This is a genomic window from Nonomuraea sp. NPDC050790, from assembly GCF_044456745.1.
In the GTDB taxonomy this organism is placed as follows: Bacteria; Actinomycetota; Actinomycetes; order Streptosporangiales; family Streptosporangiaceae; genus Nonomuraea.
Map to the genome: position 1 here is coordinate 1 of NZ_JBITGF010000008.1, position 113355 is coordinate 113355.

The window sequence follows — 113355 nt, forward strand, 5'->3', positions numbered from 1 at the left end:
GGGAGTAGGCGCTTTCCCTGTCCACCGGCCAGTACCACGGCCAGCACTCTGCACGAGGTCATGAGAAAGACGCTATCTGCGCCTTTCACAGCTCCTTCGCGGGAATTTAGGCGATCCAAGGTCAAGAAATCAGCCTTGTCGCCGAAAGGCGGGAACATTCGGCGTACGCCGGTAAGGAATTTATCCTTCGCGCGAATCGCGATGCCCTCATTTGGAGATGTCGTGGGCCGCGCGTAGGTCAGGGCCTCAGGGCGCGGGCGGTGAGCGCGGCCTCCAGGAGGCGGGCCTCGGCGGGGACGGTCAGGTCCAGGCCGGTCAGCGCCGCGACCCGGTGCAGCCGGTAGTCGAGCGTGTTGCGGTGGATGTGCAGGTCCAGGGAGGTCTGGCGGCGGTTGTGCCCGTGCCTGACGTACGCGCGCAGCGTCTCCAGCAGGTACGGGTGCCCGTCCAGCGGATCCAGCTTGGCCGCCAGGCGCTCCAGGCCGCTGCCGGGGCGGGCGAGCTGGTACTCCACCAGGACGTCGTCGAACCGGTACAGACCGGGCGGCCGGCCGAGCCGCCGCACCAGTTCCAGGACCCTTCGGGCCTCCTCGGCGGCCTGCGGGACGCCCGCCAGGCCGGTGGCCGCCGCGGCGGCGAGCAGCGGCCTGCCGCCCACGGCCGCGGCCAGCGTCTCCACCAGTTCCGGCCCGGCGGAGGGCAGGAGGGCGATGCCCTCGGCGTGGTCGGCCAGGACGAGCGTGCCGGCGTGGGCGTCGAGGGCCGACTGCACCAGTCTCGGGGGCGGCGTCTGGTCGAAGGCGAAGCAGACGACCTCGTGCGTCTGCCCAAGGTCGACGCCCGCGGCCTCGGCCAGCGCCTCGTGGGGCCGGCCGCCGAGGAGGGCTGCCAGCAGCGCCCGCCGTACCCTTTTGTCCTCTCCCCTGATGTCCTCCAGCGCCTGCTGGTGGGCCAGGGCGACGGCGGGCATGGCCGTGCGCAGGCAGCCGAGCAGGCCCGCGCCCGCCTCGGCCAGTTCGTGCGGCTCGGCGGCCGCGCCGAGCGCCCGCCACCACACCTCGGCGCCGATCAGGTATGCCGCCAGCGCCGCCTCCAGGGGAACCCGCTGCTCCGCCCGCCGGGCCGACCACTCGATGAGCCTGGCCAGGTCGCCGGGCCCCACCGCGTCCGGCCGCCGCAACGCGCGCAGCAGCAGGCCGAACACGGCCGTGACCGACCTGGTGACCTCGCCCTCCAGCACCTCGCGCGGCAGGTCGCGGTAGAAGGGCAGCCCGGCGGCGCAGCGGGCGACCACCTCGCCGGTGAGCTCGCGGACGCGCGGGGCCATGCGGGTGTGCAGGTCTGCCATCAGCGGATCGTCACATTGCACAAACCGCACCGTCAATGATTGCCGCAGGTGCGGACTGACGGCGGGCGCGGGCGCGGTCACGATCGAGCCAAACCCCCCAGCTCTGGAGGACGCCGTGTTCCGCCGCCTGCTCGTCGCCTTACTGGTGTTGTCCGCGACCGTCACCGCCGCTCCCGCTCCCGCTCATGCCGAGGCCGGTTGGGCCGGGCCCGGGCCGTACGCGACGGCCGTCGAGATCGGCGCCGTCAACACGCTCTACTACCCGCGCGACATCGCCCGCAGCACGCTGCGCCACCCGGTGATCGTCTGGGGCAACGGCACCGGCGCCGCCCCGGTCGTCTACCGCGAGCTGCTGCTGCGGTGGGCCTCCCACGGGTTCATCGTCTCGGCCGCCAACACGCCGATGTCCAACCTCGGGATCTCGATGCGCGCCGGGATCGACGCTCTGACCGCCCGCCACGCCGACCCCTCCAGCGTCTTCCACGGCCGCGTCGCCCTCGACCGGATCGGCGCCGCCGGCCACTCCCAGGGCGGCGCCGCCGCCATCGTGGTCGGCGCGGACCCGCGGGTGGACACGATCGTGCCGATCCAGCCGGGGCCGCTGGCCGACATCGACGCCGTGCACGGCCCCGCCTTCCTCATGGCCGGGCAGTACGACGCCATCGTCTGGCCCGCCCTCGTCAGGGCCTTCTACCACGACGCCGACCACATCCCCGCCGTGTACGGCGAGCTGCGCGGCGCCGGGCACATCACGGTGGCGGGCGACCCGGGCCCGTTCGCCGCGCCGACGACGGCCTGGTTCCGCTGGCAGCTCATGGACGACGCCGAGGCGCGCACGGTCTTCACCGGCCAGGACTGCGGCATCTGCGCCGACCGCCGCACCTGGTCCGACGTACGCCGCAACGCACTGGTCAGCCGGTGACGCCTCACACGGGGGTGCTGCGGGTGAACTCCATGTCCATCCAGTGCGTCCAGGACGTGCCGTCCTCGGTGCGCTCCCAGAAGGCCGACATGGCGTCGCCGCCCGGCGCGATCCGCAGGGTGGCCCGCTCGCTCTCGCCGGCGAAGGTCCACACGCCGTCTCCGTCCACGGTGGCGCGCATGGTGCCGTAGTGGCCCGAGCTGTCGAAGGCCCGCGCCGGCCAGCAGTCGCCGTCCGGGTCGTAGGGGCCGATCATCTCGATGGCCTCGACCTTCTCCTCTCCCATCCGCACGTCCACCCGGTGCACGAGGAAGTGCCCGCCCGCCAGCCACTCGTAGGTGTCGGTCCCGCTGATGGGTACGGCCTCGCCCACCGTCCGCCCGCGCGAGATCCAGTGCCCTGCCAGCGCGTCCAGCCGCCTGTCCGTCATCATGCCTCCTGTGTAAGAATGTGCTTAAATACTTACACAGGTCGGCGGCGGAAGGGAACTCTGGGGTGGACGAGGCATTGCGCGCCGTGGCCGATCCCACGCGGCGGGCCATCCTCCTGCTGGTGCGCGACGGCGAGGTGGCGGCGGGCGACCTGGCCCGCCACTTCCCCGGCATCAGCCGCCCGGCCGTCTCCCAGCACCTGCGGGTGCTGACGTCGGCGGGACTGCTCGGGGTGCGCCGCGACGGCAACCGCCGCCTGTACCGGCTGCGCCGCGAGGGCCTGTCCGAGGCGGCGCGCTTCATCCAGGACATGTGGGACGACCGGCTCGACCGGCTCAAGCACGCCGCCGAGCTGGAGGAACGAGAGCAGGGGGGCTCATGATCGAGCGGAGCGTGCGCATCGCCGCGCGCCGGCAGACCGTCTACCGCCACTTCACCGATCCGGTACGGCTGGCGCGCTGGTGGGGGCAGGCCGAGGCGGACGTCCGGCCCGGGGGCGTGTTCCGGGTCGCGATGGAGGGAGGACCGCGGCCGGTGATGCTGGGCGAGTTCGTCGAGCTGGTCCCGTACGAGCGGGTCGTCTTCACCTTCGGGTGGGAGCCCGCCCCCGGGGTGCCCGCGGTGCCGCCGGGGTCGTCTCTGGTGGAGGTGACGCTGGCCGAGGACGGTGACGCGACGGTGGTGACGGTCCGGCACAGCGGGCTGCCGGCCGTACTGGAGGGTGAGACCGGCGCGGGCTGGGAGCACACGTTGCGCAGGCTGTTCGACATCACAGAACAGCCCTCTGCTTAACCGAACAGTGCGGTTGACAACGGTTTCCGCGTTCGGACACGCTTGTTCGGTGATGACGAACGAACTGGACAAGCGCTACGAGGTGCGCAGCGTTTCGCGCGCCGTCGAGATCCTGGAGTGCCTGGCCCAGCGCGACGGCAGGACCGTGACCGAGGTCTCCCGCGAGGTCGGCGGTTCCAAGAGCGCGACGTTCTCCACGCTGCAGACCCTGGAGATGCACGGTTTCGTGGCCTCCGAGGGCGAGGGCGCCGCCCGCCGCTACCGGCTCGGGCTCGCCCTGGCCCGCCTGGGCGAGAACGCGATGGCCCAGGTGTCGCTACGCGACCTGGCCCGCCCGGTTCTCGATGATCTGACCGCGGAGACCGGGATGTCCTCGCGGGTCGCGGTCCCCGACAGCGGCTTCGCGGTCATCGTCGGCCGGGTGGACGCGCCGTCCGCGGTCCGCTTCGACCTGCACATGGGCCACCGCGAGGCGCCCCACTGCACCGGGCTCGGCAAGGCCCTGCTGGCGGAGCTGCCCGAGCCGGAGTCCGCGCGGGTCATCGAGCGGTACGGCCTGCCCGCGCGCACCGCCCACACCATCACCGACCCGGCGGCGCTGCTGGCCGACCTGGCCGAGATCCGGCGGCGCGGCTACTCGGTGGACGACGAGGAGGACGCGGAGGGCGTTTTCTGTGTCGGCTCCGCCGTACGCGATCATCGGGGTGAGGTGGCGGGCGCGATCAGCGTGACCGGGCTCAAGCTCGACCTGCCCGTGTGGCGCATCCACCAGATCGGCGACACCGTCCGCACGCACGCGGCCCGCCTCACCGCGCTCTACAGCGGGCGCTAGACTGAACCATGTTCTGCACCACCGAACGGAGCCGCATGTTGACCCGCCCCGCCCGCCGACATGGCTGACCTCGCCGCCGCGCTGCGCGCGGCCGTCCCCGGGCTGACCGTGCTGGACGACGCCGACGTCATGGACTCCTACCGCCGCGACCAGGCCCCCGGCCTGCCCGCCGGGCTGCCGGCCGCCGTCGCCATGCCCGAGGACACCGCCCAGGTGGCCGCCGCCGTCACCACGGCCGCCGCGTACGGCGCGCCGATCGTGGTCCGCGGCGCCGGCAGCGGCCTGGCCGGGGCGGCCAACGCCGTCGACGGCTGCCTGGTGCTGTCCACCCAGCGGATGAACCGGATCCTGAGCATCGACCGGGCCGAGCGCCTGGCCACCGTGCAGCCCGGCGTGATCAACGCCGACCTGCGCAAGGCCGTGGCGGGGCACGGCCTGTTCTACCCGCCCGACCCCGGCAGCTACGAGATGTGCACCGTGGGCGGCAACGCCGCCACCAACGCCGGCGGCATGTGCTGCGTGAAGTACGGCGTGACCGGCGACTACGTACGCGGCCTCGAAGCCGTGCTGGCCGACGGCTCGGTGCTGCGCACCGGCGGGCGCACGGTCAAGGGCGTCGCCGGCTACGACCTGACCGGTCTGCTGGTCGGCTCCGAGGGCACGCTGGCCGTGATCACCGAGCTCACGCTGGCGCTGCGCCCGGCCCCCGCGCCGCCGCGTACGGTCGTGGCCCAGTTCGGCTCGGCCGCGGCGGCCGGGGCGGCGGTGACGGCCATCCTGGACTCCGGCGCCGAGCCGTCGATCCTGGAGATCATCGACGCCACCACGCTGCGCGCCATCGAGTGTTGGCAGCCGCTCGGCATCGAGGCAGGCACCGCGGCGATGGTCATCGCCCAGTCCGACTCCCCGCGTGAGGAGGACCTGCGCCGCATCGAGGGCGCGTGCGCGGGGGCCGACGAGGTCATCGTCGCCGACGACGCCGCGGAGTCCGAGATGCTCATGCAGGCCCGCCGGCTCGCCTACCCGGCGCTGGAGCGCCTGGGCGCGACGCTGCTCGACGACGTGGCGGTGCCGTTGCCGCGGCTGGTCGAGCTGATCGAGGGCGTCGAGGCGATCGCGCGGGACCGGGGTCTGACCGTGGGACTTTTCGGGCACGCCGGGGACGGCAACATGCACCCGACCGTCGTCTATCCCCACGGCGACGCCGAGGCCGAGCGCCGGGCCTTCCAGGTCTTCGACGACATCGTCGCCCTGGCCCTGCGCCTGGGCGGCACGGTCACCGGTGAGCACGGGGTCGGGCTGCTCAAACGGTCCTGGCTGGAGCGGGAGCTGGGTGAGACGGCCCGCCGTACACAGAGGGCGATCAAGGCGGCGCTGGACCCGCGCGACCTCCTCAACCCCGGCAAGGCCATCGCGTAGCCACCCATAGGTGACGAACGCCAGCAGGATGGCCGGGATGCCCTCCAGCACGAAGACGAGCTGCCAGCCCTGGAGCACCCACGGGCCGTGCAGGTCCATGATCCAGCCGGAGATGGGCGCGCTGATCGCGTTGGCCAGCGGATTGGAGGCCGCGAAGACCGCCAGGATGGTCGAGGTACAGCAACCCGAGAAAGGGCCCGAGCCGCACATCACTTTAGGCATGGCACTCACGGCGACGTCATTGGTGGTCGTCATGTCGCGAGCTTCGGATTCGTTCGGTGTTGCCGAACGATGTTCTGCAAGACAGGCACGCTGGTAGAACAGCAGGCAACCCGCCAAGAACCCCCACTTCGTGTCACATCCGGTGCCCTGGGCGGGTGCTTCGGCGTGTGTGCGGGGAAGCTCCCTGATCGGGCGGGTTAGGGTGGGGGGACGACGGTGGGAAGGATTCGATCACCATCAGCGACCTGCCGGAACGGCGGCGCCGCGTCACCGAGTCGGCGACGCTGGGGGGCCGTGAGCAGAGCCGGGCCGAGGCCGCCCAGTGGACCTGTCCGCACGGCCGCCACGCCGGGCACGGTTGCGTCGACTGCTACGCCGCCTCCGCCGTCGCCGATCCGGCCCTGTATCTGTGGGAGGTCGCGGCCTGGTTCACCACGGCGCGGCCGATCCCGGTCAGGACGCTTCGGGATCTTCACCGGCACGACCGCGGCTTCGCGCTCGCCCAGCCCTCCACGCCGCTGGTCTACGTGCTGAGCGGGAAGGTCAGGGCGGCCCATGCGGCGGAGGCGGTGGCGGGGGTGATCGGGTTTCTGCTTCAGGACGGGCACGTCGCCGACGCCTTCACCGTGACGGAGATCCGGGCCAGCCGTCCCTAGCCGCTGACGCTCAGAAACAACCCGCTCGCCCACGGGCTCCCCGCCCTGTTTCGACGGTCGCGGCGCCGTCCTCAGGTGGTCAGAGGCGGCCGCACTGGTCCTCCTTGTTGCCGCCCACCACGTTGCCGCCGCCGGTCGGCGCCGGGCTGTTCTCCTTGCACTGCAGGTTGCCCTTGACCGTGTTGCGCTGCACCAGCGCCCGTCCGCGGTTGCCGACGATCTGGATGCTGCCGCCGACCCGGTTTCCCGCCGCCTGCAGCCGGCCGCGGTTGGCGTCGTACTGGATGTCGCCGTCGACCCGCGACGAGCTGACCTTCGCCGCGCCGCCCTGCTTGACCTGCACGCTGCCGCCCACCGTGGACTTGCCGGTCACGGTGACGGCCCGCGCGCCCTCGGCCTGGACGTTGCCGATCACGTTCACGCCGCGGGCCACGAGGACCGCGTTCCGCTCCACCTTGACCGTGCCCTTCACCCGCGTGCCGGTGAGCGTGCAGGTCGCGCCCTGCGGGACGCGTACGTTGTCGAGGGTGCTCGCGCCGATGGAGCCGCGGCACGTCCGCTCCTCCGCCAGCGCGGGTACGGCCAGCGCCCCCGCACCGAGCCCCAACCCGAGCGCCGAACCCGCCAGCACCAGCTTGATCTTGCCCATGTCCGCTCTCCTCGTCCGTCCGTCGGTTGCCAGTAGCCTTCAGCCGGGCGATGAGACTTCACTGACACGACCGTGAGAGACCTCTCATCCAGCGCCGAGCCGCACGGTGATCGACAGGCCGCCGTCCGGGGGCGCGCCGGTCACGAGGGTGGCGTGGTGCGCCTGCGCGACGGCGTCCACGATGGCGAGGCCGAGACCATGGCCGCCGCCGCGGCCGGACCCCAGCTTCTGGAAGGGCTGGAACAGGCGGCCGACCTGGTCATCGGGGATGACGGGCCCGGTGTTGGCGACGGTGATGACCGCCCGCGCGCCCTCGGCCCGCGTGGTGATCCGGACGTGGCCGTCCGGCCGGTTGTGGCGGATGGCGTTGTCGACGAGGTTGGCGACGAGGCTGTCGAGCAGTCCCCGGTCGCCGGTAGTAGGCGCGGGCTCCAGGTGTACGGCCACGCCCACCCCTGCCCGGGCCGCCTGGTCACGGCGGGTGGCCAGCACTCCCCCGGCCACCTCGGCCAGGTCGACGGGTTCCCAGCGGGTGACGCCGCGCTCGCTGGTGGCCAGCGTGAGCAGCGCCGCGACGAGCCGCTCCTGGTGCTCGCCGAGTTCCAGCGCCTCCTGGCAGGCGGCGCGCAGGGTACCGGCGTCGGCGTCGGGGTCGGCGAGGGCGACCTCAAGCAGGGTGCGCTGGCCGGCGAGGGGGGTCCGCAGCTCGTGGGAGGCGTTGGCGACGAAGTTCCGCTGGGCGTCGAAGGCCGCCTGGAGCCGGGCGAGCAGGCCGTCGAGGGTGTGGCCGAGCTCGGTGAGCTCGTCGGCGGGCTCGCCGAGGTCGAGGCGGCGGTGGAGGTTTCCGGCGGAGATGATCTCGGCGGTGGCGGTGATGGCGTTCAGCGGGCGCAGGAATCGGCCGGCGACGTGCCAGCCGAGCGCCAGGGCGAGCGGGACCAGCAGGGCCAGGGCGAGCGCGGAGCCCGCGAGGAGCTGGGGCAGGCCGATCCCGGGTCCCGCTTCGGCGACCGTACCCTGTGGCGGGCCGCCCACGGGCCTGGACATCTGGACGGTGGCGAGCGGGACGTCCACGGCCACGAGCACGAGGACGCCCGCGGCGTAGATGCCCGCCGCGTAGGCGAGCGCGAGCCGCCGGCGCAACGACCGGCGCGCAGGCCCTCCCGAACGCGGCCGCCCCGAGGTTGACCGCTGCGAGGTCGGCCGGCGCCCGGTCATGGTCCTCCGATGCGGTAGCCGCCCTCGCGGACGGTCTCGATCGCGGGCGGGTCGCCGAGCTTGGCCCGCAGCCGGTGCACGGTGTGCTTGACGGCGCTGCTGAACGGGTCGGCGGATTCGTCCCACACCCGTTCGAGCAGCTCTTCGGCGGAGACGACCACGCCGGGCGTCGCGAGCAGGCAGGCGAGCAGCGCGAACTCCCGGGGACTCAGGTCGAGCCGCCGCCCGCCCCTGGACGCCGCCCGGCGGGCCGGATCGAGCGTGATGTCCCGGTACGTCAGGACCGGCGGCAGCGGCGGGGTGGCGCGGCGGCCGAGGGCACGCACGCGGGCCACCAACTCGGCGAACGCGAACGGCTTGGGCAGGTAGTCGTCGGCCCCGAGGCCGAGCCCGGTGACGCGGTCCTCGATCGTGCCCGAGGCGGTGAGCATCAGCACGCGGGTCTCCCGGCGTTCGCGGGCCAGGCGCCGGCAGATCTCGTCCCCGTGGACGCCGGGCAGGTCGCGGTCGAGGATCACCACGTCGTAGCGGGTGACGGCCAGGCGGTCGAGGGCGGCGACGCCGTCCAGGACGACGTCGACGGCCATGCCCTCGCGGCGCAGCCCGGTCCCCAGGGAGCGGGCGAGGACCTCGAAGTCCTCGGCGACGAGCACCCTCACCGGCGCCCACCGCCGATCGGGCTGGGGGGTTGGGGAGCCATGCGTCGAGGATGCCAGACCCCGGGTTCCAGCCGGGTCGCAGCCGCCGAGACCCCGCCGGAACCGGGCGCCGCGTACAAACTCCGGCATGACGCCTCACTTTTCCGGGCTCCTCGCGGAGTGGCGCAGGTTCCGCGCCGCACGCGGCCTGACGCTCGCGATGGTGGCCTCCGTGCTGGTCACCGTGTCGCTCGGCCTGCTGGTCGCCGCCGGCGCCCGTACCTCCTGCGTGACGGGGAAGGGCGAGGGCCCCTGTCCCGCGCCCCTGCTGGGACCCGACGGTACGGCGGTGCGGGACAAGTACTTCTACGTCCACCAGCCGCTGAAGGGCGACGGCAGCCTCATCGCCCGGGTGGTGGGCATGACCGGGCAGATCCGGCTGCCGGACGCCGTTCCCGGGGTGCGCAACGTGGCCGAGGGGGTGGTGCCGTGGGCGAAGGCCGGGATTCTGGTCAGGCAGAGCCTTGAGCAGGGCACGCCGTACGCCGCCGTCATGCTCACCGGCGGCCACGGCGTGCGGATGCAGCACGACTACGTTCACGACGTGGCCGGCGGCCCGCACAACGGCCCGCAGTGGCTGCGGCTCACCAGGTCCGGCGAACTCGTCAGCGGCCACGAGTCCGACGACGGCAGAACGTGGACCGAGGTCGGCACGGTCAGGCTGGCCGGGCTGCCGGAGACGGTCGAGATCGGGCTGTTCGCCACCTCACCGGGTGTGCTGTGGGAGTCGGCGCAGGCGTTCGCCCAGGTGACGGCCACCTTCGACCAGGTGAAGGGGATGAGCGGCCCGTGGCGGCACGACGACGTCGGCGTCGTCCTGGAGTCCGACGGCAAGACCCCGCACCACCCGGGCGCGGCCGTGGAGTCGGGCGACCGGCTGCTGGTGACCGGGGGCGGCGACATCGGGCCCGCCACGGTGGAGGGCGGGCTGCGGGCCGACCTCACGCTGGTCGGCGGCGCCCTGGGGTTGATCCCGGTGCTGGTGGCGGCGGTCGTGTTCGGGCGCGGAATCCGAAGGGATCCGCCGGCGGGAGCGGCGGTGGCCGGGGCGGTCGCGTTCGTGGCGGGGCTGGTGTCCGCGGGGGTCGTGGTCCCCGCCGGTCTGGCGTTGCTGCGCGCCAACCAGAACCCGATCCAGCCGATCTCGCCCAGCATCGGGGCCCGGGTGATCGTCGGCTACGCGCTGCTGGCCGCGGTCGCCGCCGTCCTGGCGGTGGGGCTGGCCGTGCTGGTCAGACGGGCGGTCGTGGCCGCCGGGCTGGCGGTCGGGCTGGTCGTCGTACCGCACCTGGTGGCGGGCGCGGGGGTGACGGGCGCGGGGGTGGCGCCGTGGCTGCCGGCGTTCACCCCCGCCGCCGGGTTCGCGATCACGCAGAGCGTCCCGGCGTACGCGCACGTGGCGGCGGGGCCCTCCCCCTACCCGCTCGCGCCGTGGGCGGGGCTGGCGGTGGCCTGCGGTTATGCCGCCCTCGTCCTGGGGGCGGCGACGGCGGTCAGGAGGTCTCGCCCAACTGCTCGGCCAGCCGTTCCAGGCCGCCCCTGACGAGCCGGCCGTACCCGTCGTCGTCCAGGACGCCGATCCTGGCCCGCGCCTGGTGGAAGTGCTCGCGGGCGCGGTCCAGATCGCCGAGCTTGCGGTAGCACTCGCTCAGGTTGAGGTGCAACGACGGGTACAGCCCCGCCACCGGCAGCATGACCCCGGCCTGTCCGACCCGCTCCTCGGTGAGGAGGTCGGCGGCGGCCAGCGCCCGCAGGTCCCACGCCAGCTCCTCGCGTACGTCGTCCTGGACGTCGGCCATCGAGTGCGCGAGCACGCAGACGTGGAGCGGGTCGCCCCGCTCCCCGCCGATGTCCTCCCAGACCCGCGCGAACAGGTCGCGGGCCGCCTCACGCCGCCCCTGGTGGTGGTGTAACTCCACCCCCTGGCCGATCCTGGCCATCGTCGGATCGTCGGTCATCAGGCCAGGTCGAACCGGTCGAGCTCCATGACCTTCGTCCAGGCGGCGACGAAGTCGGTCACGAACCTGTCGCGGGCGTCCTGGCTGGCGTACACCTCGGACAGGGCCCGGAGCTGGGAGTTGGAGCCGAAGACCAGGTCGACCGCGGTCGCGGTCCACTTCCGCTCGCCGGTGCGCACGTCCTGGATCTCGTACACGTGCTCCTGCGACTGCGACGCCTTCCACCGGGTCCCCGGGGAGAGCAGGTTGGTGAAGAAGTCGTTGGTGAGCACGCCCGGACGGTCGGTGAGCACGCCGTGCTGGGCGCCGCCGACGTTGGCTCCGAGCGAGCGCAGGCCGCCGACGAGCACGGTCATCTCGGGCGGCGTGAGGTTCAGCATGTACGCCCGATCCAGCAGCAGCACCTCAGGCTGGGTCTTCTCCCCGGGGCGCAGGTAGTTGCGGAACCCGTCGGCGCGCGGCTCCAGCACGGCGAACGAGTCCACGTCCGTCTGCTCCTGGGTGGCGTCGGTACGGCCGGGCCGGAACGGCACCGTCACCGTCACGCCCGCCTCCCGGGCCGCCTTCTCGACGGCGGCCGAGCCGGCCAGCACGATGAGGTCGGCCAGCGAGATCTTCGCGCCGCCCGCCTCGTTGAACTCGCGCTGGATGCCCGCGAGCGTGTCCAGCACGGTCGCGAGCTGGGCGGGCTGGTTGACCTCCCAGCTCCGCTGCGGTTCGAGACGGAGCCGGCCGCCGTTGGCGCCGCCGCGCTTGTCGGTGAAGCGGAAGCTCGCCGCCGCGGCCCAGGCGGTGGAGACGAGCTGGGCGGTCGTGAGGCCGGACTCCAGGACCTTCGCCTTGAGGGCGGCGACGTCGGCCTCGCCCACGAGCGGGTGGTCGGCGGCCGGCACCGGGTCCTGCCACAACTGGGGCTCGGCGACCCACGGCCCCAGGAAGCGGCTGACCGGACCCATGTCACGGTGCAGCAGCTTGTACCAGGCCTTGGCGAAGGCCAGCGCGAACTCCTCCGGGTTCTCCATGAACCGGCGGGAGATCTCCCGGTAGGCCGGGTCGACCCGCAGCGACAGGTCGGTCGTGAGCATGGTCGGCCGGTGCTTCCTGGCCGGGTCGTGGGCGTCCGGGATGATCGCCTCGGCGTCCTTCGCGACCCACTGCTTGGCGCCGCCGGGGCTCGTGGTGAGCTCCCACTCGTACCCGAAGAGGATCTCGAAGAAGCGGTTGCTCCACCGGGTCGGGACGTCGGTCCAGGTCACCTCCAGGCCGCTGGTGATCGCGTCGGCGCCCTTGCCGGTGCCGTAGCTGCTCAGCCAGCCCAGGCCCTGGGCCTCGATCGGCGCGGCCTCGGGCTCCGGCCCCACGTGGTCGTCGGCGATGCCGGCGCCGTGGGTCTTGCCGAAGGTGTGCCCGCCGGCGATCAGGGCGACGGTCTCCTCGTCGTTCATCGCCATCCGGGCGAAGGTCTCGCGGATGAAGTGGGCCGCCTGGGCCGGGTCGGCGTTGCCGCGGGGGCCTTCGGGGTTGACGTAGATGAGGCCCATCTCGGTCGCGCCGACGTGCGGCGCCATCTCGGTGTCGGTGACGTAGCGCTCGTCACCAAGCCAGGCGTCCTCGGGACCCCAGAAGATCTCCTCGGGCTCCCACACGTCCTCGCGGCCGAAGCCGAAGCCGAAGGTCCTGAACCCCATCGACTCCAGGGCGACGTTGCCGGCCAGCACGAGCAGGTCGGCCCACGAGATCTGCTGGCCGTACTTCTGCTTGACCGGCCACAGCAGGCGGCGGGCCTTGTCCAGGTTGGCGTTGTCGGGCCAGCTGTTGAGCGGGGCGAAGCGCTGGGCGCCGTCGCCGGCGCCGCCGCGGCCGTCCTGGATGCGGTACGTGCCCGCAGCGTGCCAGCTCATCCGGATCATGAGGCCGCCGTAGTGGCCGAAGTCGGCGGGCCACCAGTCCTGCGAGGTGGTGAGCACCTCGACGAGGTCGCGTTTGAGCGCCTCGACGTCGAGCTTGGCGAACTCCTTGGCGTAGCTGAAGCCCTCCGGCAACGGGTTGCCCTTGGCGGAGTTGGCGCGCAGCACCGAGAGGTCGAGCTGGTTGGGCCACCAGTCGCGGTTGGTGTGCGGGCGGCCACCGGTCTTCGGAGTCGGCGAGTCGATGGCCGGGTTCTCGCTCTCGCTGCCATGCGCGGTCACGGAGCCGGGCGCCGCTTGCTCGTCCGCGCCCTGCGCGCTGGTGGGGGCGTTGTCCTGGTTGTCGCTCATGTGCTTCCTTCCGAACCGAACTACCTGATCACTTGGTCACGCATCGGGGGCACATACCCCAGCCAACATAACCCTCCCCTCCGGCCCGCCTCAGGTCCGGTCCGGTACGGCGCGCCGGTCGTTATCCTTAGGGTGTAAAGAGATCTTGGGCGGCAGGGGGTCGCGGGTGGTCGTCTACGCGGGGCAGGGTGACGCCCGCCGTACCATGGCGTTGTTGTGGGGCACGGAGGAGCGCAGGGCGGCGCGGCCGGGGCCCAAGCCGGGGCTGAGCGTCGAGGCGATCGTCGCGGCCGGGATCGAGGTCGCCGACGCCGAGGGGATGGCGGCGCTGTCCATGCGGGCGGTCGGCGAGCGGCTGGGGCGGACCGCGATGGCGCTCTACACCTACGTGCCGAGCAAGACCGAGCTGATCGACCTCATGTACGACCGGGTCCTGGGCGAGCTGCCCGCCACCTACCCGGTCGAGCGCGGGTGGCGTGACGCCGCCGTCGCCTGGGCGCACGATCTGCGGGAGTTCTACATCCGGCACCCGTGGGTGCTTCAGGTGTCGCAGGCGCGGCCGGTGCTGGGGCCGAACGAGTTCACGATGATCGACACCGTGACCGGGATCCTGCGCGGGACCGGGCTGCCGCCCGAGCGGCTGCGCGGGGTCGTCGCGGCGCTGGTCGACGTGGTGCGCGGGGCGGCGCGTACCGTCGCCGAGACCCGGCAGGCGCCCGCCGCCACGGGCGTGTCCGACGAGGAGTGGTGGCGGGCGCGCTCCGCGCTGCTGCTGGAGGTGGCGCCCGACTTCGCCGGGCGCTTCCCCTCGGTGTCGTGGCTGGAGCGGGGCGACGCCGTACCCGTGGCGGAAGGCGAGGTCCCCTACCTGGAGCAGGTGGCGCGGCGCACCTTCGCCGGCAGCCTCGACACGCTCCTGGACGGCGTCACAGGCCGGTGACGCGCATGGTGACGTTGAGCCGTCCGCGCAGGCCGAGCGCGGGGTCGGCGGTGCCCGGGTAGACCTTCGGCACGCCGTGGTAGGCGAAGCGCGAGGGTCCGCCGAAGACGAACAGGTCACCGGACTCCAACCTGATGTCCGTGTACGGCCGGCCGCGCGTGCGCGTGTTCCCGAACCGGAACAGGCACGCGTCGCCGACGCTCAGCGAGACCACCGGGGCGTCGGAACGTTCGTCCTTGTCCTGGTGCATGCCCATTCTGGCCTGGTCGTCATAGAAGTTGATCAGGGCGGTGTCGGGGGCGTAGCCGGCGGCGAGGTCCGGCAGCGTCGCGGCCAGGGCGCGGCGGCCCATCTCGGCCATCCACTCGGGGAAGGCGGCCACCGGGCGGCCGTTCACGTCGTCGGCGGTGCGCGTGTACCGGTACGGCTGCCAGTGCCAGCCCAGGCAGACCGTCCGCACTGACATGACGCCGCCTCCGGGCAGCACGGTGTGCCGGATCGGGACCGGGCCCTTCGCCCACGCCCGGCAGGACTCGACCAGGGCGCGCTGCTCGTCCAGGCCCAGCCAGCCGGGCACGTGCACGGCCCCGGGGGCGACCTCGCGCGGCGGGAGCGGGATCATCGCAGGTGCGCCAGGGTTTCGAGGAGTTCCCGCTCCAGGATGGCGCCCGCCGCGTCGGCGTCCCCCGCGGCTACCGCCTCGACCAGGGCGGCGTGGGCGGCGTCGCCGTGACCGTGTTCGTGGGCGCGGACGTCCAGCAGGTCGAGCAGGTCGATCAGGCCCTTGCGCAGCGCGGGCACGAACTCGGCGAACAGGTCGGTCAGCACCGGGTTGTGCGCGGCGGCGACGACGGCCGCGTGCAACGCGATGTCCGCGTCGATGAACCGGGCGTCCGCCTCTCCCGCGGCGCCACGACCGTCCGCCTCCCCCGCGACGGCGCGGGCGTGCGGATCCGCCACGGCGGTGCCGCGCGCGGACAGTTCCCCTGCGGCGGCGCGGCGGGTGGACAGGGCGGTCTGCAGGGTGGCGAGGTCGGCTTCGGTGCGGCGGTGGGCCGCGAGCCTGGCCGCCTGTACCTCGACGAGCATGCGCACCTCGTACACGTCCCCGATGGCCGCCCGGCGCAACCGGGCGGGCCAGTCCTCCAGGGGTTCCGTCGCCGTCACGAAGACCCCCGAGCCCTGCCTGGGCCGCACCAGCCCGGCCCCGGCCAGCGCGCGGAGCGCCTCGCGGACGGTCGAGCGGCCCACCCCGAGCTGCCCGGCCAGCGTCGTCTCGCCCGGGAGCTTGGCGCCGACGGGCCAGCGGCCCGCGGCGATCTCCGCGCGCAGCGCCTCGGTGGCCTGCTCCACGAGGGGGCTCGGGCGGAGGGCGCCGAGCGGCATCGTGCACCTCTCAGGTTGTCTGAGGAGTTGTGTCTGTGCCACTATACCCGGCATGTCGTACACCGGGCTTCTTCTCGGCTGCCGCGGCGGGGCTTGATCGAGACCGGCACCCCGCCGCGGGGTGCCGTGCTGCCGGTCTTCCCAGGCAGAACGACGAAAGAGGAAGAACCCGTGAATCCGCAACGCCCGAGCGGCATGCCGTACCGGAAATATCGGCCTATCGAGGAGCGGGTCGAGGTGCCGCTGACCGGGCGCCGCTGGCCGGCGAACCGGATCGAGGCCGCTCCCCTGTGGGTGCCCGTGGACCTGCGCGACGGCAACCAGGCGCTGGCCGAGCCCATGGACACCCCGCGCAAGCGCCGCATGTTCGACCTGCTCACCGGCATGGGCTACAAGGAGATCGAGGTCGGCTACCCGTCGGCCAGCCAGACGGACTACGACTTCGTGCGGCATCTGGCGGAGAAGGGCGACGTTCCCGACGACGTGACGGTCGTCGTCTTCACCCCGGCCCGGCGGGACCTGATCGAGCGGACGATCGCCTCGATCGAGGGGCTGCCGCGCACGGTCGTGCACCTGTACACCGCGACGGCGCCGGTCTGGCGGGAGGTGGTGCTCGGGCGGGGCAGGGACGAGGTGCACGCCATGATCAGGAAGGCGGCCGCCTCGGTGGCCCGGCTGGCGAGTGACTCGACCAGGTTCCAGTTCTCGCCCGAGGTGTTCAACCTGACCGAGCCCGACTTCGTCCTGGAGATCTGCGACGGCCTGACCGAGCTGTGGGACGCCTCCCCCGACCGGCCGGTGATCCACAACCTGCCGGCGACGGTCGAGGCGGCCACGCCGAACGTGTACGCCGACCAGATCGAGTACATGCACCGCAACCTGTCCAGGCGCGACTCGGTGATCCTGTCGGTGCACCCGCACAACGACCGCGGCACCGGCGTGGCCTGCGCGGAGCTGGCCGTGCTGGCCGGGGCGCAGCGGGTGGAGGGATGCCTGTTCGGCAACGGCGAGCGCACCGGGAACGTGGACCTGGTCACGCTGGCGCTCAACCTGTACGCCCAGGGCGTCGACCCGATGATCGACTTCTCCGACATCGACCGGGTCCGCGAGGTCGTGGAGCACTGCAACCGCCTCCCGGTCCACCCCCGCCACCCCTACGGCGGCGACCTCGTCTACACCGCCTTCTCCGGCACCCACCAGGACGCCATCAGCAAGGGCCTGGCCCGGCACGCGGGCGGCCACTGGGAGGTGCCCTACCTGCCGATCGACCCGGCCGACGTCGGCCGCACGTACGAGGCGGTGATCAGGGTCAACAGCCAGTCGGGCAAGGGCGGCATCGCCCACCTGCTCAAGACCGGCTACGGCCTGGACCTGCCCGCCCGGCTGCGCGCCGACTTCTCGCAGGTGGTGCAGCGCGCCACCGACGCCAGCGGGCGCGAGGCCACGCCGGAGGACCTGTGGGAGCTGTTCACGGCCACCTACCTGACTCCGGGCCACGTGGGCAAGGTGGACCTGGGCGCGTGGAGCGCGACGCACGACACGTTCACCTGCGCGCTGGGCGGCGCCTCGGGCACCGGCCCCCTGGACGCCCTGACCCGCGTGCTCGCGCGGGCCGGGATCGAGGTCGAGATCCTGGGCCACACCGAGCACGCCACCACGACCGGCCAGGACAGCCCGGCCGCCGCCTACGCCGAGTGCCGCGTGAACGGCGCCACCTGGTGGGGCGCCGGGCAGGACACCTGCGTCCTGACCGCGTCCGTGCGGGCCGTGCTGTCGGCGGTCAACCGCTCGCTCGCGCCCGTTCGGCCCTCTCCGTGAGATAGCGCTGCTCGGGCAGGCTGGTGGTACGGCGGGCCGCCTCCCGATAGGCGTCGCCGGCCGCCTCCGGCTCCCCCGCCAGCTCCAGCAGGTGGGCCCGCACCGCGTACAGCCGGTGATGCCCGGAAAGCGGCTCGGCCAGCGCGTCCACGAGCGCCAGCCCGGCCCGTGGCCCGCGCACCATCGCGACCGCGACGGCATGGTTGAGCCGCACGACGGGATTGTCCGACACGCCGACCAGAAGCTCGTACAGGGCGAGGACCTGCGGCCAGTCGGTCTCCTCGGCCTTGGGCGCCTCGTCGTGGACGGCGGCGATCGCGGCCTGGAGCTGGTAGGGGCCGAGGGCGGTGCCGGCCAGCGCGGCGCTGACCAGGCCGACGCCTTCGGCGATCATCTCCTGGTCCCAGAGCGAGCGGTCCTGCTCGGCCAGCGGGATCAGGCGGCCGTCCGCCCCCGCGCGGGCGGGCCGCCTGGCGTCGGTGAGCAGCATGAGCGCCAGCAGCCCGGCGACCTCGCCGTCGCCGGGCAGCAGCCGGTGTACCGCGCGGGTCAGCCTGACGGCCTCGGCGGTCAGGTCGGTGCGGTGCAGCTCGGGGCCCGAGCTGGCGGTGTAGCCCTCGTTGAAGATCAGGTAGAGCACGTGCAGGACGACGCGGAGCCGTTCGGCCCGCTCGCCCTCCGGCGGCGGCGTGAACCGCGCGCCCGCGGCCTTGATGCTCTGCTTGGCGCGGCTGATGCGCTGGGCCATCGTGGCCTCGGGCACCAGGAAGGCGCGGGCGATCTCGGCGGTGGTGAGGCCGCCGACGGCGCGCAGCGTGAGCGCGAGCTGCGAGGGCGCCGACAGCGCCGGGTGACAGCACAGGAACAGCAGCGTGAGCGTGTCGTCCTGGTCGGGGACCGGTTCCTCCGGCTCCGGGCCGGCCCAGGCGGAGACCGTCTCCTCCCTGCGCCGCCGGGAGGCGTCGCTGCGTACCTGGTCGATGAGGCGGCGGGAGGCGACGGTGACGAGCCAGGCGCGCGGGTTGTCGGGCCGGCCCCGCTCCGGCCACTGGACGGCCGCCTCCAGCAGCGCCTCCTGGACGGCGTCCTCGCACGCGTCGAACTGCTCGTAGCGGCGCACGAGGGCGCCGAGGACCTGAGGCGCGAGCTCGCGGAGCAGGTCCTCGACGGACTTCACCTACTTGACCTCGTCGATGACCGGGCGGATCTCCATGGCGCACAGCGCGGCGTCCGGCCAGCGGGCGGCGATCTCGGTCGCGCGCTCCATGCTGTCGACGTCGACGGTGAGGTAGCCGGCCATGAGCTCCTTGGCCTCCAGGAACGGGCCGTCGGTGACGATCGGCACGCCGTCCCTGACCTTGACCGTGCGCGAGGACTCGGTCAGCGCCATCCCGCCGACGAACTCGCCCGAGGCCCGCAGCTCGTCCATGAGCTCGTCGACCTTGGCCATGACGGTGTCCATGTCCGCCTCGATCGCCTTGCGCGACTCGGCGTTGTTGTAGATCAGCAGCATGTACTTCATGCGCGTGCTCCTCTCGTGTCACCCCTGAGTCGGAGCGAGGCGGCGCTTCTCGACGTCTACGAGGGAGAATACTCAAAGATCAGGGCCGCGCCTCGCGCAGCGTGTGCGCCCACCAGCTCAGCCGCTCCAGCATGTGGTTCAGCTCGGCGTTGCAGGGCGCGGTGGCCTTGGGCCAGGTGCCGTCGGCGGCGAACAGCTCCCAGTAGCACGGCAGCGTGACCGCTTCCCGGATGCCGACGGCGTCGAGTTCGGTGAAGACCTGGCGCAACTGGCCGATGGCGTGGTGCCCGCCGGACTCGCGGCCGTAGCCGACGAAGGCGACGGGCTTGGCCCGCCACTCCTCGTAGAACCAGTCGATCGCGGTCTTCAGCGGCGCGGGGAAGCTGCGGTTGTACTCGGGGGTGACGACGGCGAAGGCGTCGGCCGCGGCCAGGCGCGGCGCCAGGGCGGCGACCTGCGGCGGCAGGGGCTCGTCCGTGTCGGTGAGGTCCGGCGGCAGGCGGGTCTCGGCCAGGTCGACCAGGTCGATCTCCAGGTCGGCGCGGCGTCTCGCCTTCGCGGTCAGCCAGGCGGCGACGGTCGGGCCGAAGCGGCCGTGCCGGGTGCTGGCGACGATGACGGCGAGCCGGATCACGGCTGGATGTTGAGGTTGAGGCGGAACATGTTGCCCGGGTCCCAGGCGCGCTTGACCTCGCGCAGCCGCTCCAGGTTCGCCGCGGTGTAGGCGTGCGCGGTGCGCGCCGGGTCGGCGGCGAAGTTGAGGAAGGACCGTCCTGTCGCGTACGGCAGCGCCACGGGCTTGGTGACGATCACGCTGAACTCGGTGCCCCGGTGGCTGACCGGCCCGGCGTCGGGCCCGGGGGTGGCGATCGCCCCTCCCCAGTGACGCACCTCCACGGCGGCGCCGTCCACGTCCGCGGCGCGCTCCAGGACCTCGTCCGGCAGGTTCTCGTAGAGCTCCAGCGTGACGGCGGGGTTGCCGCCCATGGCCGCGGCGGCGAAGGGGATGGTCCGCAGGTCGTCCTGAAGGACCGTGCCCATGCGGCGCAGCAGCGGCTCGACCGCGGCCCTGTCCGGGCCCATGGCCTTGATCACGAGGGTGCGCTCCCTGGTCAGCACGGCCGCGGTGCTCAACTCGGGCGGCGCGGCGGCGGCCCAGTCGCGGTAGGCGGCCAGTTGGGCGGCGGCGTCGGTGACGGCGAAGGTGACGGTGCCGGCGCAGACCTCCGAGACCGGGTGCAGGCGGAACTCCAGCGAGGTGACCACGCCGAAGTTGCCGCCGCCGCCGCGCAGGGCCCAGAACAGCTCGGGGTTGCGCTCGGCGTCGGCGGTGACGATCCGGCCGTCGGCGGTGACGACCTGGGCGCTGAGGACGCTGTCGGCGGCGAAGCCGTACCTGCGGGCCAGCCAGCCGAGGCCGCCCCCCAGCGTGTAGCCGGTGACGCCGACGGTCGGCGAGGAGCCCGACAGCGGGGCGAGCCCGTACGGCGCGGCGGCGGCGAGCACATCGGCCCAGACGGCGCCGGGGCCCACGGTGGCCGTGCGGCGGTGCGGGTCGACCGTCACGGTGTTCATGGCGGTGGTCTTCAGCAGCAGCCCGCCGTCGGAGGCGACGTGGGTGCCGTGGCCGGTCGCCTGGACCGCCAGCGGGAGCCCGCGCTCACCCGCGGCCAGCACCGCCATGCGCACGTCGTGCGCGGTGAAGGCGCGGGCCACGAGGGCGGGACGGGCGTCCATGGCCGGCTTGAACGGCTGGCCGCGGTGCTCGTCGTAGCCGGTCTGGCCGGGCAGGTAGGCGGTGAACCCGAGGTCGCTGGTGAGCGTCTGCTGCGTCATGGCCCTACTGTGCGCGAGGCCGTTTACGGAATCTTTCTCATCCACTTACGGTGGCCCTTATGCGTTTCGGCATTCTGGGACCTCTGACCGTATGGACGTCCGGCGGCCGGGCCGTCAGCGTGCCGGGACTCAAGGTGAGAGGGCTGCTCAGCGACCTTCTCGTGCACGCGGGGCGGCCGGTTCCGGCCGACCGGCTCGTGGACGACCTGTGGAGCGACGACGAGCTGCCCGGCAACCCGCCGGCCGCGCTGTCGGTCAAGGTGTCGCAGTTGCGCAGGATCCTGGAGGACGCCGAGCCCGGCGCGCGCGAGCTGGTCGCCGGCACCCCCGCGGGCTATGTGCTGCGCGGCCGGAGCGACGCGGCGGACTTCGAGTCGCTGCTGGCGGAGGCGTCGGCCGCCGGGGAGCCGAGGGCGCGCGCCAAGCACCTGGCCGAGGCGCTGGCGCTGTGGCGCGGGCCCGCCTTCGCCGACTTCGCCGACCACGACTTCACCCGCGCCGCCGCCGCGCGCCTGCACGAGCTGCGGCTCACCGCCCGCGAGGACCACGCCGAAATACGGCTGGCGCTCGGCGAGCACGCGGCGCTCGCCGCCGAGCTGGGCGACCTGCTGACCGAGCACCCGCTGCGCGAGCGGCTGCGCGCGGCCCACATGCGCGCCCTGTACCGCTCGGGCCGCCAGAGCGAGGCGTTGGCCAGCTACGAGACACACCGCGAGGTGCTGGCCGAGGAGCTGGGCCTGGACCCCGGCCCGGAGCTGGCCGCGCTCCAGCGGGCCGTACTGGTGCAGGACCCGGCGCTGGCCGCCCCCGCCGCGGCGGTTTCCCCGGGCCCTCTGAAGGGCAACGTGCCCGCCCCGCTGGGCGCGATCATCGGCCGTGCGGACGCGGTCGCCGAGATCCTCGCCAGGGTCGGGGAGGAACGGCTGGTCACCCTGACCGGCCCCGGCGGCGTCGGCAAGACGCGGCTGGCCGTCGAGGTGGCGAACCGCCTCTCGGCACCCGACGGGGTGTGGCTGGTGGAGCTGGCCGCCGTGGACCGGCCGGGCGACGCCGACGCGGTCGCCAGGCTCGCCGAGGCGATCGGCGCCGTGCTGGGCCTTCAGGGCGCGGGCGACCCGGTCGAGCGCCTGGCCGAGACGGTGCGCTCGCGCCACGCCGTCCTGGTCCTGGACAACTGCGAGCACGTGATCGACCCGATCGCGGGCCTGGCCGGGCGGCTGCTCTCCGCCGCGCCGGGGCTGCGGCTGCTGGCCACCAGCCAGGAGCCGCTCGGCCTGGCCGGTGAGCTGGTGTGGAGCGTGCCGCCGCTGCGGGTGCCCGACCCCGGCGAGGACGCCGAGCGTGTACGGCAGGCCGCCGCGGTCCGGCTGTTCGCCGAACGGGCCGCCGCCGCCGACCGGCGCTTCTCCCTCGACGACGAGGCCGCGGCGGCGGTCGCGGTGCTGTGCCGGCGGCTCGACGGGATCCCGCTGGCCCTGGAGCTGGCCGCCACCCGGGTGCGGGCCCTCGGGGTACGCGGGGTCGTGGAGCGGCTGGACGACCGGTTCCGGCTGCTGGCCACCGGGCACCGGGGCGCTCCGCCGAGGCAGCAGACGCTGATGGCGATGATCGACTGGAGCTGGGAGCTGCTCGGCGAGGAGGAGCGGGCGGTGCTGCGGCGGCTGGCCGTGCACGCCGACGGCTGCTCGCTGGAGGCGGCGGAGGAGGTGGGCGGCGGCGACGGGCTCGACGTTCTCGACCTGCTCGCCAGGCTGGTCGACCGGTCGCTGGTGAGCGCGCACGAGGGGCGTTACCGGCTGCTGGAGTCGGTGGCCGCCTACTGCGTGCAGCGGCTGCGGGAGGCGGGTGAGCTGGAGGAGCTGCAGGCCCGGCATCACCGCCACTACGCGGGGCTGGCCGCGCGGGCGGAGCCGTACCTGCGGGGGGAGGAGCAGCGGCACTGGCTGCCGCGGCTGGACGCCGAGGCCGCCAACCTGCGCGCGGCGCTCGGCCACGCGGTCAGGAAGGGCGCCGCCGACGACGCGCTGACGCTGGCCGGAGGGCTCGGCTGGTACTGGTTCCTGCGGGGACGGCTGTCGGAGGGGGTGCGCTCGCTGACGGCGGCCCTGGCCCTGCCCGGCGGCGCGCCGCTCAAGCGGGCGGTGGCGCTGGCGTGGCGGACGGGCCTGGAGTTCCTGCACCGGCCGGAGACCGCAGGCGACGCGGCAGGCCGAGCCGCGCTCCGCGCCGCCGCCCTCGCCGCCTTCGACACGGCCGGACCGGAGAACACGGCCGGACCGGAGAACACGAACGCGCCACAGAACACGAGCGGGCCAGAGAACGCGAACGCGTCAGAGAACGCGGACGGGCCGGAGAAGACGGGCCAGCCGGGAAAAAGTGGCGGGCTGGAGAAGGCGCGGGCTCAGTGGTTTCTGGCCTACACCTCGGTCGACCTGGGCGACATGACGGCGGCGGAGGAGCTGGCCGGCGCGGCGCTGCCGGTCTTCACCGCGCACGGCGACGAGTGGGGCGCGGCGGCGGTGCGTGCCCTGCGGGCCAAGCTCGCGCACGTGCGCGGCGACGCCGCGGGCATCGTGGCCGCCGCCGAACCCAGCAGGGCGGCCTTCACCCGGCTGGGCGACCGATGGGGGCTGATGGAGGCGATCGGCTGGCTGGGCGGCGCGGTCGAGCTGCGCGGCGAGGCGCAGGAGGCGGAACGGCTGCAGCGCGAGGGCCTGCGCATGGCCGAGGAACTGGAGCTGTGGGCCGAGGTCGCGGGACGGCTGGGCTGGGTCGGCTGGCTGGCCTACCAGCGCGGCGACCACGACGAGGCCGCCGCGCTGTGCGAGCGGGGCCTGGAGCTGGCCAGGCTTCAGGGCCACCATCCCTCGCAGGTGCTGGCCGCCATGACGCTGGCCTTCGCCGCCCGCCAGCGTGGCGAGCTGGAGCGGGCCGACGGGCTGCTGCGCGAGATCCGGGCGATGGCCAGCCCTGCCGACGAGGTGGCGGAGCCGCCGCCGTACCTGCCGATCGTGCTGGCGGAGCAGGCGTTCGTGGCCGAGGGCGCCGGCGACCCGCGGCGGGCGCTGCGGCTGAGCCTGGCCGCGCTCGACGCCTCCGACGTGCTGCGCGAGGAGCTGGGCTTCCCGCTCGGGCTGCTGGCGCTCGGCACCGCGCTGGCGGCGGGCGGGCGTCCCGAGCAGGCGGCGGGCCTGATGGCGCGCCACGACGAGCTGCGCGAGGCGGCCACGCTGACCACGGCCGAGCGGCGCGACCGCGACCGTCTCGCCGGGCGGCTGCTGGAGGAGCTGGGCGAGGAGCGATACCACGCGGCGCGGGCCACCGATCTGACCAGAGAAGACCTGATCAATGCGGCAAGAAACATGCCGCAATAGGCTCTAACGTGGGGATTTATGAAGGAACTTTCGTGGCCTGAGGTCAGCGCGCGGCGGCTGTTGCGTCAAGGGCTGGCCGACCCGGTCAAGGACGCCACCCCCGCCGACCTCGCCGCGGCGATGGCCGGCGTCCACGCGCAGGTGCTGTCGGCGGGCGAGCACTCGCTGGCCCTGCGCATGGACGGCGCGACCAGGACCGACGTGCAGAAGGCCCTGTGGCAGGACGGCGGCCTGGTCAAGACCTATGGGCCGCGCGGCACCGTCCACCTGCTGGCCGCCCGCGACCTGCCCATGTGGGTGGGCGCGCTGTCCACGATCCCGCCCGCGCACAACGTCATGCCCGAGGGCGTACGGCTGACGCCGGCCCAGACCGAGGAGGTCGTCGGGGCGATGCGCCGGGTCCTGACCGGCGCGGTGCTGACGATCGACGAGCTCGGCGAGGCGATCGTGGCCGAGACGGGCCCGTGGGCCGGGGACAAGGTCATGCCCGCCTTCCAGGACATGTGGCCACGCTGGCGGCAGGCGGTGGCCCACGCCGCCCACCTGGGCGCGTTGTGCTTCGGGCCGAACCGGGGCAGGAAGGTCACCTTCACCGCCCCGCCCGCCTTCGAGCCCGCCCCGGGGCGCGGTGCGCTGGCCGCGGCGTACCTGCACGCCTACGGCCCGGCCACGCCGCAGCAGTTCGCCCGCTGGCTGGGGACGCCGGTCGGCTGGGCGAGCCAGGCGTTCGGCGAGCTGGAACTGGAGGAGGTGGCCTACGCGGGAGGCAGGGCGTGGGTCCTGGCCGGAGACAGCGGGGCGCCGGCGGCTCCCGCGCAGGGGGTGCGGCTGCTGCCGTACTTCGACGCGTACACGATCGCCGGGCAGCCGCGCGAGCTGCTGTTTCCCGGCCGGGCGTTCGAGCGGGCGCTGGCCAGGGGGCAGGCGGGCAACTATCCGCTGGTCCTGCTGGACGGCATCGTCGGCGGGGTGTGGCACCAGCGGCGCTCCGGGAAGAAGATCGCGGTCACCTTGGAGACGCTCGAACCCCTCTCCCGCGCCCACCGCGACGAGCTGGACGAGCAGGTCGCGAGGATCGGCGAGATCATGGAGGGCACGCCCACGCTGACGATCGGCCAGGTCACGGTGGGCCCGCACGCATAACCTGGACGCCATGGACTCCATGATCCGGGTCAGGGACGCCCGCGAGCACAACCTGCGCCACGTCGACCTCGACGCCCCGCGCGACGAGATCGTGGTGTTCACCGGGGTGTCGGGCTCGGGCAAGTCGTCGCTGGCCTTCGGCACGGTCTACGCCGAGGCCCAGCGCCGCTACCTGGAGTCCGTGGCCCCCTACGCGCGCCGCCTCATCGAGCAGGCGGGCGCGCCCAAGGTGGGCGACATCACCGGCCTGCCGCCCGCGGTCGCGCTCCAGCAGGCGCGCGGCGGCGGCAGCACCCGCTCCTCGGTCGGCACCGTCACCCACCTGTCGAACGTGCTGCGCATGCTCTTCTCCCGCGCCGGCGACTATCCGCCGGGCGCCGCGTCGCTCGACTCCGACGCCTTCTCCCCCAACACCCAGGCCGGGGCCTGCCCCCACTGCCACGGGCTCGGCACCGTGCAGGAGGTCACCGAGGAGAGCCTGGTCCCCGACCCGTCGCTGAGCGTGCGCGAGGGCGCGATCGCCGCCTGGCCGGGCGCCTGGCAGGGCAAGAACTACCGCGACATCCTGGCCGAGCTGGGCTACGACGTGGACCGCCCGTGGCGGGAGCTGCCCGCCGAGCAGCGCGAGTGGATCCTCATGACCGACGAGCAGCCCGTCGTCACCATCCACCCGGTCCGCGACGCCGCCCGGATCACCCGCCCCTACCAGGGCACCTTCGCCAGCGCCAAGCGGTACGTGCTGCACACCTACGCCACGACCAAGAGCGCCGCGCTGCGGGCCAAGGCGGAGCGGCACCTGGTGTCCTCGCCGTGCCCGGTCTGCGCGGGGCGGCGCCTGCGGCCGGAGGCGCTGGCCGTACGGTTCGGCGGCAGGGACATCACGCAACTGGCCGCGCTGCCGCTCACCGACCTCGCCGAGGCCCTCGCCGCCGACCCCTGCCTGGACGGGGCGCGGGCGCAGGCCGCGCGGGCCCTCACCGAGAACCTGCGCGCCCGCGTCGAGACCATGGCCGAGCTGGGTCTGGGCTACCTGAGCGCCGACCGCACCACGGCCACGCTGTCGGCGGGCGAACTGCAGCGGCTGCGGCTGGCCACGCAGTTGCGCTCGGGCCTGTTCGGCGTGCTGTACGTGCTCGACGAGCCCTCCGCCGGCCTGCACCCCGCCGACACGCGCGCGCTGGTCGCCGCCCTGCGCCGGCTGCGAGAGGCGGGCAACTCGCTGTTCGTGGTGGAACACGACCTCGAGGTGGTACGGCAGGCCGGCTGGATCGTGGACGTCGGCCCCGGACCGGGCGAGCACGGCGGCCGGATCCTGTACTCGGGACCGGTGCCCGGCCTGGCCGAGGTCGGCGCGTCGGTCACCCGGCGCTACCTGTTCGGCCGTCCCCCGGCCCAAAGGACGCCGCGGATGCCGTCGGGCTGGCTGGAACTGCGCGGCGTCACCCTGCACAACCTGCGCGAGGTCGACGCGAGCTTCCCGCTCGGCACGTTCACCGCGGTGACCGGCGTGTCGGGCTCGGGCAAGACGACGCTGGTGACGCACGTGCTCACCGCCGCGGTGGAGGCGCACCTGGAGGGGCGCGAGCCCGCGGTGAAGGCGAGCGGGCTGGAGCAGGTGGCCCGCCTGGTCCGCGTGGACCAGAAGCCGATCGGCCGCACGCCGCGCTCGAACCTGGCGACGTACACGGGGCTGTTCGACGCGGTGCGCAAGATGTTCGCCGCGGCTCCGGCGGCGCGCGAGCGCGGTTACGACGCCGGGCGCTTCTCCTTCAACGTGCCGGGCGGGCGCTGCGAGAACTGCCAGGGCGAGGGCGAGATCTCCATCGAGATGCTGTTCCTGCCGGGGGCCGGCGCGCCGTGCCCGGTCTGCCACGGCCGCCGCTACAACGCCGAGACGCTGGAGGTGCTGGTCGGCGGGCGCTCGATCGCCGACGTGCTGGACCTGACCGTGGACGCGGCCCGCGCCGCGCTGGCCGACCTGCCGGCCGCCGCCCGCAGCCTGGACACGCTGGCCGAGGTGGGCCTCGGCTACCTGCGGCTTGGGCAGCCGGCCACGACGCTGTCGGGCGGCGAGGCGCAGCGGGTGAAGCTGGCCGGCGAGCTGCAGCGCGTGCGCCGCGACCACACCCTGTACGTGCTGGACGAGCCGACCTCCGGCCTGCACCCGGCCGACGTGGACCGGCTGATGGCCCAGCTCGACGGGCTGGTGTCGGCGGGCAACACGGTCGTGCTGGTGGAGCACGACATGGACGTGGTGGCCCGCGCGGACTGGGTCGTCGACCTCGGTCCGGGCGGCGGCGCGGCGGGCGGCCGGGTGGTGGCTTCGGGCCCGCCGCGCTCGGTCGCGGGAGCCGGGGCGAGCGTCACGGGTCCGTTCCTGGCGGCGCGGCTGACCGCTCAGGATGGCGCTGCCGGGCAGGGGTGAACAGCGCCGCCGCGGCGATCGCCAGGCAGCTCACGCCGGCGAAGACGAACACCGGCGTCGAACCGTACCGGCCCGCGCCCCAGGTCAGCGCCGCCGCGCCCAGCGGCCCCAGCGAGTAGTGGATGGTCCAGAACGCCGAGGTGACCCGGCCGAGCAGATGGGCGGGCGTGACCTGCTGGCGCAGCGACAGGCTGCAGATCCCGGCCACGCTCACGCAGGCCAGGTAGAACCCCATGGCGACGCCGATCCCCCACACGGTGCCGATGAACCCGATGGCGGCGACCGCCAGCCCGGCCGCGGCCAGCGCGCCGATCCACGCCGGGCCGAACCCGAGCCGCCCGCGCAGCCTGGTGACCGCCGTCGCCCCGATCATCGTGCCGACCGCCCCGGCGCCCAGAACCACGCCGACGACGGCCTCCGGCTGGCCCAGGTCGTGCTTCAGCCGGAAGATCACGATGTCGGTGAGGCCGAGGGTCAGGAAGATGAAGAACGACAGCAGCACCGTGAGCGCGCGCAGCACCGGCTGACGCCACAGGAACACCGCCCCCGCCACCAGTTCCCGCCACGGCTTCTCGCGTACAGCGGGCGGCTCGTGGCGGGCCAGCCGTACCAGATAGACGCCGATCGCGGACAGAGCGAAGCCGACGGCGTTGATGCCGATCGCCGCGGTGTGCCCGAGCCAGCCGGCCACGACGCCGGCCAGCATGGGGCCGAGGACGCTGGCGGCGGCGGCCGTGGCGTAGAGCTTGCCGTTGGCCTCGGTGACGCGGTCCTCGCCGACCAGGGTGGGCACGGCGGAGACGTAGGCCACCTGGAAGACCATGCCCACGGCGGCGGCCAGCGGCAGGACGGCGTACAGGAGCCAGACCTTGGGGCCGCTCAGCCAGGCCAGCGGGATGGTGGCGTACAGCAGGCAGCGCGCGATGTCGCAGCCGATGAGGAGCTTGCGGCGGTCGAGGCGGTCGACGAGCACGCCGGCGAAGATCCCGGCGACGACGCCGGCGGCGCCGGACAGGCCGGTGAGCAGGCCCATCTGGGCGACGGAGCCGGTGACGCTGAGGATGAGCAGGGGGACGGCGATGATCGCGAAGGAGTCGCCCGCGACCGACAGCGTCTGGGCGCCCCAGAAGACGGTGAAGTCGCGCCGCCGCCACAGGGGGCGCAGGTCCGCCTGGGCGGTCACCTGCCGGTGTCCGGGGCCACCCGCGGCCCGGTCGCGCCGTCGGGTCCGGCGACGGTGTGTTCGCGCATGTGCAACCTTCCCCCTACAGGTCGAGCTGGTACTCGTGCGTGGTGCGGTGGACCCGGTAGCCCAGGCGCTCGTTGACGGCCCGCATGTGGACGTTGTCGTCGGCGATGTCGGTCTCGATCTCGGTGAGGCCGGGGTGGCCGGAGCGCAGCCTGGCCGCCATCGTCGCCTTGAGCCAGAGGCCCAGGCCGCGCCCGCGGTGCGCGGGCACCACCGCGGTGTCGTACTGGGCGGCGCGGCGGGCGTCCCCCGCCCTGATCACGATCTCGGTGTAGCCGGCCATGGTCTCGCCGTGCAGCGCGGCGAGGGTCAGCAGGGTGTCGCCGCGCCCGGCCACGGCCTGGGCCATCTCCCTGACGGCGGCGGCGTCCCACTGGCGGCCGCCGTAGTCCATGTCGCCGGTGGGCATGTCGTTCATGGCGTTCTTGGCCTCGGCGAAGGCGGTGGCCAGGCCGTCGGGGACCGTTCCCGTCCAGAACGCGAGGTCGTAGCCGGGCGGCGCGGCGTCGGCCGCGCGGCAGTCGGCCTGGGCCAGGTCGAGCAGCAGGTGCCGGAGGGTGAGCACGTGCCGGAAGCCGCGGGCCGCGCAGAAGGCGTCGCCGGGGCCGCCCTCGGCCGTGGCGGTGATCATCGCCCGCCGTCCCTCGGATCGTGCGGCCGACACCGCCCGCTCCAGCAGCAGCGACCCTGCGCCCGTACGCCGTCGTTCCGGCCGCACGTGCAGGTCGAGGGCGCTCAGGTGGTCCATGCCCGGCGCCTCGAACAGCCGCAGCGCCGCCACCCCCGCCACCGCCCCGCCGGGCTCCGCCGCCGTCCAGACCGGGCGGCGGCTGTGTAACGGCGTCGCGGTCAGCTCCGCGCGGGTCGGCACCGGCTGCCCGGGAAGGTCGTGCCCCAGCGACGCGGCCACCACCGCGTGCCACTCCTCGGGCGGCGGTGCTCCTCCTTGGATCTTGTACTGCATGCCGACCACCCTAGGCCGCGCCCCGGCCAGGTGACGGCCGCGGGGGCGGGCGGCGCGGATCTGACCGCGGCCAACACAGCGTGAAGCCTCGGCAGAAAGCCCATTGCATAGGAAGGTTTCCTAATTAATACTGCGATCAACGCAGCTCAGAGCCCCCTGGAGGTTTTGTATGCCCCGTCGCGTGCTCGCTATCGCCACGGCCGCGCTGGCCTGTCTCGGCGCACTCGCCGTGTCCACCGCCCCCGCACAGGCCGCGGGCCCGATCGACGTCACGTACAGCCCGCTCTCCCTCGGCGAATACTGCGCCGCCAAGGTCAACGTCCAGTCCACCGTCGGCTTCTACAACGGCTGGCTCGCCTGCTACAAGTGGGCCACCCCCAACCTGGTCTACACCGGCAGCGGCAGCGCCCCCGCCGCCTGCCAGTGGTTCAACCCCACGTACACCTACCTCGGCTACGCGCAGGGCGGCGCCCAGTCGCTGATCTGCAAGTACTCGGTCTAGGAGTAGGCGTACTCAGGACTCCGCGTTGAGGTAGCGACCCGGTGAGGTCCCCACGGTGCGGCGGAAGGCGGCGAGGAACGCGCTGGCCGTCGCATACCCCACCGCCCGCGCCACCGCGGAGACGGGCCGCCCTTCCGCCAGCAGCGGGAGGGCGGCCCGCAGCCGCAGATGCGTGCGCCAGCGCTCGAAGCTCATCCCGGTGTCCTGGACGAACAGCCGGGTGAGCGTGCGCCGGCTCACCCCCGCCGCCCGCGCGTGGGCCTCCAGGCCGCGCGCGTCGGCCGGGTCGGCGATCAGCGCCTCGGCCACCGCGCGCACCCGGTCGTCGCGCGGTCCCGGCACGTCGATGGGCAGGGCGGGCAGCGGCGCCAGCAGGTCGAGCACGACCGCCTCGGCGCGCAGCCGCGGGCCGTCGGCCAGGTCGTCCCGCCCGAGATAGGCGAACAGGTGGGCGAGCAGCCCGTCCACCCCCACCGGCGTGGGCTCGCTCCAGTCCAGCACGCAGCGCTCCGGCGCCAGGTACAGGCCGCACAGCACCGCGTCGCGGGTCGCGCCGGTGCGATGCTCGACCCCGGCGGGTATCCACAGCGCGACGGTCGGCGGCAGCACCCAGTGGGAGTCCTCCACGGCCACCGCGACCACCCCGCGCCGCGTCCAGGCGATCTGGTGATGGGTGTGGGTGTGCGGCGGGATCCACTCTCCCGACGACAGCGGGAAGTGCCCGACGACGATCGCGCCCACGCCGGGCGGCACCTCGGTCCTCATGCCGCCCAGGGTATGTCCTCAACGCGATATCACCTGGCCTCGTCGCGGATTGCGGCCATCCGCGGCCCGCGCCTAGCGTCGTCGGGGTGACCAGAAGAACCTCTGCGCTGGCCGTTCTGTGCGCCGTGCAGTTCATGCTCGTCCTCGACGACACCGTGGTGAACGTCGCCCTTCCCGCCATCCGGGCCGACCTCGGCTTCACCGCCGCCGGGCTGGCCTGGGTGGTCAACGCCTACTTCCTGGCCTTCGGCGGGTTCCTGCTGCTGTCCGGGCGGGCCGCGGACCTGCTGGGCAGGCGGCGCGCGTTTCTGATCGGGGTGGCGGTGTTCGGGCTGGCCAGCCTGCTGTGCGGGCTCGCCCAGGAGCCTTGGCACCTGGTGGCGGCCAGGTTCGCGCAGGGCATGGGCTCCGCGCTGGCCAGCCCGGCGGCGTTGTCGCTGATCACGCTGTCGTTCCCGGGCGAGGGTGAGCGGGCCCGCGCGCTCGGCGTCTGGGGCGCGATCGCCGCACTGGGCGGCACGATGGGGCTGGTGATCTCGGGCGTGCTGACCGACCTGACCTCGTGGCGGTGGATCTTCCTGATCAACCTGCCGGTCGCGGCGGTGGCACTCGTCCTGCTCCCCCGCCTGGTCGGCGAGAGCCGGGCCGCCGGTGGGGCGCGCCTGGACCTCCCGGGCGCGCTGGTCGGCACCGCCGCGGTCCTCAGCCTGGTGTACGGCCTGCTCCAGGCCGAGCACGCGGGCTGGACCTCGGTGGAGGTCCTCGGCCCGCTGCTGCTGGCCGCGCTGCTCACGGCCGCCTTCCTGGCCATCGAGTCCCGTACGGCGCAGCCGCTCGTGCCCCTGTCCTTCCTGGCCGTGCGCATCCGGGCCGTGGCCAACGTCGCGACCCTGCTCTTCTCGGCGGCCTTCTACGCCATGGCGTTCCTGCTGATGATCCAGTTGCAGACGCGGCTCGGTTACGGCCCGCTGGTGGCCGGGCTCGCCTACCTGCCCTACGGAGCCGGGATCCTGGCCGGGATGTGGCTGTCCTCGCGGGCCGTGGCCAGGCTCGGGACACGCCCGGCGCTTCTCGTGGCCCTCTCGATCAGCGCGGCCGGGCTGCTGCTCCTGTCCGGCGTGGCCGCGGGCGACGGCTATCTCGGCGGCGTCCTGCCGGGGATGCTGGTCACCAGCCTCGGGTGCGGCCTGAGCCTGCCCGCGCTGACGACGGCCGCGGTCACCGGCACCACCGCGCAGGACGCGGGCGTGGGGTCCGCGATGCTCACCTCGGTCCAGCAGGTCGGCGGCGCGGTGGGGGTGGCGTCGCTGGTCACGCTGGCGGCGCGGCAGGGCGAGGGCGGTTTCACCCTGGCCCTGACCGCCTGCGCCGCGCTGGTCGCCCTCGCCGCCGTCCTGGTCGCCACCGCCCTGCGCCCCAGCCGGTACGGCCCGCCCGCGAACACCCCCGCCTGAGCCCGTCCAACCCGCTGACTCCCCCGCCCCGACGGCCGCCAACGGTCCAGCCCCGCGAACCCCGACGGGCGCCGTCTGCCGGTCCAGTCCGCTTGACAGCGGCTCGCTCTGGAAAAGGCGGGGTGGTGCCGTTCGGCGCGTGGGTTCGACCGCTGGGCGCGGGCGGTGCGCCACGGGCGGCTTCGGCGGGGGCCTGGTGCGTACAGGTGGCCGGAATCGCACACCGGCCCAGCAAGGGGGATGAGATGTTCGACCTGACCACCTTCGCCCTGCCGGAGACCGTCACGGGGTCCCGGGCTGATCGGGAGCTCGGCCGTGGCATGGTCTCGGCATGGCGCAGGGACGGCATCTTCCAGGTCGCCGCCACCGCGCACCAGCACGCGACGGCGCTGGCGGCGTTCGAGGCGAGCAGGGAGTTCTTCGCGCTGCCGCCGGCGGAGAAGTCAAGCTACGTCACCGACCTGAGCTACAGCGGCTACGTCGCCTCCGGCGAGGAGGTCACCGCGGGCGCGACCGACTACGCCGAGATCTTCACGGTCTGCCCGGACGTGCCGGTCCACGACGACCGGGTCCGCGGGCGCTGGCCGTGCCACGGCCCGGTGCCCTGGCCGGGACCGGCGTACCAGCGGCGGATGGAGGCGCTCACGGCCGTGCTCGGCTCGATCGGGGAGCGGCTGCTGCGGCTGGCCGCCCTGGGTCTCGGGATGGGCGGGCCCGGTGCGCTGACCGCGTACACCGAGGGCGGCTGGCACCATCTGCGGGTGCTGCGCTTCCCGCCGCGCACCGGGCACCACGCGCGCGGCATCGGCGCGCACACCGACTACGGGATGCTGGTGATCGCCGCGCAGGACGAGGTCGGCGGCCTGTACGTGCGCCCGCCCGTCGAGGGCGAGAAGCGGCCGCGCAACTGGCTGGAGGCGGAGAGCACCGCGGGCATGTACGGCAACGAGCCGCCGTGGACGTTCGTCCGGCCGGTGCCGCGGGTGTTCACCGTGTTCCCCGGCGACATCCTGCAGTTCCTGACCGGCGGTTTCGTGCTGTCGACGCCGCACAAGGTGGAGCTGGCCGAGCGGGAGCGGTTCGCGATGGCCTACTTCCACGAGCCGGGCTTCGGCCGTGCCCTGGAGGACCCGTGCGGCGGTCCGCCACTGCACTACGGCACGCACTTCACGAACATGTTCATGCGCTGCTACCCCGAGCGCGCCGCCACCCTGCGCATCCGCCAGGAGGGACGGCTGGAGCGGCTGCGGGAGCCGTACCCGCACTGAGGGACGGTCCGCGCCACGGCGTGCGTCGCGCCCGCGATCAGGGACGGCTTCGCGCCACGGCGTGCGTCGCGCCCGCGATCAAACACGGCTTCGCGCCACGGCGGGAGCCGTAATCGCGCTACGGCGTGAGGACGACCTTTCCGGCGACGGTGCCGGACTCGGCCAGGCGCAAGGCCTCGGCGACGCGGGTGAGCGGGAGCTGGGCGGCGATCCTGGCGGTGATGTCGCCGCGCTGGAAGGCGGCGAAGACCTGGGTGAGGTCGGCGCGCAACCGGGCGCGGAAGCGGCCCCTGGCCAGGGCGTGCCCGGCCCAGGCGTTGTAGAAGTACGCGCGGCGCCCGTTGGGCAGGGCGTTCCACAGCCAGACCCGGCCGAGCAGCTTCAGGACGGGCCACTGCTTGGACCCCTCGTCGTCGCGGGTGGAGGCGCTGCCGTAGGAGACCAGCGTGCCGCCGGGGGCGAGCAGGTGCCACGAGTCGACGATGCCATGACCGCCGACGTGGTCGAAGACGGCGTCCACGCCCCCGGGGGCGAGGGCGCGCACGCGCGCGGGGACGTCGCCGGCGCGGTAGTCGACGGGCTCGACGCCCTGGGCGCGCAGGGCGTCGTGGTGGCGGGCGGCGGCGGTGCCGATGACACGGACCCCGGCCGCCTGGGCGAGCTGGACCAGAACCGAGCCGACGCCGCCGTTGGCGCCGTGCACCAGGATCGCCTGCCCGGCGCGGACGCGGGCCTTGCGGTGGAGCATCTGCCAGGCGGTGATGCCGTTGACGACGAGGGTCTCGGCCTGCGCCGCGCCGATCCCCTCCGGCACCGGCACCACGTCGGCCGCCGCGACCAGCACGTGGCTGGCCCAGCCGCCGACCTTGACCAGCGCGGCGACACGGGTGCCCGCCAGGCCGGGGTCCACGCCCTCGCCGGTGGCCGCGACCGTGCCGACCAGGTCGTATCCGGGTACGAACGGGAACGCCGGCTGGTCGTAGTAGCGGCCACGGCGCATCTGCTGCTCGGCGAAGGAGACACCGGTGGCCTCCATCCGGATCAGCACCTGGCCGGGACCGGGCGCCGGAACCTCACCGCGCCTGATCCGCAGCCCCTCCGGCTCGACCTTGCCCGGCAGGACGACCTCGACGAGTTCCTCGGAGTTCATCACGACCCCCATGGTTAGTGTCTTTCGTGTTTGTTAGAATCTATAACAACACGAAGGAGGTCAAACGTCAACAGGGGTGCTCAGTCCAGGGCGGAGATCTCGATCCCGGTGTGGTCGGCGGGGTCGGCCAGGCAGGGCAGCACGGCGTCTCCCCTGCTCAGGCGCTCGCCCATGGACGAGGTGAGCCGGGCCGTACGCTCGATCTCGTACGCCTGCCCGTTCCGCGGGCTCACGCGCAGCCGCAGCAGCCAGACATAGCGGCCGTTGTGCTTGTTGGAAGTCTGCTCGGCGCCCAGGACCGCCGCCCGGCACGGCAGCGCCGCCGCCCGCTCCTCCGCCGAGAAGCTCCGCAGCGCCACCGACTCCAGGCTCGCGAACGAGATCGCGCCCATGCCCAGCACCGCCGCGCCCAGAAACAGGATGGCCGCGCTGACGTAGGCCCCCACCCGGGTACGCGGCTCGCGCCGCAGCCTGAAGAACAACACCAGGCCGACGATCACCGCGATCACCGCGGCCGTCCCGAACACCGTCGATCCCATCGCCCATCCTCACACCGCAGGCCCGTCCCGAGGCCGCCAGTCGATCAGTCACCGCTTGCACCGCGGCTTCAACCCGCCTGCCGACGAACCTCTTCGCGCCCAGGGCACTCCAACCAGAGGTACGGCAAGCAGACGCCACGGGAAGGACACCATGAAGATGCTCATCGCGGCAGTGGCCGGAGGGGCGATGCTCCTCGCGGGCACGCCCGCCCTCGCCCAGACCGCCAAGCCCACCCTGGGCCCGTACGGCTACGGCAAGGTCAAGCTCGGGATGAGCGCCAAGCGGGCCGGCGCGACCGGGAAGATCACCCTGAAGTGGCGTGACCGGCACAGCGCCTGCTCCGGCTGGGACCTGAAGTCCCACCCGACGGGCAAGGACAGCGTCGGGCTCTACATCTCCAGGAAGCGCGGCGTGGCCGTCATCTTCGCCGGCAAGGGCATGAGGACGCCGGAGGGCATCGGGATCGGCTCCACGATGCGGCAGGTCAGGGCGGCCTATCCGAAGCTGAAGACGCCGCGGGGACTGAACGCGTACGTGCGGGTGCCGGGCAACAACAAGGCGTTCTACACCTTCTTCGCCGACAAGGGCAGGCTCGAACAACTGTCGATCGCCGTGTCCGGGCAGGACTGCGTGAGCTAGCCGGGAAGGGCCCGACCGGGGGGCCGGGCCCTTCGGGTCAGATCCGCTGCCAGAGCGCGGTGGCGCTGGTGGGTTCCCATCCGGCCTGGGCGGTGTGCCCCTGCCTGCACCGGTAGGTGATGCCCTGGTGGACCACCATGGCGCCGGTCGCGTAGGTGGTGCCGGGCGTCCACTGCTGGGGGCCGCCGGTGATGGTCGGGGTCGGGGTGGGCGTCACGGTCGGAGTGACCGTCGGGGTCGGAGTCGGAGTCGGGGTGACGGTGGGCGTGGGGGTGGCGGTCGGGGTCGGGGTGCCGCCGCCGGAGCAGGCGCCGAGGTCGCGCCACACGTCGTTGGTGCCCGGCTGGTTGCCCTGCGTCCACCAGCGCGCCTCGTAGGCACGGCCGCCGAAGGACACGCGCTGGCCGCCGTTGTACACCTTCCCGGCCTCCCACGCCGGGTCGGAACAGGTCCCGCCGGTCGGCGTGACCGTGGGCGTCGGCGACGGGGTGACCACGACGCCGCCGCGGGCCAGGTCCTGGACCACGCCGTAGCTCTTGCCGCCGAAGGTGACGGTGAAGTTGTTGGGGCCGGGCGCGGGCAGGTAGTAGACGTAGTCCATGGTCACCGAGGCGCCGGGGGCGAGCGTCTGCCAGGCCGGCAGCTTCACCGAGACGCGGTGGTAGTCGCCCTTGAGCCCGCCGATGTTGTTGGCCCCGGTGTGCTCACTGCTGATCACCCGCAGCCCGAACCCGGACTGGTCCTTGGCGTTCGGCGGCGAGGAGGTCGAGTAGTCCCACTGGAACTCGGTGCCGCCGGGCAGCGTGAGCGCCGAGTTGTTGGTGATCCTGAGCTTGGGGCTGATCGGGTAGTTGCTGTCGCCGACGGGGAACTGCTCGGCGGCGAAGGCCACGTCGATCTTCTCCGCGGGCAGCGCCGCCTTCGCCCTGGTCGCGGTGTACGGCGCCGCCGTCTTCAGCGTGTCGTGCACCAGCGTGGTCAGCGTGTCGCCCATGAAGTACTCGCTGCCGGTCCACTTGTAGTCGCCGGCCAGCTCCCAGATCATGACGCCGCCCAGGCCCTTGTCCCTGACGTACTCGGCCTTGGCCTTGAGCGACTGCTCGTCCTCGGTGGACAGGAACACCTTCTTGCCGCTGTTCCATAGCCAGGGGGCGACGAGGGTGCCGTCGTAGTTACGGGTGTAGGTGCCGGTGATCCCCTCGGTCACGCCGTACGCGCCGAGGTAGGAGCCGGCGATGCCGCGTTCGAGGTTCTTGGCGTGCCACATCGGGTTGGATCCGGCGCCGACCTCGCGGCCGTTCTCCTTGTCGTGCCACAGGTTGTCGATGCCGGTGGCGCCGTCACCGCAGGAGGTCAGCCCCGTCGGGCAGGTGGAACCGACCGACTTGCCCCACAGGCCGCTGGTTCCGCCGGTGACGTTCTTCCAGCCCCGGGTGTAGTACGGCACGCCGATGTTGATCCGGCCGGGCGGCAGCGCGCCGCGGTAGTAGTGGTAGGACCAGTCGGTGTTGAGGTAGCCGATGCCGCCGTACTGGGAGGTGGTGTAGACGCCCCACTTGGCCAGTTCGGCGTCCTTGCCGTCGTCGTGGAGGGCGGCGTTCGGGCCGACGAACTCGTTCCACGCGCCGTGCAGGTCGTAGGACATGATGTTGAGGAAGTCCAGGTACTGGGCCACCTGGAAGGTCTCCATGCCGCGCAGCAGGTAGCCGGAGGCGGGCACGGCCGCGGTGAGCTGGTAGTACTTGCCGTCCGCCGCCGAGGCCCGGTCGAGCCGGTCGCGCAGCGTCCGCATCAGCGCCGTGTAGCCCTGCACGAGCCTGCCGCGCCGGGCGTTGGCGATCTGCCAGTCGGCCGGGTTGCCCGCGTCCTTCATCGAGGTGGGGTACTCGTAGTCGATGTCCACCCCGTTGAAGCCGTACTTCCTGATGAAGGCGACGGCGGAGTCGGCGAAGGCGTCGATCGCGGCCTGGCTCTCGGTCATCGTGTAGAAGCCGCCGGAGGCCACCCGGTCGCCGTTCGCGTCCAGGTATCCGCCCGTCTCGGCCCATCCGCCCACGCTGATCAGCGTCTTGACGTGCGGGTTGGCCTTCTTGAGCGTGGTCAGCGCGTTGAAGTGCCCCTGGTACGGCAGGGCCGGGTCGTTGCCCGCCAGCGCCATCCCGGTGGCCGCGTTGCCCGGCGAGTCGGCGCCGACCGAGATCTTGTTGTCGGCGCCCACGTGGGCGAAGGCGTAGTTGATGTGCGTGATCTTCGACCAGGGGATGTTCTGGGCGAGGTAGGCGGGCTGGCCGTTGCGCCCGTGGCGCCAGCCGGTGAAGTAGCCGATCACCCGGCGCGGGTGGTCGGCACCCATGGACTCACGGCCCTGCTCGTCGTAGGCGGCGCAGTAGGGGACGCTGACGCCGGGCGTGCGGTAGAGCCCGTCGGGGCGGCACGTTTCGTGATCGACGGCCGCCGCGGCGGTGCCCGCGAGGGTCGCCGCGGCCAGGGCCATCGAGGCCGCCACAGCGGCTAAGGACAGACGCGCTCGGTTACGCATGGTTCGCCATCCAGGGGGTGAAAGTGCGCTCTTGAGCGCGAAGTTAGGGCCTCTCACCAGGCGCGTCAACGCTTTCTTTTAGGAAAGTTTCCAAATAATTAAGGTCCTGGACGGATGGGTCCCCCGGGAGGCGGACTACGCATACCCCACCCCGAAGCTCACACCACCTCGAAGGTGCTCATCATGGCCATGTCCTCGTGTTCCAGGTTGTGGCAGTGCATGACGTACCGGCCGCGGTAGCCGGTGAACCTGGTGATGATCTCCACGGTCTGCGCCTCGCGCAGCTCGACCGTGTCCTTCCAGGCCAGGGGGCCCGCGGGGGGCTCGCCGCCGGCCGACAGCACCTGGAAGGGCGCCAGGTGCAGGTGCACGGGGTGGGAGACGTCGCTGGTCAGGCGCCAGACCTCCACCTGGCCGAGCTTGGGCCTGGCGTCGACGCGGCGCACGTCGAACGGCTTGTCGTTGATCATCCAGCCGGTGTGGCCGTGCAGGCTGCCGCTGGTGAAGGAGAAGTCGCGGGTCACCGCGGCCCGCGCCGGGTCGAGGCGCTCGATCCTTGACAGCGTCTGAGGGATCGCGGAGTCGTCGCGGGCCTCGCGGGCCACGGTGAACCGCATCACCTTCGCCTGCGGGCCTTCCTCGCCGAGCAGGTTGCGCAGCTCGACGTGCTCGCCGACCCGGTACTTGGCGAAGTCCACCACGACGTCGGCCCGCTCGCCCGGCGCCAGCCGTACCTGCTCGACGGGGTGGGGGGCGGCCAGCAGGCCGCCGTCGCTCGCGATCACCACCATCGTGCCGCCGGGCGGCAGGGCGAGCTCGTAGGTGCGGGCGTTGGAGCCGTTGAGCAGGCGCAGCCGGTAGCGGGCGCGGTCGACCGCGAGATCGGGCCACGGGGCGCCGTTGACCAGGATGACGTCGCCCATCAGGCCGCCCATGAACGCCTCGCGGGCGCCGGGGCCGTTGTCACGGGCCGGGTAGGGCATGGTGCCGTCGGTGTGGAAGGCGCGGTCGCAGATCATCAGCGGCACGTCCCGCTCGCCGGAGGGCAGCGGGAGCGCCGCCTCCTCCTCGTCGCCCACCAGGAAGAACCCGGCCAGACCCCGCCAGACCTGCGGGCCGGTGTAGTCCATGCGGTGGTCGTGGTACCAGAGCGTGGCCGCCCGCTGCTCCAGCGGGAAGACGTAGTCGCGCTGGGTGCCCGGCCCCACCAGGTCGGTGGGGAACCCGTCGGACTCCGGCGGGGTGTGCCCGCCGTGCAGATGGGTGACGGTCGGCGCGGCCAGGTTGTTGCGCACCCGCACGACGGTCCGCCGGCCGCTGCGCGCCCGGACGGTGGGGCCGGGGAACTTCCCGTCGTAGCCCCAGATCGGGGTGCGCAGTCCCGGCAAGATCTCCGCCTCGGCCGCGCGCTGGACGAGCTCGTAGTAGTCGGTGGTGCCGTCGCTGCGGTACGGCTTCGCCACCGCCGGCAGCGGCAGCGGCACGGCGAACGGGCGGGGCAGCGGAGCCGTACTGGCGAGGATCTTGGGCAGTGGCGTGCTCCCGGTCAGCGAGCAGCCCGAGGCGCCCAGCGCCGCGACCGCCCCGAGACCGAGCAGCCGCAGCGCCCGCCGCCGTGAGACGTTCACGCCGCCGCCGGGACCGTGCGGCGACTTGCCCAGATCTGTGCCGTCTGCACCAGGCTGCCGCCGAACATCAGCACGCCGAGCGGCACGTGCAGCGTCTTCATGTGGGCCATGCCGAGCGCCATCTGGGCCAGGGTGAGCAGCAGCATGACGACCGCGGGCACGATCATCGCGCGCTGCCGCGCGACCAGGGCGGCGACCAGGTTGACGAGCACGACGGCCACGACGGCGATGGCCGTGACCGAGTGCGCGGCCCGGCCGCCGGGGGACGACAGCAGCATGCCGGCGGTGATCGCCTGGATCAGCAGGACCAGGGTTTGCAGGGTGAGTGTGACACGCAGGAACCTCATGCCCGAGATCCTCGTCCAGCCCCGCCGCCTGGACGTCCCACGAGCGGTGATGCCGTGCCTACTCCCCCGGTACGACGCCCGCGCCGCCCGCTACAGCCAGAGCTGTACCTTCCCCCGAGCCGCGAAACCCAGCCGGTCCGCCGCCCAGGCGCGGGTGCGCCCGGTTCTCCGGGGTGCGTGCGGCCGGTTTCGCGAGGTAGAGCCCGGCCGGGCGGTGGGGGTGACCCGGCCGGGTGTGCGGTGCCCCGGCCGGGCGCTGGGTCCGCCCGGCCGGGCGTTCAGGCGAGCCAGTCGTCGGCGATCTGCCCGCCGACCAGCTCCAGCAGTGCGCCGGCGCGCTCCATCGAGCGCCGGCCGTCCGGTTCGAGCGCGCTGAGCGGGTAGACGCGGTCGAAGCCCATCCGCTCGACCGCCGCGGGAGGCAGCAGCGAGCGCCCGGCCACGGCGACGACCGGCGTGCCCGCGGCGACCGCCCGCGCGGCCACCCCCGCGGGCGCCTTGCCGCGGGCGGTCTGGTGGTCGAGCGAGCCCTCGCCGGTGACCACGAGCTTGGCCGCCGCCAGACGCTCGGGGAAGCCGACGAGGTCGAGCACGAGGTCGATCCCGGAACGCAGCCTCCCGCCCAGGATGGCCAGGCCCGCGTAGCCGACGCCGCCCGCGGCCCCCGCGCCGGGTACGCAGGCGGCGTCGACCCCAGTGGCCGCGGCGACCGCCTCCGACCAGCGGGTCAGCGCGGTCTCCAGGTCGGCCACGTCGCCGGGTGTGGCGCCTTTCTGCGGCCCGTAGACGGCGGCGGCGCCGTACGGGCCGAGCAGGGGGTTGTCGACGTCGATGGCGATGTCGATCTCCACCTCGGCCAGCCGGGGATGCAGCCGCGACAGGTCGAGCCGCTCGATGCGCGACAGCGCCGCGCCGCCGCGCCCGGTGACGCCGGCCAGCCGGGCGCCCAGCGCCTCGGCCAGTCCCGCGCCGCCGTCGGTGCAGGCGCTGCCGCCCAGGCCGAGCACGATCCTGCGGCAGCCGCCGTCCAGCGCGGCCCCGATGACCTGGCCGGTGCCGTAGCTGGTGGCGGTCCTCGGGACGGGCGGGCCGCTCAGGCGGCCGAGCCCGGACACGTCGGCCAGCTCGACCACCGCGACGCCGTCGCGCTCGGCGTAGGAGGTGGCGACCCGCCGCGAGTCGGGCCCCTCGGCGTGGACCGTCACCCGCCGGAACCCGGCCGCCAGCGCCGCCTCCAACGTGCCCTCGCCGCCGTCGGCCACGGGCAGTGCGGCGACCTGGGTGCCGGGCGCGCGCCCGGTGATCCCGGCCGCCAGGTGCGCGCACACCTCACGCGCCGTCAGCGAGCCCTTGAACTTGTCGGGCGCGATCAGCACGGACATCGCCGCTCACCCCCGCGAGAGGATCTCTGCGTCGGCGACCTCCTCGAACTCCGTGATGGCGTCGAGGTCGGCGCCCATCGCGATGTTGGTGACCCGCTCGAGGATCACCTCCACCACGACCGGCACCCGCAGGTCCTCCATGATCTTCAGCGCCTCCTCGAACGCCCCCGCCAGCTCGCCGGGCTCGTGCACGCGGATGGCCTTGCAGCCCAGCCCCTCGACGACCTTGACGTGGTCGACGCCGTAGCCGCCGACCTCGGGCGCGTTGACGTTGTCGAAGGCCAGGCTGACCTGGAAGTCCATGTCGAACGCCCGCTGCGCCTGCCGGATCAGCCCCAGGTAGGAGTTGTTGACCAGCACCTGGAGGTAGGGGATGTTGAACTGCGCGCCGACCGCCAGCTCCTCGATCATGAACTGGAAGTCGTAGTCGCCCGACAGGGCCACCACGGTGGCCTCCGGGTCGGCCACGGCGACGCCCAGCGCGGCGGGCACCGTCCAGCCGAGCGGCCCGGCCTGGCCGCAGTTGATCCAGTGCCGCGGCTTGTAGACGTGCAGGAACTGGCCGCCGGCGATCTGCGACAGGCCGATCGTGGAGACGTAGCGCACGTCCTTGCCGAAGGTGAGGTTCATCTCCTGGTAGACGCGCTGTGGCTTGATCGGGACGTTGTCGAAGTCGGTGCGCCGGTGCAGGGTGCGCTTGCGCTCCTGGCACTCCTTCACCCAGACGCCCCGGTCCGGGGGCAGGGTGGCGCGGGCGGCGTCGACGAGCTGGACCAGCGCGGCGCCGGCGTCGGAGACGACGCCGTAGTCGGGCGCGAAGACCCTGCCGATCTGGGTGGGCTCGATGTCGATGTGCACGAAGGTACGGCCACGCCGGTAGACCTCCAGCCCGCCGGTGTGGCGGTTGGCCCACCGGTTGCCGATGCCGAGGACGAAGTCGCTGGCCAGCAGGGTGGCGTTGCCGTACCTGTGGGCGGTCTGCAGGCCGACCATGCCGGCCATCAGCGGATGGTCGTCGGGGATGCTCCCCCAGCCCATGAGCGTGGGGATGACCGGGACGCCGAGCAGTTCGGCCAGCTCGACCAGCAGGTCGGCGGCGTCGGCGTTGATGACGCCGCCGCCGGCGACGATGACCGGGCGCTCGGCCCGCGCCATCATCGCCAGCACCTTCTCCGCCTGCGCCCTGGTGGCCGCGGGCCGGTGGACGGGCAGCGGCTCGTAGGTGTCGATGTCGAAGTCGATCTCGGTGAGCTGCACGTCGAGCGGCAGGTCGATGAGGACGGGGCCGGGCCGTCCCGAGCGCATGAGATGGAACGCCTGCTGGAAGGCGCCCGGCACCTGGGCACCCTCCATGACGGTGAGCGCCATCTTGGTGAGGGGCGCCGCGATGGCGGCGATGTCGACCGCCTGGAAGTCCTCCTTGTGCAGGCGGGCGACCGGGGCCTGGCCGGTGACGCAGAGGATGGGGATGGAGTCGGCCGCGGCGGAGTACAGGCCGGTGATCATGTCGGTGCCGGCCGGGCCCGAGGTGCCGACGCACACGCCGATGTTGCCGGCGCGGGCGCGGGTGTAGCCCTCGGCCATGTGGGCGGCGCCCTCGACGTGCCTGGCCAGGACGTGTTTGATCCCGCCGTGGGCGCGCATCGCGGAGTAGAAGGGGTTGATGGCCGCGCCGGGCACCCCGAAGGTCTGGGTCGCGTTCTCGCGCTCCAGGATCAGGACCGCGGCGTCGACTGCTCGCATGCGGGTCACGGCGTCTCCTTCTCCACACCCTCGCCGCGGCCGGACAGCCGCTCGACGAGCAGCAGCAGGGCGGTGTGGTCGAGCTGTCCGTGGCCCTGGGCCCGCGCCGCGCCCATGAGCTGGGCCAGGACGGCGCCGACCGGGATGGCCACGCCCGCCTCGCGGGCGGCCGCGGTGACGATGCCGAGGTCCTTGTGGTGCAGGTCGATGCGGAAGCCCGGCTGGAAGGTACGGCCCAGCATGCCCTCGGCCTTGCGCTCCAGGATGCGGTTGCCCGCCAGCCCCGCCGACAGCACCTTGACCGCGGCCTGGGTGTCCACGCCGTACGCCTCCAGGAACACGATCGCCTCGGCGACCAGTTCGATGGTGCCGGCGACGATGAGCTGGTTGGCGGCCTTGACCGTCTGCCCGGATCCGGAGGGCCCGACGTGCACGACGGTGGAGCCGACCGCCTCCAGCAGGGGCCTGGCCGCCTCGACGTCGGCGGACGCGCCGCCGACCATGATGGACAGGCTCGCGTCGATCGCGCCCTGCTCCCCGCCGGAGACGGGCGCGTCCACCGCGCGCAGCCCGGCCTCGGCCGCCTGGGCGGCCATGCGGGCGGCGGCGTCCGGCCTGATGCTGCTGGCGTCGATCCACAGCGCGCCCTCGCGGGCGTGGTCGACGATTTCGGCGGCGACGAGCTCGACGTCGGGGGTGTCGGGCAGCATGGTCACGATGACGTCGGCGTCACGCACGCCTTCGGCCACGCTGCCCGCGCCCCGCCCGCCCAGCTCGATCAGCCGCTCGACCTTCTCCGGCTCCTTGTTGACACCGGTGACGGTGTATCCGGCCTTGACGAGGTTGGCGGCCATGGGGGCGCCCATGATGCCCAGGCCGATGACGGTCACGTTGGTCATGACGATGGCTCCTTCAGCCAGGCGAACGGGTCGCCGTTCTTCGGGGGGAGGTATTCCAGGCCGATCAGGCCGTCGTATCCGCCCTCGGTCAGGAGGGCGAACCAGCGGCCGACGGGCAGGTCGCCGGTGCCGGGCGCGCCTCTGCCGGGCGCATCGGCGATCTGGACGTGGCCGATCCCGGCGAGGTCGCCGGTCAGGAGCTTGTCCACGTCGTCGCCGTTGGCGGCCAGGTGGTAGAGGTCGGCCAGCAGTTTCAGGCCGGGGACCGCGGCGGTCACGGACTGGGCGTCGGCCGCGGTCTTGAGCGGGTAGGCGGGCGCGCCGCTGAGCGCCTCGATCAGGATCGTGCCGTCCACGGCCGCGGCGGCCAGCGCCAGGTTGGCCAGGGCGGTCTCGTCCTGGAGCTCTTCGTCCACGCCTTCGACGCGGTTGCCGTAGAGGGCGTTGAAGTTGCGGCAGCCGAGCCTGCGTCCCAGCTCGGCCACGACCGGCACGTTGTCGCGGAACTCGGCGACCCGGCCGGGGTGCGACAGCACGCCGCGCTCCCCCGCGGGCATGTCGCCCGCGAAGAAGTTGAGCCCGGTCAGCTCCACGCCCGCGTCCTGGACGGCGCCGGCGAAGGCGTCCAGTTCGACCCCCGAGGGCACGGCGGTCTCGAAGGGCCACCAGAACTCCACGGCGTCGAAGCCGGCCGCGCGGGCCGCGCGCGGGCGTTCCAGCAGGGGCAGGTCGGTGAAGAGGATGGAGCAGTTGACGGTGTAGCGCATGTGGCCGCCTCCTATCGGACGGTGTTGCTCAGGACGCCCACGCCCGCGATGTCCACCGTGACCTCGTCGCCGACGGCCAGGGGGCCGACGCCGTCGGGGCTGCCGGTCAGCAGGACGTCTCCGGGGTTGAGGGTGATCCAGCGGGTGACGTAGGCGAGGAGCTCGCCGACGTCGAAGAGCATCTCGGCGGTCGGACAGTCCTGGACGAGCAGGCCGTTGACCCGCGTGCGGATGTGCAGGTCTCCCGGGTCCTCGACGTCGGTCTCGATCCAGGGGCCGAGCGGGCAGAAGGTGTCGGCGCTCTTGGCCCTGACCCACTGCCCGTCGTTGCGCCAGTCGTCGGCGGTGATGTCGTTGGCGCAGGTGTAGCCGAGGACGTAGTCGCGATAGTGCCTTCTGGGCACCTGGTGGGCGGTGCGGCCGATGACGACGGCCAGTTCGCCCTCGTACTCCAGCCTGCGCAGCCCGTGCGGACGCCGTACCTCGGCGCCTGGGCCGGTGACGGCGTTGGCGGCCTTGAGGAAGAGCCGGGGTTTGCGGAGCTTGCCCGGCACGCCGTAGTTGCGGCCCGCGCAGACGATCACGCGGGGGTCGCAGGGCGCCAGCAGTGTCACCTCCTCCAGGTTCGCCACCGGGCCGCTGCCCGGGGTGGCGTGGATGTCGTGGCCCACGAGCACGCCGGTGCGTACCTCGTTCTTGTGGCTGTAGCGCACGAGTCTCATGACAGGTCCACCGCCTCGCGGAGAAGCTCGATCGGGTGCCAGGCCTGGCGGGAGGCGCCGTGGAAGATCTGCTGGCGGCAGGAGACGCCGGTGGCCGCGACGATCGTGTCCTCGGGCTCGGCTGCCAGGGCGGGGAAGAGCCGGTCGGAGCCGACGGTCATGGACAGCTCGTAGTGCTCGGCCTCGAAGCCGAACGAGCCGGCCATGCCGCAGCAGCCGGTGTCGAGCTCGACGACCTCCACTCCGGGGATGAGCCGGAGCATGGCCATCGTGGCGGCGGTGCCGACCTCGGCCTTCTGGTGGCAGTGGCCGTGGAAGACCACCTTCTTGCCCGCCAGCGGGGAGTCGGCGCGCAGCCGTAGTCTGCCCGCGGCGACCGCTTCGGCGAGCAGTTCCTCCACCTGCTTGACCCGGGCGGCGACCGCGTCCACGCGCTCGTCGCCCGCCAGCATCGCCCGGTGCTCGTCGCGCAGGGTGAACAGGCAGGACGGCTCGCAGCCGACGATCGGCCCCTCGGTGTCCGACAGCGCCGCGACCAGCGCGCCGGCCTGCGCCTTGGCCTGGTCGAGCAGGCCCTTGGACAGGCTGGAGCGGCCGCAGCAGCCGGTGGAGGCCAGCTCGACCGTCCAGCCCGCGTGCTCCAGCAGTTCGATCGCCGCTCTGCCGATGTGCGGCTCGGTGTAGGTCGTGAAGGAGTCGGCCAGGAACGTCAGCGTCTCGCGGCCCTCGGCCGCCCGGTGGCCCTTGTGCCAGCGGATGAGGTTGCCGCGCTCGAAGCGTGGCAGCGGCCGCGCGGCGGTGATGCCGACCGTGCGCTCCAGCAGCCGGCGTACGAGCGGGAGCCGGGTGGGCAGGTTGGACAGCGGCGCGGTGGCCGAGCCGAGCCGGTTGAGCGAGCGGATGGCGCCGAACACGCGCGAGCGCAGGGGCACCCCGTGCTGGTCATGGTGGTGCGACAGCGCCTCGGCCTTGAGCGTGGACATGTCCACGCTCATCGGGCACTCGCTCTTGCACGCCTTGCACATCAGGCACAGGTCGAGGATCTCGTGCAGCCGCTCGTCGCCGAAGGCCGCCTTGGGGTCGGCCTCCGACAGGGCCTTGACCAGGGCGTTGGCCCGGCCCCTGGTGGAGTGCTCCTCCTGGCGGGTGGCGATGTAGGACGGGCACATGACGCCGGGGCCGCTCTTGCGGCACAGCCCGATGTTCATGCACCGGTCCGCGGCGCCGCGCATGCCGCCGACCACCTCGAACGACAGCCGGGTGCGCAGGGGTCCGGCCGGTGGCAGGGCCGCGTCGCGCAGGTTGTCGGTCATCGGCGGCGCGTCCACGATCTTGCCCGGGTTCAGGACGCCGTCCGGGTCGAACAGGCGCTTGACCGAGCGCATCGCCTCGTACAGCTCGGGGCCGAAGATCTCCCGGTTGAACTCGCTGCGGGCCAGGCCGTCGCCGTGTTCGCTGGAGTTGACGCCGCCGTACTCGGCGACCAGGTCCTTGATCTCCACGGCCACCGCCCGCATGGTCGTCACCTGGTCGGGGTCGGCCAGGTCGACGAAGGGGCGGATGTGCAGGCAGCCGACCGAGCAGTGGCCGTAGAAGCCGGCCGTCAGCCCGTGCCGGTCGAGCACCCCGCGGAAGCGGTCGGTGTACTCGGCCAGGTGCTTGGGGTCGACGGCGGTGTCCTCGACGAAGGCCAGCGGCCGGCGGGTGCCCTCGCCGGCCGCCATGAGCAGGCCGAGGCTCGACTTGCGCACCTTCAGCAGCGCCGTCTGCTCGGCGGGGGTGACCGCGAGCAGGGTGTGGTAGCCGTGGCCGTTGCGCTGCCACAGGCGGCTGACCTCGTCGAGCTTGGTGGTCAGCTCGTCGCGGTCGTCGCCGCTGAAGGAGACGAACAGCAGGGCCGCCGGGTCGCCCTTGAGGATGTCGCCGAGGCCGGCGTACTCGATCTTCTGCCTGGACAGGTCGAGGATCGTCTTGTCCATCAGCTCGACCTGGGCGGGCTCGCACGACAGCGCGTCCTCGGTGGCGGCGATGGCGCCGGCCGTGCTGGCGAAGTGGCCCACGGCGTAGACGGTGTGGCGGGGTTTGGGCACCAGGTCGACGAGCGCGTGGGTCGCCACGACCAGCGTGCCCTCGGCGCCGACCACGAACTTCGCCAGGTCGAACTCCCCCGGCGCGGCCAGCCGGTCCAGCCGGTACCCGCAGGCCCGCCGCCAGAACGGCGGGAAGCCGGTGGCGATCGCCTCGGCGTTGTCGCGCACGAGTCCGGGCAGCTCGCGGTAGAGCGCGCCCTCCAGGGTGGGCTCGGCGGCGCGGCGGGCCCGCTCCTGCTCGCTCACCGGCTCCAGCCGCGCGGTCGAGCCGTCGGCCAGCACCACGTCCAGGGCTCTGACGTGGTCGATGGTCATGCCGAAGGTGAGCGAGCCGCTGCCGGCGGAGTTGTTGCCGATCATGCCGCCGATGGTGGCGCGGTTGCTGGTGGAGGTGTCGGGCCCGAACATCAGCCCGTACGGCGCGGCCGCCTGGTTGAGCTGGTCCTGCACCACCCCCACCTCGACCAGCGCGGTGCGCGCCCTGGGGTCGAGATCGACGATCTTGTTCATGTGCCGGGAGAAGTCGAGGACCAGGCCGGGCCCGACCGTCTGGCCGGCGAGGCTCGTGCCGGCGCCGCGTGGCACCACCGGCACGCCCGCCTGCCCGGCCGCCCTGACCGCCTCGGCAACGTCGCCGGCGTGCCGGGGGAAGACCACGCCGAGCGGCATGATCGAGTACATGCTCGCGTCGCGGGAGAACAGGTGGCGGGTGTAGTCGTCGAAGGCCACCTCGCCCTCGACGGCCGCGCTGAGCGTGCGCCGCAGGTCGCCGGTCTCCGGGAGGACGGCCGTCATGGCGTCTGCAGGCGCTCGAGCGCGGCCTGCAGGCCACGCGGGTCGACGGGCACCCCGGCCAGAGTGAGCCCCATCTGCACGCCGGCCAGCGTTCCGGCGAGCGTCAGGTCGTTGAAGTCCCCCAGGTGGCCGATGCGGAAGACCCGGCCGGCCAGCCTGCCGAGGCCGGAGCCCAGCGACATGTCGTAGCGGTCGAGGATGATCGCCCTGATCTTGTCGGCGTCGTAGCCGTCGGGCACGATCACCGCCGTCAGCGCCGCGGAGTGCTCGCGCTCGTCGGCGCACAGCACCTCGAGCCCCCATCCCCGTACGGCCGCGCGGGTCGCCTCAGCGTGCCGGATGTGCCGTTCGAAGACGGCGTCCAGCCCTTCCTCGTAGAGCAGCCGGAGAGCCTCGCGCAGGCCGTACAGGAGGTTGGTCGCGGGGGTGTAGGGGAAGAAGCCGCGCTCGTTGGCGGCCAGGATCGGCGCCCAGTCCCAGAACGACTTGGCCAGGCCCGCGGTGCGCGAGGCGCGCAGGGCCTTCTCGCTGACGGCGTTGAAGCTCAGGCCGGGCGGGAGCATGAGCCCCTTCTGCGAGCCCGCGACGGTCACGTCCACGCCCCACTCGTCGTGGCGGTAGTCGATCGAGCCGAGCGAGGAGATGGTGTCCACCAGCAGCAGCGCGGGGTGGCCGGCGGCGTCGATCGCGGCGCGGATCTCGGGCACGCGGCTGGTGACGCCGGTGGAGGTCTCGTTGTGGACCACGCAGACGGCCTTGATCGTGTGGCCGGTGTCGGCGGACAGGTGTTCCCGGACCGCGTCGGGGTCGGCGCCCCTGCGCCAGTCGCCGGGCACGAACGCGACCTCCAGCCCGAGCTTGCCCGCCATCTCCTGCCAGAGAGTGGCGAAGTGGCCGGTCTCGAAGCACAGGACCTTGTCGCCCGGGCTCAACGTGTTGACCAGGGCCGCCTCCCACGCCCCGGTGCCGGAGGCCGGATAGATGACGACCGGGCCTTCGGTGCCGAACACCGGCCTGATGTCGCGCAGCACCTCCAGGCCGAGGGCGGCGAACTCGGGGCCCCGGTGGTCGATGGTCGGCGCCGACATGGCCCTGAGCACGCTGTCGGGCACGTTCGTGGGGCCGGGGATCTGCAGGAAGTGCCTGCTCATGAGGACCTCGCTCGAAATATCCACGATGCGGAAAAGTTATCTCGCTATACGGAAGATATGCCCTTCCGAGTGAGATGAAAAGTCTTGACCTGGAATGTGAGCCAGGTCATACTCTCGCTAAGCGGAAACATTTTTCCGCATCATGGAAAAACTGCTGGAGTCCGCATGTCGGTTCAGATCATCACGATCATCGTTCTAGCCGTCGTCTTCCTGATCGCCACCGTGTTGCCCGTCCATATGGGGGCGCTGGCGTTCGTCGCCGCGTTCCTGGTCGGCGCACTCGTCCTCGGCGAGTCGAAGGACGACATCGTCGGCGGGTTCCCCGGCGACCTGTTCGTCATCCTCGTCGGGGTCACCTACCTGTTCGCCATGGCCAAGGCCAACGGGACGGTCGACTGGCTCGTCCAGGCCGCGGTACGCCTGGTACGCGGCCGCATCGCCCTCATCCCCTGGATGATGTTCCTGGTCACCGCGGCGCTGACCGCCGTCGGCGCGGTCGTGCCCGCCGCGGTGGCGATCATCGCCCCGGTCGGCATGGGCTTCGCCCTGCGCTACCGGATCAACCCGATGCTCATGGGACTGCTCATCATCAACGGGGCCAGCGCCGGCGGCTTCTCGCCCATGAGCATCTTCGGCAGCATCGTCAACGGCGTCGTCACCCGCAACAACCTGCCCGGCAACCCGGCGATGCTGTTCTTCAGCTCCTTCGCCTTCAACGTGGCGCTGTCGGTGCTGGTCTTCCTCATGTTCGGCGGCAAGGAACTGCTGCGCCGGGGCCGCGAGGAGGAGTCCGCGCCTGAAGGCGGCGTGACCGTCGGCGCTGGAGGCGTGGGTGGCGGTGCTGGAGGCGTGGGTGGCGGTGGTGGCGGCGTCGCCACGGCGGTGGCCGTCACGCGGCTCAACAAGGAGCGTGTGCTCACCATCAGCGGGCTCGCCGTACTGGCCGGAGGCGCGTTGCTGTTCGGCCTCGACGTCGGTTTCACCGCCATCACCGTCGCCGTCGTGCTCTCGCTGGTCTCCCCCAAGGGCGCCAAGGACGCCGTCGGCCAGATCGCCTGGCCCACCGTGCTGCTCATCTGCGGGATCGTCACCTACGTCAGCCTCATGGAACGCATCGGGACCATCGACTTCCTCGGCGAGAAGGTCGCCACGATCGGCATCCCCCTGCTGGCCGGCCTGCTCATCTGCCTCATCGGCGCGGCCGTCTCCGCCTTCGCCTCCACCACGGGCATCCTGGGGGCGTTGATCCCGCTGGCGGTGCCGTTCCTGCTGACCGGGGAGATCGGCGCGGTCGCGCTGGTCGTGGCGCTGTCGGTGTCGTCGTCGGTGGTGGACTCCTCGCCCTTCTCCACCAGCGGCGCACTCGTGGTCGCCAACTCGCAGGACAGCGAGCGCGACTACGTCTTCCGCGGCCTCATGCGCTGGGGTTTCAGCATGATCGTCGTGGCCCCGCTGCTCACGTGGCTGATCTTCATCGCGCCCAACTGGTCATGACGCGTGGTGGCGCTGCCGAGGATGTACTCTTCCGTATGGTAGAAAACGCCACCTGCCTCCGGAGACTGTGGACATGTCGGCACCACGCTCGGCCAACGGTGTTCAATCGCTGGAACGGGCTTTCGCGATACTGGAGCTGATGGCGGAAGCGGGCGGCGAGCTGCAGCTCAGCCGCCTGTCCACGCTCTCGGGACTGCCACTGCCGACCATCCACCGGATCATCAGGACCCTCGTGGGGTCGGGCTACGTCCGCCAGCTCCCCTCCCGCGGCTACGCGCTGGGGCCCCGCCTGATCCGGCTCGGTGAGAGCGCGTCCAGCATGTTCGCCACCTGGGCCAGGCCCGTCCTGACCGACCTGGTCGCGGCCGTCGGGGAGACGGCGAACATGGCGGTCATGGACGGCGACCGCGCCGTCTACGTCGCCCAGGTGCCCTCCACCCACTCCGTGCGCATGTTCACCGAGGTCGGCCGGCGCGTCTACCTCCACTGCACCGGGGTGGGCAAGGCCCTGCTGGCCCAGTTGCCGCCCGAGGAGGCCCGCGCCCTCGTCGAACGCGCCGGCATGCCCGCCCAGACCCCCAACACCATCACCGACCCGGACCTGCTGATGGTCGAGCTGTCGGCGATCAGGGAGCGGGGGTACGTCGTGGACGACGCCGAGCAGGAGCCGGGGGTGCGCTGCCTGGCGGTGCCGGTGACGGGGGCGCCCACGTTGTCGGCGATCTCGGTGTCGGGGCCGGAGGGCCGCATCGGGGCCGAGGCCGTCGAGACCATCGCCGCCCAGCTCCAGTCCGCCGTCCCCAAACTCCTCGCCGAAATCACCTGATTCCAGGTTCTCCCACCCCGTCCACCCCGAGCCCGGTCTCACCCTCGCCGCCCTGGCTTTCTGCGGCCCAAGGCCGGAGCACGGTCCCCCCGAGCGAGGTTCGCCCAAGGGAGACGACCTCGGGCCGGATTACCGGGCAGAAGTCCGTGGCACCCGTGGCCGGCCAGCCAGTGGCATGGCCCCGACCGGGATGTGATGCGCGCCGCCGGGCACCACGCCACGGCCAGAAGTACCGCGCAAGCCCGGGACCGTGCCTTCCGGGGTTCGGTTAGCCGGGGGTGGTGAGCCAGGTGGTGATGCCGGTGTTCAGGCGGTGTTTGAGGGCGGCGGGAGCGAAGGAGGCGTTCACCGCGTTCCTGGCAAGGTCCGCCAGTACGGCGTCGCCGTACCCGAAGACCTCGCGCAGCCGCTCGTACTCGGCGGCAAGATCCGTCTCCCCGTCGGTGTTGATCGTGACGGTCAGGCCGGCGGCGAGCAGGCGGGGAAGGGGGTGTTCGGGGAGGGAGGTGACGAGTTTGAGCAGGACGTTCGAGCTTGGGCAGACCTCCAGGGCGAGGCCGGCGGCGGCCACCTCGGCGGTGAGGGCGGGGTCGTCCAGGATGCGGATGCCGTGGCCCAGGCGGGCGGTGCGGCCGGGGCCGAGGGCGTCGCGGATGCTGGCGGGGCCAGCCGACTCCCCCGCGTGGTGGACCAGGCGGATGCCCGCGGCATGGGCGGCGTCGATGACCTCGGTGAAGGGCGCCAGCGGGTACGCCTCGTCGCCGGCCAGGCCGATGGCCACGACCTCGGGATGCTTCTGGGCGAGTTTGAGGGTCTTCCAGAGGCGTTCGACGGGCTGGCGGCGGGAGTGGTCGAGGATCACCCGGCACTCGATGCCGTACCGGCGGCCTTCGGCCAGACCCTCCAGCACGGACTCCAGCGGCATGTCGGGACGGCCCAGCCGTTCCCCGTGGGCGGCCGCGGTGAAGCTGACCTCGGCATAGCGGGTGCCCTGCGCCGCCTCGTCCTCGCAGAACTCCGTGGCGATGCGGCGGAAGTGCTCGGGTTCGACCAGGCGCCGCCTGACCTGGGCGCGGTGGTCGGCGAAGTCGCGGAAGGTGGCGAACGGCCCGCCCCGGCCCGCGGGCCCCCCGAGCTCGCCGGACGTCTCGGGCCGGACCGTGCTCTCCAGGTGTACGTGCAGGTGGGCCTTGGGCAGCGCGCGCAGGTCTCTCACCGCACGGACCCTAGCCGCCCACCGACCGGCCAAGCAGCCCATTTTCCTGCCCACCACCCCAACCCGTAAGGGCAATCGACATGCCCGCGGATCGGCAGGGCGAGCTCAACGGGTTCTGCCCGGGCGCAATGGGGCGCGCAGGGGCGACGGGGATCCGGCGGCGGCAAGGAGCGCTGGGACGAGCTGCGGGGTGCGGACACCGGTCGGCCAGGGCGAAGAAACCGGCTGGGCGAGGCTGGACGGGCTCGGGGGCAGGGCGGGAGTGGGGGGCCTGCCGCCGAGGGGGCCGTCGGCTGAGCGGGCCGGTCAGCTCAGGTAGTCGCGCAGGGCCAGGGCGCGGGACGGGTGGCGGAGCTTGGACATGGTCTTGGACTCGATCTGCCGGATGCGCTCGCGGGTCACCCCGTACACCTTGCCGATCTCGTCGAGGGTCATGGGCTTGCCGTCGGCCAGGCCGTACCGCATGGTGATGACGCCCGCCTCGCGCTCGGTGAGGTCGTCCAGCAGCGACCTGAGCTGCTGCTGCATGAGCGTGAAGGAGACCGCGTCGGCGGGCGAGACCGCCTCGGTGTCCTCGATGAGGTCGCCGAACTCGCTGTCGCCCTCCTCGCCGAGCGGGGTGTGGAGCGAGATGGGCTCGCGGCTGTACGACTGGACCTCGACCACGCGCTCCGGCGTCAGCTCGACCTCGGGGGCGATCTCCTCGGGCGTGGGCTCGCGGCCCAGCTCGATCTGCATGCGCCGCTGGACGCGGGCCACCTTGTTGATCAGTTCGACCATGTGCACCGGGATGCGGATCGTGCGGGCCTGGTCGGCCATGGCGCGGGTGATGGCCTGCTTGATCCACCAGGTGGCGTACGTGGAGAACTTGAAGCCGAGCCGGTAGTCGAACTTCTCGATGGTGCGGATGAGGCCGAGGTTGCCCTCCTGGATGAGGTCGAGGAAGAGCATGCCGCGGCCGGTGTAGCGCTTGGCGATGGAGACGACCAGGCGCAGGTTGGCCTCCAGCATGCGCTCCTTGGCGCGGATGCCGTCGTCGGCGACCCACTCCAGGTCGGCGCGCAGGTCGAGGGGGAGGTCCGGTTCGGTGTCGAGCCGTTCGCGGGCGAACAGTCCGGCCTCGATGCGCTTGGCCAGCTCGATCTCCTGCTCGGCGGTGAGCAGGGGAACCCGGCCGATCTCCTTCAGGTACGCCTTGACCGAGTCGCCGGTGCCCGGGGCGCTGTCGTCCAGGACGGGAAGCTCTGCTACTTCGGACAAGACGCTCTCCTCGCTTCGGTGGGCCGGCTTCGGTGACGCGGTGAGTAGAGGCAAGAGGAACCCTTCTCCAAACTTAGGACGCGCCTAACTTTAGGTCGACACGGCGGTAGTGTCAACCTAAAATGAGGACCGACCTAAAATTTTTAGATGGGGATGCTGAGGTGAGGCTGCCTCTTTCACGCTACCCAACGCCGGGGCGAACAAAGCTCCATCAGCTGAGGCTCTTGACATAATCAGCCGTTTAGGCGATGAACTGGATCGCCCCGCCCTCGTGCCCCGCGAAGGCCAGCAGCCGCGCTCCCTCCTCGGCCAGCTCTTCCCGCACCGCGTCGGGCAGCGGCGAGAAGGGCGAGAGCACCAGCGCGCCGTCCTTGAAGTCCCACATACCGCCGACGGTTCCGTCCACCAGGAAGGTCGGGTAGATGATCGCGCCGACGCAGACCGCCTTGCGCTGCTCCTCGGTCATCATGCGCCGCCGGTCGGCGAAGGCCACGATGAGGTTGTCGAACCACGGCAGGAACCGCACCGGCGCGGGGGTGTCTTCCGGGACCAGCGGCGCCCCCGGGAGGTCATAGAGAACTTTGCCGGAAATATCGTGATACTTTGCCAGGTCCATCGCCTCCATCACCGGCTTCAGCCTGGTCAGGCCCGACCACGCCTGCACGTCCATCACCCCGGCCGGGCCGTACGCGGCCAGATACCGCGTCACCAGCCGCTCCACCGGCGGCGACGGCTCCAGCGACCGGCCCAGCCACTCCTCCGCCAGCGTGAACGGCGTCGCCCCGCCCCGCTTCCAGGTGCCGTTGGGCGGCGTGTGGATGATCGGCAGGAGCGACTGCGCCGACCAGCCCAGCCCGAGCGGCTCGACCTCGGGCCAGCGCACCGCCAGCAGGTCGCGCAGCTCGGGCCGGGTCAGCGTGCGCCCGGTCAGGTGCTCGCGGGCCAGCTTGGCCAGCTCCTCCAGGTCCACCTCCTTGGTGGCCTTGCCGAAGGCGGCCTGCCGCGCCCTGCTCATCGGCACCTGCATCAGCGGCCGGAGCCAGAGGTAGTCGTCGGCGGCGGCCAGGTGCTGGGTGGCGCGCAGCAGAGTGCCGCGGACGACCTGCTTGCCGTACAGCAGGGAGGTCAGGTCGTCCTGGGTGAAGGCGGCCAGGCGCGACCAGAGCCCGATGTACGGCGCGTCGGCCTCCTGGCCCTGCAGCGCGACCAGGCGGTCGACGGCCGACCGCACGTCCATCCCGGCGCGCTCCAGCAGCAGTTGGCGGTGCAGCGTGGTGCGGTTCAGTACTCTCTGGCTCAGCTCCATGGAACCAACCTAGAGCCCAATGCGGAAAGGTTCATTCCGCGTTGAGCAGCTCGTCGAGGGCTTCGCGCAGATAGGCGGTCAGCTCCCACGGGTCGGGCACCATCTGCCGGTCGGTGATCACGCCGACGTCCAGCGAGCCGTCGTAGGAGAAGGCGGTGATGTTGATCCCGCCGCTCACGTCGGTGATCACCGAGACCGGGTAGTGGGTCAGCAGCCGCGCCCCGCACACGTACAGCGGGAACTGCGGTCCCGGCACGTTCGAGATCGCCACGTTGATCGGCGGCGCCGTCTGCCCCACCAGCCCGAACGCCGAGCGCGAGGCCAGCCCCATGAGCGCGGCGGGCATCGACTCGCTGAACTCCCGCAGCCACCGCGCGGGCGCGAGCGAGAACCTGTCCTTGATCCGCCGCATCGAGTCGCGCACGTGCCGCAGCCGTTCCAGCGGATCCTCCACGTGTACGGCCAGCGGCGCCGACATGATCGTCACCTGGTTGCCGGGCCCCTCCTCCCCCGCCGCGCGCAGCGAGAACGGCACCCCGGCGGCCAGCGGCATCCTCGGCACCCCGCCGTGGGCGGCCAGCCAGCGCCGCAGGGCGCCCGCGCACACCGCCATGACCACGTCGTTGACGGTGACCTCGTGCTCCTTGCGCACCAGCTTGATCTCCTCCAGCGGCAGGGAGACGAAGGCGAAGCGCCGGTGGGCGGAGACGGGCCCGCTGAAGGGCGTGCGCGGCGCGGGCAGCGAGGGCAGGTCCGGCAGCGTCCCCGAGCCGGCCAGCCGGCGCGCCAGCCCGGAGACGAGGCGGCTGCCGGGGATCCACGACACCACGGGGATCTCGTCCAGGTGCGGCAGCGCCCGCGCGGCGAAGCGCACCGCCTGGGCCGGGTTGGCGCTCATCCTGATCAGCGCCCGTCCGACCATCTCCAGCCCGTCGGGGGCGGGTTCGTCCCGCTCGGGAGCGGTCGGGGGCGGCGGCGCGGGAACAGGAGTGAGGTCCAGTAAGGCGGCCAGCACGTCGGCGCCGCCCACGCCGTCCACGGCCGCGTGGTGGATCTTGGTGTAGAGGCCCATGCGGCCGCCCGACAGGCCGTGGATCAGGTAGATCTCCCACAGCGGATGGCCGCGGTCCAGGCGGCGCGGGTGGAGCCGGGAGACCTGGTCGGCGAGCTGGCGTTCGTCGCCGGGCGGAGGCAGCCCGATCTCGCGCACGTGGTAGTCGAGGTCGAGGTCGTCCTCCTGCACCCAGTACGGATGGTCCAGCCCGAACGGCACCGGCGCGAGCTTGCGGCGCAGCGCAGGGACGTACGGCAGCCGCTCCTCCAGCAGGGCCTGCAGGTCCGATCGGTTCAGGTCGCCCTCGAGGATGGCCAGCCCGGCGATGTTGGGCACGTTGGTGGCGGTCTCGAAATGCAGGAACTGGGCGTCAAGGGCGGTCAGCTGTGGCACAGGTCACACCTCCGCCCCGAACCAATCAGACTTGCCCCGCGACTTCAAGAGTGGGGGCGCTGACGCGTGAGCATGAAGACATCATGGCCTTTCCCCCCAGACAAGATGCAACCGCGACGTACTCCCCCGAAACTGTACGTAACGCCTACCCCTCCCTCTCCGACGGTCACGCCTACCTCGACGGCGCCGCCGGCACCCAGACCCCGCAGTCCGTGATCGACGCCATCACCGGCGCCTACCGGGCGGGATTGTCCAACGTGGGCGGGACCTTCCCCGCCAGTCACCGCGCCGACGCGATCGTGGCCGCCTGCCGCGCCGCGGTGGCCGACCTGGTCGGCGGCGTGCCGCACGGGGTGATCCTGGGCGCGAACATGACGACGCTCACCTACCGGCTGGCCCGCGTGCTGACCGGGCCGGGTGACGAGGTCGTGATCTCCCGCCTGGACCACGACGCCAACGTGCGGCCATGGACCCAGACCGGCGCGCGGGTGCGCTGGGCGGAGGTGGACCCGGTGACCGGCGAGCTGCCGGTGGACCAGTTCACCGAGCTGGTGGGCCCGCGTACGCGGCTGGTGGCGGTCAGTGCCGCCAGCAACATCCTGGGCACGCGGCCGGACGTGGCGGCCATCTGCGAGATCGCCCACGCGGCCGGCGCCCTGACGTACGTGGACGGCGTGCACGCCACCGCGCACGGCCCGGTCGACGTGCACGCGCTCGGCGCCGACTTCTACGCCACCAGCGCCTACAAGTGGTCGGGCCCGCACGTCGGCGCGGTGATCGCCGACCCGGTGGCGCTGGAGTCGCTGCACCCCGACAAGCTGCTGCCCTCGCCGGACACCGTCCCGGAACGGTTCGAGCTGGGCACCGCCCCGCTGGCCGACCTCGCGGGCGTGACGGCGGCCGTGGACCACCTGGCCGGGCTGCTACCCGGCACGGGCAGCAGGCGCGAGCGGCTGCTGGCCTCGATGGCCGCCGCCGAGGAGCACGAGCTGGGGCTGTTCGCCGAGATGCTGGCCGGCCTGGAGACGATGCCCCACGTCACCCTGTACGGCAAGCCCGCCCGCCGTACCGCCACCGCCTATTTCACCGTGGCGGGACTGCCGCCGCGGCGGGTGGCCGAGCACCTGGCGGCCCGCGGCGTCAACGTGTGGAGCGGCCACAACTACGCGTGGGAGCTGACCGGCGCGCTCGGCGTGCGCGACTCGGGCGGGGCGGTGCGCGCCGGTCTGGTGCACTACAACGACCGCTCCGACGTGGAGCGGCTGCTGGAGGGTGTGGCCGAGCTCAGATCCAGCCCTCCAGCGAGGCCATGAAGCCGGGCAGGTCGTCGCGGTGGATGCAGTGGCCGGCGCCCTTGACGGTGCGCAGCTCGAAGCCGCGGCGCTCCAGCTCCGCGGCGAGGGCGGCGTCGATGGTGAAGCTGGGGTCGGCCACCTGCACCAGCGAGGGCACGACGGGCCGCTCGGGCACGTAGGAGCCCCTGACACTGTCGAAGAAGGCCGGGTCGAACAGCGCGAACCCGGCCAGCTCGGCCTCGATGTCGGCCTGCGACCAGCGCGGGTTCATGGTCGTGACGCTCTCGCGCGTGGCGGTGGTGACCATCTTGCGCATGAACGCGGTGGCCTCGGCGGGCACGGCGTCGAGGGCGAAGCCGGGGTCGGAGTAGATCGCCTTCCTGGGGCGCAGCCGCTCGGCGGCCAGGGACAGCGACAGGCCGCCGAGCGAGTGGCCGATGGCGACGTCGGCGCCGGCGGGCAGGTTCTCGGCGAGGTCGTCGCCGAGAAGTTCTGGATGGTACTCGCCGCGCGGGCTGGCGCCGTGGCCGCGCAGGTCGGGGGCGATCACCCGGTAGCCGCGGGCGACCAGCTCATCCTCGACGGCGTGCCAGGTGCGGTGGTCGGACATGCCGCCGTGGATGAGCAGCGCCAGCTTGTCGCCGTCACCGCGTTCGTGGACGTGGAGCTTCATGCAGGCGAGTTTATACGTATAACCGAGGATTAATCTAGAAGGAATGAACCGGCGGCCGGAGTTGCTTGCACGTACAAGGAAATGGCGAGAAGAAAGAAGGCTCCTCCGATGGACGCGGCCAGGCTGTTGGTGAAAGCGCTCGAAGCGGAAGGCGTCGAATACGTCTTCGGCATCCCCGGAGAGGAGAACATCCACTTTGTCGACGCGCTCAACGACTCCTCCATCCGCTACATCCTCGTCCGCCACGAGCAGGCCGCCGCCTTCATGGCCGAGATGTACGGCAGGCTGACCGGCAAGGCCGGCGTCGCCTCCGCCACCCTCGGCCCCGGCGCGATCAACCTGCAGCTCGGCGTGGCCGACGCCACCACCAACTCCACCCCCGTGGTCGCCCTTACCGCCCAGGTGGGCCTCGACCGCATCTACAAGGAATCGCACCAGGTCGTCGACCTGGTCTCGCTGTTCCGGCCGATCACCAAGTGGGCCGACCTGGTCCCGGCCGCCGAGGCGCTGCCGGAGATGCTGCGCAAGGCGTTCAAGACCGCCCAGACCGAGCGTCCCGGCGCCGTCTACCTGGCCATCCCGGAGGACGTCGAGTCCGCCCAGGTCCGCGACGACCTGACGCCGCTGCCCGTCAACGTCGTCCGCCCGCAGGACCCCTCCCCCGCCCAGGTGGCCCGCGCCGCCGACGTCCTGGCCGCCGCCAGGAACCCGATCATCCTGGCCGGGCACGGCGCCAGCCGCGCCGGCGCCGCAGACGCGCTCGTGCGCTTTTCCGAACGGCTCGGCCTGCCCGTGGCCACCACCTTCAACGGCAAGGGCGTCTTCCCCGACGACCACCCGCACGCCCTGGGCGCGGCCGGCTTCATGCGCCGCGACTACGTCAACTTCGGCTTCGACGAGGCCGACGTGCTCATCAGCGTCGGTTACGAGCTACAGGAGTTCGACCCGGTCAAGATCAACCCGGACGGCGACAAGAAGATCATCCACATCCACCAGTCCCCCGCCGAGGTGGACCACCACTACCCGGTCGAGGTCGGCATCCAGGGCGACATCTCCCGCTCGCTCGACGCGCTGGCCGCGGCCACGCCGAAGAACTTCGCCATCAACGGCACCGGCGAGAAGATCCGCAAGCTCATCCGGGAGGAGATGCAGGAGGCCGGGGCCGACGACGCCTTCCCGCTGAAGCCGCGCCGCGTGGTCTCCGACATCCGCGCCGCCATGGGCCGTGAGGACATCGTGCTGGCCGACACCGGCGCGGTGAAGATGTGGATGGCCCGCATGTACCCGACCTACGAGCCCAACACCATGCTCGTCTCCAACGGGCTGTCGTCCATGGGCTTCTCGGTGCCGGGGGCGCTGGCCGCCAAGCTCGCCTTCCCCGGGCGCAAGGTCCTGGCCGCCACCGGCGACGGCGCCTTCCTCATGAACTCCCAGGAGATCGAGACCGCGGTCCGCGAGCGCATCCCGCTCGTGATCCTGGTCTGGGTGGACGACGCCTACGGCCTGATCGAGTGGAAGATGGACCTGGAGCTCGGGCGCAGCTCCAACATCGCCTTCGGCAACCCCGACTTCGTCAAGTACGCCGAGTCGTTCGGCGCCACCGGCTACAGGATCACCTCGGCCGACGAACTGCTGCCCACGCTGCGCAGGGCGCTGGACGACGAGACGGTGTCGGTGATCGCGGTGCCGGTGGACTACTCGGCCAACCTGGAGCTGACCGACAAGCTCGGCGAGCTGACCGGCCCGTTCTGAGCCCAGCCTCTAAGATCGTGCCCGATGACCGACCTCCCCGACGCGGGCGGGGCGCTGCCGGTGCTCCCCGCCGAGCAGGCGCCCCCCGTCGAGCCCGCCCGTGACCCCTACCACGTCTACCTCGACTCCCTGACCAGCGTGGAGTCGCGCCGAACGATGCGCGGGTGTCTGGATCGCATCGCCCGGCTGCTGACCGGCGAGCCCGCCTCCACCGGCGCCGGCCAGCCCTGGCACCTGCTGCGCTACGAGCACACCGTCCGCATCCGCACGATGCTCACCGAGCAGGGCTGGTCGCCGGCCTACGTCAACAAGCACCTGGTCGCGCTGCGCCGCGTGCTGAAGGAGGCATGGCGTCTCGGCCAGACCTCGGCCGAGGACTTCGCCCGCGCCTCCGACCTCTCCCCGGTACGGCAGAGCCGCCTGCCCACCGGTCACCACGTCCCGCCCGAAGTGGTCGGAGCGGCGCTGTCGGCCTGCGACGACTCGGTGGCCGGGGTGCGCGACGCCGCCCTGATCGCGGCACTGTACTCCACCGGCTGCCGCAGGGCCGAGATCGCCGGCCTGGAACTGGCCGACTACGACCCGGGCGCCCGCTCGCTGCGGGTGCGCGGCAAGCGCGACAAGGAGCGCATGGTCTACCTGACCACCGACGCCATCCGGCTGCTGGAGCGCTGGCTGGCGGTGCGCGGCGCCGGTCCGGGCCCGCTGTTCAGCCCGCTGAGCAAGGCGGGACGGCTGCGGCCCCGGCCGCTCAGCGGGCAGGGCATCGCCGACATCCTGACCAGGCGGCTGGGCGAGGCGGGGGCGGCCCGCCGTACCGCGCACGACTTCCGCCGCACCTTCATCGGCGAGTTGCTGGACGCGGGCGTCGACCTGGCCACGGCGCAGGCGCTGGTCGGGCACTCCTCCCCCGCCACCACCGCCCGCTACGACCGGCGGCCGGAGAAGACGCGGCGCGAGGCCGTGGACCGCATCAAGCTGCCGCAGGCGCGGCCGCTGGCGTGAGCGCGGTCAGCCGGCGACCAGGCCGACGACCAGGTTGATGGTCGTGGCCAGGATGCTGGTGCCGAAGACGTAGGACAGCAGGCAGTGGCGCAGCACGACCTTGCGGATCGCTGGGCTGGAGACGCTGGTGTCGGAGACCTGGTAGGTCATGCCGAGGTTGTAGCTGAAGTAGAGGAAATCGCTGTAGGCGGGCGGCTGGTCGGAGTTGAAGTCGATGCCGCCCGAGTCCTTCAGGTAGTAGAGGTAGGCGTAGCGGGTGGCGTACATCAGGTGGAGCGCGGCCCAGGCCATGAACACGCCGCCCAGCGCGGTCGCGGCGGCGGCGTGACCGGGGTCGGACGAGCCGACGGTGAGCAGCACGACGATGGCGACCAGCCCGCAGAGCGCGACCGCGACCACCACGAGCTCGTCGGCGAGCGGCCGGAAGTCCTCGCGCCCGGCGTTGCGCCGGGTGGTGCCGGCGTCCATCGGCCACAGCACGGCCAGGCCCGCGACGACGAAGACGGTCTCGGTCACGGCGATGGCGGCCAGCACGCCCAGGGGCGGGCGGGTCAGCAGGCCGACGGCCGTCCCGGCCAGCGCGCCGGCGACCGACGCGCCGACCAGGCGGGTGACCGCGGAGGACCACGGGTTCATGGGCATCATGATCCCTCATACCCGCCCGGATCAGCGGAAGTCACCCCGGCACGGCCGGGTAGGCTGCGAACGTGAGTCCTTTCGACCTGCTCGCCGATCTGGTCGCCGACGGCGGAGTGGTCGTCCTGAGCGGCGCCGGGCTCTCCACCGAGTCCGGCATTCCCGACTACCGCGGCCCCAGCGGGCGCAGGCGCCCGTCCAGCCCGATGACCTACCAGGACTTCACCGGCTCCGCCGCCGCCCGCAGGCGCTACTGGGCCCGCAGCCACCTCGGCTGGCGGCACATCGAGCGTGCCAGGCCCAACCCGGGCCACCGGGCGGTCGCCCGGCTCCAGGAGCTGGGCCTGGTCTCGGCGATCATCACGCAGAACGTCGACGGCCTGCACCAGGCCGCCGGCGCCGGCGGTGTGATCGAACTGCACGGCAGCCTGCACCGGGTGCGCTGCCTGTCCTGCGGCGCGCGCACTCCTCGCGAGCGCCTCGACGAGCGGCTGTCGGCGGCCAACCCCGGCTGGGCCGCCGACGACTCCGCGCAGGTCAACCCCGACGGCGACGCCGCGCTGGAGGACTCCCTGATCGACGGCTTCTCGATCGTGGACTGCGAGGGCTGCGGCGGCCTGCTGAAGCCCGATGTGATCTTCTTCGGCGAGAACGTGCCGCCGCCCCGGGTCACCGAGTGCTACGCGCTGTCGGAGCGCGCGGGCCTGCTCCTGGTGCTCGGCTCCTCGCTGACGGTCCTTTCCGGCTATCGGTTCGTACGGCACGCCGCCCGCCACGCCGTACCGGTGGCGATCGTCAACCAGGGCGCCACCCGGGGCGACGAGCACGCCCTGCTCACCCTGGACGCCGCCCTGGGCAGCACGCTGTCCACCCTGGTCGACGGTCTCCGGGTCTAGCAGGTGCCCCACTGGACGCGGTAGACGTGCCTGAGGCCCCCCAGGTTCCTCGTCTGGCCGCGCCTGACGCACGTGATCTCCTTGTTCTGGGCGTCGTACAGGCGTGCGTCGTTCTTCCCCGGGTCGCTGACGCCGTTGTTGACGGCGGAGCGGACGTTGCGGCAGGACACCCGCGTGCTGATCTCCACCGCGCAGACCTGGTATCCCTGGCCGGCCGTGCCGTTGTACAGGCAGACATGCCCCGCGGGGCAGGACGCGGCCGCCGCCGCGGTGGTGGCCTGGGCCGGGGCCGGCAGGCCGGTCATGACGAAGAAGGCGACGACGGACAGCAGCAGAGCACGCATGTGATCACCTTTACGGAGAGATCAGTTCTGGTGCGCCCATCTTGATCGGCGTCGCTTTCGATCGGCTTTCAGGAGCGCTCCGCGATCTGCTGGAACTTGCCGAGCAGGGTGCGCGGGTCGCCGGTGGGCGCCAGCGCGGTGCCGAGCTCCGCCGCCACCGTGCCGCGCAGCTCGGACCAGACCGGCTGCGAGGTCGGGTCGAAGCGGGCCTTGGCCACCATGTCGACGATCGGGCTGACCTTCGCGTCCTCGCGCATCAGCGCCGAGGCCGACGCGGTGGTCGGCAGCAGGCCCTCGACCTTCAGGTACTTGACGTAGTTGTCGGCCTTGTAGAAGTAGTCGAGGAACTCGCGGACGAGCTGCTGGTTGCCGTCCTTCTTGAAGGCCATCAGGTAGTCCTGGATGCCGTGGGTGCTGGGCTCGGCGCCGTGGTTGGTGGGGTGGGTGGCGGTGCCGTACTTGACGCCGCCCTTGTCCACGGATTCGAGGAAGGCCCGGGTGCCGAAGGAGGCGTACACCATGCCGACCTTGCCCTGGGCGAACAGCGGCCAGGTGCCGTCGGCGCGGTTGGTCTGGCCCGGGTTCGGCTGGGTGTAGCCGTCCTTGGTCAGCGACTTCAGGAACTCCAGCGTCTCGACGGCGCGGGCGTCGTTGACGGTCCACTTGTCCCCGGTACGCCAGTCGCCGCCGTTGGAGCGCATCCAGGTGCCGAACTCGTAGTCGCCGGCCTCGGCGCCCAGGGCCAGCGCGTACGGCACGTAGCCGCCGGGCAGGGCCTTGATGGCCTTGACCGCGGCGCGGAACTCGTCCCAGGTGGCGGGGGGCTTCTTGAAGCCGGCCTTCTCCAGGATCGTCTTGTTGTAGTACATGCCGTTGACGGTGGCGACGAACGGCAGGCCGTACTGGGCGCCGTCGTAGGAGGCGTTCTCGGCGAAGGACGGCAGGAAGTCCGCGAGCACCTCCTTGGAGACCACCTCCTCGGCGCGGTACAGCAGCCCGGCCTCGGCGTAGTCGGCGAAGACGTTGATGTTCAGGACGTCGGGGAACTGCTTGGTCTGCACCATCGTGTTGACCTGGCTCTGCAGGTTGCCCCAGTCGATCACCTGGAGGTCGACGTTCTTGCCGGGATGGGCGGCCTCGAACGACTTGATCAGCTCGTCCCAGTAGGGGCGCGTGCCCTCGGTGTACTGGGCGACGACCAGCTTGATGGAGGTCTGGCCGCCCGCCGTACCGCCGCCGGAGCCGCCGCACGCGCCCAGCGCGAGCGTGAGCGCGGCGATCGCGGCCAGGGCGCCGAGCCGTGGTCTTCTTCTGGGTGTCATGTCACACCGATCCTTCTCGTTGTCACTTGGTGCTGCCCGCGGTCAGGCCGCTCACCAGGTGCTTCTCGATGAGCGCGAACAGGATGACCGCCGGCACGATCGCCATCAGCGCCGCGGCGAACAGGTACTGGTAGTTGGTCTCGTACAGGCCGATGAACTGCTGGATGCCGACGGTGAGCGGCACCCGGCCGCCGGCGGGATCGTTGAAGAGCGTCAGCGCGATGACGAACTCGTTCCACACCTGGATGAACGTGAAGATCATCACGGTGACGAGGCCGGGCGCGGCCAGCGGGAGGATCATCCGGACCAGGATCCGGAACCTGCCGAGGCCGTCCATCATCGCGGCCTCGTCGATGTCGACCGGGATCGAGCCGAAGTGGGCGTGCAGGATCCAGACCGCGAAGGCGAGGTTGAAGGCGGAGTTGATGGCGATGATGACGGCGTAGCTGTTGATCCCGTCCACGAACAGCGCCTGCCGGTAGAGCCCGATGAGCAGCGCGACCGCGGGGAACATCTGCGTCACCAGGATCACGCCGAGGAACGCCCCGCGCCCGCGGAAACGCGAACGGGCCAGCACGTACGCCGCGGGCGCGGCCACGAGCAGCACCAGCGCCGTGGAGGCCAGGGCGACGGTCAGGCTGACCCGGAAGTAGTCGGCCAGCGGGATGCGCCGCCACACGTCGGCGTAGTTGGACCAGGCCCAGGACTTGGGCAGGTAGTCGGCGGGCACGGCGAACAGTTCGGCGTCGGTCTTGAGGGAGCCGAGCAGCATCGCCGCGTACGGGGCCAGGAAGAACAGCGCGATCGCGAACCCGGCGACCGGCATCACCACCTTGCGCGCCCGCGCCCACCCGCGCCCGGCCCGCAGCAGCACCGGACGGGTGCGCCGCACCGGCGGCCGGACGGCGGCGGCGGGCTCCCGCGCGACGGCCGCGCTCGGCGGAGCGGGCTTCTCCTCCGCTGCCGAGGGGTTGCGGTACGGCCGTAGCACCAGCACGAACGCCAGGATGAGCAGCAGCAGGAAGGCCACGTTGAGCACGCCGAGCGCCGCCGCCTCGCCGGAGTCGAGCTGCGCGGTGAACGCGATCTTGTACAGCCAGGTCACGGTGGTGTCGGCGTGGTTGCCCGCCGTCTTGCCCATGATCACCCAGATGACGGTGAACGCGTTGAAGACGTGCAGCATGTTGAGGACCAGCGCGATCATGAGCGAGGGCCGCAGGATCGGCAGCGTCACCCGCCGCCAGGTCGCCCACGCGCCGGCGCCGTCGATCTTCGCCGCCTCCAGCACGTCGTGCGGCACCGTCTGCAGCCCGGACAGCAGCACGTAGGTGGTGAACGGCATCGAGGTGACGATGCCGACCGCCATCACCGCGTACAGTGCGGTGGCCGGGTCCTTGTACCAGTCGACCGGCGCCGAGATGATCGACAGGTCCATCAGCAGCCGGTTGAGCAGGCCGTTGCCGCCCTCGTAGATGAAGCGCCACACGGTCGCGGTCATCACCAGCGAGGCCGCCCACGGCACGACCAGCGCGAGCCGGACGAACCGCCGGCCGAAGAACTCCTTCGACAGGAACTGCGCCAGCGCCAGCGAGAGCACCACGGTGAGCCCGACGACGATCACCAGCCACAGCAGCGTGTTGCCGGCGACCTGGCCGAACGCGTCCTCGCTCAGGAGCCTGGCGTAGTTGTCGAACCCGGCGAAGCCCTTGACCAGCCCGATCCTGCTGATGTCGAGGAAGGACATCCAGACCATGTAGACCGCGGGGAAGCCGACGACGCAGACGATCAGCGCGGTGCTCGGCGTCAGCCAGCGCCACGGGACCGTGCGCTCCCACAGGTCGGCGATCCGGTTCACCGCGGGTTCCTGAGGTTCGCGGTCCAGGCGTCGAGGGTGGCCTGCCACTCGACCGGGTCCTCCGGTCTGCCGGGCACGCCCGGCCTGGTCTGCCAGGGCAGCGGCCCCGACTCGCGGCGGTACTCGACTCCGATCGCCTCCAGCCGGGGCAGGTGGGCGGCCAGGCGGCGGCGGAACTCCGCCAGGTCCCGCTCCGGCCCCGACCAGACGGTCTCGGCGAAGGCGGCCAGCCGGGGGAAGGCCATGTAGTCGACGTGCCTGCTGGAGTCGATCAGCTCGGTCCAGACGCCGCACTGGGCGCCGAGGACGCGCTCGGCCGCCGGGTCGCCGCGCAGCTCGGCGGGGACGGGCTCGAAGGCGTAGACGTCCTCGATGGTGAGCACGGTGCCGAACGGCACGGGCTCGTCCTCGCGCGCGCTCTGCCGGTAGTCGAAGTAGACGGCGGTGTTGGAGCAGTTGATGACGTCGTGCCCGGCACGGGCGGCGGCCACCGCGCCCAGGTCGGCCCGCCAGGCGGCCACGACCGCGCCGGGCGCCAGGCCGCCCTCCAGGATCTCGTCCCAGCCGACCAGGCGCCGCCCGCGCTCGGCCAGGTACGCGCCGAACTGGCGGATGAACCAGCTCTGCAGCTCGTCCTCGTCGCGCAGGCCCAGCTCCGCGATGCGCCGCTGGGCCGAGGGGCTGGCGCGCCACTGGTCCTTGGGGCACTCGTCGCCGCCGACGCACACGTACGGGCTGGGGAACAGCTCCAGCACCTCGTCGAAGACGTTCTTGAAGAACTCGATCGTGGCGTCCTCGACGTTCAGCACGTTGGCGCCGATGCCCCAGGTGGTGCCCACCCCGAGCGGGGTGTCCAGGTTGCCCAGCTCGGGGTAGGCGGCGATGGCCGACTGGGTGTGGCCGGGCAGGTCGATCTCGGGCACCACCGAGATGTGGCGGCGGGCGGCGTAGGCGACGATCTCGCGCAGGTCGTCCTGGGTGTAGAAGCCGCCGTGGGGGCGGCCGTCCATCTCGCCCTCCCAGCCGACCTGGCTCTGCTCGCGCCAGGAGCCGATCTCGGTCAGGCGCGGGTAGCGCTTGATCTCCACCCGCCAGCCCTGGTCGTCGGTCAGGTGCAGGTGCAGGACGTTCAGCTTGTGCAGGGCCATCAGGTCGATGAAGCGCAGCACGTCCGCCTTGGTCATGAAGTGCCGGGCCACGTCGAGGATCGCGCCGCGCCAGCCGAACCTCGGCCCGTCCTCCACGTGTACGGCCGGCACCTCCAGCGCCCCGGCGCCGCCCGCGCGGCGGAAGGCGGCCGGGCCGATGAGCTGGCGGAGCGTCTGGGCTCCGTAGAAGGCTCCGGCGGGCGACCCGGCGTCCAGCGCGATCCCGTCGCAGGCGACGGTCAGCCGGTAGGACTCGGGCGGCAGGTCGTCGAGGCCGAGGATGATCGTTCCCTGGCCGGGGGCGCCGGGCAGCAGCTCGCCGCCGGTGACCGGGCTGAGCTCCGCGCGCAGCCAGGCGGCGACCTCGCCGAGCGCCGGGTCGGCGGTGAGCCCGGTGCTCCGGTCGAGCACGAAACGGCCGGGCGCTGCCGCGTACCGCTTGGGCTTGGGGACGATCATCTGGTGGGTCTCCTCAGGGAGGGTGACTTACGAAGGAGAGCATCATTATTAGCACCGGGCCTCTGGAGGGTCAATGCTCATTTCTGCGCAGAACGCTCCCGCGGCACCACGATTGTGCGGACGATACGGCATAATGAATCATGACTTAAAGAGGACACCTGCATTAGGACGGCGATGGCCACACTTCGGGGCGGCGACCTGTCGCGGCTGAGGCAACTCAACTCCCTGACCGCGATCGGGGCGCTGCGCGGCGCCGGCCCGCTGACGCTGTCGGCCCTGGCCGAGCGCACCGGGCTGTCGCGGCCGTCGATGAAGGAGGTCGTGGACGAGCTGATGCAGCTCGGCTGGGTCGAGGAGACCCCGCCCGCGCAGGGCACGATCGGCCGTCCCGCCCGCCGCTACCGCTTCCGGGCGAGCAGCGGCTACCTGGTCGGGCTCGACATCGGCGGCCACAACATCCGCGCCGCCCTGGCGAACCTCAACGGCGAGATCCTCGCCGAGGCCCGCCGGCCCGTCCAGCCGGACACGCCCGTGGAGGAGCGCCTGGCCACGATCGAGGCCACCGTGGCGGGCTGTCTCGCGCTCGGCGGCAAGACGATCGCCGACGTGTGGGTGGTCGCGGCGGGCACGATCGGCGTGGTCACCCCCGAGGGCCGCATCCACTACTGCGCGGCCATCCCCGCCTGGACCGGGCTCGACCTGGCCGGGCGGCTGCGCGAGATGTTCCCCTGCGACGTCGTCGTCGAGAACGACAGCCGCCTGGCCGCCAGGGCCGAGGCCGCCCGCGGCACCGCCCGTGACGCGCGTGACGTGGTGTTCCTGCACGTCGGACGCCGGATGGGGGCGGCGGTCATCATCGACGGCCAGGTCCACCGCGGCTTCGGCGCCGCGGCCGGGGAGATCGCGATGCTGCCGCAGGCGCAGTGGTTCGACGCGCCCGAGCACCTGCAGAACTGCCCGATCATCCCCCTGGACACCTCACCCGCCGACGCCGCCGGCTACACGCTGGCCGCCGCCAGGACGGGCGACCCGGTCGCGCTGGCGGCGGTCGGGCGGTACGTCGACGACCTGGCGGTGGGGACCAGCGCGATGGTGCTGATGCTGGACCCGCAGGTGGTGGTGCTGGGGGGCGGTTTCTCCCGCTCGGCCGACGTGCTGCTGCCGCCGTTGCGCGAACGGCTGGAGCGCACCTGCATCCGCCTGCCGGACCTGCGCGCCTCCACCCTGGGCGACGAGTGCGTGGTCACCGGCGCCATCGACTACGCCGTCGCCCACCTCGACCACCAACTCTTCACCCCCGATGCCCCCCTCCCCGCCCCGCGCTGACCTGTTTTCCGCGCTGTTCGCGCGTTTCCGCTCTGTTCGCGCGCTTCCGCTCTGTTCGTGCGCGTCTGATCCTTTACGGCAGGCCGCCCCCACCACCGCCCGCCGCCGCGCGTGACCGCCCGTCGTCTCCACGCCCAGCGGGCGCGACTCACCTCGCCGTGACGTCGCGCCCTTGACCCGCCACCCGGGCAGGTGCGCCAGGTGCGGGTACCGCGACTCACCTCGCCGTGACGTCGTGCTCTTGACCGGCCTTCCGGAAAGCGCGCCTGGGCAGGTGGGCGTGGTGCAGGTGGCGCATGGTGCGTGGGCCTCCGCTGCCGATCCGGCGACGGACCGGGGTGGTGGGCCAGAGGAGGCGGGCGGCGATGGCGCCTGCCAGCGCGAGCGCCGTCAGGGCCACGGCGGCGGCGGTCATGCCCGCGACCGTCGCCAGCCAGCCCGCCAGCGGGTAGGTGAGGAGCCAGGCGGCGTGGGAGAAGGCGAACTGGGCGGCGAAGGCGGCGGGCAGGTCCTCCGGTGAGACCGCACGGCGGATCAGGCGGCCGGTCGGGGTCAGCACCGCGGCCGTGGCCGCGCCCAGTACCGCCCAGACGGCCAGCAGCATCCACCAGGTCAGGGTTCCCGTGGCCAGGGCCGTGCCGATCACGGCCGATCCGGCGAACAGGGTGAAGGAACCCGCCAGCATGACCGCCCTGTCGGAGAGCCTTTCCAGGATCGACGGCAGGAGCAGCGCCACGGCCATCGAGCCGGCGCCGAAGGCGGCCAGGGCCAGGGAGACCTCGCCGGTGCCCCTGCCCAGGTGCTCGCGGACCAGCACCACCGTGTTGACGATGACCATCGAGCCGGCCGCCGCGACCGACAGGTTCATGGCCAGAAGGGCGCGCAGGGGCGCCCTGGTCAGGAAGTGCCGGGCGCCGGAGACGGCCTTGGCCAGGGGGCCGGCGGCGGGCCGTACCGGCTGGGGCTTGGGAAGGACGACGGACAGCACGAACAGCGCGGACGCCAGGAATCCGAGCGCGGTGCCCATGAACAGCCAGTTGTAGGTGATCACGCTGAGCAGGGCGGCGGCCAGGACCGGGCTGAGCAGGGTCTCCAGGTCATAGGCGAGGCGGGACAGGGACAGGGCGCGGGTGTAGTCGCGCTCGTCCGGCAGGAGCTGGGGGATGGTCGCCTGGAAGGCCGGGGTGAAGGCGGCGGAGGCGAGCTGGAGGAGGAAGATGAGCACGTAGACGTGCCACACCTCGGCGACGAACGGCAGCGCCAGCGCGACCACCGCGCGGACCAGGTCCGAGCCGACCAGCAGCGCGCGGCGCGGCAGGCGGTCGGCGAAGGCGCCGATCACCGGGGCCACCCCGACGTAGGCCACCATCTTGATGGCCAGCGCGGTGCCCAGGACCGCGGAGGCGTCGGCGCCGGCGAGGTCGTAGGCGAGCAGGCTCAGCGCCACGGTGGCCAGCCCGGTGCCCACCAGGGCGACGACCTGGGCGGTGAACAGACGGCGGTAGGCACGATCGCGCAGTACTCGGAACATGGCCGCGGCCTCCTCGAATCAACATATGCGTATATGCGCATGCGTTGAACTCAAGAGAGTGCCGGAACATTCCCTCAGGCGTGCCAGGGGTCGCCGGTGACCTTGTGCTCGGCGTGGCTCAGGGCCTCGGTGAGGAGGTTGCGCAGGTGGCCGTCGCGCAGCGAGTACACGACCCGGCGGCCCTCCCTGCGCGACTGCACCAGGCTGGCCAGCCGGAGCTTGGCCAGGTGCTGGCTGACGGCGGGCTGCGCCGCGCCGCTGGCCGCGGCCAGGTGGCTCACGTCGGACTCGCCCTCCGACAGCAGCCACAGCAGGTGAAGGCGCGTGGAATCGGCCAGCAGGGCGAAAACCCGGCTCGCGGCGTCCAGTTGCTCCCGATCGGGCGCCGGCCGGTGCCGATGAACCGTCATGCAGTCATCGTAGGGCGCGAACTTTCCCGGCCCGTTCACTCTCCAACGTGGAGTAAGCACCAGTTCCCGACGGGGGGATCACGATGGACATCTCAACCTGCCTGCGTTCGGCGACGGTGGTCGCGCTCGCGGCGGCCTGCTGCGCGGTGCCGGCCGCCGCCGCGGGGGCCGCCAGATCGGGCAAGCCGCCGGCTTTACCGGAGTCCGGCGCGGGGGCCGCGGCCTTCGCCTACCTGTGCGCGGCCGGCAAGGACCTGCTGCCCACCGGCAAGTGCGACACGTGGAGGGTGGTGACGCTCGACGGGCGCATCCACTCCTTCCCCGAGGCGCTCGCCTACGAGAAGGGCAAGAAGGCCGACGACTCCGGCGAGGCGGGGGCCTTCGCCATCAGCCCCGACGGCGCCCGCGTCGCCTACCAGCGCGCGTCCGACGACCGCGTGGTGGTACGCGACCTGGGCACCGGCGAGACCTGGGAGATGCCGCGCCGGGCGGCGAAGGGGTCGATCGGCTCGCCGTTCAGCCTGAGGTTCGTGCGCGACGGCGGCGGGCTGGCGATCAGCCAATCGCGCCACGACGACTCCCTCTCCACCACCTACGTCGAGGTGGAGACCGGCGCGGCGCGCAAGCTGCCCAGGGGCCTGGCGCTGCTGGACGTCGAGCCCTCGGGACGGACCACCCTGCTCAGCGAGCCGGGACTCGGGCGGCGGGGCTGGTTCCACACGGTCGGCGGCGGGCGCACCACCAAGGCCAAGCTGCCGGAGAAGGCGGGCAAGCACCTCATCTGGGGCGCCTTCGCCGCGCGCGACGGCCGGGCCGCGAACCTGGTGCCCAAGGAGCCGCCCGCCTGCGGTCCGGACATGACGCCGATGTGGCTGTCGGTGTTCTCCACGACCACGGGCAGGATGACCAAGGTCAAGCCGAGGCTGCCGGCCGACGTGAACCACGCCGACGCCATCGACTGGCTCAGCCGGGACGAGATCGTGGCCTCGGCCAGCAGGGACCGGTCCGGCAAGAAGGAGCCGACGGTCCTGGGCTCCTACGTCTACGCGGTGAACGTCAAGACGGGCGCCTCACGGCTGCTGACCAAGCTGTCCACCAGCGAGACCCTCTTCGAGAGCCACCTGGTGGTCGGCGGCTACGCGGCGGCCCCCGCCGGGGCGGCGGGCGGCAAGATCGCCAAGCCGGGGCGGCGCGGCTGCGGGTGACCCTCGCGCGGGTTCCGGGGCCGCGGCCGGGCGGCCGCGGCCCCGGGTGGACTCAGAGGCCGCGCAGGAACGCCGCGGCCACCGGGGCGGCGACCTTGCCGCCGCCCCCTCCGCCCTCCACCACGACGGCGAAGGCCAGCGAGCCCTTGTAGCCCATGAACCAGGCGTGGGAGTCGAGCTTGGGGCCGCTGCCGTACTCGGCGGTTCCGGTCTTGCCGCGGGTGCCGGACGGCAGCCCGGCCGCCTTGGCGGTGCCCTTGGTGACCACGGCCGACATCATCGGAGCCAGCTTCTCGCTCACGCCGCCGGGCAGCTCGCGCGGCTCCGTCTTCTGCTTCAGATCGGGTACGAGGGTCGGCGGGCGCCAGGTGCCGTCGGCGATCGCGGCGGCCACCGAGGCCATGGTCAGCGGGCTGGCGGTGATGCGCGCCTGGCCGAAGGACTCCGCGGCCAGTTCCGCGTCGGACTCGGCCTTGGGGAAGCTCGGCTTGGTGGCGGGCACGCCGATCGTCAGCGGCTGGTTGAAGCCGACCCGCTCGGCGGTCTCCAGCAGCTTGGCGGCGCCGAGGTGCTGCTGGGCGAGGGGGGCGAAGGTGGTGTTGCAGGAGTAGGCGAAGGAGTCGGAGAAGCTGAGCGAGCCGTACTCGGCCCGTTCGGAGTTGCGGATCTTCAGCCCGCCGACGGTGGCGTACTTGGGGCAGGTCACCCGCTCCTGGGGCGCGACCCCCTCGGCCAGCAGCCCGATGGCCGTGACCGCCTTGAACGTCGAGCCCGGCGCGTACCGTCCGTTGATCGCCCGGTCGAAGCCGCCCCGGTTGTTGACCACGGCCTTGATCTCGCCGCTGGCGCTCTCGATGGCGACGAGCGCGGCGGGCTTGTCAAGATCCTTGACCGCGGCGACGGCGGCGTCCTGGATCCGCGGGTCCAGCGTGGTCTCCACACCGGACCCCTTCTTCCCGTCGATCGTCTCCAGCGTCTTGCCGCCGAGCTGGATCTCGGTGGCGGGCGTGCCCGCCAGGCGCTTCTGGAAGTTCTCCTGCAGCCCGCCCCGGCCGACGGCCTGCCCGACCTTGTAGGAGGGCCCGAGCCTGTCGACGTCCTTCTTGGTCGCCTTGTCCAGGAACCCGACGAGCTGCTGCACCGACCCGCCCACCTGGCCGGTGTCGATGCGCGCGCCGCTGCTGTCGGTGATCTCGCCGCGCTCCGGCCAGCGCGTCTTGAGCGCGAACGCGGCCCCGCTCGTCATGGACGGATGCAGGGTCTGCGGCGTCCAGTCCACCTTCCAGGTGCGATCCGCCACCTTCACGGGGATCTGTCCCTGATAACTCCACGCGCCGACGTTCTTGAGCTCCATGCTCGCCGTGTACGGCACCGCCGACCGCCCGTCCTTCTCCGGAGCCGCCTGGCCGAGGGTGACCTTGAGCGTCTCGATGGCCAGCCCGGTGCGCATCTGCTCATACCCGGCCAGCGACTGCGGCACCGCCAGTTCCCTGGTCATGCGCGCGGCGTCCCCGTCCTGCCAGGCCGCCGCGAACCGCCCGGCGGTCTCGGCTGGGCTCCCCGTGGTCCGCAGCAGCAGGTAAGCCCCGGTCCCGGCCGCCCCCAAGGCCACCACCGTCACCACGGAAACGATCGCGATGGTCCTGCCACGCGCCACAGCCCAGCCCCCTGCTCCTCGACGAGTCCCCGGAGTTCACCGAGCTTAGTGGGCGACAAATCCCGACATGTCCCACTTTCACGGATCGCCCTGCCGCACCATCCTCCCCACCCCTACCCCACCACCCCAAGACGTTGCCCCTCCCCCCGACACCTCGTCAACCCCGCCCCCGCGCCTATGGGACGCCCGATGCCAGATCCGAGCCCACTGCGTCGTCGGTCAGTCCGCGGGCTTGAGGCCCTGGCCTGAGTGTGGCACCCGCGTAGCGGTCCAGAAAGGGGGACATCCGCGCCAACGGGACTCCGGCGAAGGGCGTGAAGAAACTTGCGCCCTGCCAAACAGATGGGTAAAGGCCGAGGACATCGCGGCGAAGTCGCGGTTCGTGTTTTCACATGCTCGCTGAGTGTTGTGATCTTTGTCATGTTCTTGAGCATTCACATCGAGTAATCCGCGTCGTTAGATGGGTGGGCGATATCCACTTTGCTCACTGGCGAGCCAGAGAATGGAGATCCCATGTTCAAGGCAGTTCGAATGGCCTCGGTGGTCGTGGCCGGCGCGGCCGCGCTCATCGTCGGCGGTGCGCCCGTCCATGCCGAGACCGCGGCCACCGAGTATGTGGCCACCATCAACACCGGCGGGGAGAGCTTCCGCATCCGCCTCGTCGACACCAACGACGTCGACGCGGCCTACCGCAACCTGTCCGGAACGGGACCGCGGCAGCACGTCAATGGAAAGATCCTGCCGGGGACCGATGTCAATACCGGATGGAGCTGGCACCTCGATCCCGGTGACCTGGAGTTCGTCGACATTTCAATGGAACTGTGTGACGGTAAACCGTCCGACGTGGAAAACGGCACGCTGTCCGGCGACCGCTTCTGCCCTTGGGGTACGCAGGTGGTTGACATTCAGCCGCTTTAGTTTTTGAGAAAGTCACGGCCCCCGTCCTCCTCCGGGAAGGCGGGGGCTTCGTCATGGGGCCGGGCCGGGCGGCTGAGGGAGGCGGGAAGAACAAGACTGTTGTCCGGGCGATTCCTCGTGCACGGTTGTCGGCGTCCCCACCGCACGACGACAGGAGTCCCAGCATGTCCGGAACCGTGCCCCTGCATCTCGCGGGCAACAACGCGCCGGTGTCCGAGGAGGTGAGCCTGGAGCCGTCCAAGGTGGTCGGGGAGATCCCGGCCGAGCTGACCGGGCAGTTCTTCCGCAACGGGCCGAACCCGCGTACCGGCTGGTCGCCGCATTTCTTCGCGGGTGACGGCATGATCCACACCATCGCGCTCGACGGCGGCAGGGCGCGCTGGTACCGCAACCGGTACGTGCGCACGCCGCTCTACGAGCACCCCGGCGAGTCCCGCTTCGCCCTCGCCTTCGACCAGGGGCGCATCGACTACCGGGTCACCACGGCCAACACCCACGTGATCGCGCACGCCGGCCGCCTGTTCGCGCTGGAGGAGGGCGGCTTCCCGTACGAGCTGACGCCCGGCCTCGCCACGATCGGGCCGCACACCTTCGACGGCGCCCTGCTGGGCCCGATGACCGCGCATCCCAAGATCTGCCCGAGCACCGGTGAGCTGCTGTTCTTCGGCTACGGGCTGCGCCCGCCGTACCTGGTCTGCTACCGAGCCTCCGCGAGCGGCGAGGTGGTGCGACGGCGCGTCGTGGACGTGCCGCGCGCGACGATGATGCACGACTTCGCGATCACGAGGAACCACATGATCTTCATGGACCTGCCGGTGGTCTTCGACCCCGCACGGGCCGCGGCGGGCGGGCCGCCGTGGCGCTGGGACGACGGGCACCGCGCCCGGTTCGGCGTGCTCCCCCGTACGGCCGGCGACGACGCCCCCGTCCGCTGGTTCGACGTCGCGCCATGTTACGTGTGGCACACCATGAACGCCTTCGAGAGCCCGGAAGGCGACACGATCACCGTCACCGGCACCCGCGTCCCCACGCTGTGGCGCGACGGCGCGGACGACCTGGCGGGCGGGCTGCCCGTCGTGTACCGCTGGAGGCTGGACCTGCGATCGGGCACGGTCGCGGAGGAACCGCTCGACGACAGGCCCAGCGAGTACCCCCGGCTGGCCGACTCCCGGCTCGGCCTTCCGAACCGCTACGGCTACACGACGAGCTTCTCCCTGAGCGCCGAGCCCGACCGGTCGGAGATCTACGCCTACGACCTCACCGGCGGCGAACCGGCCGTGCACCGCCTCCCTCCAGGCCACACCTGCGGCGAAGCCGTCTTCGTCCCCCGGAGCGGCGGGACCGGTGAGAACGACGGCTACCTGATGACGTTCGCCCACGACCGCGCGGCCGGGACCGGTTACCTGGCCATCCTGGACGCCGCCGACCTGTCCGCGCCCCCGCTCGCCGAGGTGCACGTCCCGGTACGCGTCCCCGCCGGCTTCCACGGCAACTGGATCCCGGCCTGATCTCAGCTCGACGGGGGGCGCGGCGCGAAGATCCGGAACGTGTTGCCCTCGGGGTCGCGGAACACGACCCAGCGGACGCCGTCCTGCTCGTTGTCGCTGACACGCTCGGCTCCGAGCGCCTCGACCCGGCCGGCCTGTTCGGCCCAGTCGGCCTCACCGCCGAGGTCGAGCATGAGACGGTTGTCCCCGGTCGCGAGTTCCCCCTGGGGCCGGTGGAACATCCACGTCGCCCCGTCCCCCACCGGGCTGATCATCGCGAACTCCGGCGTCGCCCCCTCGTCGACCGGCCGCCTCAGCACGCCGGACCAGAACGAGGCCAGGGCTGCCGCGTCCCGGCAGTCGAACGAGTACATTCCGACCTTCATACGACTCCTCCCTTACGTGGGTCCACGCACAGGTAGACCGGCCCCGGCGGCGGAACTCATCGCGCGGAAGGGGATCCGAACCAGCGCGAGAGGTGGCGGTCCAGGTCCTGCTGGTCGTCACCGATCCAGGCGACGTGACCGTCGGGGCGCATCAGGAGGCCAGAAACGTCCAGCGCCGCCGTGGGATCGGCCAGGTGGTCCACCCGGTCCGACCAGCCGCCGACGCCCAGCCGTCCGGTGCGGTCCAGCAGCAGGCCGCGGCCGTGGTGCAGCAGGCCGTACAGGTTGCCCCGCTTGACGTCGAGGTCACGCAGACGGCGGCCGAGCAGCTCGTGGCCGTCACCGAAGTCGTAGCGGACGCCGATCGCGGCGATCTTCTCGATCAGGTGGCGGTTCACCTCCTCGAAGTCCATCAGTTCGGTGAGCAGCCCGCGCAGCGCCCGCGAACCCGGCTCGGCCGACTGCAGTGCCGATTGGGCGCGGGTGTTGTCCAGGACGTCCGCGGCGACCGGATGGCGTTCGGCCTGGTAGGTGTCCAGCAGCATGTCCGAGCCCCAGCCGAGGATCTGCGCGGCAAGCTTCCACCCGAGGTTGAACGCGTCCTGGAGGCCCAGGTTGAGACCCTGCCCGCCGATCGGCGGATGGATGTGGGCCGCGTCCCCGGCCAGCAGCACCCGCCCGACCCGATAGCGTTCGGCCAGCCGGGTGGCGTCCCCGAAGCGGGACAACCAGCGCGGGGAGCGCACGCCGAAATCGGTTCCGGCGACGGCGCGCAGCCCCTGACGGAAATCCTCCAGCGTCGGCGGCGCCGCACGATCCCCGACCCCCACGGCCGGGACGACGACGCTGTAGACGCCTTCGCCGAAGGGCCGCAGCCAGAAGGGCCGGTGGATCTCGCCGATTCCGGCGATCCTCGCGGCGATCTCCTCCGGCGGCACGCCCACTTCCATCTCGCCCATCAACGTCTCGCTCCGCGAGGGCTCGCCGGGGAATCCGACGCCGAGCCGCTTGCGGACCGTGCTGCGCGCGCCGTCACAGCCGACGAGATAGCGCGTACGCAGCCTTTCCCCGTCGGCCGTCTCGACGCTCACACCGTCGTCGTCCTGCGCGAATCCGGCCACCGCGCTACCGCGCCGGACCTGCGCGCCCAACGCGATCGCATGCTCTTCGAGCAGCCGGACGATGACCGGCTGCGGAATTCCCACCAGATACGCGTAAGGGGAATCCAAACCCGTGGGCGCGGGCTTCGGGATGGCGGCGAAGAATCCGGCGGCGGGCCGCTTTCTTCCGTGCTGGAGAACACGATCCAGGAGGCCGCGCATGGCCATCAGCTCGATACTGCGCACGTGCAGGCCGACGATGCGTACGAACGACGTGGGCTCGGTCTCCTTCTCGAGAAGGAGCACTCGCACGCCGTGCAGCCGCAGTTCGGCGGCGAGCATCGCGCCGGTCGGCCCGCACCCGGCGATGGTCACGTCAAAGGCCGGAGAATTCATGGTGTTGCCCTTCGGGAGTCCTTGTACGGCGCTCCCGGCGACACCTATGCCAATCGCCCGACCGTGACGGCAGCGGGGAGCACCCACATCGATACAGCGTTCATGGGTCTCACCTCCCTGGGCGGTGTCACGGTCGAACGCAAGCTACAGGCCCGGCCATGATCTGGTCCATTCGTTTTATTCGATCGCGGCCAGGTCCACGACGTACATCCTGTCCTTGATCGGGTACGTCATCAGCCGGTCCAGGCCGCCGTCGGGAATCGCCATGACGCCCTTCGCGTCCGGCCGGATGCCCAGATCGGCGGATCTGCCGGTGTCCACGTCGTAAAGCGACAGCCCCGAGCCCTGCCGATCGACCTTGAAGAAGCGCTCCAGACCGGCGTCGTCACCCCGCTGGAACCCGCTCGGCAGTTCCCGCTCCAGCGACCCGTCACGATCGCGGACGAACCTTCGCACGACGGTCTGGGAGCGCACCGTGTCCGGGCATCGCTTCGTGCCGCACCTGATCTCCTTGCCGGAGGGGTCGCGGGGCCGTTCGACCTTGACGATCCGGTTGCGCACGGCCACGCCCGCGCACCGCTCGACCCCGCACCTGACCTCCTCGTCCGCCTTGACCACGGCGTCGCGCCGCTCGCCGGTCTCGACGTTGAGCAGTTCGCGGAAGATCGCCTTGCCGTGGTGGGCGCCCACCCACGGCCACTCAAGGACGTGGTGGCGCTCGGCGCCCTTCACCGGCCGCGGCGTGCCCCCGCTCAGCGGCACCCGGTGGACGCCGCCCTTCTCGTAGGCGAAGACGACGTCGGAGCCCGCCACCTGCAGTCCGTTGATGTGCCCCTGCTTCATGACGTTCCCGAGGGGGACGTCGGCGACCCGCCGGGGACTCCCCCCGGCGGCGGGGACTGTCCAGATCCGGGCGACCCTCGGCCCGCCCGCCTCCTTGTAGGACGCCCACCAGACGATGTTCCCGCCACCCGCGGCGACGCCGTCCGCGAAGATCGCCGATCCCTTCGTCGGGGGGATCTCGGCGACCCGCGTGGGCCGCCCGGTGCGCAGGTCGTAGCGCCACAGGAACTGCCGCCTGCCGTCGCTGACGCCCGTCATGACCAGCAGCGTGTCGTCGTCGAGGAGAAGCTGCGGATGGTACGCGCGCCCGTCGGGCAGCTTCGCCGGGATCTTGCGCACCGCCTCCGGCCACACCTTCTCGATCGGCGGCGGAGCCTGCCCCGTCCCATCGACCGCCGGAGACGGCTGCGCCGACGCCCCCAGCCCGTCCACCGCCACGCCCACCCCGCCCGCGACCACGACCACGGCCGCCGCCGCCCGCACGGCCGCGGTCCTGGCCCGCCGCCGCCGATGGCGCGCCTTGACCGTCGCGGCCAGCCCGTCCGGCACCCGGGGCGCCCGATCCGCCGCCCCCGAGAGAACCCCGCTCAGCCTGTCTTCCAGATCGGTCATCGCATGCTCCTGTGGGGCTCCGGTGCGGAGGAGAGGGAGGAGCGCAGCTTGTCCAGGCCGCGGAAGGCCTGGCTGCGCACGGTTCCCGGAGAGATGCCGAGCACCTTGGCGATCTCGGCGTCACTGAGCTGTTCGTAGTAGCGCAGCACCAGCACGGCACGCTGCCTGCGGGGCAGCGCGCCCAGGGCCGCCCAGAGCCCCTGTTCCTCGTCGGAGGGGAAGACCTCGTGGTGAACCCGCTCCGGCGGCCCCTCGGTGAGGTGCTCACGCCTGCGCCGCCGCCAGAGGCTGATGTGTAACCGGGCCATCGTGGTGCGCACGTAGCTGTGCGGGCTGTCCTTGCGCCGCACCTTCGGCCAGGCGCCGCACAGCCGTACCAGAGCCTCCTGGACCAGGTCGGCGGCGTCATGCGGGTTTCCGGTCAGGACGTACCCGTAGCGGAGCAGCGCCTCCGTCTCCTCTGCCACGAAGTCGTCGAAGCCCGGCTCGTCATCCACTGCTCGTCCCTTCGGTCGTCATGTCCCAGACGGCCGAAGGGACGAATGCGTTGCATCTCCCGGCAAACCTCTTCAGGAGTACGGCGGAGCGCCACCAGCGCCATCACAGGTCCAGTACGACGTCGACGTCGCGCACAGTGTGGTCGACGGACTCCTCGGCCGCCGAGTTCGCGCAGCCACGCGTGCCTGGGGCGCTCGCCGTGGTGATGACGTACGCGCCCAGCGGCGGTTGCAGGGGGTGAGTCCCAAGGTGCTGACCCAGACGCTCCGGCGGCTTGAGAGGGCGGGATTCCTCGATCGCATACCTCACCCGCATGAAGGTGAATTCAAATTCACTGGGGCGAAGGATTGTCAGCCCTTCCACCGATCCCTCAGAATGAATGCGAATTCAGTTTCGCTGTGAGGGAGATCACATGCACCTCATGGAGTGGTGTCGCATCCGCACCTCCGGCGCGCGAGCCGTGGAGCCCTTCCAGATCGGCGACCTGTCCCTGCTGGCCATCCCGCAACTGGCCCTCGACGTGCCCGGACAGCCTCCTGCCATGAACGCCGGCGACAGCGACACCGAGTTACTGCTGCTGCGCCGTACCGGCACCGGCTTCGAGCACTTCCAGAGCCTGAGCGTGCCGGGCGGCGAGGACGCGGAGTTCTTCCGGATCGGCGAGCGGGCCTTCCTCGCGACCGCGAGCATCCGCGGCGGCCAAGGCCCGTACGAGCACGCCGTGGACTCCCGGATCCACGAGTGGGACGGCACACGGTTCGTGCCCTTCCAGAGCGTGCCCGGCTTCGCGGCCAAGCAGTGGCGGCACTTCACGGTCGGCGGCCGGCACTTCCTGGCTCTGGCGCAGGGGCTGCCGCTGCCGGGGAGCCGCCCGTCCACGATCCATCGATGGGACGGCGGGGCCTTCGAGCCGTTCCAGGAGATCGACTCCGAGCAGGGCTACAACTGGCACGCCTTCCAGGTGGGCGGCCAGGAGTTCCTGGCCCACGCCGACCACCTCGCGCCGTCCATGCTGTATCGCTGGGACGGGGAACGCTTCGCCGTACACCAGACTCTGGCCGAGCGGCACGGACGGGCGTTCGCGAGCTTCGGCGCCGACGGCGAGGAGTACCTGCTGGTCGGCTGCATCCTCGGCCGGACGCGGCTGCTGCGGTGGGACGGCGAGTCCTTCGTGCGGCACGCCGTGCTGGACGGGGCGGGCGCGCGCGAGTTCGCGGTGCTGCGCGGCGCGCGCGGCCTGTACGTGCTGCGCGTCAACTTCATCCACGGGACCCCCGCGGAACCGACGACGGCGCTGAAGTCCCAGCTCTACCGCTGGCGGGACGGCGGGCTGCGGGTCGTCGAGGAGTTCCCCACCAGCGGCGGCACGGACGTCGCCGTCATGACCGGGGCGGACGGGACGCTGGTGGCCGTGTCCAACGGGCTCAGCCCGGACGTGCGCTTCGCCGCCGACAGCGTCGTCTATCGCTTCGCCGAGTGAGGGCACATCGTGACGGACGCGTTCATCAGGTTGTTCACCGCCTACACCGCGGATCAGGACAGCATCGGCAGGCGGCTGGGCCGGGCGGTCACCGACCGTTCCCGCGCCGACCCGCTGATCGCCGCGACGGCCACCGACATCGCGCTCTACCCTGGCGGCGGCAGGCCGCCGACGGTCGAGGGATTCCGCATGTCCACCAGGGGTTTCAAGGAGCTGACCGGGGTCTCGCACCTGGGTCCGGCGGTGGCCTCGCTGGTCAGGCTGCGCGCCCTGGGCGAGGCGTCCTGGCGGGAGTCCGCCGAGCGCCTGCTGGCCGAGGTCAAGGCCACGCGGGCGGCCAACAGCACGGAGTTGTGGCGCGATCAGGTCGCGGTCGAGGCCTACCGGGGCAAGGAGGGCGAGATAGCCGCCCTGGTGGACCGCGCGTGCGAGGCGACCGGCCGCTACCTCACCCTTGCGCTGGACGACGAGGAGTACCTCTCCCCCACGACGCTGCGCCGTGACTTCCTCGACGGGGACGACGGCGTCAACGCGATGATGGTCGCCACGTTCTTCCTGGTCAGCCTCGACATCAACTTCCGCGTCGCGCGGTGGTTCACCGCGCGGGACGTGGCGTGGGAACGGGCCATGGTGGTGGTCGCGGGCCGGCAGGGCCGCCCCACGGCCGGGGTGACGTGGAACACCAGCAGCGTGGCCACGATGATCCTCGCCGCCTCGCGGGGGCGCCTGCCGCTGGAGCGCGTGTACGTGGCCCCGCACGCGCCCACCTTCGCCACCCCCGCGGACGGCGACCTCTCCGAGGTGGCCGCCCTGGAGGAGGAGCTGCGTGCCCTGTGGTGCGGCACCAGGGCCACGGTCGAGCTCGGCGAGGTGATGTTCGACGGCTATCCGCGCTACACCCCCGGCGGCCTCGTGCTCCCCGACGTCGCCGACCCCGGCGTCACCGAGGTCAGCGAGATGCCGGCCATCCGCTCCGCCGGCGACATGCGGGCGCTGGTCACCAGGCTCCGCGTCGTGCTGGAGGACCCGAGGCAGTTGCTTTCCGGCTGCGTCACCGACTTCGCCGCCGCCTCGCTGGCGGCGGCGGGCAACGATCCCACCCGGGTGACCGTGCCCGGGCTCTGAGAGGCGACCATGACCATCGACCGGCGCTCGTTCCTCATCGGCGCATCCCTCCTGTCGTTGACCGCCGCCTGCGCCTCGCCGGGCGGCTCCTCAGGCTCACTCAAGATCGGCGCGTCGCTGCCGCTCACCGGCCCGGCCGCCGACGTCGCCGACCCGGGCCACAAGGGCTACCAGGTGTGGCAGTCCCAGATCAACGCGCGGGGCGGGCTCCTGGGCCGCAAGGTGGAGTTCGTCATCCTGGACGACGGCTTCGACCAGAACACCGTGGTCTCCAACTACAACAGGCTGATCAGCCAGGACCGGGTGGACCTGCTGATCGGCACGTTCTCCTCCTTCCTGAACCTGCCCGCCTCCACCGTCGCCGACCGCAACCGCATGCTCTACATCGAGCCGTCGGGCGGGGCGGCGGAGATCTTCTCGCGCGGCCACACGCGCCTGTTCTTCAGCCAGCCGGGCACGACCGACACCGCGCACCGGCCGTTCGCCGGCTACGTGGAGGGGCTGTCGCGCCGGCCCGCCACCGCCGCGTACCTGCACCAGGACGACCCCAGCACCGACGTGCCCGTGCGCAACCTCAGGAAGACCTTCGAGGGGCTCGGCATCAGGACCGTGTACGGGCAGAAGTACCCGCCGGACACCAAGAACTTCGACGCCATCGCCAACGCGATCCGGCAGAGCGGTCCGGCCCTGCTGGTGCACGGCGCGCTGGAGGTGGACGGCGCGGCCGTGGTCCAGGCGCTGCAGCGGGTGGGCTTCACGCCGGAGATCCTGTACCAGACCAGGGCGCCCTCCAGCGTCAACACCTACCCGAAGGCCGTCGGCGAGCCGAACACCGAGGCGATCTTCACGGCCGGGAGCTGGCATCCGGCGGCGAAGTACCCCGGCAACGCCGAGTTCGTCACCGGCTACCGCGAGCAGTTCGGCCAGGAGCCCAGCGAGGACGCCGCCAACTCCTACACCGCCGCGCAGGTCCTCCAGGCGGGAGTGGAGGCCGTCGGCAGGCTCGACCAGGACGCGATCGCCGCGTGGCTGCACGCCAACACGGTCCAGACCATCGTCGGACCGCTGAAGTGGGACCGGCGCGGGGTGCCCGACGGCAGCCTGCTGCTGATGCAGTGGCAGGCGGGCAAGCTGGAGGTCGTCGCCCCGGCCTCAGCGGCGACGGCCGCCTCCGTCATCGCCTCCAAGCCGAGCTGGGCGACCTGATGCAGACGCTCCTCTACGGGCTGCTCGTGGGCGGCGTGTACGCGCTGGCCGGCAGCGGTCTCACGCTCATCTTCGGCGTGATGCGCATCGTCAACCTCACCCATGGCGCGATCCTCATCGCCGGCGCGTTCCTCACCTACACCCTCTCCACGGCGACCGGACTCGACCCCTTCCTGACGATCCCCCTGGTCGGCGCGGTGCTGCTCGGCCTGGGCCTGCTCATCCACGTGCTGGTCATCCGGCGGGCCGAGCGCGGCGGCGAGGGCACGATCATCCTGGCCACGCTGGCGCTCGCCATGGTCCTGGAAGGCGTCGTGATCCTCGTCTGGGGCCAGGAGCCGCACACCGTCGCCCCCTCCTACGCCCGCACGTCCTTCCGCCTCGGCGACCTGGTCCTCCCCACCGCCCAGGTGTACGGCTTCGCCTGTGCCGCCCTCCTGCTGGCCGGGCTGCACCTGGTGCTCAGCCGTACCTGGCTGGGCAGGGCCGTACGGGCGGCGGCGACCAACCCGCGGGGCGCCGAGCTGGTCGGCATCCGGGTGGAGCGGGTCAACGTCGCGGCGTTCGGCCTGGGGATCGCGCTGACCGGCGCCGCCGGCTCCATCCTGGCGGTGCTGGCGCCGTTCACGCCCGACTCCGGCGACCAGTGGATCGGCCTGGGGCTGGCCATCGTGGTGCTCGGCGGGCTGGGCAGTCTCGGCGGCGCGCTGGCCGGGGCCCTGATCCTCGGCGTCGCGGAGACGTTCACCGCCACCTACGCCTCGCCCGCGTGGGCGACCGCCATGCCGTTCGTGGTCATCGTGCTGACCCTGCTGCTGCGCCCGCAGGGGATCTTCGGTGTCCGGGTCAGACAGGATGTGGCCGGCGCATGAGAATCCTCCTGTTCGGGATCGCCGCCGCGCTGCCCGCGGCGTGGCTGAGCCCCTACTACCAGAACATGCTCATCCTGATCTTCCTGCTGGCGATCATGGCCGGTTCGTGGAACATCATGGGCGGCTACACCGGCTACATCTCGCTCGGGCAGAGCGCTTTCCTCGGCGTCGGCGCGTACACAACCGCGATCGCGGCGGACGCCTGGTCGATCTCCCCGTTCCTCGCCGCTCCCCTGGGCGGGCTGGTGGCGGGCGCGCTGGCCGCCGTCCTCGGGCTGGTCACCTTCCGCGCCCGGGGCAACGCGTTCATCATGATCACCTTCGCGATGCTCTACCTGCTCGGCATCGTGGCGCTCAACTGGACGGCCGTCACCAACGGCAACAGCGGCATGGTCCTGCCCGCGCCCGGCGGCACCTCGCTCCTGCCCTTCTACTTCAGCCTGCTCGGACTGCTGGTCCTGACGCTGGTGATGACGCAGGCGATCGTGTCCTCCCGGTTCGGCCTGGCGCTGACGTCCATCCGCGAGGACGAGGAGAAGGCGGCCGGCATCGGCGTCAACACCTCGGCCGCCAAGCTCGCCGCGTTCGTGGCCGGCAGCGTGCCGATCGGCGTGGCGGGCGGCTTCTACGGCTACTACCTGGGCTTCCTCGACTCCCGCGCGATGTTCTCCATCGTCACCAGCATCATGATCGTGCTCGCCGCGCTGCTGGGCGGCGCGGGCACGCTGTGGGGGCCGGTGCTCGGCGCCTTCCTGCTGGAGCCGTTCTCGCAGGTGACCAACCAGTTGTTCACCGGTCCCACCGCGGGCGCCTGGCGGCTGATCGTCTTCGGCGGGATCCTGCTCGCCGTCCTGCTCTTCCTGCCCAAGGGCATCCTTCCCAGCCTGCGGCGGCGACGACGCTCGGCCGAGGTGGGCAAACGCCTCGGCCTGGCGGCGGTTCCCTCCTGGCTCGCCTCCGGCGACGGGGCGCGGCTGGAGGTTCGCGGCGTGCGCAAGCGCTTCGGCGGGCTCACCGTGCTGGACGGGCTCGACCTCACCGTCGAGCCCGGCTCGATCACCGGCCTGATCGGGCCCAACGGGTCCGGGAAGACCACGCTGTTCAACCTGATCGACGGCGGGATGAAGGCCGACGGCGGACGAATCCTGCTGGACGGCCGGCGGATCGACGCCTCCAGCCGGTGGGCGCGCAGCCGGGCGGGGCTGGGCCGTACGCACCAGATCACCCGGTTGTTCCCCAGGTTGTCGGTGCTGCGCAACGTCCTGGCCGGATCCCGCGCGCCCTGGACGGCTCCGGCGGTCACCGGCGAGCAGGCCAGGAAGGGTGCCGAGCTGCTGGAGCTCGTCGGGCTCGCCGGATACCGCGACCTTCCGGCCGGAGAGCTCTCCTACGGCCAGCAGAAGCTCATCGAGCTCACCCAGATCCTCATGCTCCAGCCCCGCCTGGTGCTGCTCGACGAACCCGCGGGCGGCATCAACCCGACCCAGGTCGAGCAGATGGGCGCCCTGATCAGGGAGCTCAACCGGACGGGAACCACCTTCCTGATCGTCGAGCACAACATGCCGTTCGTCCTCGGCCTGTGCGACACCGTGCACGTCCTCGCGGGTGGCCGCCGCATCGCCACCGGCACGCCGCAGGAGGTGCGGAACGACCCGCTGGTCCTGGACGCCTACCTGACCGGAGCGAGCCGATGATCTCGATGACCGGCGTCCACGCCGGATACGGCGGCGGCGACGTGCTGCAAGGACTCGACCTCGAGATCGACCCCGGCGCGGTGACCTGCGTGGTCGGCCCGAACGGCGCGGGCAAGTCCACCGTGCTGCGCGCGATCAGCGGCCAGCTCGCCCCCAGGCTCGGCACGATCCGGTACGGCGGGCGCGACATCGACGGGCGGCATCCCGCCGAGCTGATCAAGGCGGGGATCGTCCAGGTGCCGCAGAAGCACGGGCTGTTCCCCGAGATGACCGTCGCCGAGAACGTGCTCCTCGGCGGCTACCTGCGCCGCCGCGACCGCGCCTACCTCCAGAAACGCCTCGCCCACCTCGCCGAGCGCTTCCCGATCATCGGTGAGCGCGGCGCCGAACCGGCGGGCAACCTGTCCGGCGGGCAGCGGCGCACCGTGGAGTTCGCCAGGGCCCTCATGCTCGAACCGGCGATGGTGCTGCTCGACGAGCCGTCGCTGGGGCTCGACCCGCGCTCGCTCGGCCTGGTCGAGCAGTCCGTGACCGGGATGCGCGACAGCGGCGTCACCGTGCTGATCGTGGAGCAGAACGTGCGTTTCGGACTCGGGATCGCCGCGCACGGCGTCGTCATGGAGAGCGGGCGGGTCCTCAGGGCGGACGCGGCCCAGGCGATCCTCGACGATCCGGAGATGGGCGCGTTCTTCCTCGGCGGCGCCCCGTGAGCGCCTTCCTCGACCGGCTGCGGGCCGGGCTGCCGACCCTCATGCTCGGCATCCGCGGCAGCCGTACCTCTGAGGTGGTGCGGATGGCGCACGCGACCGGCCACCACGCCGTGCTGGTCGACCTGGAGCACTCGCCCATGTCCACCGACGTGGCCACGCAGCTCTGCTCGGCCGCCGACGGCCTGGGGATGACGCCGCTGGTCCGGGTGCCGGAGCGGGAGTACGGCATGATCGGCAGGCTCCTCGACGGCGGCGCGCACGGCATCGTCGCCCCGCGGATCGAGACGGCGCGGGAGGCCCGGCTGGTCGCCCGCGCCTGCCGCTTCCCGCCGCGCGGGCAGCGCTCGGCGATCGCCCAGATCCCCCGGTACGGCATGCGTCCCCAGCCCGCGCAGCGTCTGGAGGAGGAGGTCGTGGTGCAGATCCTCGTCGAGACCCCGCTGGGCGTCGCCAACGCCGGGCAGATCGCCCAGGTCGACGGCGTGGACATGCTCGCGATCGGCGTCAACGACCTCACCGCCGAACTCGGCGTGCCCGGCGCCTACGACGATCCGAGAGTGCTCGACGCCGTCGCCACCGTGGCCGCCGCCTGCCGCGCGCACGGCAGGTTGCTGGCGGTCGGCGGCATGCCGCCCGCCGGGCTCGACGGCGTCTGCCCGCTCCGGATCACCGGATTCGACTCTGCCCTGCTCTTCCAAGCGATCAAGGACGCATCATCGTGACACCCCTGCGGACCACGCCCATGCGGGCCACGACGACCAACACCCGGCCCGGTTTCACGCTGCCGCCGCTGAGCTGCGACGCCCACTTCCACGTGTTCGAGCCCGGCTACCGGCACGTGCCCGACCCGCTCTACACCTTCCCGGAAGGGACGCTGAAGCAGTACCTGAGCCTGGCCGGCCGGCTCGGCGTCGAGCGGATGGTCCTGGTGCAGCCGACCTTCTACGGCACCGACAACGGCCTGCTGCTCGACGTGCTGCACGAGGCGGGCGAGAACTGCCGCGGCGTGGTGCGCGTCGAGGACTCCGTCAGCGACGCCGACCTCGACCTCTTCCACGAGGCGGGGGTGCGGGCGATCCGGCTCGACCTGTTCGCGCGGGCGTCGTGGCCGGTCGAGGAGCTCGTCGCCTACATCCGCGCGATGGCCATGCGCGCCCGGCCGCGCGGCTGGCACCTGCAGTTCTACGCGCCCGGCGCGGTCGTGCGCTCCCTCGCGCCCTTCCTCGCCGAGCTGGACCACACCTTCGTCATCGATCACATGGGGTACGGCATGGCCCTCGACGAGCTGCTGCCGCTCCTGGCCGGCGGGCACTGCTACCTCAAGCTGTCGGGGCCCTACCGGCTGAAGACGGACGTGACCCCGCTGGCCCGCGCGCTGGTCGAGGCCCGCCCCGACCGGCTCCTGTGGGGCTCGGACTGGCCGCACCTGCCCGACGGGCAGCGCGACACGGGCGAGCTGCTCAACCTGCTGGCCGGCTGGGCGCCCGAACCGGAAGATCGACATCGGATCCTCGTCGAGGCGCCAGGAGAGCTGTTCTATGCCCAGTAGCCTCGGTGACGGGAGGTATCAGGTGAAGTCGAAGCGTACGGAGGCAGAGCTCAAGGACGCCGTGCGGCGGCTCCTGACCCGCAAGAGCTATGCCGAGATAAAGATCACCGACATCACCGCGGAGGCGGGGAAGGCGGTGGGCTCGTTCTACCGCTACTTCGAGGACAAGGACGCCCTGCTCACCTCGCTGGCCGGCGATTTCCAGGCCGCGCTGCGCTCTCACGTCGTAGAGCAGCTCGGCCACGGGCACACGATGTCCACCGTCGACGACATCCGCCACCACGTGCGGGCGTACTGGGCGACCTACCGCGAGCACCTGCCGGAGATCGTCGGGATCTTCCAGGCGTCCATGGCCAGCGGCACCTTCCGCCACATCCACGACGAGCTGCGCCGGCGCCAGGTGGAGCACTGGACGCGGCACATCCTGGAGATCGGCGCCCCGGCGGGCAAGAACGAGGAGAGCGCCCGGATGGCCGGGCTGGCGATCAGCTGCATGCTGGAGTCCTTCGCCTACCACCGCCTCGCGGAGAGCCCGGGCGGTGACGACGAGGAGGCCATCGAGACCTTGACCGGGTTGATCGCGCGGGGACTGCTGGGGTGAGCTGGCTGTTCGCCGAGGAGGCGCCGCTGCCCTGACCGCTCAGCGCCGCTCCCGGCGGCCGTCTCTCCTTCGGGTCAGCGCCGCTCCCGGCGGGCGGCTCTTCTTCGGGTCAGCGCCGCTCCTCGCCGGCGTCTCCCCGGGCGGCCGCGGCGGCGATGGCGCCCTGCAGGCGCCGGGCGGCCTGGAGGTGGTCGCCGGTCCAGATGACGCGTACGCCCGTCGCCCGGCCGGCCGCGTCCTCCAGGTCGTCGCGGACCGCCTCGACCAGCCGGTTGTCGCTCGGCCGGTCCACCGGGTCCGGTTCGGGCACCGGCGTCCGGCCCTCCAGCCCGGCGGCGAAGCTCTCGTACCACCGGAACACCCCGTCGGCCATGAGCCGCAGTTCCCTGCGCGCGTCCGCCCGGTCCTCGGGCGGCGGCCCGCCCGGCGAGCGCCGCCACAGCTCCAGGACCGCGTCGGCGGCGAGCCGGAGGCCGACGACGCCGGTGACCAGCGTCGTCATGCCGCCCAGCGGCATGTCCTTCTGGCCGCGCTCGGTCAGGTAGGTCCTGAAGGCGTCGTCGAGGCGGCGCGCGGCGGACGCGGCGCGCCGCCCTTCCTGGGGGACCTCGATCGGGCCCGGCTCCGAGGAGCAGCGGGACACCGCGTAGTCCACCGCGCCGAGCAGGTAGCGGGCGCTGTCGGCGTACGCCTCGGCCAGCGCCCTGCTGACCGCCGCCGAGGCGCCGCGCGGCCAGAAGAACAGCCCGACCACCAGGCTCACGGCGCAGCCCAGCGCGACGTCCTCGATCCGGAACAGGATGACCGACAACCCCTCGGGCTGGGCGATGTTGAACAGGATGACCACGGTGAGGGTGAACGCCGCCTGCCCGGCGGCGAACGACACCGCCGCCGGGACGATGCCCGACAGCAGCACCGCGATCGGCAGCAGGGCCCAGAGCAGTTCCGTCCTCGCCCCGATGAGCTGGAGGAGCAGGACTCCGATCACGGAGCCGGCGACCGTACCGCCGAGTGCGCGGAAGGCGTTCTGTCCGGTGGTGAGCGCGTTGGAGCGCAGCACCGACACGGTGCCGAGCATGACCCAGAAGGCGTGCTGGACGTCGGCGAGGTCGGCGATCACGACGCCGACGCCCAGGCCCGCCGCGCCGCGCACGCTGTTGTGCAGCGCGACGGAATGGGGTTCGAGGTGGGCGAGCGCGCGCTCCCAGGCGCTGGCCAGCGCCCCGGTGGCCGCGCCCGGCTCCCGGCCCAGCAGGCGCTCGCGCCAGCTCCGCCGCTCGGCGGACCTGGCGAGGTCGAGGTTGGCGGCGAGCTGCAGGACGACGAACGCCACCTCCTGGGCGCGGAACGACACGTCGAGACTGCCCAGGAGGTCGTCCACGTCGGCCGGGATCGGCAGCCGGTTGACCGCCTCGTCCTCCAGCGCGCTCAGGGCCCCGCGCAGCTCGGCCGCCGCCTCCCGCAGCCGGTACGGCGGGCGGCCGGGATCCTCCAGCATCTCCGCCGCCAGATCCAGCACCGTGGCGGCACTCTCGCGCACGGCCGAGGACTCCGGGTCGTCGGCCTGGCCGTGGCTCCGTTCGGCCGCCGGGCTCGAATCCGCCAGCACCGCGCTCAGCCACGTCAGCTCGTCGACGAGCCGGATCATCGCGCGGGAACTGGTGCCCAGCCCGGTCGGACGGTAGGGGGTTTCGGTGAACGACTGCCGCAACCGCAGCGCGCTCGCCTCGGTCTCCCGCGCGCAGGCCAGGCATCGGGCGAACGTCGCCTCGGAGACCTGCCCGGAGTAGTGGCCGGACTCGGCCCGCAACTGCCGGGCGGCGGCACGGCAGACCGACGCCGCCGGCGCGCTGAGCGGGTGCTCCGGTACGCGCGGCCACAGGATCGAGACGGCGGCCATGGCCGCCACGGTCGCGAGCGCCACCCCGAGCAGCCGATCGGGCAGTTGCGACAAGGGGACCGCGGCCGAGACCGGCAGGATGAAGCCCAGCAGCAGCGCGGTCGTCGCACCGGCCAGGACCGAGCTGACCACGCCGGAGAACAGCACCACGAAGCCGACCACGACGGTGGCCGCGACCGCGCTCCACACCGACCGCGCCGCGAGCGTGCCGAGGATCACCAGCACCATCCAGGCCAGCCCCAGCGCCGCGTACGACCGCAGCCGCTCCGGCCACGGGCCCGTGAACTCGACCAGCAGCAACATCGCGAACGAGCCGAACGCGGCGAAGGTGCCGACGACCGGGGCGTGGAAGACCTCGACACAGAGCGCGAACAGCACGGGCATCACCAGCGCGGTCCTGGCCGCCCGCCGGGTGGCGGCCAGGTCAGGGTCGCGGCGCCGCAGCCCCGTGGCGAGGCGATGGATCAGGTTCATCTCCGCCTTCCCGGTTCCCGGTCACGGGCTTGCACAACCGACCCTGCCAGCCCCCGGCGCCGTGGCGCAGCATCCCCTGAACGAGTGACGCGCCCCCTTGATACACACGAGTGCATTCTTTGACCACCTCCGCCGAAAGGTCATCGCATGGCAGACCCCTCGCTGCAGTACGTGACCGGCCCGCCGACGCCGGCCGCGGCTTCGGCTACTTCGGCTCGCGACCTGCTCGGCTTCGTGGACGGCACGGAGAACCCCGAAGGCGCCGACGCCGTGATCTGCACCCACGCGTCACCGGCGGAGGAGCCGGACTTTCCCGGTGGTTCCTTGGTGATCGTCCGGAAATGCCTGAAAGATCTGCCGCCCAGGGCGTGATCATGTTCGTCGCGGAAACTGATCGACTTCCGGCCTCCGTGCTGGCACGCTGCTGTCCGTGTTCGAGAGTGCCGAGGTGCTGCGCGTCCTGACCCTGCTGCGCGAGGCCGGCTGCGAGGTCTGGGTCGGCGGCGGCTGGGGCATCGACGCCCTGCTCGGCCGCGTCACGCGCGAGCACCACGACCTCGACCTCATGCACCTCGCCAAGCAGGAGCCGGTGGTCATCGAGACCCTCGCCGGCCTCGGCTACCGCGAACTGCCCGGCATCGTGCCGGGGCGGCCCGCCCGCTTCGTCATGCGCGACACGGCCGGGCACGAGATCGACCTGCACCCGCTCACCTTCCAGCCGGACGGCTCCGCGCTGCAGCCCGCCGACGACCAGGGCGGCACCTTCGCCTATCCGGCGGACTGCTTCGTGGAGGGCGCCGTCCACGGCGCCCGGGTGCCGTGCCTGTCGGCGGCCCAGCAGGAGCTCTTCCACTCCGGCTACGAGCCGCGCGAGCGGGACCTGCTGGACCTGGCCGCGCTGCGCGAGCGTTACGGCACCCCCTGAGGCGTCGTCGCTTTCTTGCGCCGTGGTTGACCGGCGCGCCCGGCTCCTGACACCCGGGTTTCCACCCCGTTGACGCATCGGTAGCGGCTATGTAACATTCGGCCAGCGCAGCGCAAACAGAATACAACTCCCTGTTGGTTCTCTGGCAAACTCTCGCAACTCTCCATCACCCCCCTGATGTGCTCGACGAGAGAAGTAAGCGCATGAGAAGGCCGTTACGACCCGCGGCGACCATGATCGCCGCCATCCTCCTCGTCCTCGCCTGGGCCGTGCCGGCCACGGCCGCGGCCGGGCCCAACCTGTCACCGGGCAAGGCGACCCGGGCGAGCAGCTCCCACCCCGACCACCCCGTCTCCAACCTCAACGACGGCAACCAGGCCACGTACTGGGAGAGCGCGAACAACGCCTTCCCGCAGTCGGCCCAGATCGACCTCGGCGCGCCGACCAGCGTCGACCAGATCGTGCTCAAGGTCCCCGCCCCGGCGGTGTGGCAGACCCGCACCCAGACGCTCATCGTCCAGGGCGGCAGCGACGGCACGACCTTCAGCACCGTCAAGGCGTCGGCGGGCTACACCTTCAACCCGGCCACCGGCAACACCGTGACGATCGGCTTCCCCGCCGCGACCCATCGCCACTGGCGGGTCCACATCACCGCCAACACCGGCTGGCCGGCCGGGCAGATCTCCGAGTTCGAGGTGTACGGCGCCGCCACCGGAGACGACCAGCAGGCCCCGGCCGCTCCCGGGAACCTGGCCTACACCGAGCCGTCCGCCGGGCAGGTCCGGCTGACCTGGTCGGCGGCCACCGACAACGTCGGCGTGACCGGGTACGACGTCTATGCCGACAACCAGCTCAGGGCGAGCGTCGCGGGCAACGTCCTGACCTACACCGACAGCCAGCCGCCCAGCGCCACCGTCACCTACGTCGTGCGGGCCAGGGACGCGGCCGGCAACGAGTCCGCGGCCAGCAACGCCGTGACCAGGCCCGGCTCCGGCGATCCCGGGACGAACCTGGCGATCGGCAAGGAGATGGCCGAGTCCGGCCACACGCAGACCTACGTCGCGGCCAACGCCAACGACGACAACACCGGCACCTACTGGGAAGGCAACGCCGGCGGCTACCCGAACACGCTGACCGTCAAGCTCGGCGCCAACGCGGAGGTCAGCTCGGTCGTCGTCAAGCTCAACCCCAACCCGGTCTGGGGTCCCCGCACCCAGACCATCCAGGTGCTCGGGCGCGAGCAGAACGCGACGGGGTTCACCAGCCTGAAGGCGGCGGCGCCGTACGACTTCAACGCCTCCAGCGGCAACGCGGTGACGATTGCGGTCTCCGGAACGGTCGCCGACGTGCAGCTCCGCTTCACCGCCAACAGCGGCGCGCCGGGCGGGCAGGTCGCCGAGTTCCAGGTCTTCGGCACTCCCGCGCCCAACCCCGACCTGACGGTCACCGAACTCTCGTGGTCACCCGCCGCCCCCACCGAGACCCAGGCCATCACCCTGTCGGCGACGGTCAGGAACGCGGGCAACGCCGCCGCCCCCGCCGACAACCTGAGCTTCTCCCTCGGCGGCACGGTCGCGGTGCCCGCTCTGGCAGCGGGGGCGAGCACCACGGTCACGCAGAACATCGGCACCCGGGGCCAGGGCGCCTACCAGGTGAGCGCGACCGCCGACCCCGACAACACGCTGGCCGAGCGGAACGAGGGCAACAACTCCGCCAGCGCCACCCTGACCGTCGGGCAGGCGCCGGGGCCTGACCTCCAGGTCACCGGCATCACCCACAGCCCGGCCAACCCGGCGGTCGGCGCGCCGGTCAGCTTCACCGTCGCCGTCAACAACCGCGGCACCAGCGCGGCGGCGGCCTCGGTGACCCGGGTGAGCGTCGGCGGGGCCGTCCTGAACGGCAACGCCGGGACGATCGCGGCGGGCGCCACGGTCAACGTCGCCATCAACGGCACCTGGACCGCGACCAGCGGCGGCGCCACCATCCTGGCCACCGCGGACGCCACCGGGACCGTCACCGAGACCAACGAGGGCAACAACACGCGTACCCAGTCGATCGTGGTGGGCCGGGGGGCGGCGGTGCCGTACACCTCGCATGAGGCGGAAGCCGCCGCGCACAACGGCACGCTGCTGGAGTCCGACCCGCTGCGCACCTTCGGCCACACCAACTTCGCCACCGAGTCCTCGGGGCGCAAGTCGGTACGGCTCAGCGGCACGGGCCAGTACGTCGAGTTCACCTCGACGAGCCAGGCCAACTCGATCGTGGTGCGCAACTCGATCCCCGACGCCCCCGGTGGCGGCGGCATCGACGCCACGATCAGCCTCTACGTCAACGGCGCCTTCGCCAGGAAGCTCCAGCTCACCAGCAAGCACAGCTGGCTGTACGGCAGGACCGACGACCCCGAGGGGCTGACGCAGACGCCGCAGGCCGACGCGCGCCGCCTCTTCGACGAGTCGCACGCCCTGCTCGGGCAGAGCTACCCGGCGGGCACCAGGTTCAAGCTGCAGCGCGACGCGGGCGACACCGCCGCGTTCTATGTCATCGACCTGATCGACCTGGAGCAGGTGGCGCCGCCCACCGGCCAGCCCGCCGGATGCGTGTCCATCACGCAGTACGGCGCGGTGCCCGGCGACGGCATCGACGACACCGCCGCCCTCCAGCGCGCGGTGACCGACGACCAGAACGGCGTGATCGGCTGCGTCTGGATCCCGCCGGGCCAGTGGCGCCAGGAGCAGAAGATCCTGACCGACGACCCGCTCAACCGCGGCCAGCACAACCAGGTCGGCATCCGCAACGTGACCATCCGCGGCGCGGGCATGTGGCACTCCCAGCTCTACACGCTCACCGAGCCGCACCTGGTGCAGGGCGGCATCAACCACCCGCACGAGGGCAACTTCGGCTTCGACATCGACGACAACACGCAAATCTCCGACATCGCGATCTTCGGTTCCGGCCGGATCCGCGGCGGCGCGGGCGGCGCCGAGGGCGGCGTCGGGCTCAACGGCCGGTTCGGCAAGAACACCAAGATCAGCAACGTGTGGATCGAGCACGCCAACGTCGGCGCCTGGGTCGGCCGCGACTACAGCAACATCCCGGAGCTGTGGAACCCCGGCGACGGGCTCGAGTTCAGCGGGATGCGCATCCGCAACACCTACGCCGACGGCGTCAACTTCACCAACGGCACGCGCAACTCGAAGGTGTTCAACTCCTCCTTCCGCAACACCGGCGACGACGCCCTGGCGGTCTGGGCCAACCAGTACGTCAAGGACACCTCGGTGGACATCGGCCACGACAACCAGTTCCTCAACAACACCGTCCAGCTCCCCTGGCGGGCCAACGGCATCGCGATCTACGGCGGTTACAACAACAAGATCGAGAACAACCTCATCCACGACACCATGAACTACCCCGGCATCATGCTGGCCACCGACCACGACCCGCTGCCCTTCTCCGGGCAGACGCTCATCGCCAACAACGCGCTGCACCGCACCGGAGGCGCCTTCTGGAACGAGGACCAGGAGTTCGGCGCGATCACGATCTTCGCGCAGGGACGTGACATCCCCGGCGTTGTCATCCGCGACACCGAGATCCACGACTCCACCTACGACGGGATCCAGTTCAAGACGGGCGGCGGCAACGTGCCGAACGTCCAGGTCACCAACGTCCGCATCGACAAGTCGAACAACGGCGCCGGCATCCTCGCAATGAGCGGGGCACGAGGCAGCGCCACGCTGACGAACGTGACCATCACCAACTCGGCCGACGGCGACATCGTCCGCCAGCCGGGCACGCAGTTCATCATCAACTGACCGGCCCGCGGGCCCGTATCCGGCGCCGAACGGGTACGGGCCCGCGTCAGCCCTTGACCGCGCCCACCAGGCCGTTGACGAAGTACCGCTGCAGGAGCAGGAACAGCGCGATGACCGGCAGCACGACGATCAGCGAGGCGGCCATCACCTCGTTGTACCGGGGCACCTCGCTCGAGATCAGCGACTCCAGCCCCAGCGGCAACGTGTACCGGGCAGGGTCGGAGATGGACACCCTGGTCAGCACGTACTCGTTCCACGTCGGCACGGCCGTCAGCACGGCGATGGTGATGTGCGCGGGCCGGGTGAGCGGCAGGTAGACCGACCAGTAGATGCGCGCCTCGCCCGCCCCGTCGGAGCGGGCCGCGTCACGGAGCTCGCGGGGCAGCGCGGTGAAGCTCGCGGTCAGCAGCAGCACCGTCAGCGGCGCGGTCCCGTTGACGAACGGGAGCACCAGGCCCAGGTGGGTGCCGAGCAGGCCCAGGTTCTTCTCCAGCACCACGACCGGCAGCAGCATGGTGATCCCGGGCACGAACAGCAGCGAGACGAAGAACCAGTACAGGAACCGGCGGCCGGGGAAGTCCAGGACGGCGAAGGCGTAGGAGGCCAGGCTGTAGACCACCAGCACACCGGCCACGGTCATCGCCGTGACCTTCAGGCTGTTGAGCACGTAGTCGAAGAAGTGCAGGTTGGCCCAGGTCGAGACCAGCGTGTCGAGGGTCGGCTGCCGCGGGAGCAGGCCGTCCTCGAGGATCTCGCCGCGGGTCTTGAAGGCGCCCGACACCATCCACAGGAACGGGTACGTGCTGATCAGCGCGTAGACGATCAGTCCGGCGTAGGCGAAGCGCTTCACTGAACCCTCCGGAGCAGGCGCACGTTGGCCAGGGTCAGCAGGACGGCTCCGGCGAACAGCAGCCAGCCCAGCGCGCTCGCGTGACCGAGCGAGGGCGCGAGGCCCTTCATGAACGCCAGCCGGTAGGCCATGAGCCCCAGCACGTCGGTGTGCCCGCCGGGCCCGCCGTTCGTCGCGATGAGGAAGATCTGGAAGCCGTGGAGCGCGTCGCGCACGCCCAGCAGCACGATGGCCACGGTGATGGGACGCAGCAGCGGCCAGATGATGCGCAGGACCACCTGCCGGGAGATGGCGCCGTCGATCCGGGCCGCCTCGACGAGACTGTGGTCGATGGCCTGCAGCCCGCTGAGGTAGAGCAGGGTGGCCACCGGCACGCTCGACCACACCAGGACGACGATCAGCGTCCGCAGCGCGGTGTCCGGGTTGCCGAGGAAGCCCTGCGGCTGCTGGAGGCTGCCGAGACCCAGCGAGCCGAGCAGCATGTTGATCGCGCCGTCCGGCTCCAGGATGTAGCGCCAGGCGTAGTAGACGGCGATGCCGCTGGTCACGTACGGCAGGAAGTAGATCGAACGGAGTACGGCGCGCAGCCGGGTGATCGAGTTCAGCAGCACCGCGAGCGGCAGGGCGACGGCCACGGTCAGCAGCGGCGTGGCGACCATGACCTGCGCGGTGTTCCCGGCGGCGCGGCGCAGGTCGCCGGCCAGCGACGGGTCCGCGTACAGCAGGTCGGCGTAGTTTCCCAGCCCCGCCCAGCGCCACTGCGGGGTGAAGCCGTTCCATGTGGCGAAGCTCAGCAGGAACCCGCTGACGATCGTGTAACCGCCCATCAGCAGGAACAGCGCGACGGCGGGGGCGACGAAGGCCCACCCGGTCAGCCATCGCCGCCGGCGCGCGCCTGTCGCACGCGCGGGCGGCAGACCGGCCGAGGTCGTGCTCACCGGGTGGACTTCCACATCGACGCCATGACCTTGTCCAGTTCCACGCCCGCCTGCTGCGGGGTGAACTCCTTCAGCGGCGTCAGCCGTACGGTCAGGTCGCCCGGTTTCACCTGGTCCCAGTCGGAGGGGAAGAAGCTGTCGTCGGCGGCCTCGTAGGCGCTGCCGGGCGGCCCGGTGAAGTACTTCTGCAGCGCGGCCAGGTCCTTGCCGAGCAGGGCCTCGGCCTGCGTGCCCAGGTCGGTCGCGGGCAGGTCGAGCGACTCCTTGGCCACCATGCCCGCGCCCTCGGGCGAGGTCACCCAGTCGATCCACCTGATCGCGGCCGCGCGGTCGCGCGTCGTGGCCGTCACGCCGAGCCCGGTCAGCGCCAGCGGCGCCATCGAGATCTGCTTGTGCGTGCCCTCGGCCGACGGCGGGATCGGGAAGGCCAGCAGCTTGTCCGGGCTGAGCCCGTTCTGCGCGAGGAAGGCCAGCGTGAACGTGCCGCCCACGTCGAAGGCCGCCTTGCCCTGCGCGAAGGCGATGTCGGCCTCGTCGATGCCGAGCGTGGTGGTGCCGGGCATCCAGTACGGCGTCAGCCTGGCGTACGCCTCCAGGGTTCTGACGCCGTCCGGCGAGGCGAAGCCCTGGGTGGTGCCCTTGCCGAACATCGCCTGGAAACGTTCCTTGCCGAGGTGGGCGAAGGCCAGCGGCTGGTAGATCCAGTTGAAGCCGGTCTGGGAGATCTTCAGGCCCAGCGCGAGGCCGCCCTGGTCCTTGCCGGTCGTGGCCTCCAGCGCCGCCAGGAACTCCTCCCACGACTTCGGCGGGGTGTCCGGATCGAGCCCTGCCGCACGGAGTTTGTCCTTGTTGGCGTAGACGATGCCGAAGGCGCCTGCGGTGAATAAGGGCTGACCCGCTTGCTCCTGCCCGCCTCCGCTCTCCGGGAACAGGCCGGGAGTCCGAGCACGAGCGCCATGGCCAGGGCGAGGGCGCGCCTGCGTGGCGATGTCATGGTCCTTCCTCCCCCCTGGACGGCGCTGCCGCGACTGCATACGGTGCCGTCACGACTCTGTACGGCGTTGCCACGGCTCCATGCGGCGTTGCTGCAGCGAGGGGGTTTTGACGTTTTGCGATCATGGCGTCCTTTCGAGCGGGACGGAGGGTCCAGGCAACCGTCGTGCAAAACGTTAAGATTTGCTCGAAATCTACACGGAGCGGATCGCGTGTCAAGGGCTCTACGCCGACTGGCGGCGGATGAGCTGGGCGGGGACCACGAGTTCGGTGGAGGCGGCGTCGAGGGAGCCGCTCAGGCGCGACAGCAGGCGGCGCGCCGAGGCCCGGCCGATCTCGCGGGCCGGGTTGGCCATGGTGGTCAGGCCGGGCGAGACCATCCCGGCGGCGTCGATGTCGTCGAACCCCATCACGGCCAGATCATCGGGCGCCCGCAGACCCCGCTGCGCCAGGGCGTCGAGCGCGCCGATCGCCATGATGTCGTTGGCACACAGCACGGCATCGGGCCGTTCGCCCCACTCCAGCACCCGCGCGACCCCCTCCGCCCCACCCGCCCGGCTGAAGTCGGTATGCACAACAAGATCCCACCCACCCCCGGCCACGGCCCCCGCACTGGCATCCACACCCAGGCCGGCTCTCGCACCGGCACCCGTGCCCAGGCCGGCTCCCGTCGTGGCATCCCTGCCGGAGTCTGTGCTGTTGACCGCGACCAGGCCGGCCTCGATCAGGGCGGTGCGGTAGCCGGCGACGCGTTCGGCGGCCGGGCCCTCCGCTGCCGGGCCGCAGATGAAGGCGATCCTTCCGTAGCCCTGGCCGAGGAGGTAGCGGGTGGCCTCGGCGGCGCCGCCCTCGTCGTCGCTGTGGACCAGGTCGACGCCGGGCTGGACGAGGCGGCCGCCCAGGCGTACCACGGGGATGCCCGCTTCGATCGCGGGCAGCAGGTCCTCGGCGTGGGTGTGGAAGACGGCGAAGGCCAGGCCGTCTACCTGGCGGGCGATCATCTGCTCGATCGCCGCCTGCTCGGTGGCGCGGTCGCCGTCGGTGTTGCTGATGATCTGGTCGTATCCGGCTGGGCCGAGCACGTCCTGCATCCCCCGTGCCAGGGCCGGATAGAACGGGTTGGTGATGTCGGGGATGATCAGTCCGATGGTCTGGCTGCGGTTGGTGCGCAGGCCGCGGGCGAGCACGTTGGGCCGGTAGCCGAGGTGGTCGATGGCGCTCAGCACGCGCCGCCTGGTCTCCTCGGCCACCGGGCGGCGGCCGTTCAGCGTGTGGGAGACGGTGGTGGCGCTCACCCCCGCCAGCTCGGCGACCCTCATAATGCTGGGCCGCTCGGCGCGGACGTTGCGTGGCGGCTCGCCCGCGGACGGGCCCTGGACGCGGTGCCTGCGGCTGACGGCGCTCTCGAACGCACCGCCCAGCAGGGAGAACGCCTCTTCGAGCGCGTTCAGCCCGCGCGCGACCGCCTCGCCGGGGGGCGTCCCGTCCGCGGCCTCCAGCAGGATCGACTCCCACACCTGCCGCAGCGGCCCGACGGCGGCGGCCGCCAGGATCGGCATCTCCCCCGCCATCCCGTCCGCACCACGCACCTGAACGCCGCGTGCCTGAACGCCGCGTGCCTGAACGCCGCGTGCCTGAACGCCGCGAGCAGCATCCCCGTTAGCCACATCGCCGCGCGCCACGACACCGTGGGCCGCGTCACCGCGGGGCGCGTCACCGCGGGACGCGTCGGCGTGGGGCTGGGTGCCTTGGGTCAGGACGTTGGCCAGGGCGTGTTCGTGGGCGGCGAACAGTTCGCGGCCATAGGCGCGCAGGCCAGCGCTGTCGCGGTAGACGCGGGCGAAGGCCGGGAGGTCGGGGCCCGGCGGGGTGCGGATGATGCGGATCAGGGCGGTCAGCAGGGGTTCGCCCGGCCAGCGTGAGCGCACGACCTCCGCCAGGTCGCCGCTCAGCAACGGCTCGTGCTCGAAGAACAGCAGTTCCTTGGCGGCGAAGTGGTTGAACACGGTCTTGGCCGACACGTCGGCCGCCTCGGCGACCTCGGTCACGGTCACCGCGTCGAACCCGCGCAGGGCGAACAGGCGCAGGGCGGCGTCGGCGATGGCGCGGCGCGTCTCGGCCTTCTTCCGTTCACGCCGGAGGGGCTGCTCGCGGGCTGGCATGCCCAAGAGCCTACATCGGCATGAAAGTTATAGCTACTGAAGGATTATAGTCACGGTGCCTCCAGGCCGCCGTCGGGGCGGCGGACCCTGGCCGCCCATCGCTCGTGCCGGTGCGTTTCCGGTGGGTGCCGCGCGGCGAGCGTCTCGTCCAGGTCGACTCCCCAGCCGGGCTCTTCGCTGGGGTAGAGGAAGCCGTCGCGGGGGTGGGGCGTGCCGGGGAAGACCTCCCTGACGGCGTCGCCGTACAGGTGGCCCTCTTGGATCTGGAAGGCCGGGGTCGTCACGTCGAGGGCCAGGTTGGCGGCGGCGCCGACGGGAGAGACGTCGGCGGGGGCGTGCCAGGCGGTGCCGACGCCGGTCAGCTCGCACAGCGCCACCAGCTTGCGCGCGGGCGTGAGGCCGCCGATCGAGGAGATGTGCAGGCGGAGCAGGTCCATGCCGCCGCCCAGGATCAGCCGCGTCGCGTCGGGCACCGAGCCGAGCTGCTCGCCCGCCGCGATGGGCATCGGCGCGGCCTGCCGTACCTCGGGGAGACGATCGTAGTGCTCGGGCGCGATCGGGTCCTCCAGGAAGAACAGCCGGTACGGCTCCAGCGCGCGGGCCAGCACGATCGCCTGCTTGGGCGTGAGCCGGGAGTGGACGTCGTGCAGCAGGTGCGGCTCCTCCCCCAGCTTGTCGCGGGCCCGTTCGAACAGTTTGGGGGTCTCCCGCAGGTAGCGCTGGACGTCCCAGCCGTCCGGGTACGGCAGGCCGGGGTAGCCGCCTGGCGTGCCGGGAGCGCCGTAATGTCCCAGACCGGGCGCCCCCGACTGGAGCCTCACGTGGCGGTATCCGGCCGCAAGGATCTCCTCGGCCAGCTCGATGGTGTGTTCCACCGAGGCGCCGCCGGCGTGCAGGTAGGTGTCGGCGGCGGCCCGCACCCGCCCGCCGAGCAGTTCGTGGACGGGCATGCCCGCGCGTTTGCCCGCTATGTCCCACAGCGCCATGTCCACGCCGGACAGCGCGTTGTTCAAAACCGGCCCGTTGCGCCAGTACGACGACAGGTGGAGCATCCGGGTGATGTCCTCGATGTCGGCCGGGTGGCGGCCGGTGATCATGGGGGCCAGGTGCCGGTCCACCGTGGCGGCTACCGCGTGGAAGCGCTGGGTGAAGGTGGCGCAGCCCAGGCCGTACAGGCCGGGCTCGCTGGTGTCGATCTTGACGACCACGAGCGGCACGCCGTCCGGCGCGGTGACGATGGCGCGTACCCGCTCGATGCGCAGGCCGTCGCGGGCGGGCCAGGGCGCCTGGGTCTCCGGCATGGGGTCGTGGTTCATGGCAGCACGTGCTCCGCCTTGAAGCCCAGCAGCCGTTCGGCGGCGTCCAGGTCGACGGGGGCCGCGCGTCCGGCCAGCTCCGCCCGTCGTTCGGTCTCCGGGTGGAAGGTGTCCAGCAGTTCCTCCGTGGGTCTGGTGGCCAGGGTGTTCGGGGCCGCGACGGTGACCACGTGGTGGCCGCGTACCGGGCGGGAGATCGCCAGCCACGCCGCGCGGGCCGCGTCGCGCACGTCGAGGTAGCTCCACAGCTCCTTGGCGCCCGCGCCCGGGTCGAGCGCCCACTCCCCCGCGGTCCGCCGCAGCTTGTCCTCCGGCCCGCCCAGCCGGGGGAAGCGCAGGGCGACGGTCGCCATGCCGTGGCGGCGGGTCATCATGGCCGCGGTCAGCTCGTCCACCTCCTTCGACAGCCCGTACGGGTCCTCCACCTGCAGAGGGATCCGCTCGTCCACCGGCACGTACGCCGGGTGCAGCGGCCGGTCCGCCCACGCCAGGCCGAGCGCCGACATGCTGCTGGCGATGGCCGCGCGCCGCACGCCGGCGATGCCCGCCTCCTCCAGGACCACGAAGGTGGCCCGGGTGTTGCCGCAGAACACCTCCTCCGGCGTGCCGAGCACGGGCGCGGGCAGGGCGGCGAGGTGGATCACCGCGTCCACGCCGGCGAGCGCCTGCCTGACCGCCCCGGCGTCGCCCGCGCTGCCCACCACCATGCGGTCGACCGCCGTTCCGCCGGGGTGGCGCAGGTCCAGGCCGGTCACCGGGATCCGCCGGTGGGCGAGCAGGTCGGCGGTCGCCCGGCCCAGGCTCCCCGACACCCCCGTCACCAGCACGCGCCGTGGCACCTCTGTCATTCGCTCCCCCGTGCGCAAATCGTTTTGTCAAACGCAGCATGGCTGTGGATCACGAGAGTGTCAAGGAAGTACAGCGGCTGTAAGAAGCTGGATCCCGTCCGCCCGGTCGCCTGCACCCCGCCGGTGGCGCCGAGTCGGCGATCAGGCGCCAAGGCAGCGGCGACCGGACGGACGGGACGTCTAGGCGACGCCCGCAACGCGCGGACGGCACGACCACGGCACGCCAAGGGACGTCCACGGCACACGGACAAGACGTCTAGCGACGTCCTGAGCGCGGGCGGAACGTCCTGAGCCGTCCTCGCCGCGGGCGGGGCGTCCAGCGACAGCGATGCCCTTGGCGCGGACGGGACGTCCTGCGATGCCCCTGGCGCGGACGGGACGTCCTGCGACGTCCTTGGCGTGGAGGGAACGTCCTGCGAAACCCCAGGCGCGGGTGGGGCGTGCGGGGACGCCGCCGGCGGGGGTGGGGCGGCGTGGGCGGCCCCTACGGCTAGCGGCGCCCATGGGGCTGGTGCAGGGGTGGTGCGGCGCGGATGGGGACGGTGGTGGGGTCGGACAGGACGCGCTCGACCACCACCCCCGCCGCGCCCCGGGAGGCGGCGCCGAAGCCGAGGTCGGAGGCGGCGAAGCGGCAGCGCCTGGCGGGGTCGCTCATCCCCACCCGGCCCAGCTCCGCCGCGGCGAGCGGGATCAGCAGGCCGGCGAGCCGGGCGAAGTAGCCGCCCAGCACGATCACCCGCGGGTTGAGGAGGTTGACCAGGATCGCGGCCCCGCGCCCCAGCCAGCGCGCCACCTCGGCGACGGCCCCGGCGGCGCGGGGGTCGCCCGCGTCCAGCCGCTGCTCGATCTCGGCGAGGCGTTCCTCCGGATCACGCAGGTGCGTGCGGTACGCGTGGCCGGGCGTGACGGCGCGGACCAGTTCGGCCAGCCCGACCTTGGTCTCCCAGCAGCCGACCCGGCCGCAGCCGCACCGCTCGCCCGCGGGGTCGACCATGATGTGGCCCACCTCGCCGGCGAACCCGTCGGCCCCGCCCAGCAGCCGGCCGCCGGTGATGATCCCGCCGCCGACGCCGACCTCGCCCGTGAGACAGACCAGGTCGGGGGTCCCCGCGGCCACCCCCGAGGTGTACTCGGCGAGCGCGGCGAGGTTGGCGTCGTTGTCGACGGTGATCGGCACCTCCGGCAGGCCGGACCGCCGGAGGTGGCCGACGATGGGCACGTCGTGCCAGCCCAGGTTGGGCGCGACCCCCACGCGGCCGCGGCCGACGTCGACCAGTCCCGGTACGGCGATCGTGATCCCGGCCAGCGTGACACCGAGCCCGTCCAGGTCCCCGGCCGCATCCTTGATGACCCCGGCCAGGTGGGCGAGCGTGTGCTCGGGCGAGGACCCCATGGCGTCGAAGCTCAGCCGCCGGTCGATGAGGATCCGGCCGCCGAGGTCGGTGGCGAAGGAGGCGATGTAGTCGACGTTGACCTCGACTCCCAGGGCGGCGACGGTGGAGCCGCGCAGCGCCAGCGCCAGCCCCGGCCTGCCGACCGCGCCCTCGTGCTGCGGGCCGCCTTCCCTGACCAGGCCGCGGGCCTGGAGCTCGGCGACCAGGCTGGTGACGGTGGTCTTGTTCAGCCCGGTCCCGGCGGCCACGGCCGCCCGGGAGCGCGGTCCGTGCTCCCTCAGGTGGCGCAGGACCAGGGACAGGTTGGCGCGGCGGACCGAGGCCTGGTCGGCGGGCACGGCACCCTCCTGACTTAGTTCGGGTGGCTCGCCGAATTAAATGCCCTGACAGGCGCAGAGGACAAGGCCCTCGCGCCAAGATTTTCATGATTCGCGCAAGCTTCTTGCGGCCTGCTGCGATGCTCAATCCTTCACTCGGTGAACGTTCGGGCGTCTTGACAGCAGTCAGACCGCGCGGTAGGCATCTTTCAAACAACTCCAAAACGTCAAGCGCAACTGGAGCAGCACCCTCCGGTCCGCGCCAAAGCAAAGCGCGGTCGGCGCGCGCCTTGCCTGACACACCCCCCGTCAGGAAGGAAGCCCATGTCTGCGTGGTCGAGGCTGCTCGTCGCCGCCGCGCTGGTCTGCACCAGCGCCGCCGCGATGGACATCCCACCCAGCGACTACCAGCAGGTCCCGCTGGCCACCGGGCCGGCCGAGCTAGGCGAGCCGATCGGGCTCGCGGTCCTGCCAAACAGATCGGTCCTGCACACCGCCCGCGACGGCACGCTGCGTCACACCGACGCCTCGGGCAACACCAAGGTGGCCGGCAAGCTCGACGTCTACCTGCACGACGAGGAAGGCTTACAAGGGGTCGCGATCGACCCGGGATTCGCGGCCAACCGTCACGTCTGGCTCTACTACTCGCCCAAGCTCAGCACCCCCGGCGGCGACGCCCCGCCGACCGGCAGCCCCTCGGACTGGAACGTCTGGAAGGGCCACCTGAACCTGTCGCGCTTCACCCTCAAGAGCGACAACACCCTCGACCTGGCCACCGAGAAGGTCGTGCTGCAGGTGCCGAACGACCGCGGCCAGTGCTGCCACGTCGGCGGCGACATCGACTTCGACGCCGCGGGCAACCTCTACCTGTCGACCGGCGACGACACCAACCCGTTCGAGTCGTCCGGCTACACGCCCATCGACGAGCGCGCCGACCGCAACCCGCAGTACGACGCCCAGCGCTCCTCGGGCAACACCAACGACCTGCGCGGCAAGCTGCTGCGCATCAAGCCGCAGCCGGACGGCACCTACACCGTCCCCGCCGGCAACCTCTTCCCGCAGGGAACCTCGGGCACCAAGCCCGAGATCTACGCGATGGGCTTCCGCAACCCCTTCCGCATGTCCGTCGACCGGCCGACCGGCGTGGTCTACCTCGGCGACTACGGTCCGGACGCCGGCGGCACCGATCCCAGCCGCGGGCCCAGCGGGCAGGTCGAGTTCAACCGCATCACCGCGCCGGGCAACTACGGCTGGCCGTACTGCACCGGAACCAACACCACGACCGAGACCTACAGCGAGTACACCTTCCCGGGCGGGCCCTCCGGCGCGAAGTACAACTGCGCGGCCGGGCCCGCCAACAACTCCTTCCGCAACACCGGCCAGCCCACGCTGCCCCCGGCCAAGCCGGCCTGGATCCGGTACGCGGGCGACGCCGGCTCCCCGCCGGAGTTCGGCAGCGGCTCGGAGTCGCCGATGGGCGGCGAGGTCTACCGCTACGACGCCGCCTCGCCCTCGGCGGTGAAGTTCCCGCAGTCGCTCGACGGCCGCTACTTCGCCACCGAGTTCGGCCGCCAGTGGATCAAGGCGATCGAGGTCGAGAGCGACGGCTCCCCCGGCCTCATCGAGGACTTCCCGTGGGACGGCACCCAGATCATCGACTCGGAGTTCGGCCCCGACGGCGCCCTGTACGTGCTGGACTACGGCACCGGCGGCAACCAGGCGCTGTGGCGCATCGAGCACATTGGCGCCAGCGACCGCAACCCGGTCGCCAAGGCGAGCGCCGACAGGACCTCCGGCCCGGCCCCGCTGACGGTGGCCTTCTCCGCGGCGGGCAGTTCCGACCCCGAGGGCGGCCCGCTCACCTACTCGTGGAACTTCGGCGACGGCGCCACCTCCACCCAGGCCAACCCGACCCACACCTACGCCACGAACGGCACCTACACCCCGACGCTGACCGTCCGCGACTCCGCGGGCCTGCCGGGCACCGCCAGCCTGGTGGTGACGGTCGGCAACACCGCGCCCTCTGTCACGCTCAACGACCCGATCAACGGCCGTCTCTTCGCGTACGGCGAAGCCGTACCCTTCAAGGTCACCGTCACCGACCCCGAGGACGGCGCCATCGACTGCGCCAAGGTCAAGGTGACCTACCTGGTCGGCCATGACAGCCACACGCACGCCATCACCTCGAAGAACGGCTGCGAGGGCTCGATCACGATCCCGGTCGACGGCGAGCACGACGCCGCCGCCAACCTGTACGGCGTGTTCGACGCCGAGTACACCGACAAGGCGGGGCTGACCACCCACAGCGTGCGCACGCTGCAGCCGGTCCACCGCCAGGCCGAGCACTACGGCGCGATGCAGGGCGTCCAGGTGGCCAGTCACGGCCCGGCCGAGGGCGGCAAGACCGTCGGCTACACCGACAACGGCGACTGGATCTCCTTCGAGCCCTACGTCCTGGCCGGCGCGACCAAGCTGACCACGCGGGTCTCCTCGGGAGGCACCGGCGGCACCATCGAGGTACGCGCGGGCTCGCAGACCGGGACCCTGCTGGGCACGGTGACCGTCCCGGTGACCGGCGGCTGGGACACCTTCGTGGAGGTCTCGGGCGACCTGAGCAACGCCCCGGCCGGCACCACCAAGCTGTTCCTCGTCTTCAAGGGCCCGACCGGGCAGGGCAACCTGTTCGACGTGGACGCCTTCACCTTCTCCGCCTCGACGGCGCAGCCGACCACGGCCGAGGGCGAGTCGTTCACCTCCACCGGCGGCGTGCAGATCGCCAATCACCCGCCGGCCAGCGGCGGCAGGACCGCCGGGTACATCGAGAACGGCGACTGGGCCGGGTACGGCGCGGTCGGCACCGCCGGGGCCAGGGGCTTCCAGGCCCGGATCTCCTCGGCGGGCGCGGGCGGCACGATCCAGGTCCGCTCGGGCTCGCAGACCGGCACTCTGCTCGGCTCGGTGGCGGTCCCGAACACCGGCGGATGGGAGAACTTCCAGAACGTCTCCACCACGCTCACCGGGACCGCGAGCGGCCCGCTGTTCCTCGTCTTCACCGGCGGGGGCGGATTCCTGTTCGACGTCGACACCTTCACGATCACCAGGTAGGGACGAGATGATCAAGATACTTCTCTCCCTGGCGCTGGTGGGGTCCGTGCTCACCGCCGCGCCCGATCCCGCGTACCAGGTGCTGGTCTTCTCCAAGACCGCCGAGTTCCGGCACGACGCGATCCCCGCGGGCGTGCAGGCGATCCGCGAGCTGGGCGCGGCGAACAACTTCACCGTCACCGCCACCGAGGACGCCCAGGCCCTCACCAACCTGGGCGCCTACAAGGCCGTGGTCTTCCTCAACACCACCGGCGACGTCCTCAACGACGCCCAGCAGGCCGCCTTCCAGTCCTACGTCGACTCGGGCGGCGGCTACGTGGGCGTGCACGCCGCCGCCGACACGGAGTACGGCTGGCCGTACTACGAGAAGCTCGTCGGCGCCTACTTCCGCAGCCACCCGCACATCCAGCAGGCGACGGTCAGGAACGAGGACCGCTCCCACGCCGCCACCGCCCACCTCGGGCAGGCATGGACGCGCACCGACGAGTGGTACAACTACCGTGCCGGCCCGCGCGCGCAGGTCAAGGTACTGCAGAGCCTCAACGAGGGCAGCTACACCGGCGGCGACATGGGCGACCACCCCATCACCTGGTGCCATCCGCAGGGCCAGGGCCGCTCCTTCTACACCGGGCTCGGCCACACCGTCGAGTCGTACGCGGACCAGAACTTCCGGCGGCTGCTACTCGGCGGCATCCGGTACGCCGCGGGCATGGCCAAGGCCGACTGCCGTCCCGAGACCGGGTACACCACGCTCTACGACGGTTCGACCAGCGGCTGGTCCCAGGCCGGTCCCGGCGCCTTCGCCAACGCCGACGCCACCCTGACCTCCCAGGGCGGCATGGGCCTGCTGTGGTACCAGGCCCGCGAGTTCGGCGCGTACTCGCTCAAGCTGGACTGGAAGCTGACCGGCGACAGCAACTCGGGCGTTTTCCTGGGCTTCCCGCCGTCCGGCGACCCCAACTCCGCCGTCGCCAACGGCTACGAGGTCCAGATCGACGCCACCGACTCCCCCGACCGCACCACCGGCTCGATCTACGGCTTCAAGGCCGCCGACCAGGCCGCCCGCGACGCCGCGCTCAACCCGCCCGGCGAGTGGAACACCTACGAGCTCCTCGTGGAGGGCGAGCGGCTGCAGGTGCTGCTCAACGGCGTGAAGATCAACGACTTCACCAACACCAGCCCGCAGCGCTCGCTGCGCCAGGGCCACATCGGCATCCAGAACCACGGCGCCGCCGACCAGGTGTCCTTCCGCAACATCCGGATCAAGGAGCTCGGCGGCAGCGGCGTAACGGTGGAGGGCGAGTCCTACACCTCCACCGGCGGCGTGCAGATCGCCAACCACCCGCCCGCCAGCGGCGGCCGGACGCTCGGCTACGTCGACAACGGCGACTGGTCGGGCTTCTCGCAGGTCAGCACGGCCGGCGCGACCCGCTTCAGCGCCCGCGTCTCCTCCGGCGGGGCGGGCGGCACCATCCACGTCCGCGCCGGCTCCCAGAGCGGCACGGTGCTCGGCTCAGTCAACGTGCCCAACACCGGCGGGTGGGAGAACTTCCAGAACGTCTCCACCGCGCTCACCGGGACGGCGAGCGGCCCGTTGTTCCTCACCTTCACCGGCGGCGGCGGCGCGCTGCTCGACGTCGACACGCTCACCCTGGAGACCGGCCGGCAGGGCGCGCCCGTCTCCGACAAGGTGCACATCTTCTACTACCCCTGGTACGACGCCAGCCCCTGGCGCCACTGGCAGCAGGGCGGCCAGAACCCGCCCGACAGCATCGGCGCCGACCTCTACCCCGCCCTCGGCCCCTACGACTCCGGTGACTTCACCGGCGCCGTCGCCCAGCACATGAAGTGGATCAAACAGTCGGGCGCGGGCGTGGTCGTGACGAGCTGGTGGGGCCGGGGCAGCTACGAGGACGGCCTGTCGCGCGGCGTCATGGACGCCGCCGCCAAGGAGGGGCTCAAGGTCGCCTGGCACCTGGAGCCGTACGCGGGCCGTACCGCGGCCTCCACCGTGGAGGACATCCGCTACATCAACCAGCAGTACGGCACGCACGCCGCCTTCGACAACGCCTTCTACGTCTTCGAGAGCCTGCGCATCACCGACTGGTCGGCACTGGCGCAGGTCAACCAGGACAACGTCGTCCTCGCCCAGACCACCGACACCTCCAAGATCGCCCACTTCGGCGGCCTGTACACCTACGACGCCATCGCCGGGGCGACGGCTCCCGGCTGGCAGCAGGCGGCCGACTACGCCCGCCGGCACGGCCTCGTCTGGGCCCCCTCGGTCGGGCCCGGCTACATCGACGACCGGGCCGTGCCCGGCAACACGACCCCGACGCTGACCCGCGACAACGGCGCCACCTACGACAAGGAGTGGACCAACGCCCTGAACACCAGGCCCACCTGGGTCTCCATCACCTCGTTCAACGAGTGGCACGAGGGCAGCGTCATCGAGCCCGCGGTGCCGCGCGCCGGGTACCAGAGCTTCGAGGGCGCCTACGGCAGGACCGGCGCCGCCGCCCAGACCGCCTATCTGGACCGGACCCGGCACTGGGTGACCCAGTTCCAGGCCCAGTCCTAGCGGCTACCAGGGAGAGGGCGCCGGGGGCGGCACCACCGGCGGGCGGTCGTCACACGTGATCGTGTTGGGCAGCATCCACGGCGCGAGCCACCCGCCGTCGTTGCCGCCCAGGTCGGCCAGCGCGAACTCCGAGCCGGTCGGCGGAAAGTCGAACGACCCGCAGTTGTTGACGCCCACGGCGCCCACGTTGCGCGCGTCCACGTTCTCGAAGGACGCCGAGCCCTTCACGCGGGCGCTGACCACGGAGGTGCCTGTGCCGTCGACGCGGATGTCCTTGAAGCGCACCCGGTCGATCGTGTACAGGTCCTTCACCGCCCACTCGCTGACCAGCATGATCGCGTTGTGGGTGTTGTCGAGGTAGTGGTCCCCGCTCACCTGGACGTCGGCGTCGATGCTCCGGTCGAGCGCGTAGAGCCAGATGGAGCCGAGCCCGATCTTCCAGTTGAGTTCGAGGGTGCCGGCGCGCACCACGCTGTTGTCCTTGAACAGCAGCCGGCCCGTGAACGGCTCGGCGCCGAAGCGGGAGCCCGCGTGCAGGCCGCTGCCCTCGCGGACCGGGTCGGCGACCAGGTTGCCCTCGACCGTGGTGTCGGCGCCGCCGTAGACGGCGATGCCGTTGGCCAGCGTGGGCGACTGCACGGTGTTGCGGGAGAAGGTGTTGCGGGAGTTGGCGGTCTTCTCCGACCACATCGCCAGCCCGTCGTCGCCGGTGTTGCGGACGAAGTTGCCGGACACGAGCGAGTCGGTGACGCCGGTGTGGAA

95 protein-coding genes and 1 pseudogene (1 of these 96 only partly in view) are annotated in these 113355 nt (G+C 72.1%); 41 read left to right on the plus strand and 55 right to left on the minus strand.

Going from position 1 to position 113355, the window contains the following annotated elements; translation table 11 throughout:
• Positions 1–238: 238 nt before the first annotated feature.
• On the minus strand, positions 239–1348 hold the full coding sequence (locus tag ACIBEJ_RS36240; RefSeq protein ID WP_397187442.1) for a PucR family transcriptional regulator: 1110 nt from the start codon (positions 1346–1348) through the stop codon (positions 239–241).
• Between the two features lie 115 nt (positions 1349–1463).
• Between ACIBEJ_RS36240 and ACIBEJ_RS36245 the strand changes: the two genes are divergently transcribed.
• Positions 1464–2270 carry an acetylxylan esterase gene (locus ACIBEJ_RS36245; protein ID WP_397187443.1) on the plus strand — a complete coding sequence of 269 codons (807 nt, stop codon included), beginning with the start codon at positions 1464–1466 and terminating at the stop codon, positions 2268–2270.
• Between the two features lie 4 nt (positions 2271–2274).
• On the opposite strand, the gene ACIBEJ_RS36250 is transcribed toward ACIBEJ_RS36245, so the two are convergent.
• Complete coding sequence (locus tag ACIBEJ_RS36250; protein ID WP_397187444.1) at positions 2275–2703, minus strand: hypothetical protein; 429 nt, start codon at positions 2701–2703, stop codon at positions 2275–2277.
• Positions 2704–2765: 62 nt separating this feature from the next.
• Between ACIBEJ_RS36250 and ACIBEJ_RS36255 the strand changes: the two genes are divergently transcribed.
• The 6 genes from ACIBEJ_RS36255 to ACIBEJ_RS36280 all read left to right on the plus strand — a co-directional run bounded on the left by ACIBEJ_RS36255 (position 2766) and on the right by ACIBEJ_RS36280 (position 6622).
• On the plus strand, positions 2766–3083 hold the full coding sequence (locus ACIBEJ_RS36255) for an ArsR/SmtB family transcription factor (RefSeq protein ID WP_397187445.1): 318 nt from the start codon (positions 2766–2768) through the stop codon (positions 3081–3083).
• Complete coding sequence (locus ACIBEJ_RS36260) at positions 3080–3493, plus strand: SRPBCC family protein (protein ID WP_397187446.1); 414 nt, start codon at positions 3080–3082, stop codon at positions 3491–3493. Before ACIBEJ_RS36255 ends, ACIBEJ_RS36260 begins: the two co-directional genes overlap by 4 nt.
• A 52-nt stretch (positions 3494–3545) precedes the next feature.
• A complete protein-coding gene (locus ACIBEJ_RS36265) occupies positions 3546–4325 on the plus strand; it encodes an IclR family transcriptional regulator (RefSeq protein ID WP_397187891.1) in 780 nt (259 codons plus the stop codon).
• Positions 4326–4385: 60 nt separating this feature from the next.
• Complete coding sequence (locus tag ACIBEJ_RS36270) at positions 4386–5744, plus strand: FAD-binding oxidoreductase (protein ID WP_397187447.1); 1359 nt, start codon at positions 4386–4388, stop codon at positions 5742–5744.
• A gap of 97 nt (positions 5745–5841) precedes the next feature.
• On the plus strand, positions 5842–6063 hold the full coding sequence (locus ACIBEJ_RS36275) for a hypothetical protein (RefSeq protein ID WP_397187448.1): 222 nt from the start codon (positions 5842–5844) through the stop codon (positions 6061–6063).
• A gap of 430 nt (positions 6064–6493) precedes the next feature.
• Entirely contained in the window at positions 6494–6622 is a 129-nt protein-coding gene (locus tag ACIBEJ_RS36280) for a hypothetical protein (protein WP_397187449.1), read from the plus strand.
• Between the two features lie 79 nt (positions 6623–6701).
• Here the strand turns inward: ACIBEJ_RS36280 and ACIBEJ_RS36285 are convergent, their stop codons facing one another.
• The 3 genes from ACIBEJ_RS36285 to ACIBEJ_RS36295 form a co-directional block, all read right to left on the minus strand.
• Entirely contained in the window at positions 6702–7271 is a 570-nt protein-coding gene (locus tag ACIBEJ_RS36285; RefSeq protein WP_397187450.1) for a hypothetical protein, read from the minus strand.
• Positions 7272–7355: 84 nt separating this feature from the next.
• On the minus strand, positions 7356–8414 hold the full coding sequence (locus ACIBEJ_RS36290) for a sensor histidine kinase (RefSeq protein ID WP_397187451.1): 1059 nt from the start codon (positions 8412–8414) through the stop codon (positions 7356–7358).
• 71 nt (positions 8415–8485) lie between these two features.
• Positions 8486–9148 (minus strand): response regulator transcription factor, encoded by a 663-nt coding sequence (locus ACIBEJ_RS36295; RefSeq protein WP_397187452.1) that lies wholly within the window; start codon positions 9146–9148, stop codon positions 8486–8488.
• Positions 9149–9275: 127 nt separating this feature from the next.
• On the opposite strand from ACIBEJ_RS36295, the gene ACIBEJ_RS36300 reads away from it, so the two are divergent.
• The gene (locus ACIBEJ_RS36300) at positions 9276–10730 is read left to right on the plus strand and encodes a hypothetical protein (protein ID WP_397187453.1); all 1455 of its coding nucleotides are present in this window, start codon (positions 9276–9278) and stop codon (positions 10728–10730) included.
• On the opposite strand, the gene ACIBEJ_RS36305 is transcribed toward ACIBEJ_RS36300, so the two are convergent.
• Together ACIBEJ_RS36305 and katG are read right to left on the minus strand one after the other, a co-directional pair.
• Positions 10681–11145 (minus strand): tetratricopeptide repeat protein, encoded by a 465-nt coding sequence (locus ACIBEJ_RS36305; RefSeq protein WP_397187454.1) that lies wholly within the window; start codon positions 11143–11145, stop codon positions 10681–10683. The genes ACIBEJ_RS36300 and ACIBEJ_RS36305 overlap by 50 nt on opposite strands.
• Positions 11145–13403: a catalase/peroxidase HPI gene (gene katG, locus ACIBEJ_RS36310; protein ID WP_397187455.1), complete on the minus strand. Its 2259-nt coding sequence runs from the start codon at positions 13401–13403 to the stop codon at positions 11145–11147. The genes ACIBEJ_RS36305 and katG overlap by 1 nt, the downstream gene beginning before the upstream one ends.
• A 166-nt stretch (positions 13404–13569) precedes the next feature.
• Between katG and ACIBEJ_RS36315 the strand changes: the two genes are divergently transcribed.
• Positions 13570–14343, plus strand: a complete 774-nt coding sequence (locus ACIBEJ_RS36315) for a TetR/AcrR family transcriptional regulator (protein WP_397187456.1) — start codon at positions 13570–13572, stop codon at positions 14341–14343.
• Here the strand turns inward: ACIBEJ_RS36315 and ACIBEJ_RS36320 are convergent.
• The gene (locus tag ACIBEJ_RS36320) at positions 14330–14965 is read right to left on the minus strand and encodes an alpha-ketoglutarate-dependent dioxygenase AlkB family protein (protein ID WP_397187457.1); all 636 of its coding nucleotides are present in this window, start codon (positions 14963–14965) and stop codon (positions 14330–14332) included. The two genes, ACIBEJ_RS36315 and ACIBEJ_RS36320, sit on opposite strands and share 14 nt — an antisense overlap.
• Positions 14962–15729: a GntR family transcriptional regulator gene (locus tag ACIBEJ_RS36325; RefSeq protein ID WP_397187458.1), complete on the minus strand. Its 768-nt coding sequence runs from the start codon at positions 15727–15729 to the stop codon at positions 14962–14964. The genes ACIBEJ_RS36320 and ACIBEJ_RS36325 overlap by 4 nt, the downstream gene beginning before the upstream one ends.
• Positions 15730–15924: 195 nt before the next feature.
• Here ACIBEJ_RS36325 and ACIBEJ_RS36330 point away from each other — a divergent pair, with 195 nt between their 5' ends.
• A complete protein-coding gene (locus tag ACIBEJ_RS36330; RefSeq protein WP_397187892.1) occupies positions 15925–17547 on the plus strand; it encodes a 2-isopropylmalate synthase in 1623 nt (540 codons plus the stop codon).
• Here the strand turns inward: ACIBEJ_RS36330 and ACIBEJ_RS36335 are convergent.
• The 4 genes from ACIBEJ_RS36335 to ACIBEJ_RS36350 all read right to left on the minus strand — a co-directional run bounded on the left by ACIBEJ_RS36335 (position 17510) and on the right by ACIBEJ_RS36350 (position 20905).
• The gene (locus tag ACIBEJ_RS36335; protein WP_397187459.1) at positions 17510–18724 is read right to left on the minus strand and encodes an RNA polymerase sigma factor; all 1215 of its coding nucleotides are present in this window, start codon (positions 18722–18724) and stop codon (positions 17510–17512) included. The two genes, ACIBEJ_RS36330 and ACIBEJ_RS36335, sit on opposite strands and share 38 nt — an antisense overlap.
• Positions 18725–19069, minus strand: coding sequence for a YciI family protein (locus tag ACIBEJ_RS36340; protein ID WP_397187460.1), 345 nt, complete (start codon positions 19067–19069; stop codon positions 18725–18727). It abuts the gene before it with no gap.
• 79 nt (positions 19070–19148) lie between these two features.
• Positions 19149–19703: an NADPH-dependent FMN reductase gene (locus ACIBEJ_RS36345; RefSeq protein WP_397187461.1), complete on the minus strand. Its 555-nt coding sequence runs from the start codon at positions 19701–19703 to the stop codon at positions 19149–19151.
• The gene (locus ACIBEJ_RS36350) at positions 19700–20905 is read right to left on the minus strand and encodes an FAD-binding oxidoreductase (RefSeq protein WP_397187462.1); all 1206 of its coding nucleotides are present in this window, start codon (positions 20903–20905) and stop codon (positions 19700–19702) included. The genes ACIBEJ_RS36345 and ACIBEJ_RS36350 overlap by 4 nt, the downstream gene beginning before the upstream one ends.
• A gap of 59 nt (positions 20906–20964) precedes the next feature.
• Between ACIBEJ_RS36350 and ACIBEJ_RS36355 the strand changes: the two genes are divergently transcribed.
• Genes ACIBEJ_RS36355 through uvrA form a run of 3 tightly spaced genes read left to right on the plus strand, consistent with a single transcriptional unit; the run spans position 20965 to position 27847 of the window.
• Entirely contained in the window at positions 20965–24279 is a 3315-nt protein-coding gene (locus tag ACIBEJ_RS36355; RefSeq protein WP_397187463.1) for a BTAD domain-containing putative transcriptional regulator, read from the plus strand.
• Between the two features lie 18 nt (positions 24280–24297).
• Entirely contained in the window at positions 24298–25422 is a 1125-nt protein-coding gene (locus tag ACIBEJ_RS36360) for a winged helix DNA-binding domain-containing protein (RefSeq protein ID WP_397187464.1), read from the plus strand.
• Positions 25423–25432: 10 nt separating this feature from the next.
• Positions 25433–27847, plus strand: coding sequence for an excinuclease ABC subunit UvrA (uvrA, locus tag ACIBEJ_RS36365; protein ID WP_397187465.1), 2415 nt, complete (start codon positions 25433–25435; stop codon positions 27845–27847).
• Here uvrA and ACIBEJ_RS36370 read toward each other — a convergent pair.
• Both ACIBEJ_RS36370 and ACIBEJ_RS36375 read right to left on the minus strand, forming a co-directional pair.
• Positions 27786–29030 (minus strand): MFS transporter, encoded by a 1245-nt coding sequence (locus tag ACIBEJ_RS36370; protein ID WP_397187466.1) that lies wholly within the window; start codon positions 29028–29030, stop codon positions 27786–27788. The genes uvrA and ACIBEJ_RS36370 overlap by 62 nt on opposite strands.
• Before the next feature lie 82 nt (positions 29031–29112).
• Positions 29113–30060 (minus strand): GNAT family N-acetyltransferase, encoded by a 948-nt coding sequence (locus ACIBEJ_RS36375; protein ID WP_397187467.1) that lies wholly within the window; start codon positions 30058–30060, stop codon positions 29113–29115.
• Between the two features lie 181 nt (positions 30061–30241).
• Between ACIBEJ_RS36375 and ACIBEJ_RS36380 the strand changes: the two genes are divergently transcribed.
• Positions 30242–30562, plus strand: a complete 321-nt coding sequence (locus ACIBEJ_RS36380) for a hypothetical protein (RefSeq protein WP_397187468.1) — start codon at positions 30242–30244, stop codon at positions 30560–30562.
• Between the two features lie 12 nt (positions 30563–30574).
• Here the strand turns inward: ACIBEJ_RS36380 and ACIBEJ_RS36385 are convergent, their stop codons facing one another.
• Positions 30575–31327, minus strand: a complete 753-nt coding sequence (locus ACIBEJ_RS36385; protein ID WP_397187469.1) for an AraC family transcriptional regulator — start codon at positions 31325–31327, stop codon at positions 30575–30577.
• Between the two features lie 86 nt (positions 31328–31413).
• Between ACIBEJ_RS36385 and ACIBEJ_RS36390 the strand changes: the two genes are divergently transcribed.
• Positions 31414–32781 carry an MFS transporter gene (locus ACIBEJ_RS36390; RefSeq protein WP_397187470.1) on the plus strand — a complete coding sequence of 456 codons (1368 nt, stop codon included), beginning with the start codon at positions 31414–31416 and terminating at the stop codon, positions 32779–32781.
• Positions 32782–33026: 245 nt separating this feature from the next.
• A complete protein-coding gene (locus ACIBEJ_RS36395; RefSeq protein WP_397187471.1) occupies positions 33027–34049 on the plus strand; it encodes a 2-oxoglutarate and iron-dependent oxygenase domain-containing protein in 1023 nt (340 codons plus the stop codon).
• 118 nt (positions 34050–34167) lie between these two features.
• Here the strand turns inward: ACIBEJ_RS36395 and ACIBEJ_RS36400 are convergent, their stop codons facing one another.
• Both ACIBEJ_RS36400 and ACIBEJ_RS36405 read right to left on the minus strand, forming a co-directional pair.
• Positions 34168–35199, minus strand: a complete 1032-nt coding sequence (locus ACIBEJ_RS36400) for a medium chain dehydrogenase/reductase family protein (RefSeq protein ID WP_397187893.1) — start codon at positions 35197–35199, stop codon at positions 34168–34170.
• An 80-nt stretch (positions 35200–35279) separates the two neighbouring features.
• Positions 35280–35738: a hypothetical protein gene (locus ACIBEJ_RS36405; protein ID WP_397187472.1), complete on the minus strand. Its 459-nt coding sequence runs from the start codon at positions 35736–35738 to the stop codon at positions 35280–35282.
• 151 nt (positions 35739–35889) lie between these two features.
• Between ACIBEJ_RS36405 and ACIBEJ_RS36410 the strand changes: the two genes are divergently transcribed.
• Positions 35890–36378: a hypothetical protein gene (locus ACIBEJ_RS36410; RefSeq protein WP_397187473.1), complete on the plus strand. Its 489-nt coding sequence runs from the start codon at positions 35890–35892 to the stop codon at positions 36376–36378.
• 37 nt (positions 36379–36415) lie between these two features.
• Here ACIBEJ_RS36410 and ACIBEJ_RS36415 read toward each other — a convergent pair whose 3' ends face one another.
• From ACIBEJ_RS36415 to ACIBEJ_RS36460, 10 genes are all read right to left on the minus strand, one after another.
• Positions 36416–38884 carry a chitinase C-terminal domain-containing protein gene (locus tag ACIBEJ_RS36415; RefSeq protein WP_397187474.1) on the minus strand — a complete coding sequence of 823 codons (2469 nt, stop codon included), beginning with the start codon at positions 38882–38884 and terminating at the stop codon, positions 36416–36418.
• 191 nt (positions 38885–39075) lie between these two features.
• Positions 39076–40545, minus strand: a complete 1470-nt coding sequence (locus ACIBEJ_RS36420; protein ID WP_397187475.1) for a multicopper oxidase family protein — start codon at positions 40543–40545, stop codon at positions 39076–39078.
• The gene (locus tag ACIBEJ_RS36425; RefSeq protein ID WP_397187476.1) at positions 40542–40892 is read right to left on the minus strand and encodes a hypothetical protein; all 351 of its coding nucleotides are present in this window, start codon (positions 40890–40892) and stop codon (positions 40542–40544) included. The genes ACIBEJ_RS36420 and ACIBEJ_RS36425 overlap by 4 nt, the downstream gene beginning before the upstream one ends.
• Before the next feature lie 278 nt (positions 40893–41170).
• Entirely contained in the window at positions 41171–42274 is a 1104-nt protein-coding gene (locus ACIBEJ_RS36430) for a glycerate kinase (RefSeq protein WP_397187477.1), read from the minus strand.
• Positions 42275–42280: 6 nt separating this feature from the next.
• The gene (gene gcl / locus ACIBEJ_RS36435; RefSeq protein ID WP_397187478.1) at positions 42281–44026 is read right to left on the minus strand and encodes a glyoxylate carboligase; all 1746 of its coding nucleotides are present in this window, start codon (positions 44024–44026) and stop codon (positions 42281–42283) included.
• A complete protein-coding gene (locus ACIBEJ_RS36440; protein WP_397187479.1) occupies positions 44023–44916 on the minus strand; it encodes a 2-hydroxy-3-oxopropionate reductase in 894 nt (297 codons plus the stop codon). Before ACIBEJ_RS36440 ends, gcl begins: the two co-directional genes overlap by 4 nt.
• Entirely contained in the window at positions 44913–45683 is a 771-nt protein-coding gene (locus ACIBEJ_RS36445; RefSeq protein WP_397187480.1) for a hydroxypyruvate isomerase family protein, read from the minus strand. Before ACIBEJ_RS36445 ends, ACIBEJ_RS36440 begins: the two co-directional genes overlap by 4 nt.
• Positions 45684–45694: 11 nt before the next feature.
• Positions 45695–46405, minus strand: a complete 711-nt coding sequence (locus ACIBEJ_RS36450) for a fumarylacetoacetate hydrolase family protein (protein WP_397187481.1) — start codon at positions 46403–46405, stop codon at positions 45695–45697.
• Positions 46402–49290, minus strand: coding sequence for an FAD-binding and (Fe-S)-binding domain-containing protein (locus tag ACIBEJ_RS36455; protein ID WP_397187482.1), 2889 nt, complete (start codon positions 49288–49290; stop codon positions 46402–46404). Before ACIBEJ_RS36455 ends, ACIBEJ_RS36450 begins: the two co-directional genes overlap by 4 nt.
• A complete protein-coding gene (locus ACIBEJ_RS36460) occupies positions 49287–50441 on the minus strand; it encodes a pyridoxal-phosphate-dependent aminotransferase family protein (protein WP_397187483.1) in 1155 nt (384 codons plus the stop codon). Before ACIBEJ_RS36460 ends, ACIBEJ_RS36455 begins: the two co-directional genes overlap by 4 nt.
• A gap of 165 nt (positions 50442–50606) precedes the next feature.
• Here ACIBEJ_RS36460 and ACIBEJ_RS36465 point away from each other — a divergent pair, with 165 nt between their 5' ends.
• Positions 50607–51935 (plus strand): SLC13 family permease, encoded by a 1329-nt coding sequence (locus ACIBEJ_RS36465; protein ID WP_397187484.1) that lies wholly within the window; start codon positions 50607–50609, stop codon positions 51933–51935.
• A 139-nt stretch (positions 51936–52074) separates the two neighbouring features.
• The gene (locus tag ACIBEJ_RS36470) at positions 52075–52761 is read left to right on the plus strand and encodes an IclR family transcriptional regulator (RefSeq protein WP_397187485.1); all 687 of its coding nucleotides are present in this window, start codon (positions 52075–52077) and stop codon (positions 52759–52761) included.
• Between the two features lie 268 nt (positions 52762–53029).
• On the opposite strand, the gene ACIBEJ_RS36475 is transcribed toward ACIBEJ_RS36470, so the two are convergent.
• The 4 genes and pseudogenes from ACIBEJ_RS36475 to ACIBEJ_RS36490 form a co-directional block, all read right to left on the minus strand.
• Entirely contained in the window at positions 53030–53977 is a 948-nt protein-coding gene (locus tag ACIBEJ_RS36475; protein ID WP_397187486.1) for an adenosine deaminase, read from the minus strand.
• 306 nt (positions 53978–54283) lie between these two features.
• Positions 54284–55189, minus strand: a pseudogene (locus tag ACIBEJ_RS36480) (RNA polymerase sigma factor); the annotation flags it as partial.
• Positions 55190–55478: 289 nt separating this feature from the next.
• The gene (locus tag ACIBEJ_RS36485) at positions 55479–56543 is read right to left on the minus strand and encodes a winged helix DNA-binding domain-containing protein (protein WP_397187487.1); all 1065 of its coding nucleotides are present in this window, start codon (positions 56541–56543) and stop codon (positions 55479–55481) included.
• Between the two features lie 31 nt (positions 56544–56574).
• Positions 56575–57990 carry a wax ester/triacylglycerol synthase family O-acyltransferase gene (locus tag ACIBEJ_RS36490; protein ID WP_397187488.1) on the minus strand — a complete coding sequence of 472 codons (1416 nt, stop codon included), beginning with the start codon at positions 57988–57990 and terminating at the stop codon, positions 56575–56577.
• Positions 57991–58073: 83 nt separating this feature from the next.
• On the opposite strand from ACIBEJ_RS36490, the gene ACIBEJ_RS36495 reads away from it, so the two are divergent.
• Positions 58074–59303 carry a cysteine desulfurase-like protein gene (locus tag ACIBEJ_RS36495; protein WP_397187489.1) on the plus strand — a complete coding sequence of 410 codons (1230 nt, stop codon included), beginning with the start codon at positions 58074–58076 and terminating at the stop codon, positions 59301–59303.
• On the opposite strand, the gene ACIBEJ_RS36500 is transcribed toward ACIBEJ_RS36495, so the two are convergent.
• On the minus strand, positions 59275–59958 hold the full coding sequence (locus ACIBEJ_RS36500; RefSeq protein WP_397187490.1) for an alpha/beta fold hydrolase: 684 nt from the start codon (positions 59956–59958) through the stop codon (positions 59275–59277). The genes ACIBEJ_RS36495 and ACIBEJ_RS36500 overlap by 29 nt on opposite strands.
• A gap of 108 nt (positions 59959–60066) precedes the next feature.
• Here ACIBEJ_RS36500 and ACIBEJ_RS36505 point away from each other — a divergent pair, with 108 nt between their 5' ends.
• Complete coding sequence (locus ACIBEJ_RS36505) at positions 60067–61710, plus strand: acetolactate synthase large subunit (RefSeq protein WP_397187491.1); 1644 nt, start codon at positions 60067–60069, stop codon at positions 61708–61710.
• Between the two features lie 24 nt (positions 61711–61734).
• Positions 61735–62715 carry a tyrosine-type recombinase/integrase gene (locus ACIBEJ_RS36510; RefSeq protein WP_397187492.1) on the plus strand — a complete coding sequence of 327 codons (981 nt, stop codon included), beginning with the start codon at positions 61735–61737 and terminating at the stop codon, positions 62713–62715.
• Between the two features lie 6 nt (positions 62716–62721).
• On the opposite strand, the gene ACIBEJ_RS36515 is transcribed toward ACIBEJ_RS36510, so the two are convergent.
• Complete coding sequence (locus ACIBEJ_RS36515; protein WP_397187493.1) at positions 62722–63351, minus strand: DUF1345 domain-containing protein; 630 nt, start codon at positions 63349–63351, stop codon at positions 62722–62724.
• 71 nt (positions 63352–63422) lie between these two features.
• Here ACIBEJ_RS36515 and ACIBEJ_RS36520 point away from each other — a divergent pair, with 71 nt between their 5' ends.
• The gene (locus ACIBEJ_RS36520) at positions 63423–64247 is read left to right on the plus strand and encodes an NAD-dependent protein deacetylase (protein ID WP_397187494.1); all 825 of its coding nucleotides are present in this window, start codon (positions 63423–63425) and stop codon (positions 64245–64247) included.
• Here ACIBEJ_RS36520 and ACIBEJ_RS36525 read toward each other — a convergent pair.
• The 4 genes from ACIBEJ_RS36525 to ACIBEJ_RS36540 all read right to left on the minus strand — a co-directional run bounded on the left by ACIBEJ_RS36525 (position 64244) and on the right by ACIBEJ_RS36540 (position 69375).
• A complete protein-coding gene (locus ACIBEJ_RS36525; protein ID WP_397187495.1) occupies positions 64244–64591 on the minus strand; it encodes a peptidase inhibitor family I36 protein in 348 nt (115 codons plus the stop codon). The two genes, ACIBEJ_RS36520 and ACIBEJ_RS36525, sit on opposite strands and share 4 nt — an antisense overlap.
• A gap of 68 nt (positions 64592–64659) precedes the next feature.
• Entirely contained in the window at positions 64660–65913 is a 1254-nt protein-coding gene (locus tag ACIBEJ_RS36530) for an extracellular solute-binding protein (RefSeq protein WP_397187496.1), read from the minus strand.
• Positions 65914–65935: 22 nt separating this feature from the next.
• Entirely contained in the window at positions 65936–67768 is a 1833-nt protein-coding gene (locus ACIBEJ_RS36535; protein ID WP_397187497.1) for an ABC transporter permease subunit, read from the minus strand.
• A complete protein-coding gene (locus tag ACIBEJ_RS36540; protein WP_397187498.1) occupies positions 67765–69375 on the minus strand; it encodes a beta-N-acetylhexosaminidase in 1611 nt (536 codons plus the stop codon). Before ACIBEJ_RS36540 ends, ACIBEJ_RS36535 begins: the two co-directional genes overlap by 4 nt.
• Positions 69376–69549: 174 nt before the next feature.
• Between ACIBEJ_RS36540 and ACIBEJ_RS36545 the strand changes: the two genes are divergently transcribed.
• Complete coding sequence (locus ACIBEJ_RS36545; RefSeq protein WP_397187499.1) at positions 69550–70701, plus strand: ROK family transcriptional regulator; 1152 nt, start codon at positions 69550–69552, stop codon at positions 70699–70701.
• A 217-nt stretch (positions 70702–70918) separates the two neighbouring features.
• Here ACIBEJ_RS36545 and ACIBEJ_RS36550 read toward each other — a convergent pair whose 3' ends face one another.
• Together ACIBEJ_RS36550 and ACIBEJ_RS36555 are read right to left on the minus strand one after the other, a co-directional pair.
• On the minus strand, positions 70919–72232 hold the full coding sequence (locus ACIBEJ_RS36550; protein WP_397187500.1) for an MFS transporter: 1314 nt from the start codon (positions 72230–72232) through the stop codon (positions 70919–70921).
• 74 nt (positions 72233–72306) lie between these two features.
• Positions 72307–72642 carry an ArsR/SmtB family transcription factor gene (locus tag ACIBEJ_RS36555; RefSeq protein WP_397187501.1) on the minus strand — a complete coding sequence of 112 codons (336 nt, stop codon included), beginning with the start codon at positions 72640–72642 and terminating at the stop codon, positions 72307–72309.
• 83 nt (positions 72643–72725) lie between these two features.
• On the opposite strand from ACIBEJ_RS36555, the gene ACIBEJ_RS36560 reads away from it, so the two are divergent.
• Positions 72726–73847 (plus strand): hypothetical protein, encoded by a 1122-nt coding sequence (locus tag ACIBEJ_RS36560; protein WP_397187502.1) that lies wholly within the window; start codon positions 72726–72728, stop codon positions 73845–73847.
• Positions 73848–73899: 52 nt separating this feature from the next.
• Here ACIBEJ_RS36560 and ACIBEJ_RS36565 read toward each other — a convergent pair whose 3' ends face one another.
• Positions 73900–75504: a penicillin-binding transpeptidase domain-containing protein gene (locus ACIBEJ_RS36565; protein WP_397187503.1), complete on the minus strand. Its 1605-nt coding sequence runs from the start codon at positions 75502–75504 to the stop codon at positions 73900–73902.
• Between the two features lie 513 nt (positions 75505–76017).
• Between ACIBEJ_RS36565 and ACIBEJ_RS36570 the strand changes: the two genes are divergently transcribed.
• Both ACIBEJ_RS36570 and ACIBEJ_RS36575 read left to right on the plus strand, forming a co-directional pair.
• Entirely contained in the window at positions 76018–76422 is a 405-nt protein-coding gene (locus tag ACIBEJ_RS36570) for a hypothetical protein (RefSeq protein ID WP_397187504.1), read from the plus strand.
• Between the two features lie 164 nt (positions 76423–76586).
• Entirely contained in the window at positions 76587–77930 is a 1344-nt protein-coding gene (locus ACIBEJ_RS36575; RefSeq protein ID WP_397187505.1) for a carotenoid oxygenase family protein, read from the plus strand.
• Positions 77931–77932: 2 nt separating this feature from the next.
• Here ACIBEJ_RS36575 and ACIBEJ_RS36580 read toward each other — a convergent pair whose 3' ends face one another.
• From ACIBEJ_RS36580 to ACIBEJ_RS36600, 5 genes are all read right to left on the minus strand, one after another.
• A complete protein-coding gene (locus ACIBEJ_RS36580; protein WP_397187506.1) occupies positions 77933–78295 on the minus strand; it encodes a VOC family protein in 363 nt (120 codons plus the stop codon).
• A gap of 56 nt (positions 78296–78351) precedes the next feature.
• On the minus strand, positions 78352–79791 hold the full coding sequence (locus tag ACIBEJ_RS36585) for an FAD-dependent monooxygenase (RefSeq protein WP_397187507.1): 1440 nt from the start codon (positions 79789–79791) through the stop codon (positions 78352–78354).
• A 177-nt stretch (positions 79792–79968) separates the two neighbouring features.
• A complete protein-coding gene (locus ACIBEJ_RS36590; protein ID WP_397187508.1) occupies positions 79969–81246 on the minus strand; it encodes a TolB family protein in 1278 nt (425 codons plus the stop codon).
• Complete coding sequence (locus ACIBEJ_RS36595) at positions 81243–81743, minus strand: SigE family RNA polymerase sigma factor (RefSeq protein WP_397187509.1); 501 nt, start codon at positions 81741–81743, stop codon at positions 81243–81245. The genes ACIBEJ_RS36590 and ACIBEJ_RS36595 overlap by 4 nt, the downstream gene beginning before the upstream one ends.
• A gap of 103 nt (positions 81744–81846) precedes the next feature.
• Complete coding sequence (locus tag ACIBEJ_RS36600) at positions 81847–82059, minus strand: hypothetical protein (protein WP_397187510.1); 213 nt, start codon at positions 82057–82059, stop codon at positions 81847–81849.
• 97 nt (positions 82060–82156) lie between these two features.
• Here ACIBEJ_RS36600 and ACIBEJ_RS36605 point away from each other — a divergent pair, with 97 nt between their 5' ends.
• The 9 genes from ACIBEJ_RS36605 to ACIBEJ_RS36645 are packed head-to-tail and all read left to right on the plus strand — an operon-like array spanning position 82157 to position 90981.
• Entirely contained in the window at positions 82157–83224 is a 1068-nt protein-coding gene (locus tag ACIBEJ_RS36605) for a hypothetical protein (RefSeq protein WP_397187511.1), read from the plus strand.
• A gap of 9 nt (positions 83225–83233) precedes the next feature.
• Positions 83234–84349: a DUF5624 domain-containing protein gene (locus ACIBEJ_RS36610; protein ID WP_397187512.1), complete on the plus strand. Its 1116-nt coding sequence runs from the start codon at positions 83234–83236 to the stop codon at positions 84347–84349.
• A 9-nt stretch (positions 84350–84358) separates the two neighbouring features.
• Positions 84359–85555 (plus strand): amino acid ABC transporter substrate-binding protein, encoded by a 1197-nt coding sequence (locus ACIBEJ_RS36615; RefSeq protein ID WP_397187513.1) that lies wholly within the window; start codon positions 84359–84361, stop codon positions 85553–85555.
• Positions 85555–86427 (plus strand): branched-chain amino acid ABC transporter permease, encoded by an 873-nt coding sequence (locus tag ACIBEJ_RS36620; protein WP_397187514.1) that lies wholly within the window; start codon positions 85555–85557, stop codon positions 86425–86427. Before ACIBEJ_RS36615 ends, ACIBEJ_RS36620 begins: the two co-directional genes overlap by 1 nt.
• Positions 86424–88121, plus strand: coding sequence for an ATP-binding cassette domain-containing protein (locus ACIBEJ_RS36625; RefSeq protein WP_397187515.1), 1698 nt, complete (start codon positions 86424–86426; stop codon positions 88119–88121). The genes ACIBEJ_RS36620 and ACIBEJ_RS36625 overlap by 4 nt, the downstream gene beginning before the upstream one ends.
• Positions 88118–88831 (plus strand): ABC transporter ATP-binding protein, encoded by a 714-nt coding sequence (locus tag ACIBEJ_RS36630; protein ID WP_397187516.1) that lies wholly within the window; start codon positions 88118–88120, stop codon positions 88829–88831. Before ACIBEJ_RS36625 ends, ACIBEJ_RS36630 begins: the two co-directional genes overlap by 4 nt.
• Positions 88828–89553: an HpcH/HpaI aldolase/citrate lyase family protein gene (locus ACIBEJ_RS36635; protein WP_397187517.1), complete on the plus strand. Its 726-nt coding sequence runs from the start codon at positions 88828–88830 to the stop codon at positions 89551–89553. Before ACIBEJ_RS36630 ends, ACIBEJ_RS36635 begins: the two co-directional genes overlap by 4 nt.
• Entirely contained in the window at positions 89550–90380 is an 831-nt protein-coding gene (locus ACIBEJ_RS36640) for an amidohydrolase family protein (RefSeq protein WP_397187518.1), read from the plus strand. The genes ACIBEJ_RS36635 and ACIBEJ_RS36640 overlap by 4 nt, the downstream gene beginning before the upstream one ends.
• Positions 90381–90402: 22 nt before the next feature.
• A complete protein-coding gene (locus ACIBEJ_RS36645; RefSeq protein WP_397187519.1) occupies positions 90403–90981 on the plus strand; it encodes a TetR/AcrR family transcriptional regulator in 579 nt (192 codons plus the stop codon).
• A 109-nt stretch (positions 90982–91090) separates the two neighbouring features.
• Here the strand turns inward: ACIBEJ_RS36645 and ACIBEJ_RS36650 are convergent, their stop codons facing one another.
• The gene (locus ACIBEJ_RS36650) at positions 91091–93355 is read right to left on the minus strand and encodes an FUSC family protein (RefSeq protein ID WP_397187520.1); all 2265 of its coding nucleotides are present in this window, start codon (positions 93353–93355) and stop codon (positions 91091–91093) included.
• Positions 93356–93502: 147 nt separating this feature from the next.
• Here ACIBEJ_RS36650 and ACIBEJ_RS36655 point away from each other — a divergent pair, with 147 nt between their 5' ends.
• The 3 genes from ACIBEJ_RS36655 (at position 93503) to ACIBEJ_RS36665 (ending at position 98089) form a co-directional block, all read left to right on the plus strand.
• On the plus strand, positions 93503–93727 hold the full coding sequence (locus ACIBEJ_RS36655; RefSeq protein WP_397187521.1) for a hypothetical protein: 225 nt from the start codon (positions 93503–93505) through the stop codon (positions 93725–93727).
• A 58-nt stretch (positions 93728–93785) separates the two neighbouring features.
• The gene (locus tag ACIBEJ_RS36660; RefSeq protein WP_397187522.1) at positions 93786–94280 is read left to right on the plus strand and encodes a nucleotidyltransferase domain-containing protein; all 495 of its coding nucleotides are present in this window, start codon (positions 93786–93788) and stop codon (positions 94278–94280) included.
• Between the two features lie 203 nt (positions 94281–94483).
• The gene (locus ACIBEJ_RS36665; RefSeq protein WP_397187523.1) at positions 94484–98089 is read left to right on the plus strand and encodes a CARDB domain-containing protein; all 3606 of its coding nucleotides are present in this window, start codon (positions 94484–94486) and stop codon (positions 98087–98089) included.
• A 46-nt stretch (positions 98090–98135) separates the two neighbouring features.
• Here the strand turns inward: ACIBEJ_RS36665 and ACIBEJ_RS36670 are convergent, their stop codons facing one another.
• The 7 genes from ACIBEJ_RS36670 to ACIBEJ_RS36700 all read right to left on the minus strand — a co-directional run bounded on the left by ACIBEJ_RS36670 (position 98136) and on the right by ACIBEJ_RS36700 (position 106928).
• Positions 98136–98939, minus strand: a complete 804-nt coding sequence (locus ACIBEJ_RS36670) for a carbohydrate ABC transporter permease (RefSeq protein ID WP_397187524.1) — start codon at positions 98937–98939, stop codon at positions 98136–98138.
• Positions 98936–99877, minus strand: a complete 942-nt coding sequence (locus ACIBEJ_RS36675) for a carbohydrate ABC transporter permease (protein WP_397187525.1) — start codon at positions 99875–99877, stop codon at positions 98936–98938. The genes ACIBEJ_RS36670 and ACIBEJ_RS36675 overlap by 4 nt, the downstream gene beginning before the upstream one ends.
• Positions 99874–100911 (minus strand): extracellular solute-binding protein, encoded by a 1038-nt coding sequence (locus ACIBEJ_RS36680; RefSeq protein WP_397187526.1) that lies wholly within the window; start codon positions 100909–100911, stop codon positions 99874–99876. The genes ACIBEJ_RS36675 and ACIBEJ_RS36680 overlap by 4 nt, the downstream gene beginning before the upstream one ends.
• Before the next feature lie 183 nt (positions 100912–101094).
• Complete coding sequence (locus ACIBEJ_RS36685; protein WP_397187527.1) at positions 101095–103032, minus strand: substrate-binding domain-containing protein; 1938 nt, start codon at positions 103030–103032, stop codon at positions 101095–101097.
• Between the two features lie 50 nt (positions 103033–103082).
• On the minus strand, positions 103083–104348 hold the full coding sequence (locus tag ACIBEJ_RS36690) for an enolase C-terminal domain-like protein (RefSeq protein ID WP_397187528.1): 1266 nt from the start codon (positions 104346–104348) through the stop codon (positions 103083–103085).
• Positions 104345–105196 carry an NAD-dependent epimerase/dehydratase family protein gene (locus tag ACIBEJ_RS36695; RefSeq protein ID WP_397187529.1) on the minus strand — a complete coding sequence of 284 codons (852 nt, stop codon included), beginning with the start codon at positions 105194–105196 and terminating at the stop codon, positions 104345–104347. Before ACIBEJ_RS36695 ends, ACIBEJ_RS36690 begins: the two co-directional genes overlap by 4 nt.
• A gap of 490 nt (positions 105197–105686) precedes the next feature.
• The gene (locus ACIBEJ_RS36700; protein WP_397187530.1) at positions 105687–106928 is read right to left on the minus strand and encodes an ROK family protein; all 1242 of its coding nucleotides are present in this window, start codon (positions 106926–106928) and stop codon (positions 105687–105689) included.
• Between the two features lie 303 nt (positions 106929–107231).
• On the opposite strand from ACIBEJ_RS36700, the gene ACIBEJ_RS36705 reads away from it, so the two are divergent.
• Together ACIBEJ_RS36705 and ACIBEJ_RS36710 are read left to right on the plus strand one after the other, a co-directional pair.
• On the plus strand, positions 107232–110012 hold the full coding sequence (locus ACIBEJ_RS36705; RefSeq protein ID WP_397187531.1) for a carbohydrate-binding protein: 2781 nt from the start codon (positions 107232–107234) through the stop codon (positions 110010–110012).
• A 7-nt stretch (positions 110013–110019) separates the two neighbouring features.
• Positions 110020–112593 carry a ThuA domain-containing protein gene (locus ACIBEJ_RS36710; RefSeq protein WP_397187532.1) on the plus strand — a complete coding sequence of 858 codons (2574 nt, stop codon included), beginning with the start codon at positions 110020–110022 and terminating at the stop codon, positions 112591–112593.
• A gap of 3 nt (positions 112594–112596) precedes the next feature.
• On the opposite strand, the gene ACIBEJ_RS36715 is transcribed toward ACIBEJ_RS36710, so the two are convergent.
• Positions 112597–113355, minus strand: partial view of a glycosyl hydrolase family 28-related protein gene (locus tag ACIBEJ_RS36715; protein WP_397187894.1) — the final stretch only. Its footprint extends 1029 nt past the window's final position; the window shows 759 of its 1788 coding nt (coding positions 1030–1788); its start codon lies off the right edge, out of view; its stop codon occupies positions 112597–112599.

Coding starts and splice junctions, on each gene's coding strand:
- ACIBEJ_RS36240 (WP_397187442.1), bottom strand. CDS start 1,348: ATGGCAGACCTGCACACCCGCATGGCCCCGCGCGTCCGCGAGCTCACC.
- ACIBEJ_RS36250 (WP_397187444.1), bottom strand. CDS start 2,703: ATGATGACGGACAGGCGGCTGGACGCGCTGGCAGGGCACTGGATCTCG.
- ACIBEJ_RS36260 (WP_397187446.1), top strand. CDS start 3,080: ATGATCGAGCGGAGCGTGCGCATCGCCGCGCGCCGGCAGACCGTCTAC.
- ACIBEJ_RS36265 (WP_397187891.1), top strand. CDS start 3,546: ATGACGAACGAACTGGACAAGCGCTACGAGGTGCGCAGCGTTTCGCGC.
- ACIBEJ_RS36270 (WP_397187447.1), top strand. CDS start 4,386: ATGGCTGACCTCGCCGCCGCGCTGCGCGCGGCCGTCCCCGGGCTGACC.
- ACIBEJ_RS36275 (WP_397187448.1), top strand. CDS start 5,842: ATGATCCAGCCGGAGATGGGCGCGCTGATCGCGTTGGCCAGCGGATTG.
- ACIBEJ_RS36285 (WP_397187450.1), bottom strand. CDS start 7,271: ATGGGCAAGATCAAGCTGGTGCTGGCGGGTTCGGCGCTCGGGTTGGGG.
- ACIBEJ_RS36300 (WP_397187453.1), top strand. CDS start 9,276: ATGACGCCTCACTTTTCCGGGCTCCTCGCGGAGTGGCGCAGGTTCCGC.
- ACIBEJ_RS36305 (WP_397187454.1), bottom strand. CDS start 11,145: ATGACCGACGATCCGACGATGGCCAGGATCGGCCAGGGGGTGGAGTTA.
- katG (WP_397187455.1), bottom strand. CDS start 13,403: ATGAGCGACAACCAGGACAACGCCCCCACCAGCGCGCAGGGCGCGGAC.
- ACIBEJ_RS36320 (WP_397187457.1), bottom strand. CDS start 14,965: ATGATCCCGCTCCCGCCGCGCGAGGTCGCCCCCGGGGCCGTGCACGTG.
- ACIBEJ_RS36325 (WP_397187458.1), bottom strand. CDS start 15,729: ATGCCGCTCGGCGCCCTCCGCCCGAGCCCCCTCGTGGAGCAGGCCACC.
- ACIBEJ_RS36330 (WP_397187892.1), top strand. CDS start 15,925: ATGCCGTACCGGAAATATCGGCCTATCGAGGAGCGGGTCGAGGTGCCG.
- ACIBEJ_RS36340 (WP_397187460.1), bottom strand. CDS start 19,069: ATGAAGTACATGCTGCTGATCTACAACAACGCCGAGTCGCGCAAGGCG.
- ACIBEJ_RS36350 (WP_397187462.1), bottom strand. CDS start 20,905: ATGACGCAGCAGACGCTCACCAGCGACCTCGGGTTCACCGCCTACCTG.
- ACIBEJ_RS36355 (WP_397187463.1), top strand. CDS start 20,965: ATGCGTTTCGGCATTCTGGGACCTCTGACCGTATGGACGTCCGGCGGC.
- ACIBEJ_RS36360 (WP_397187464.1), top strand. CDS start 24,298: ATGAAGGAACTTTCGTGGCCTGAGGTCAGCGCGCGGCGGCTGTTGCGT.
- uvrA (WP_397187465.1), top strand. CDS start 25,433: ATGGACTCCATGATCCGGGTCAGGGACGCCCGCGAGCACAACCTGCGC.
- ACIBEJ_RS36375 (WP_397187467.1), bottom strand. CDS start 30,060: ATGCAGTACAAGATCCAAGGAGGAGCACCGCCGCCCGAGGAGTGGCAC.
- ACIBEJ_RS36385 (WP_397187469.1), bottom strand. CDS start 31,327: ATGAGGACCGAGGTGCCGCCCGGCGTGGGCGCGATCGTCGTCGGGCAC.
- ACIBEJ_RS36395 (WP_397187471.1), top strand. CDS start 33,027: ATGTTCGACCTGACCACCTTCGCCCTGCCGGAGACCGTCACGGGGTCC.
- ACIBEJ_RS36400 (WP_397187893.1), bottom strand. CDS start 35,199: ATGAACTCCGAGGAACTCGTCGAGGTCGTCCTGCCGGGCAAGGTCGAG.
- ACIBEJ_RS36405 (WP_397187472.1), bottom strand. CDS start 35,738: ATGGGATCGACGGTGTTCGGGACGGCCGCGGTGATCGCGGTGATCGTC.
- ACIBEJ_RS36410 (WP_397187473.1), top strand. CDS start 35,890: ATGAAGATGCTCATCGCGGCAGTGGCCGGAGGGGCGATGCTCCTCGCG.
- ACIBEJ_RS36425 (WP_397187476.1), bottom strand. CDS start 40,892: ATGAGGTTCCTGCGTGTCACACTCACCCTGCAAACCCTGGTCCTGCTG.
- ACIBEJ_RS36430 (WP_397187477.1), bottom strand. CDS start 42,274: ATGTCCGTGCTGATCGCGCCCGACAAGTTCAAGGGCTCGCTGACGGCG.
- ACIBEJ_RS36440 (WP_397187479.1), bottom strand. CDS start 44,916: ATGACCAACGTGACCGTCATCGGCCTGGGCATCATGGGCGCCCCCATG.
- ACIBEJ_RS36445 (WP_397187480.1), bottom strand. CDS start 45,683: ATGCGCTACACCGTCAACTGCTCCATCCTCTTCACCGACCTGCCCCTG.
- ACIBEJ_RS36450 (WP_397187481.1), bottom strand. CDS start 46,405: ATGAGACTCGTGCGCTACAGCCACAAGAACGAGGTACGCACCGGCGTG.
- ACIBEJ_RS36455 (WP_397187482.1), bottom strand. CDS start 49,290: ATGACGGCCGTCCTCCCGGAGACCGGCGACCTGCGGCGCACGCTCAGC.
- ACIBEJ_RS36460 (WP_397187483.1), bottom strand. CDS start 50,441: ATGAGCAGGCACTTCCTGCAGATCCCCGGCCCCACGAACGTGCCCGAC.
- ACIBEJ_RS36465 (WP_397187484.1), top strand. CDS start 50,607: ATGTCGGTTCAGATCATCACGATCATCGTTCTAGCCGTCGTCTTCCTG.
- ACIBEJ_RS36470 (WP_397187485.1), top strand. CDS start 52,075: ATGGCGGAAGCGGGCGGCGAGCTGCAGCTCAGCCGCCTGTCCACGCTC.
- ACIBEJ_RS36485 (WP_397187487.1), bottom strand. CDS start 56,543: ATGGAGCTGAGCCAGAGAGTACTGAACCGCACCACGCTGCACCGCCAA.
- ACIBEJ_RS36495 (WP_397187489.1), top strand. CDS start 58,074: ATGGCCTTTCCCCCCAGACAAGATGCAACCGCGACGTACTCCCCCGAA.
- ACIBEJ_RS36500 (WP_397187490.1), bottom strand. CDS start 59,958: ATGAAGCTCCACGTCCACGAACGCGGTGACGGCGACAAGCTGGCGCTG.
- ACIBEJ_RS36505 (WP_397187491.1), top strand. CDS start 60,067: ATGGACGCGGCCAGGCTGTTGGTGAAAGCGCTCGAAGCGGAAGGCGTC.
- ACIBEJ_RS36510 (WP_397187492.1), top strand. CDS start 61,735: ATGACCGACCTCCCCGACGCGGGCGGGGCGCTGCCGGTGCTCCCCGCC.
- ACIBEJ_RS36515 (WP_397187493.1), bottom strand. CDS start 63,351: ATGAACCCGTGGTCCTCCGCGGTCACCCGCCTGGTCGGCGCGTCGGTC.
- ACIBEJ_RS36525 (WP_397187495.1), bottom strand. CDS start 64,591: ATGCGTGCTCTGCTGCTGTCCGTCGTCGCCTTCTTCGTCATGACCGGC.
- ACIBEJ_RS36530 (WP_397187496.1), bottom strand. CDS start 65,913: ATGACACCCAGAAGAAGACCACGGCTCGGCGCCCTGGCCGCGATCGCC.
- ACIBEJ_RS36540 (WP_397187498.1), bottom strand. CDS start 69,375: ATGATCGTCCCCAAGCCCAAGCGGTACGCGGCAGCGCCCGGCCGTTTC.
- ACIBEJ_RS36545 (WP_397187499.1), top strand. CDS start 69,550: ATGGCCACACTTCGGGGCGGCGACCTGTCGCGGCTGAGGCAACTCAAC.
- ACIBEJ_RS36550 (WP_397187500.1), bottom strand. CDS start 72,232: ATGTTCCGAGTACTGCGCGATCGTGCCTACCGCCGTCTGTTCACCGCC.
- ACIBEJ_RS36555 (WP_397187501.1), bottom strand. CDS start 72,642: ATGACGGTTCATCGGCACCGGCCGGCGCCCGATCGGGAGCAACTGGAC.
- ACIBEJ_RS36560 (WP_397187502.1), top strand. CDS start 72,726: ATGGACATCTCAACCTGCCTGCGTTCGGCGACGGTGGTCGCGCTCGCG.
- ACIBEJ_RS36570 (WP_397187504.1), top strand. CDS start 76,018: ATGTTCAAGGCAGTTCGAATGGCCTCGGTGGTCGTGGCCGGCGCGGCC.
- ACIBEJ_RS36575 (WP_397187505.1), top strand. CDS start 76,587: ATGTCCGGAACCGTGCCCCTGCATCTCGCGGGCAACAACGCGCCGGTG.
- ACIBEJ_RS36580 (WP_397187506.1), bottom strand. CDS start 78,295: ATGAAGGTCGGAATGTACTCGTTCGACTGCCGGGACGCGGCAGCCCTG.
- ACIBEJ_RS36585 (WP_397187507.1), bottom strand. CDS start 79,791: ATGAATTCTCCGGCCTTTGACGTGACCATCGCCGGGTGCGGGCCGACC.
- ACIBEJ_RS36590 (WP_397187508.1), bottom strand. CDS start 81,246: ATGACCGATCTGGAAGACAGGCTGAGCGGGGTTCTCTCGGGGGCGGCG.
- ACIBEJ_RS36600 (WP_397187510.1), bottom strand. CDS start 82,059: ATGCGGGTGAGGTATGCGATCGAGGAATCCCGCCCTCTCAAGCCGCCG.
- ACIBEJ_RS36605 (WP_397187511.1), top strand. CDS start 82,157: ATGCACCTCATGGAGTGGTGTCGCATCCGCACCTCCGGCGCGCGAGCC.
- ACIBEJ_RS36615 (WP_397187513.1), top strand. CDS start 84,359: ATGACCATCGACCGGCGCTCGTTCCTCATCGGCGCATCCCTCCTGTCG.
- ACIBEJ_RS36620 (WP_397187514.1), top strand. CDS start 85,555: ATGCAGACGCTCCTCTACGGGCTGCTCGTGGGCGGCGTGTACGCGCTG.
- ACIBEJ_RS36625 (WP_397187515.1), top strand. CDS start 86,424: ATGAGAATCCTCCTGTTCGGGATCGCCGCCGCGCTGCCCGCGGCGTGG.
- ACIBEJ_RS36630 (WP_397187516.1), top strand. CDS start 88,118: ATGATCTCGATGACCGGCGTCCACGCCGGATACGGCGGCGGCGACGTG.
- ACIBEJ_RS36650 (WP_397187520.1), bottom strand. CDS start 93,355: ATGAACCTGATCCATCGCCTCGCCACGGGGCTGCGGCGCCGCGACCCT.
- ACIBEJ_RS36655 (WP_397187521.1), top strand. CDS start 93,503: ATGGCAGACCCCTCGCTGCAGTACGTGACCGGCCCGCCGACGCCGGCC.
- ACIBEJ_RS36665 (WP_397187523.1), top strand. CDS start 94,484: ATGAGAAGGCCGTTACGACCCGCGGCGACCATGATCGCCGCCATCCTC.
- ACIBEJ_RS36680 (WP_397187526.1), bottom strand. CDS start 100,911: ATGCAGTCGCGGCAGCGCCGTCCAGGGGGGAGGAAGGACCATGACATC.
- ACIBEJ_RS36685 (WP_397187527.1), bottom strand. CDS start 103,032: ATGCCAGCCCGCGAGCAGCCCCTCCGGCGTGAACGGAAGAAGGCCGAG.
- ACIBEJ_RS36690 (WP_397187528.1), bottom strand. CDS start 104,348: ATGAACCACGACCCCATGCCGGAGACCCAGGCGCCCTGGCCCGCCCGC.
- ACIBEJ_RS36695 (WP_397187529.1), bottom strand. CDS start 105,196: ATGACAGAGGTGCCACGGCGCGTGCTGGTGACGGGGGTGTCGGGGAGC.
- ACIBEJ_RS36705 (WP_397187531.1), top strand. CDS start 107,232: ATGTCTGCGTGGTCGAGGCTGCTCGTCGCCGCCGCGCTGGTCTGCACC.
- ACIBEJ_RS36710 (WP_397187532.1), top strand. CDS start 110,020: ATGATCAAGATACTTCTCTCCCTGGCGCTGGTGGGGTCCGTGCTCACC.